This window comes from uncultured Maribacter sp. (assembly GCF_963974015.1).
Taxonomy (GTDB): Bacteria; Bacteroidota; Bacteroidia; order Flavobacteriales; family Flavobacteriaceae; genus Maribacter.
The window spans coordinates 403,701-519,043 of the sequence record NZ_CAXBBZ010000001.1; the positions used below are offsets into that span (position 1 = coordinate 403,701).

At 36.5% G+C, this 115,343-nt stretch carries 98 protein-coding genes, 1 tRNA gene and 1 pseudogene (2 of these 100 cut by a window edge); 62 read left to right on the forward strand and 38 right to left on the reverse strand.

The features are described from left to right. The 4 genes from AACZ41_RS01810 to AACZ41_RS01825 all read right to left on the reverse strand — a co-directional run. A protein-coding gene (locus tag AACZ41_RS01810) for a GMP synthase (protein ID WP_339625906.1) crosses the window boundary here: on the reverse strand, window positions 1-279 show its beginning. 558 nt of this gene lie to the left of the window's left edge; only the first 279 of its 837 coding nucleotides appear in the window; it begins with the start codon at window positions 277-279; its stop codon lies beyond the left edge, outside the window. 66 nt (window positions 280-345) lie between these two features. Next, the gene (locus AACZ41_RS01815; protein WP_339625908.1) at window positions 346-1,443 is read right to left on the reverse strand and encodes a carboxylate-amine ligase; all 1,098 of its coding nucleotides are present in this window, start codon (window positions 1,441-1,443) and stop codon (window positions 346-348) included. A gap of 41 nt (window positions 1,444-1,484) precedes the next feature. Further along, window positions 1,485-2,639, reverse strand: coding sequence for a hypothetical protein (locus AACZ41_RS01820; RefSeq protein ID WP_339625910.1), 1,155 nt, complete (start codon window positions 2,637-2,639; stop codon window positions 1,485-1,487). A gap of 91 nt (window positions 2,640-2,730) precedes the next feature. Beyond that, window positions 2,731-3,444 (reverse strand): alpha/beta hydrolase-fold protein, encoded by a 714-nt coding sequence (locus AACZ41_RS01825; RefSeq protein ID WP_339625912.1) that lies wholly within the window; start codon window positions 3,442-3,444, stop codon window positions 2,731-2,733. A 123-nt stretch (window positions 3,445-3,567) separates the two neighbouring features. Here AACZ41_RS01825 and AACZ41_RS01830 point away from each other — a divergent pair, with 123 nt between their 5' ends. After that, entirely contained in the window at window positions 3,568-4,386 is an 819-nt protein-coding gene (locus tag AACZ41_RS01830) for an alpha/beta hydrolase-fold protein (RefSeq protein WP_339625914.1), read from the forward strand. Here AACZ41_RS01830 and AACZ41_RS01835 read toward each other — a convergent pair. Further along, the gene (locus AACZ41_RS01835; protein ID WP_339625916.1) at window positions 4,376-5,464 is read right to left on the reverse strand and encodes a DUF5009 domain-containing protein; all 1,089 of its coding nucleotides are present in this window, start codon (window positions 5,462-5,464) and stop codon (window positions 4,376-4,378) included. The two genes, AACZ41_RS01830 and AACZ41_RS01835, sit on opposite strands and share 11 nt — an antisense overlap. 7 nt (window positions 5,465-5,471) lie before the next feature. After that, the gene (locus AACZ41_RS01840; RefSeq protein WP_339625918.1) at window positions 5,472-7,283 is read right to left on the reverse strand and encodes a sodium:solute symporter family protein; all 1,812 of its coding nucleotides are present in this window, start codon (window positions 7,281-7,283) and stop codon (window positions 5,472-5,474) included. 75 nt (window positions 7,284-7,358) lie between these two features. Between AACZ41_RS01840 and AACZ41_RS01845 the strand changes: the two genes are divergently transcribed. Then, entirely contained in the window at window positions 7,359-8,114 is a 756-nt protein-coding gene (locus AACZ41_RS01845; RefSeq protein WP_339625920.1) for a sulfite exporter TauE/SafE family protein, read from the forward strand. 132 nt (window positions 8,115-8,246) lie between these two features. After that, window positions 8,247-9,770, forward strand: a complete 1,524-nt coding sequence (locus AACZ41_RS01850; RefSeq protein ID WP_339625922.1) for a GH3 auxin-responsive promoter family protein — start codon at window positions 8,247-8,249, stop codon at window positions 9,768-9,770. Between the two features lie 9 nt (window positions 9,771-9,779). Here AACZ41_RS01850 and AACZ41_RS01855 read toward each other — a convergent pair whose 3' ends face one another. Continuing rightward, window positions 9,780-10,346 carry a hypothetical protein gene (locus AACZ41_RS01855; protein WP_339625924.1) on the reverse strand — a complete coding sequence of 189 codons (567 nt, stop codon included), beginning with the start codon at window positions 10,344-10,346 and terminating at the stop codon, window positions 9,780-9,782. Window positions 10,347-10,405: 59 nt separating this feature from the next. Continuing rightward, window positions 10,406-11,830, reverse strand: coding sequence for a cardiolipin synthase (gene cls / locus AACZ41_RS01860; protein ID WP_339625927.1), 1,425 nt, complete (start codon window positions 11,828-11,830; stop codon window positions 10,406-10,408). 131 nt (window positions 11,831-11,961) lie between these two features. Here cls and AACZ41_RS01865 point away from each other — a divergent pair, with 131 nt between their 5' ends. Beyond that, a complete protein-coding gene (locus AACZ41_RS01865) occupies window positions 11,962-12,378 on the forward strand; it encodes an ArsC/Spx/MgsR family protein (protein ID WP_339625928.1) in 417 nt (138 codons plus the stop codon). 90 nt (window positions 12,379-12,468) lie between these two features. Then, the gene (locus AACZ41_RS01870; RefSeq protein ID WP_339625929.1) at window positions 12,469-14,022 is read left to right on the forward strand and encodes a hypothetical protein; all 1,554 of its coding nucleotides are present in this window, start codon (window positions 12,469-12,471) and stop codon (window positions 14,020-14,022) included. Between the two features lie 65 nt (window positions 14,023-14,087). On the opposite strand, the gene AACZ41_RS01875 is transcribed toward AACZ41_RS01870, so the two are convergent. Continuing rightward, on the reverse strand, window positions 14,088-14,270 hold the full coding sequence (locus AACZ41_RS01875) for a hypothetical protein (protein ID WP_339625931.1): 183 nt from the start codon (window positions 14,268-14,270) through the stop codon (window positions 14,088-14,090). Window positions 14,271-14,545: 275 nt separating this feature from the next. Here AACZ41_RS01875 and AACZ41_RS01880 point away from each other — a divergent pair, with 275 nt between their 5' ends. Continuing rightward, complete coding sequence (locus AACZ41_RS01880) at window positions 14,546-15,592, forward strand: AraC family transcriptional regulator (protein ID WP_339625933.1); 1,047 nt, start codon at window positions 14,546-14,548, stop codon at window positions 15,590-15,592. Window positions 15,593-15,743: 151 nt separating this feature from the next. Then, complete coding sequence (locus tag AACZ41_RS01885; RefSeq protein ID WP_339625935.1) at window positions 15,744-16,778, forward strand: AraC family transcriptional regulator; 1,035 nt, start codon at window positions 15,744-15,746, stop codon at window positions 16,776-16,778. On the opposite strand, the gene AACZ41_RS01890 is transcribed toward AACZ41_RS01885, so the two are convergent. Together AACZ41_RS01890 and AACZ41_RS01895 are read right to left on the reverse strand one after the other, a co-directional pair. Next, on the reverse strand, window positions 16,775-17,467 hold the full coding sequence (locus tag AACZ41_RS01890; protein WP_339625937.1) for an SOS response-associated peptidase family protein: 693 nt from the start codon (window positions 17,465-17,467) through the stop codon (window positions 16,775-16,777). The genes AACZ41_RS01885 and AACZ41_RS01890 overlap by 4 nt on opposite strands. Window positions 17,468-17,712: 245 nt before the next feature. Further along, complete coding sequence (locus AACZ41_RS01895; RefSeq protein WP_339625939.1) at window positions 17,713-17,964, reverse strand: DUF2383 domain-containing protein; 252 nt, start codon at window positions 17,962-17,964, stop codon at window positions 17,713-17,715. A gap of 135 nt (window positions 17,965-18,099) precedes the next feature. On the opposite strand from AACZ41_RS01895, the gene AACZ41_RS01900 reads away from it, so the two are divergent. The 3 genes from AACZ41_RS01900 to AACZ41_RS01910 all read left to right on the forward strand — a co-directional run bounded on the left by AACZ41_RS01900 (window position 18,100) and on the right by AACZ41_RS01910 (window position 19,662). After that, the gene (locus tag AACZ41_RS01900; RefSeq protein ID WP_339625940.1) at window positions 18,100-18,294 is read left to right on the forward strand and encodes a DUF2945 domain-containing protein; all 195 of its coding nucleotides are present in this window, start codon (window positions 18,100-18,102) and stop codon (window positions 18,292-18,294) included. A gap of 184 nt (window positions 18,295-18,478) precedes the next feature. Beyond that, window positions 18,479-19,081, forward strand: coding sequence for a DUF2652 domain-containing protein (locus AACZ41_RS01905; RefSeq protein ID WP_339625942.1), 603 nt, complete (start codon window positions 18,479-18,481; stop codon window positions 19,079-19,081). Between the two features lie 113 nt (window positions 19,082-19,194). Next, entirely contained in the window at window positions 19,195-19,662 is a 468-nt protein-coding gene (locus AACZ41_RS01910; protein ID WP_339625944.1) for a Dps family protein, read from the forward strand. A 95-nt stretch (window positions 19,663-19,757) separates the two neighbouring features. Here the strand turns inward: AACZ41_RS01910 and AACZ41_RS01915 are convergent, their stop codons facing one another. The 3 genes from AACZ41_RS01915 to AACZ41_RS01925 are packed head-to-tail and all read right to left on the reverse strand — an operon-like array spanning window position 19,758 to window position 20,639. Then, window positions 19,758-19,952 (reverse strand): hypothetical protein, encoded by a 195-nt coding sequence (locus tag AACZ41_RS01915; protein WP_339625946.1) that lies wholly within the window; start codon window positions 19,950-19,952, stop codon window positions 19,758-19,760. Between the two features lie 6 nt (window positions 19,953-19,958). Beyond that, window positions 19,959-20,306 (reverse strand): phage holin family protein, encoded by a 348-nt coding sequence (locus tag AACZ41_RS01920; RefSeq protein ID WP_091621649.1) that lies wholly within the window; start codon window positions 20,304-20,306, stop codon window positions 19,959-19,961. Then, the gene (locus AACZ41_RS01925) at window positions 20,307-20,639 is read right to left on the reverse strand and encodes a YtxH domain-containing protein (RefSeq protein ID WP_339625950.1); all 333 of its coding nucleotides are present in this window, start codon (window positions 20,637-20,639) and stop codon (window positions 20,307-20,309) included. A gap of 191 nt (window positions 20,640-20,830) precedes the next feature. Between AACZ41_RS01925 and AACZ41_RS01930 the strand changes: the two genes are divergently transcribed. From AACZ41_RS01930 to AACZ41_RS01945, 4 genes are read left to right on the forward strand one after another with little or no spacing between them, the layout of a single operon-like run. Next, window positions 20,831-22,192, forward strand: a complete 1,362-nt coding sequence (locus AACZ41_RS01930) for an NAD-dependent succinate-semialdehyde dehydrogenase (protein ID WP_339625952.1) — start codon at window positions 20,831-20,833, stop codon at window positions 22,190-22,192. 5 nt (window positions 22,193-22,197) lie between these two features. Further along, window positions 22,198-22,368 carry a hypothetical protein gene (locus AACZ41_RS01935; RefSeq protein ID WP_339625954.1) on the forward strand — a complete coding sequence of 57 codons (171 nt, stop codon included), beginning with the start codon at window positions 22,198-22,200 and terminating at the stop codon, window positions 22,366-22,368. A 38-nt stretch (window positions 22,369-22,406) separates the two neighbouring features. After that, entirely contained in the window at window positions 22,407-26,147 is a 3,741-nt protein-coding gene (locus AACZ41_RS01940) for a hypothetical protein (RefSeq protein ID WP_339625956.1), read from the forward strand. Window positions 26,148-26,198: 51 nt separating this feature from the next. After that, on the forward strand, window positions 26,199-27,410 hold the full coding sequence (locus AACZ41_RS01945; RefSeq protein WP_339625958.1) for a Pycsar system effector family protein: 1,212 nt from the start codon (window positions 26,199-26,201) through the stop codon (window positions 27,408-27,410). A 43-nt stretch (window positions 27,411-27,453) separates the two neighbouring features. Here AACZ41_RS01945 and AACZ41_RS01950 read toward each other — a convergent pair whose 3' ends face one another. Both AACZ41_RS01950 and AACZ41_RS01955 read right to left on the reverse strand, forming a co-directional pair. Continuing rightward, window positions 27,454-27,699: a hypothetical protein gene (locus AACZ41_RS01950; protein WP_339625960.1), complete on the reverse strand. Its 246-nt coding sequence runs from the start codon at window positions 27,697-27,699 to the stop codon at window positions 27,454-27,456. Window positions 27,700-27,894: 195 nt separating this feature from the next. After that, complete coding sequence (locus AACZ41_RS01955) at window positions 27,895-28,020, reverse strand: hypothetical protein (protein WP_339625962.1); 126 nt, start codon at window positions 28,018-28,020, stop codon at window positions 27,895-27,897. Window positions 28,021-28,306: 286 nt separating this feature from the next. Here AACZ41_RS01955 and AACZ41_RS01960 point away from each other — a divergent pair, with 286 nt between their 5' ends. The 10 genes from AACZ41_RS01960 (at window position 28,307) to AACZ41_RS02005 (ending at window position 39,057) form a co-directional block, all read left to right on the forward strand. Beyond that, window positions 28,307-28,540, forward strand: a complete 234-nt coding sequence (locus AACZ41_RS01960) for a hypothetical protein (RefSeq protein WP_339625964.1) — start codon at window positions 28,307-28,309, stop codon at window positions 28,538-28,540. A gap of 468 nt (window positions 28,541-29,008) precedes the next feature. Further along, entirely contained in the window at window positions 29,009-29,599 is a 591-nt protein-coding gene (locus tag AACZ41_RS01965) for a DUF4202 domain-containing protein (RefSeq protein WP_339625965.1), read from the forward strand. Between the two features lie 43 nt (window positions 29,600-29,642). Beyond that, a complete protein-coding gene (locus AACZ41_RS01970) occupies window positions 29,643-30,230 on the forward strand; it encodes a bifunctional precorrin-2 dehydrogenase/sirohydrochlorin ferrochelatase (protein ID WP_339625967.1) in 588 nt (195 codons plus the stop codon). A gap of 69 nt (window positions 30,231-30,299) precedes the next feature. Beyond that, entirely contained in the window at window positions 30,300-30,974 is a 675-nt protein-coding gene (locus AACZ41_RS01975; protein WP_339625969.1) for a response regulator transcription factor, read from the forward strand. Window positions 30,975-30,977: 3 nt separating this feature from the next. Next, window positions 30,978-32,240, forward strand: a complete 1,263-nt coding sequence (locus AACZ41_RS01980) for a HAMP domain-containing sensor histidine kinase (protein ID WP_339625971.1) — start codon at window positions 30,978-30,980, stop codon at window positions 32,238-32,240. A 57-nt stretch (window positions 32,241-32,297) separates the two neighbouring features. Further along, a complete protein-coding gene (locus tag AACZ41_RS01985) occupies window positions 32,298-34,715 on the forward strand; it encodes a TonB-dependent receptor (protein WP_339625973.1) in 2,418 nt (805 codons plus the stop codon). Between the two features lie 9 nt (window positions 34,716-34,724). Next, window positions 34,725-35,471 carry a hypothetical protein gene (locus tag AACZ41_RS01990; RefSeq protein ID WP_339625976.1) on the forward strand — a complete coding sequence of 249 codons (747 nt, stop codon included), beginning with the start codon at window positions 34,725-34,727 and terminating at the stop codon, window positions 35,469-35,471. A gap of 69 nt (window positions 35,472-35,540) precedes the next feature. Continuing rightward, window positions 35,541-37,526: a sulfatase-like hydrolase/transferase gene (locus AACZ41_RS01995; protein WP_339625978.1), complete on the forward strand. Its 1,986-nt coding sequence runs from the start codon at window positions 35,541-35,543 to the stop codon at window positions 37,524-37,526. Then, complete coding sequence (locus AACZ41_RS02000; protein ID WP_339625980.1) at window positions 37,523-38,410, forward strand: YegS/Rv2252/BmrU family lipid kinase; 888 nt, start codon at window positions 37,523-37,525, stop codon at window positions 38,408-38,410. The genes AACZ41_RS01995 and AACZ41_RS02000 overlap by 4 nt, the downstream gene beginning before the upstream one ends. Window positions 38,411-38,496: 86 nt before the next feature. Next, on the forward strand, window positions 38,497-39,057 hold the full coding sequence (locus AACZ41_RS02005; protein WP_339625982.1) for a phosphatase PAP2 family protein: 561 nt from the start codon (window positions 38,497-38,499) through the stop codon (window positions 39,055-39,057). 76 nt (window positions 39,058-39,133) lie between these two features. Here AACZ41_RS02005 and AACZ41_RS02010 read toward each other — a convergent pair whose 3' ends face one another. From AACZ41_RS02010 to AACZ41_RS02025, 4 genes are all read right to left on the reverse strand, one after another. Then, window positions 39,134-40,963, reverse strand: coding sequence for an adenylate/guanylate cyclase domain-containing protein (locus tag AACZ41_RS02010; protein WP_339625984.1), 1,830 nt, complete (start codon window positions 40,961-40,963; stop codon window positions 39,134-39,136). Window positions 40,964-40,983: 20 nt separating this feature from the next. Continuing rightward, window positions 40,984-41,403 carry a hypothetical protein gene (locus AACZ41_RS02015; protein WP_339625986.1) on the reverse strand — a complete coding sequence of 140 codons (420 nt, stop codon included), beginning with the start codon at window positions 41,401-41,403 and terminating at the stop codon, window positions 40,984-40,986. 70 nt (window positions 41,404-41,473) lie between these two features. Further along, window positions 41,474-41,962 (reverse strand): hypothetical protein, encoded by a 489-nt coding sequence (locus AACZ41_RS02020; RefSeq protein ID WP_339625988.1) that lies wholly within the window; start codon window positions 41,960-41,962, stop codon window positions 41,474-41,476. 196 nt (window positions 41,963-42,158) lie between these two features. After that, complete coding sequence (locus tag AACZ41_RS02025) at window positions 42,159-42,713, reverse strand: hypothetical protein (RefSeq protein ID WP_339625990.1); 555 nt, start codon at window positions 42,711-42,713, stop codon at window positions 42,159-42,161. A gap of 348 nt (window positions 42,714-43,061) precedes the next feature. Between AACZ41_RS02025 and AACZ41_RS02030 the strand changes: the two genes are divergently transcribed. Next, complete coding sequence (locus AACZ41_RS02030; RefSeq protein WP_339625991.1) at window positions 43,062-44,117, forward strand: aminoglycoside phosphotransferase family protein; 1,056 nt, start codon at window positions 43,062-43,064, stop codon at window positions 44,115-44,117. 5 nt (window positions 44,118-44,122) lie between these two features. Here AACZ41_RS02030 and AACZ41_RS02035 read toward each other — a convergent pair whose 3' ends face one another. From AACZ41_RS02035 to AACZ41_RS02065, 7 genes are all read right to left on the reverse strand, one after another. Beyond that, window positions 44,123-44,689 carry a TlpA disulfide reductase family protein gene (locus AACZ41_RS02035; protein ID WP_339625993.1) on the reverse strand — a complete coding sequence of 189 codons (567 nt, stop codon included), beginning with the start codon at window positions 44,687-44,689 and terminating at the stop codon, window positions 44,123-44,125. Between the two features lie 62 nt (window positions 44,690-44,751). Then, a complete protein-coding gene (locus tag AACZ41_RS02040) occupies window positions 44,752-44,943 on the reverse strand; it encodes a hypothetical protein (protein WP_339625995.1) in 192 nt (63 codons plus the stop codon). A gap of 6 nt (window positions 44,944-44,949) precedes the next feature. Beyond that, window positions 44,950-45,192, reverse strand: coding sequence for a hypothetical protein (locus AACZ41_RS02045; protein ID WP_339625997.1), 243 nt, complete (start codon window positions 45,190-45,192; stop codon window positions 44,950-44,952). A 48-nt stretch (window positions 45,193-45,240) separates the two neighbouring features. Then, window positions 45,241-45,510, reverse strand: coding sequence for a hypothetical protein (locus tag AACZ41_RS02050; protein ID WP_339625999.1), 270 nt, complete (start codon window positions 45,508-45,510; stop codon window positions 45,241-45,243). A gap of 54 nt (window positions 45,511-45,564) precedes the next feature. Beyond that, window positions 45,565-45,981: a PH domain-containing protein gene (locus tag AACZ41_RS02055; RefSeq protein ID WP_339626001.1), complete on the reverse strand. Its 417-nt coding sequence runs from the start codon at window positions 45,979-45,981 to the stop codon at window positions 45,565-45,567. 214 nt (window positions 45,982-46,195) lie between these two features. Further along, window positions 46,196-46,366, reverse strand: a complete 171-nt coding sequence (locus tag AACZ41_RS02060; protein WP_339626003.1) for a hypothetical protein — start codon at window positions 46,364-46,366, stop codon at window positions 46,196-46,198. Between the two features lie 135 nt (window positions 46,367-46,501). Then, window positions 46,502-47,953: a glycoside hydrolase family 30 beta sandwich domain-containing protein gene (locus AACZ41_RS02065; protein ID WP_339626005.1), complete on the reverse strand. Its 1,452-nt coding sequence runs from the start codon at window positions 47,951-47,953 to the stop codon at window positions 46,502-46,504. Window positions 47,954-48,234: 281 nt separating this feature from the next. On the opposite strand from AACZ41_RS02065, the gene AACZ41_RS02070 reads away from it, so the two are divergent. Both AACZ41_RS02070 and AACZ41_RS02075 read left to right on the forward strand, forming a co-directional pair. Continuing rightward, window positions 48,235-51,378, forward strand: coding sequence for a S41 family peptidase (locus AACZ41_RS02070; RefSeq protein ID WP_339626007.1), 3,144 nt, complete (start codon window positions 48,235-48,237; stop codon window positions 51,376-51,378). Between the two features lie 198 nt (window positions 51,379-51,576). Then, window positions 51,577-51,867 (forward strand): DUF2188 domain-containing protein, encoded by a 291-nt coding sequence (locus AACZ41_RS02075; RefSeq protein ID WP_339626009.1) that lies wholly within the window; start codon window positions 51,577-51,579, stop codon window positions 51,865-51,867. A gap of 124 nt (window positions 51,868-51,991) precedes the next feature. On the opposite strand, the gene AACZ41_RS02080 is transcribed toward AACZ41_RS02075, so the two are convergent. The 3 genes from AACZ41_RS02080 to AACZ41_RS02090 all read right to left on the reverse strand — a co-directional run bounded on the left by AACZ41_RS02080 (window position 51,992) and on the right by AACZ41_RS02090 (window position 56,802). Continuing rightward, window positions 51,992-53,674 carry an ATP-binding protein gene (locus tag AACZ41_RS02080; protein WP_339626011.1) on the reverse strand — a complete coding sequence of 561 codons (1,683 nt, stop codon included), beginning with the start codon at window positions 53,672-53,674 and terminating at the stop codon, window positions 51,992-51,994. A gap of 463 nt (window positions 53,675-54,137) precedes the next feature. Further along, window positions 54,138-56,324, reverse strand: a complete 2,187-nt coding sequence (locus tag AACZ41_RS02085; RefSeq protein WP_339626013.1) for a molybdopterin cofactor-binding domain-containing protein — start codon at window positions 56,322-56,324, stop codon at window positions 54,138-54,140. A 4-nt stretch (window positions 56,325-56,328) separates the two neighbouring features. After that, complete coding sequence (locus tag AACZ41_RS02090; RefSeq protein WP_079511603.1) at window positions 56,329-56,802, reverse strand: (2Fe-2S)-binding protein; 474 nt, start codon at window positions 56,800-56,802, stop codon at window positions 56,329-56,331. A 475-nt stretch (window positions 56,803-57,277) separates the two neighbouring features. Between AACZ41_RS02090 and AACZ41_RS02095 the strand changes: the two genes are divergently transcribed. The 6 genes from AACZ41_RS02095 (at window position 57,278) to AACZ41_RS02120 (ending at window position 67,226) form a co-directional block, all read left to right on the forward strand. Further along, window positions 57,278-59,584, forward strand: a complete 2,307-nt coding sequence (locus AACZ41_RS02095) for a DEAD/DEAH box helicase family protein (RefSeq protein WP_339626018.1) — start codon at window positions 57,278-57,280, stop codon at window positions 59,582-59,584. A 4-nt stretch (window positions 59,585-59,588) separates the two neighbouring features. After that, window positions 59,589-61,334, forward strand: coding sequence for an AAA family ATPase (locus AACZ41_RS02100; RefSeq protein ID WP_339626020.1), 1,746 nt, complete (start codon window positions 59,589-59,591; stop codon window positions 61,332-61,334). Then, window positions 61,334-62,875, forward strand: a complete 1,542-nt coding sequence (locus tag AACZ41_RS02105) for a class I SAM-dependent DNA methyltransferase (RefSeq protein ID WP_339626022.1) — start codon at window positions 61,334-61,336, stop codon at window positions 62,873-62,875. Before AACZ41_RS02100 ends, AACZ41_RS02105 begins: the two co-directional genes overlap by 1 nt. After that, a complete protein-coding gene (locus AACZ41_RS02110; protein WP_339626024.1) occupies window positions 62,868-64,010 on the forward strand; it encodes a restriction endonuclease subunit S in 1,143 nt (380 codons plus the stop codon). The genes AACZ41_RS02105 and AACZ41_RS02110 overlap by 8 nt, the downstream gene beginning before the upstream one ends. 1 nt (window position 64,011) lies before the next feature. Further along, on the forward strand, window positions 64,012-65,349 hold the full coding sequence (locus tag AACZ41_RS02115; RefSeq protein WP_339626026.1) for a hypothetical protein: 1,338 nt from the start codon (window positions 64,012-64,014) through the stop codon (window positions 65,347-65,349). 86 nt (window positions 65,350-65,435) lie between these two features. Then, on the forward strand, window positions 65,436-67,226 hold the full coding sequence (locus tag AACZ41_RS02120; RefSeq protein WP_339626028.1) for a DUF262 domain-containing protein: 1,791 nt from the start codon (window positions 65,436-65,438) through the stop codon (window positions 67,224-67,226). Window positions 67,227-67,283: 57 nt separating this feature from the next. Here the strand turns inward: AACZ41_RS02120 and AACZ41_RS02125 are convergent, their stop codons facing one another. After that, entirely contained in the window at window positions 67,284-69,899 is a 2,616-nt protein-coding gene (locus AACZ41_RS02125) for a M14 metallopeptidase family protein (protein WP_339626030.1), read from the reverse strand. A gap of 328 nt (window positions 69,900-70,227) precedes the next feature. On the opposite strand from AACZ41_RS02125, the gene AACZ41_RS02130 reads away from it, so the two are divergent. The 8 genes from AACZ41_RS02130 (at window position 70,228) to AACZ41_RS02165 (ending at window position 79,434) form a co-directional block, all read left to right on the forward strand. Continuing rightward, window positions 70,228-71,241, forward strand: a complete 1,014-nt coding sequence (locus AACZ41_RS02130) for a DUF1080 domain-containing protein (protein WP_339626032.1) — start codon at window positions 70,228-70,230, stop codon at window positions 71,239-71,241. A gap of 124 nt (window positions 71,242-71,365) precedes the next feature. After that, window positions 71,366-72,637: a PQQ-dependent sugar dehydrogenase gene (locus AACZ41_RS02135; RefSeq protein WP_339626034.1), complete on the forward strand. Its 1,272-nt coding sequence runs from the start codon at window positions 71,366-71,368 to the stop codon at window positions 72,635-72,637. A gap of 26 nt (window positions 72,638-72,663) precedes the next feature. Then, a complete protein-coding gene (locus AACZ41_RS02140) occupies window positions 72,664-73,680 on the forward strand; it encodes a DUF3500 domain-containing protein (protein WP_339626036.1) in 1,017 nt (338 codons plus the stop codon). A gap of 103 nt (window positions 73,681-73,783) precedes the next feature. Next, entirely contained in the window at window positions 73,784-75,475 is a 1,692-nt protein-coding gene (locus AACZ41_RS02145; RefSeq protein ID WP_339626038.1) for a GMC family oxidoreductase, read from the forward strand. After that, window positions 75,472-76,563, forward strand: a complete 1,092-nt coding sequence (locus AACZ41_RS02150; protein ID WP_339626039.1) for a Gfo/Idh/MocA family oxidoreductase — start codon at window positions 75,472-75,474, stop codon at window positions 76,561-76,563. The genes AACZ41_RS02145 and AACZ41_RS02150 overlap by 4 nt, the downstream gene beginning before the upstream one ends. Next, window positions 76,551-77,081 (forward strand): gluconate 2-dehydrogenase subunit 3 family protein, encoded by a 531-nt coding sequence (locus AACZ41_RS02155; RefSeq protein WP_339626040.1) that lies wholly within the window; start codon window positions 76,551-76,553, stop codon window positions 77,079-77,081. Before AACZ41_RS02150 ends, AACZ41_RS02155 begins: the two co-directional genes overlap by 13 nt. Next, the gene (locus AACZ41_RS02160; RefSeq protein ID WP_339626042.1) at window positions 77,081-77,788 is read left to right on the forward strand and encodes a 6-phosphogluconolactonase; all 708 of its coding nucleotides are present in this window, start codon (window positions 77,081-77,083) and stop codon (window positions 77,786-77,788) included. Before AACZ41_RS02155 ends, AACZ41_RS02160 begins: the two co-directional genes overlap by 1 nt. 230 nt (window positions 77,789-78,018) lie before the next feature. Next, window positions 78,019-79,434: a YiiX/YebB-like N1pC/P60 family cysteine hydrolase gene (locus AACZ41_RS02165; protein WP_339626044.1), complete on the forward strand. Its 1,416-nt coding sequence runs from the start codon at window positions 78,019-78,021 to the stop codon at window positions 79,432-79,434. Window positions 79,435-79,649: 215 nt separating this feature from the next. Here AACZ41_RS02165 and AACZ41_RS02170 read toward each other — a convergent pair whose 3' ends face one another. After that, complete coding sequence (locus tag AACZ41_RS02170; protein ID WP_339626046.1) at window positions 79,650-80,786, reverse strand: hypothetical protein; 1,137 nt, start codon at window positions 80,784-80,786, stop codon at window positions 79,650-79,652. A 229-nt stretch (window positions 80,787-81,015) separates the two neighbouring features. On the opposite strand from AACZ41_RS02170, the gene AACZ41_RS02175 reads away from it, so the two are divergent. From AACZ41_RS02175 to AACZ41_RS02215, 9 genes are all read left to right on the forward strand, one after another. After that, complete coding sequence (locus AACZ41_RS02175) at window positions 81,016-82,974, forward strand: AAA family ATPase (protein ID WP_339626048.1); 1,959 nt, start codon at window positions 81,016-81,018, stop codon at window positions 82,972-82,974. 251 nt (window positions 82,975-83,225) lie between these two features. Further along, window positions 83,226-84,227: a hypothetical protein gene (locus AACZ41_RS02180; RefSeq protein ID WP_339626050.1), complete on the forward strand. Its 1,002-nt coding sequence runs from the start codon at window positions 83,226-83,228 to the stop codon at window positions 84,225-84,227. A gap of 20 nt (window positions 84,228-84,247) precedes the next feature. Beyond that, window positions 84,248-85,798 (forward strand): phage tail sheath C-terminal domain-containing protein, encoded by a 1,551-nt coding sequence (locus AACZ41_RS02185; RefSeq protein ID WP_339626051.1) that lies wholly within the window; start codon window positions 84,248-84,250, stop codon window positions 85,796-85,798. Window positions 85,799-85,822: 24 nt separating this feature from the next. After that, window positions 85,823-86,275: a phage tail protein gene (locus AACZ41_RS02190; protein WP_339626052.1), complete on the forward strand. Its 453-nt coding sequence runs from the start codon at window positions 85,823-85,825 to the stop codon at window positions 86,273-86,275. A 5-nt stretch (window positions 86,276-86,280) separates the two neighbouring features. Continuing rightward, window positions 86,281-86,736, forward strand: a complete 456-nt coding sequence (locus AACZ41_RS02195; RefSeq protein ID WP_339626054.1) for a phage tail protein — start codon at window positions 86,281-86,283, stop codon at window positions 86,734-86,736. A gap of 92 nt (window positions 86,737-86,828) precedes the next feature. Continuing rightward, window positions 86,829-88,622 (forward strand): type VI secretion system tip protein VgrG, encoded by a 1,794-nt coding sequence (gene vgrG, locus AACZ41_RS02200; protein WP_339626056.1) that lies wholly within the window; start codon window positions 86,829-86,831, stop codon window positions 88,620-88,622. Window positions 88,623-88,640: 18 nt separating this feature from the next. Beyond that, window positions 88,641-88,940 (forward strand): PAAR domain-containing protein, encoded by a 300-nt coding sequence (locus AACZ41_RS02205; RefSeq protein WP_339626058.1) that lies wholly within the window; start codon window positions 88,641-88,643, stop codon window positions 88,938-88,940. A 3-nt stretch (window positions 88,941-88,943) separates the two neighbouring features. After that, window positions 88,944-90,431 carry a hypothetical protein gene (locus AACZ41_RS02210; RefSeq protein WP_339626060.1) on the forward strand — a complete coding sequence of 496 codons (1,488 nt, stop codon included), beginning with the start codon at window positions 88,944-88,946 and terminating at the stop codon, window positions 90,429-90,431. A gap of 2 nt (window positions 90,432-90,433) precedes the next feature. Next, on the forward strand, window positions 90,434-90,871 hold the full coding sequence (locus AACZ41_RS02215) for a hypothetical protein (RefSeq protein ID WP_339626062.1): 438 nt from the start codon (window positions 90,434-90,436) through the stop codon (window positions 90,869-90,871). Between the two features lie 273 nt (window positions 90,872-91,144). Here the strand turns inward: AACZ41_RS02215 and AACZ41_RS02220 are convergent. Both AACZ41_RS02220 and mce read right to left on the reverse strand, forming a co-directional pair. Beyond that, window positions 91,145-91,218, reverse strand: a tRNA-Ile gene (locus AACZ41_RS02220). 276 nt (window positions 91,219-91,494) lie between these two features. Beyond that, window positions 91,495-91,899 carry a methylmalonyl-CoA epimerase gene (mce, locus tag AACZ41_RS02225; protein ID WP_079511533.1) on the reverse strand — a complete coding sequence of 135 codons (405 nt, stop codon included), beginning with the start codon at window positions 91,897-91,899 and terminating at the stop codon, window positions 91,495-91,497. Between the two features lie 65 nt (window positions 91,900-91,964). Here mce and rbfA point away from each other — a divergent pair, with 65 nt between their 5' ends. Both rbfA and AACZ41_RS02235 read left to right on the forward strand, forming a co-directional pair. Then, window positions 91,965-92,357 (forward strand): 30S ribosome-binding factor RbfA, encoded by a 393-nt coding sequence (gene rbfA / locus AACZ41_RS02230; RefSeq protein WP_339626064.1) that lies wholly within the window; start codon window positions 91,965-91,967, stop codon window positions 92,355-92,357. A gap of 4 nt (window positions 92,358-92,361) precedes the next feature. Further along, window positions 92,362-93,567 (forward strand): FtsX-like permease family protein, encoded by a 1,206-nt coding sequence (locus AACZ41_RS02235; RefSeq protein WP_339626066.1) that lies wholly within the window; start codon window positions 92,362-92,364, stop codon window positions 93,565-93,567. Here AACZ41_RS02235 and dusB read toward each other — a convergent pair. Next, window positions 93,564-94,562 (reverse strand): tRNA dihydrouridine synthase DusB, encoded by a 999-nt coding sequence (dusB, locus tag AACZ41_RS02240; protein ID WP_339626068.1) that lies wholly within the window; start codon window positions 94,560-94,562, stop codon window positions 93,564-93,566. The genes AACZ41_RS02235 and dusB overlap by 4 nt on opposite strands. A gap of 292 nt (window positions 94,563-94,854) precedes the next feature. Between dusB and AACZ41_RS02245 the strand changes: the two genes are divergently transcribed. The 3 genes and pseudogenes from AACZ41_RS02245 (at window position 94,855) to AACZ41_RS02255 (ending at window position 97,080) form a co-directional block, all read left to right on the forward strand. Continuing rightward, complete coding sequence (locus AACZ41_RS02245; RefSeq protein WP_339626070.1) at window positions 94,855-95,520, forward strand: prolipoprotein diacylglyceryl transferase family protein; 666 nt, start codon at window positions 94,855-94,857, stop codon at window positions 95,518-95,520. Continuing rightward, window positions 95,492-96,886: pseudogene (locus AACZ41_RS02250) on the forward strand (radical SAM protein). The gene AACZ41_RS02245 and the pseudogene AACZ41_RS02250 overlap by 29 nt, the downstream one beginning before the upstream one ends. After that, the gene (locus AACZ41_RS02255; protein ID WP_339626072.1) at window positions 96,883-97,080 is read left to right on the forward strand and encodes a hypothetical protein; all 198 of its coding nucleotides are present in this window, start codon (window positions 96,883-96,885) and stop codon (window positions 97,078-97,080) included. Before AACZ41_RS02250 ends, AACZ41_RS02255 begins: the two are co-directional and overlap by 4 nt. A 7-nt stretch (window positions 97,081-97,087) precedes the next feature. Here AACZ41_RS02255 and AACZ41_RS02260 read toward each other — a convergent pair whose 3' ends face one another. Both AACZ41_RS02260 and AACZ41_RS02265 read right to left on the reverse strand, forming a co-directional pair. Continuing rightward, the gene (locus tag AACZ41_RS02260) at window positions 97,088-99,487 is read right to left on the reverse strand and encodes an outer membrane beta-barrel family protein (protein WP_339626074.1); all 2,400 of its coding nucleotides are present in this window, start codon (window positions 99,485-99,487) and stop codon (window positions 97,088-97,090) included. 111 nt (window positions 99,488-99,598) lie between these two features. Beyond that, window positions 99,599-102,004, reverse strand: coding sequence for an outer membrane beta-barrel family protein (locus tag AACZ41_RS02265; RefSeq protein ID WP_339626076.1), 2,406 nt, complete (start codon window positions 102,002-102,004; stop codon window positions 99,599-99,601). A 202-nt stretch (window positions 102,005-102,206) separates the two neighbouring features. Here AACZ41_RS02265 and lepA point away from each other — a divergent pair, with 202 nt between their 5' ends. Continuing rightward, on the forward strand, window positions 102,207-104,003 hold the full coding sequence (gene lepA / locus AACZ41_RS02270) for a translation elongation factor 4 (RefSeq protein ID WP_339626078.1): 1,797 nt from the start codon (window positions 102,207-102,209) through the stop codon (window positions 104,001-104,003). Here the strand turns inward: lepA and AACZ41_RS02275 are convergent. Next, window positions 104,000-105,859: a sodium:proton antiporter gene (locus tag AACZ41_RS02275; protein WP_339626080.1), complete on the reverse strand. Its 1,860-nt coding sequence runs from the start codon at window positions 105,857-105,859 to the stop codon at window positions 104,000-104,002. The two genes, lepA and AACZ41_RS02275, sit on opposite strands and share 4 nt — an antisense overlap. A gap of 130 nt (window positions 105,860-105,989) precedes the next feature. On the opposite strand from AACZ41_RS02275, the gene AACZ41_RS02280 reads away from it, so the two are divergent. The 6 genes from AACZ41_RS02280 to AACZ41_RS02305 all read left to right on the forward strand — a co-directional run. After that, the gene (locus AACZ41_RS02280) at window positions 105,990-106,862 is read left to right on the forward strand and encodes a universal stress protein (RefSeq protein ID WP_339626082.1); all 873 of its coding nucleotides are present in this window, start codon (window positions 105,990-105,992) and stop codon (window positions 106,860-106,862) included. A gap of 2 nt (window positions 106,863-106,864) precedes the next feature. After that, window positions 106,865-109,087: a SulP family inorganic anion transporter gene (locus AACZ41_RS02285; RefSeq protein ID WP_339626084.1), complete on the forward strand. Its 2,223-nt coding sequence runs from the start codon at window positions 106,865-106,867 to the stop codon at window positions 109,085-109,087. 407 nt (window positions 109,088-109,494) lie between these two features. After that, the gene (locus AACZ41_RS02290) at window positions 109,495-113,682 is read left to right on the forward strand and encodes a PAS domain S-box protein (RefSeq protein ID WP_339626086.1); all 4,188 of its coding nucleotides are present in this window, start codon (window positions 109,495-109,497) and stop codon (window positions 113,680-113,682) included. Next, window positions 113,663-114,082: a response regulator gene (locus AACZ41_RS02295; protein ID WP_339626088.1), complete on the forward strand. Its 420-nt coding sequence runs from the start codon at window positions 113,663-113,665 to the stop codon at window positions 114,080-114,082. The genes AACZ41_RS02290 and AACZ41_RS02295 overlap by 20 nt, the downstream gene beginning before the upstream one ends. A 127-nt stretch (window positions 114,083-114,209) precedes the next feature. Then, window positions 114,210-115,070, forward strand: coding sequence for an MBL fold metallo-hydrolase (locus tag AACZ41_RS02300; RefSeq protein WP_339626090.1), 861 nt, complete (start codon window positions 114,210-114,212; stop codon window positions 115,068-115,070). A 54-nt stretch (window positions 115,071-115,124) separates the two neighbouring features. After that, on the forward strand, window positions 115,125-115,343 hold the 5' end (the start) of the coding sequence (locus tag AACZ41_RS02305; RefSeq protein ID WP_339626092.1) for a S8 family serine peptidase. Its footprint extends 1,518 nt past the window's final position; the window shows 219 of its 1,737 coding nt (coding positions 1-219); the start codon lies at window positions 115,125-115,127; its stop codon lies off the right edge, out of view.

Sequence of the window (115,343 nt, forward strand, 5' to 3'; positions counted from 1 at the left end):
TAGATTATGGGATAAGATCGAATCTAAAAATCTGAAATATTTAATTTCCCACTCTGCGCCTGTTTTCAAAGGTGACCCTGGCCCGCCAGACGACACAAAAATGTCATATTCATTTAAATCTGGAAGTTCCTGTCCGTTTCTTACTTCAAAAATATCATACCTACCCTTTACACCATCTTGTGTTAAAAATTCACCCATAAGCGTGGTGATGCATCGCATGCCTTCGTTGGGCTGGCCAGCATTCATATCCAATACGGCAATATTATAGTTCCCTTTCATAATCTCTCACTAAAACTGGTTCCAAAATAAATGTTATTTTGGTTACGTATATACTGTTAAACTTTTTTAAAGCCCTTTTCTTGTTTGTTCTACGATATACTTTGTAACCTCCACCAAATCATTAGTTTCATTAAAAACTTGTAGTTGCCTATCCGCACCAGTGCCTGATTCCAATATTTGATACACATAGTTAACCTCTGACCGGCAACCTAATTCGTCAATAACATCATCTATAAATTCTAACAATTCACTCATAAGCTTAGCGAAAGGAACCTCTTCTTCCTTGCCAAAATCTATCAACTTAGATTCAATGCCCCAACGAGCTGCCCGCCATTTATTTTCATTCAATAACAATCGTCTATAGTTTTTGAAGTTCTGATTCTTGCGATTCATTTTGTACAACTTGGCTACCAAACATTGCATTAACGCTGCAATACAGGTTACCTCATCTACAGTCATAACCACATCGCATATTCTAAATTCAATGGTTGGATAAAAAGGGTGTAATCGTATATCCCACCAAATTTTCTTACTATTATCCAAACAATTGGTCTTCACTAATATATCCACGAACTTATCATACTCAGCCACACTAGCAAAAAAAGGAGGGATGCCTGTTCTTGGAAATTTGTCGAATACTTTACTTCGATATGATTTGAAGCCTGTATTACGACCTTCCCAAAAAGGCGAGTTTGTAGATAATGCATATAGGTGTGGTAAAAAATACCGAACCGTGTTCAAAATTTCCAAACCTTCTTCCCTACTTGGTATGGCCACGTGTACGTGCATGCCAAAAATAAGATTCCCTCTAGCAACATCTGCCATTTCTTGGATAATGGCATCGTATCTTGGATTAGGGGTTATCAATTGTTGATCCCATTTAGAAAATGGGTGCGTTCCAGCAGCTGCAACTTTTAACCCTTCATCATCTGCTAGTTTAATGACCTGTTGTCTTAGATATGAAACCTCATCCCTTACCTGATGAATGTTATCACAGATATTGGTACCCATCTCAACCATAGACTGATGCATTTCTTCCTTTATTCGTTCTTGAAGTAGAACTTTACCATCGTCAACGATTTTCGACATTTGTGAACGCAATCTATACGTATCACTATCTAAAACTTGAAATTCTTCTTCAATACCTAAGGTAAATTTATGCATGTAATTACAGTTGATTCTTAAAGTTATTCGCCACTATTCTACTACTTCTTTGGTTTTGTCGGTGCCTTGGTTTTGGCAGGAGCTTTCTTTTCAGCAACCTTTTTCTTTGCTGGCGCTTCTTTTTTTACCACAACAGCTTTTGCTTTATTGGTCAAACTTGTTATAGCCGGCGCTTTCTTTACGGCAGTTTTTTTCGCCTCTGCAGCTGTTTTTAAGTTAACCTTACCAACTTTTGGCTTCACTGGGGCAATTGAATTTCTTACAAAACCTCCCCATGAAGAATTATTTTGATTTGGTTTGTGCTCTTTGGCTTTTTCAATAGCATACTTCGCAGAATGTTCAACAATCCAATCAAAGTTTTCTTGGCCAACCGAATTTATATCGGCATCTGGTGCTGGGTTACAAAAGTCAATTGCATAGGGCACACCATCACGCACTGCAAACTCAACAGTATTGAAATCATACCCTAAGGCTTGATTCAATCTCAGCGTATAATCGTGTACTGTCTTCAACAATTTTTTGCGCTCTTCGCCAGTTGCTTTTATTTCGCTTACATAACGTTCGTGAAAAGGTTTTCTTGGGTCATATGGCATAATATGCACATACTTTTGCCCTAAACAATACACTCTAAAGTAATCATCGAAAACAATTTCTTCCTGTAGCATCATTACTAACTGTTCAGTCTCTTTATGTGCTTCAAAAAGTTGTTCTGAGTTTTCTACTCTATAAACACTTTTCCATCCGCCACCATCGTGAGGTTTCATGTAGGCCGGGAAACCAATATAATCGAACATATATTCCCAATCCAAAGGAACTTTAAGATTACGGAAAGACGTTTCCGAGGTATTATCAGGTCTAGCATTCGAAGGCAAAAGAACAGTTTTAGGCACTGGTATTCCCATTTCCATTGATAAACAATTATTGAAGAATTTCTCGTCGGCACTCCACCAAAATGGATTATTAATAACTGCCGTACCCATCAATGATGCATTTTTTAAATACGCACGATAAAAGGGAACTTCTTGAGATATTCGGTCGAAGATTACACTATATCCATAATCAATACCTTGCTGAACCTTATCTATTTGAACTGCTTCTGCAACAACTTTACCTTTACCCAATTCATTTACTTTATCTATAAATGCCCATGGGAAGGTATCTTCCATTCCAAATAATATTCCTACTTTTTTTACCATTCTATGTTTTATTTTTAATTTTTTAACCTCCAATAAGATACATTATATAAATGATCGTAATTGACCCTATACTTAAAATTGATAGTCTGTTTCAATTGAAGTAAGCCCCTAGATATTCAGGGAACATCATTTTCCACAATGGCCAATCATGATCTATCCATTTTTTTTCATCATACCAATGTGCAATTCCTTTTCCTTTTAATATAGCCGACATGTTTCTATTTTTATCCAAACAAATATCCCAATCAGATGTTCCTAACACAATTTGCATATGGTCAAATTTCCAACTTTCCTCATGTAGCATATATTCATCAGGACAATTATAATAAATTCGCATATCATCAGATTGTGGAGTCATAGAACGTATGTTAAACGCTGCACTCATTCCTATGTAATGCGAAATTAAATCTGGAAACCTGAACGCTGCATTGGCTGCATGAAAACCTCCAAAACTAACCCCAGACACGCCTATACGATGTGTATTACACTCTTTTTGTATATATGGTATTAGTTCATTCTTAAGAAACTGCATGTACAATTCATAATTATGAATTTTGGTGCCAGAATCCATATGATCATCATAGAAAGACATCATATCAATGGTCTCTACATTATATATTTTTACTTTACCTTCCTCAATAAAATTCGTTACTGAATCTACTAAACCGAAATCTGTATTTTGTGTAAATTGGCCCCCAGATGAAGGGAACATTAATATCGGATGACCCCAATGGCCCGTAACCTCAAGATTAATATTTCTATTTAAGGTGTTGGAATAATATTGGATGTGTTCTACTTTCGCCATGTATCAAGATAAATAAAATGTTTAATAATCAACGTTTTACGGGCGGCAAATGTAATTTATTTTGAAATATTAACGCATATATTTTTACGGATACTTATACTTGCATTTTTATACTAAGAATACATGCAGTTTCAACTAGAGCTCATTACAATTAAAGGAAGTTATTTTTCTATAAACCTAAATCGTTTAGTGCTTTTTCGCATTGTAGCTCCACAAGATTATTTGAAATCTACTAGCGACTTTTCGGTATTACTGATGAATGATGGCCAAGACTTTGAAGCAATGAAACTTGAACATAGCTTATCTCGAGCTTTTTCTTCAAAAACAATGAAGCCTTTTATTTATGTTGGTCTTTCCTGTAATGAAAATCGTATTCATGAATATGGGACTGCCTCGACGGCAGATTTTAAAGGAAGAGGCGGACAGGCATTAAAATACTCTAAATTCATTACAGAAGAATTCGTTCCTTTTCTAAAGCAAGAATTCAAAACCTCTAAAGATTTTAATGAATGGGTCTATTGCGGTATGTCTCTCGGTGGTTTATCGGCATTCGACATTGTTTACAATCAAAGTTCACTATTTGGAAAAGTAGGCGTGTTTAGCGGATCATTTTGGTGGCGTAAAAAACCTTATATAAAAAATGACTTAAAAGACCGTAGTAGAATTGTTCTAGAAGTTGTAAAAAATGGTGCTTATGCCGACCATTTAAAGTTCTGGTTTCAATGTGGTTCATTAGATGAAACTGCAGATCGAAACCACAATGGAATAATCGATGCTATTGAAGATACCTTAGATCTAATAAAGGAGCTTAAAACTAAAGGATACTCTTATCCTGGTGATATATCCTATGTTCAAGTTGAAGGTGGAAAACATGACCTATCTACTTGGGGAAAGGTATTTCCACAGTTTATTACTTGGGCAATGACAAAAACTAAACCTTAATAAATATCTTTCTTTGATATAGAAAATAGCCAATAAAGCTATAAAACAACACCACGGTTAAACCATACAAAAGAGACGATGTTTCAAGTGCAAGAAAATCATGTACATATACTTTTTGAAATAGCCACCCATGTAAAGAGGAATCTCCTACTTTTATCTGACCCATTATTTTACTGATAAAACTAGATAAGAAGTAAATGACAATGGCATTTGCGCCAGCATATCGAAACACAGAACCGAATTCAATTTTCTTTACATCGGTTAAATAATAAATGAGGGCAAGAACGAGGTTCGCCCAGCCAGCGGTAACCAACACAAAACTACTAGTCCAAAGCGCTTTATTTATTGGAAATACGATATCCCAAATATGGCCGATAATTAATAAACTTCCGCCAAGACCCATCAATATTGTCGCTTTCTTTGCTTGTTTAGAGGTGAGTATTAAACCGGTAAAAACACCTAATAGAGCGCTTGCAATTGAAGGAATTGTACTCAGTAATCCTTCTGGGTCATAATCCGCTTTGTAGTTATGTGAACCGAATACTTGTACATCAAGCCAATTCGCCAAATTGTTTGGTGCCCTATCTAAGGTTGACGCAATTCCTTCCACAGGAACTAAAGTCATTAAGAGCCAATAGCCTATTAATAAGATAGCCGTTACCCAAATTAATTTTTTCCAATCAAGATTTATAAATAAAATAGCGGCAAAGAAAAATACGACCCCTATTCGTTGCAGTACACCAGGAAATCGAATGTCTTGAAAATTCTTAAAGAACGGAAAATGTATTATAAAGGCACCAAGAAAAACACCTAGGGCAATTAATTTCAAAGTCCTAACCCCTATTTTCTTGTATACTTCAGCATTGACTTTTCTACCCTTATAGGAAAAAGCAATTGAGGTACCTACAATAAACAAAAAGAAAGGAAAAACTAAATCTGTTGGTGTATACCCATGCCAATCGGCATGTAGAAAAGGACCATAAACATTTGACCATGTTCCTGGTGTATTCACTAAAACCATGAGCAAAATAGTTGCTCCCCTAAAAATGTCAACTGATAAAATTCTTTCCTTAACCATACTTATTTTATAAGAGATTCCCTTTTAACCTGTTCCAAGCTTTGATTAACAAGAATCCAGAAATGACAGAAACAATTGTCAATACTATGGCTTGTGTAGTTCTACCATAAATCCAATAGCCTGTAGCAAACATGATAGAATAAATTAAAACAATACCAAGTAACATTGCAGTTATACCGGCTGGCACACTCCATTTCTCTCCTGTGTTCACAAGTTCTTCATTCTCAATTTCGGCTTTCTTAACCACCTTTCGCCATCCCGGTCCTCCTGGTTGTGTTTTTCTGTAAAATGAACGTAGTGTCGCGTCGCTTTCAGGTGGTGTTAATACAGTAACCAACATCCAAATTGCCGTTGTTACTACTACTATAAAAGGATAGTTTGCCCATTCTGGAAACACCCCTGTATCAGCGGCAAAAAGAAAGTCGCCTAGGCTAGTTTTAGCCAAAGAAATAACCAGAATTCCAGAAGCGAACATTGCTGTAATTTCACTCCACGCATTTATTCTCCACCAAAACCAGCGAAGTATAAACACCAAACCGGTTCCAGCTCCAAACTGTATCAATAAATCGAATACCTCAAATGCATTTTGTAAGGTAAGCGCAAATAATGCACTCAATACCATAAGAACTACGGTAGAAATTCTACCTACGGCCACCATTTGTTTTTCGGTTGCATTAGGATTAATCTGCCTCTTATAAAAATCAAAAACAATATAAGATGAGCCCCAATTTAATTGCGTAGAGATGGTACTCATATATGCTGCTATCAAAGATGCCAAGACAACTCCTAACAGACCACTTGGCAATTTGGTAAGCATAGCGGAATAGGCTAAATCATGCCCTAATTTACTTTCCTCAACATTAGGAAATGCTGCTGCAATACTAGCAACATCAGGGTATACAACCAACGACGCTAATGCCACCAAAATCCATGGCCAAGGACGCAAAGCATAATGCATAATATTGAAAAAGAAAGTTGCCCCTATGGCATGATTTTCGTTTTTTGCCGCTAGCATTCTTTGGGCTATATACCCCCCTCCGCCAGGCTCCGCACCTGGATACCATGAGCTCCACCACTGTACTGCAATTGGAATAATAAACAGCATGATAAGTACTTCAGTATTATCAAAATCGGGTAGAATATTAAGTTTGCTTACTACATTTTCATTTGCCATTAATGCTTCAATTCCACCAACCTCTGGAATATTCACCAAATAATAAGCCGCTCCGATAGCGCCAGACATTGCAACAAAAAACAACAAAAAATCTGTATAAACAACACCTTTAAATCCCCCAAGCGCACTAAAAATAACAGTTATTAACCCTGCTCCAACTACTGTTTCCCAAGGTTCAAGCCCCAACATAATTCCTCCTATCTTAATGGCCGCTAGCGTAACAGAGGCCATCGTGATAATATTAAATAATGCACCAAGATATAAAGCTCTAAATTTTCGCAAAAAACTGGCAGGTTTACCACCGTATCTCATTTCATAAAACTCAAGATCTGTATTTACATTCGACTTACGCCAAAGTTTAGCATAAACGAATACCGTTAGCATTCCGGTAATTAAAAAACACCACCATACCCAGTTTCCCGAAACTCCTTTGGTACGAACAATATCTGTGACCAAATTGGGTGTGTCTGTTGAAAAGGTTGTTGCGACCATTGAAAGTCCCAATAACCACCATGGCATTGTACGGCCTGAAAGAAAAAATTCTGTAGAATCTTTACCTGATTTTTTTGATACGTAAATGCCTATGCCTAATACAAGGGAAAAGAATACTATGATAAAAGCATAGTCTAAAGTACTGAGTTCCATAAATTGGTTTTAGGTTGATTGTTAAAGATATGTTATTTTCGGATATTTTTAAATCTAATACGCTAAACGTACTACGTGCTACTATCAATGACTTCTGAAATTACCCCAACTGCATGGATTCTAGCTTACGGGGCAGCATTTATTATCGGATTATCAAAAGCTGGCATAAAAGGTATCGCCGTTATGAATGTAACATTAATGGCCTTAGCTTTTGGTGCAAAAGAATCGACCGGCATGGTTGTACCCTTACTTATTTTAGCTGATGTTTTTGCTGTAATTTATTATAATAGACATACACAATGGAAGTACGTTTTTAAAGTACTGCCTTGGATGATTCTAGGTGTACTCATTGGTGTAGTGATCGGAAAAGACCTACCAGAAAAATTCTTTAAAATAGGGATGTCGATCATTATCATAACAACAGTTTTTATGATGTATTGGTGGGATCGCAAAAAATCAAGAACAGTGCCTACTCATTGGGCATTTGCGAGTTCTATCGGTACTATTGCAGGTATTACAACAATGGTCGGTAATTTGGCAGGCGCTTTTTCGAATATCTATTTCTTGGCCATTCGATTACCAAAAAACCATTTTATCGGTACTGCCGCATGGTTGTTTCTTATTATAAACATTATTAAACTACCATTTCATTTTTTCGTTTGGGAGACGATTTCCTTTGAATCATTATCATTGAACATAATGCTCCTTCCAGGAATTTTACTTGGCTTTTTTGTAGGGGTTAGATTTATCAAATTAATTAAAGAAGCTTTTTTTAGAAAAATGATTCTAGTATTAACCGCTGTTGGTGCAATTCTCATTATGTTGGGGTAATACCAAAATTGTCTTTACCAAAGCCTTTCTAAAGACATTAGTTGAATACCGTCTATTTAAATTAGATTCGGGTTAATCTTTTTGGTGAATAAAAAATACTTTTATCTCACTAATCTAGAAATCTATTATCAAATGAATATCATTGGAAATTTCATAAAAGGGGTCATTAACGTTACTGATAAAATTACGGGCGATGACAACCCAATAGAAGAGCAAAAAGAAGTACTTAAAAAACTTTTGGAATCTGCCAAGGATACCTCTTTCGGTAAAGAGTACGATTTTGATAGCATCCTAGAAAATGAGGATATTCAGACTCCCTTCAAACTTAACGTTCCGTATTTTGACTACAAGGAAATCAATGATAATTGGTGGTATAAATTACACGAAGACCAAACGGATGTAACTTGGCCTGGCAGTCCCGATTATTTTGCGTTAAGTTCAGGGACTACTGGTAAAACCAGTAAGCGAATACCTGTTACCGACGAGATGATAGATGCCATCAGACAAGCAGGCATCAAACAAGTATTGGCACTTTCTAATTTTGATTTGCCTGCCGATTTTTTTGAAACCGGAATATTAATGCTAGGTAGTTCTACTGATTTAATAGAAAATGACGACCATCTTGAAGGTGAGATTAGCGGCATTAGCGCTAGTAATATCCCCTCATGGTTTAGTGGTTATTATAAGCCTGGAAAAGAAATCGCTAAAATTGAAGATTGGGATGAAAGAGTTGCTAAAATAGCCGAAAAGGCTCCTAATTGGGATATTGGAGCACTTAGTGGTATTCCTTCTTGGATAGAATTAATGCTTAAAGAAGTCATTAAAAAACACAACCTCAACAACATCCACGATATATGGCCAAACCTTCAGGTGTATACTTCGGGCGGCGTAGCCTTCGGGCCATACGAAAAGAGCTTTAATGCGCTAATGGGTAAACCTGTTACCGTAATTGATACCTATTTAGCTTCTGAAGGCTTCATTGCATTTCAAAGTCGACCAGAAACTGACGCCATGAAATTGGTAACCGGTAACGGAATTTATTTTGAGTTTGTTCCTTTCAATCCTGATTATATTTTAGAAGATGGCTCTCTCTCACAAGAAGCACCATCACTTACACTTTCCGAAGTTGAAAAAGGTCAGAATTATGTGTTGATTATAAGTACCGTTAGTGGTGCTTGGCGATATTTAATTGGTGATACCGTTGAATTTACCGATGTAGAACGTGCAGAAATTAAAATAACAGGACGCACTAAATTTTTCTTAAATACAGTCGGCTCGCAGTTATCGGTCAACAAATTAGATGATGCTTTACAAGATATCATGGAAACTTTTGATATGGAAATACCGGAATACACTCTTTGTGCGAAAAAATATGAAGACGGTTTCTATCATACTTGGTACTTAGGCACAACATCAAAACAAGATTCTAAAGAGGTAGCGAAAAAGCTAGACGAATCGTTAAAAGCTGCCAACAAAAATTATAAGGTTGCTCGCTCTAAAGCACTAAAAGGAGTGAAAGTTTTTATGGTTGATCCAGATACATTTTATAGTTGGAACGACAGAAATAAAAAGAAAGGTGGACAGGTAAAAATGGAACGGGTTATGAAAGAGGTAAAATTTGCCGAGTGGGAAGATTTTGTTGAGAAACAAACCTAACACACTCCCTTAATCTTTTGTTGCCATATCACGCTCCTCTACTAAAATCATAATTTCCTCTGGTGATAAGTAAAAGTTTTTGATGCGATCTACATATTTTTTTGTTAGGCCTGCTTTCTCAAGTATAAACTCTTTGGTAGACAAAATATAGGTTTCCATACCGTGCGTTACTGCATACAAATCAGCTCTACGCTCAGCCCCACGAATATATTTTTTAGAGGTTAAATAGCCGATACCAAAACCAATTAAGTTGAGACCACTTCTTTGTTCAAAATCCATCACATGGCCTAATTCATGACCTAACCAACCTATCATAATTTCAGAGGGCATATCTTTTGTATAATAAACTTTGTCTGCAATTTTTATTCTTTCACTTATCAAGATTTTATACGACCTATTCTTCTTTGATTTAAACACACTTGAAAACTTAGGCTGCGCCTGCATTGTAGACTTCTTAATGTTTTTTTTAAATTTAAATTCAATAGCCGTATTGGCAAGTTCAGGATAGTGCGATAAGGCGATTCTTGACTCTGATTCTATTACATCGGGAATTATATGTTGTGCGAATGCAACCATATTAATGTTTAAAATTATAAAAAATAAATAGTTCAAATCGATTCGAAATAAAGTTATTGTTAAAGCAACGGACTAAAGAATTTGGCTAGGCCTTCTAAAAACTTACTGAATGGAGAACGTTTTCTAAAAGCTTCAAGTTCTAGCTTTACGTCATCGGTACAATGCCGCAAAAACAATTCTTCAATCTGTGTGGCTTTATCTTGGTCATAAAGAATTGCATTCGTCTCAAAATTATGCTCAAAGCTTCTGTAGTCGAAATTACCAGATCCAACAGATACAATTTCAGTATCAATAATAATGACCTTACTGTGCGAAAAATCTGGTCTTAAATAAATATTGACCCCAACTTCTAAGAGACTGTCAAAAGTTGAAAACATACTGTACTGAGCAAGAAGAGAATCTGATTTTCTAGGAGTAAGCAAAGTAACCTTCACTCCACTTAATGCTGCAATTCTTAACGCTTCCAAAACAGGTTCGCCAGGTATAAAATAAGGGTTTGCTATACAAATATTATTTGTTGCAATATTTATCATGGCAAGATATTGCTGCATAATGGCAGGATATCTAGAATCTGGTCCACTCGAAATTATTTGGGCAATAGTATCTCCAGTGGGTTCAACTTTAGGAAAGTACCTGTCTTGAAGCAACAACTCCTCTTTTCCCGCAAAATGGTAATCTTTAACAAACACTCTTTGTAAACTATTCACCGCAGGACCCGCTATTCTTATGTGCAAATCTTGCCAAATTCCCAATTCAGAAACATCTTTCATATACTTATCAGAAACATTGAAACCGCCAGTAAATCCTATTTTTCCGTCAACAACCACAATTTTTCTATGATTTCGATAATTTAGGGTGAACAAAAGATTGCCGAACCTAATTGGCATTGTAGGAAATGCTTTTACCCCAATATCTTTAAAACGCTTTACAACTTTGCCTCGCAAAGAATTACTGCCTAGCGAATCATATAACATTCTAATTTCTACACCTTCTTTAACCTTTTTCTGAAATAGCTCATAAAAACGGTCTAATAACATGCCTTCTTCTAAAATATAATATTGAAGATGAATAAATTCTTTAGCCTCTTCAATTGCTTTAAAAATTGCATCAAATGCTTCTTCACCACTATTCAATAACGTTATATCATTACCTTCATAAGGGGCGAAATAACTATTCTTTCTAATGAGTGATGCTAATTTATCTTCCTTATAATCGTTAAACCTATGCACACTTTGTTCGCCTCCTTTTAGCTCTTTATAGGTTTCAGAATACAACCTTCTCTTTTCTGTTTGTTTTAATTTGAATAGTTTAAACTTTCTTCTGTTGATACCAAAAAGATAATATAAAAGGGGTCCAATAAATGGTAGAATTATAACAGACAATGACCAACTTACCATTTTTGTAGCCCTTGAACCATTGAAAATTATATTGACAATACTCCATAAGGTGACCGATAGATAAGCAAGCCAAAAGATAGTATTCATCGGGTTATTTTTTGTTTGTTAACAAGATACCATAATTTGAATAAGCACTGCTTTTTTAAACCTTTCAAGATACTTTTCGTTTGAAACGAGTTAAATACTTCATGAAGAACTGACTACTTTTAAAAAAAGTGATGGGAGTAATTGCTATGGATAAAAAACAGATAACACTTTATTATAGTTCGAAAAATTCATTGGGCAAACAACTCAATGCCTATGTCGAATCTTCAGATAAAAAGCATTTAACGATTGATATCTCTAAGACTAACGTTACCGGCACACAATGGGCTGAATTAGCTAATGGGCTTGGTAAAAGTCTATCTGATTTAGTGAATACCGAGCACCCCGATTATAAGACTGCCTATGGTGAAGATGATTTCAATTTAGATGATGATGGTTGGCTAAAAGTTTTAAATAAAAACCCTAGCTTACTAAAAAATGCTATTATAATTAAAGGCAAAGAGTTTATTGAATTGAAAAGTGCTTCAGATTTTAAACAATATATGGAGCCTGATAGCACAGGTATAGGAAAGCCTTATAAAAAGAACTAAATCTAAATCCTCTTGGCCATTGAATATTATGGTTAACATGTGGCTTAAGTTTTTAATAATTCTTAAAGGTTAAGTTAACCCTCAATTGTCATGACCCGATTTCTCAAATGGTTTTTAGTACTCATCATATTCTTCATCGGAGCATACATGGCTGCCGAATGGAAAATGAAAAAGGAAGTAGTAGATTTTCTAAATCGGAAAGTTCCAGACCATATCGATTTTTCTTATGACAGATTTAATATTAATCTTTTTAAAGGTGATTTAGAATTTGAAAAGGTAGAGGTTAAAAGTCTTGGTAGGCAAACATCTTCATGCGAAATTATAATCAATGCCGATAATTTATCGATAAGCGGATTTAGTTATTGGAAAATATTTTTCGAGAAATCGATTTACTTAAAAAATCTTACCTTTTCTAAACCGCACCTAAATTTCAAGACGTGTCCTAAAGATTCTAACCAAGAGAATACATCAAAATCTAACCCAATTAATCTATTAAAAGAGATTTTTATTGAAGAGCTTATTTTGGATTCTGGTATAGTTGAAATTTTGAATTCTAATGAAGAAAAAGAACTTTTATCCGTTAAATCTATCGACTTAAATTTAAAAAATGTTGCAACAGATCCCAGGGTAATTAAAAAATATGTGCCTTTCACTTTTTCAGAATACGCCATGACCATTCAACACGTAAAAGCTCCTGTGGGGAAATTTGAAGTATTGGAAATGGAAACTATGGACTTAGATAATTCATCTATACACATAACTGATATTTCATTATTTACCATACTTTCCAAATTAGAATTGAGTAAAACGATAAAATACCAAAGAGACCATCTCACATTAGATATTCCAGAAATTAGGATTGAAAATCATAATTACATTGTATCAAACGACTCACTTCAAGTCAACTTTAAATCATTGCTATTAAATGCACCTGTTTTAGAAATGTATCGTGACAAGTCTATATTGGAAAATTTTAACCGAAGACCTTTATATGCTGAATTGTTCAGAGAACTTCCTTTTAAAGTAGCTATTGATTCTGTATTAATTAAGCAAGGAATGGTGCGTTATGAAGAAAATTTACCTAACGATAAAAGAGCCGGTATTCTAAGTTTTGAAAAGATAGATGCCTCAATTGGCAACTTATCCAATTTAAAAGCGAACAAAAAAAATCTTAAAATAACGGTGGATGCCGATTTAATGGGTACGGGTGATTTTAATCTCGATTGGGAATTTAATGTTCAAGACACACGAAATGCATTCGTAATTTCTGGAGGATTATCTAATTTCAATACCGCAAACTTGAATGATTTTTTAATTCCTAATCTTAGAACAAAAACCACAGGCACTATTGACCAACTCTATTTTACTATTTCTGGTGATGAATATGCCGCTACTGGTGATATTAAAATGAATTATGAAGACTTCAAATTCCAAGTATTGAATAAGGAAAGAAGCGGTGTTAAAAAAGTACTCTCCTTCATTGGAAACTTATTTATCAATGATGGTTCAAAGGCAGATTCTGATGGTTATAGGCATGGTCATATCTCAACAGAGCGAATTAAAAATAAGTCGTTCTTCAATTATTTATGGATAAATCTAGAAGACGGCCTCATAGATGTATTAACAGGGAATGGAATGAAATAGTAATTAAATAAAAAAGGCCAGATAGTTAAACTATCTGGCCTTTCTCTTCATAACAATTTTTTAAACTAGTTGTGGTCAGTGGCATCTTCAACAGCATCTTCAACTTCTTCAGCGCCTTCTTCAATACCATCACCAACATCATCAATACCTTCTTCTATTTTCTCGCCTGTAGATTTTTCTTCTCTACAACTCGCTGCAAAACTTATAGTTATTAATGCAAATACAAGCATAATTAGTGACTTTCTCATACTATGGGTTTTTAATAATTAGGTTAACGATTTAATTGTTCAGAACAGAGATTAAAAAGTTAATTAATATCTCTGTGCCTCGTTAAACAAAATTGCCAATATTAAATCATTCTCTTTGGTTGTAAAAAATTAAATATTAACTCATCTACAATAACCTCTAAAAATATCTGATATTCAATTATTTATACACTTAGTAGTCCACATTATATAAATCTGAAAGCCGCGAATTCTCACATTTTTTACTTTATATTGTACCTTTCTATTTTAACTAACGAATGGGTGCAAAAAAGGAAATTAAGGAGTTAAATGTAATCGATGTAGTCAAAGATATTGCCAACAGGCTAAAGGTTGATTACCAAGAAGAGAACAATGAAATTTGTATGGATATACCTCAAGAAGCAGGTACGGGCCATATTAAAGCAATTACTTTTTCTCATGGTGTAGGTGTCATGGATGTTGATATACGTTTAAAAAATGAAGTGCGATTTGTTCTTAACCAGTCTATAGTAAAGCCTCTTGAAATCGTATTTAATAGAGAGACAACTTTATTGCACGAGTTTGAAGGTCAAGAAAAACAAACGGAAATAAAGCATTTAGAAAGTGCTATATTTTCATGTAATAGTAAGTATGCCAATGTTCTCACCCTAAAAGCGAATGAGCCCATCTGTTTTTTTAATCTTGAAATAAATAGAAAGCTTTTTGAAGAAAAAATTGAATCTTTTCTTCCTGAAATGAATGAAGACTTAGAAGGTCTTTTTAGGGATGTAAACGGTATCAACCTCTTTTTTCATAAAGACCATTATAGCTTGGACATTGCAAAATGTATTGAAGAAATAAATGAATCTGAAGACTCAGGATTTACCAAAAGTGTATTCATTGAAGGTAAATGTTATGAAGTACTCGCGCATCATTTGCGGCAATATGTAGATGATTCCTCACCTGATGAAAAGCGAACTATTTTAAGACAATCTACTGTTGTAAAAATTGAAGAAGCCGCCAACATTATAGATGATACTTTAGAACAAGCTACCAGTATCATTAATTTATCAAAAAAAGTTGGACTAAATCAAAACACGCTACAGAATGGTTTTCAAAGTTTATTTGGCCTGTCTGTTAAAGAGTATACTCAAAACAAAAGAATGGAATTGGCTCGCCATTTAATGGAAAATACAGCCTTGAATATCACAGAAATTACCTATAGAATTGGAATTAATTCTAGAAGTTATTTTTCTAAATTATTTAAAGAGCGGTATGCTATGACCCCTAAACAATATCTTCAAAAGTTAGCATCCAACAATGAGGGCAAAACTGAAACCATTTAATATAGTTTCTAAAAAAAATATCAATTTTTAACATTTTCAATAATCTTAAAAGTGCGTATTTGTGTTAATTAACATTTCATAAATGTTAACGCAATTATCTGATATCCAGTTTTTTTGCATTTAAGCTTAAGCGTTAGATGACAATTAGACAATGAAAGAGTTATTTATAAAGGGTTCTAATCCCAAAACAATATTTTCCCAAATTCATTCATGTATTAATGGTGATAGAAGAGAAGACTGGGGTGAAACCGTATTGACCTTTAATAATGAATTTGGTAAAGGCGCACTACGAACAATAAGTTTCAATTGGGGAATTTCTCTAATTGATATTGACATACTACTTAATGACGACACTGCGCTCATTTTTGATAATGTGGAATTGTCACCCATAGAGTTCATTTTTATAACACAAGGTTATTTTAATTATAGCGAAAACAATACTGGTTCTTTTACTACTCTAGAGCAATTTCAAAATAACATTATATCACCTAAGCGTAGCTCTAAGAAAACTTTTATATTTCCGAAAGGTGTGCACTTGAAGGTCAATTTTATTAGAATAAACCGAAAGGAGTATTTAAAAAAGAAGAATAACAACGTTTGTTACTTAAATGACTTATTAGTGGCATTGTTCAATGATGAAATTGGTGAAACAGCGTACCAGCATAGCGGCAATTATAGTCTCAGAATAGCAGATGAAATTAAACTATTAAATAACGTTCAAGATAGCGGTATGCTACGATCGCTTTCTATAGAAGGTAGACTCTATCTCATATTATCGTTGCAATTATTGGAACATAAAAATTTTGAAGAAAAAATGAACTTGCCCGAAGCAATTTCTAAAGATGATATTGCTAAAATTCATAAGCTAACCACTTATATTTTAAACCACATCTCTGAAGATATCTCGATAACCATCTTAAGCACAGAATCTGGTTTAAACCAAAAAAAGCTTCAACTCGGATTTAAAATATTATTTTCAAAAACCGTCAACGAATATATACGACAACTGAAATTAGAGATTTCAAGAGACCAACTTAAAAATACTGATTTGTCGGTTTCTGAAATTGTTTATTCCATAGGTATAAAGAGTAGAAGTTACTTTTCCAAAATCTTCTTTGAAGCCTATGATATTCTCCCAACAGATTATAGAAAACATTTAAGGAATAAGAAATCCTCGTTAAACTAATCTTCAGGGTGCTCATTTGACATCAACATACTGTCGTATGAAATATCTTGGTTGAAGAGGCTTTTTGCAATGGGTTTTATTCGTAATTCTGTTGTATGAGATGATTTCATTATCGTTTTAACTTGGCACGGTTCCGTACTATCAGATAGCCAGGCTTCCTTATCTTCATGCCCAACTATAATGGGCATATAATCAACTAAGTTCTGATAATCAACTATTTTATCTTCAAGTGGCCCCGTTAGTATGGAGCACGTGATAAAACCGTCTTCCAACACGGTATAAATACCGGCTAGATATAACATCTTCTCGTTTCTCGGACATATGAAATAAGGATAAATTTCTCCATTTTTTAAAATGGAGGTAAAGAACCCGGTTACAGGTATAATACATCGACCATTACTGAGAGCATCACGATACCATAATTCAGATTCTAATGTGGCAGAATTTATATTAAGGGTGTTGGTTAACTTTTGAAATAATTCCCAATCATCATTGTAACTCTTCGGCAGCAAACCCCATATAGCAAGAGAAATAACCTGTGAATCTGCCATAGTAATAATGGGTATAGAAACTTCGTCTAATCCGTTTATTACAACTTGAGGAGTATAAAAGTTGGGGTACTTGAACAAAGCTTTTACTTCACGCTGTATCTCTTTCATATCTGCTGTATTTGAAATTTTAAAATACATATCAATCTTTAGCTTTTATGAGCAAGTTCGCTAAATATCATCATAGTTATTATTGCAGAAAAACAAAAAGCTAACCCATTAAAATAAGTAGATTATTATACAATTTGTTTGCGTATTTTTTATCTAATTTATGTCTTACAAAACTTGATATTACTGTTAAAAAGAATATGTTCTGCCCGATAAAGTATTTTTAAGACATAAAAAAAGAGGCCATAAAAGCATCTTTTCATTAAATGAAATAATATTTATCTTAAATCTTCTAATATTTTTATGTTAGCAAGACCACCTTCAATAGCTTTTTTTTGACTTATCAATACCGCTGCAGTTTTAGATGGTAACGAAATATCTTCTAAAACCACTTTATACTCTTCTACTGATGCTTTTTCACCTCTAATCGCTTCTTCTAACATTGCTTCTGCACTATCTAATTCGAATAGCGCTTTTACATTCATCCACGCTCTATGTGCCTTGGCCGTAATGCTATCACCTTTGTCCATATTTTGACCTAAAGATATTTTTGCTTTTTACTCATGTCCAAAATCATATCGTTGTTCCGCCTTGTTTTAAAAAAGATTCTAGTTGCTTATACTCTGTATTTTCTGCTGCTTTTTTAAAACCTTTTTCAGCATCATATGTTTTTTCTAAAGGGCACATCAGTAAAATGGTCATGGGGCAATGGCACAGCTGAAGGTAAAGTAGAAGAAACGTATGCCTCTAAAATCACCAAAACCATTAAAGGAAATGAGGTAACGCGAAACGGAGAAAAGGACAATAAAGCTTTATACAAGAACATGGCGATTATGTTCCTAAAAATGAAAATGAAGTAGAGCGTGTAGACTAAATGATTTTATTTAATCTCTAAATCCGATAAAGGATTAAATTCTGAAAACAGGATGAATTACCTTTTTCATAAGTCCATATTAAATGGATTGCATTACAATTTTATTGGAACGAAGACAGTTGAAAATCATATAATCTATACCTTTCAAACCAATATTATTAAGACAACTTATGAAAGGATCACCAATGTTAATATGTATACCCGACATAAGTGGTTTTACAGAATTTATGAGCGAAACCGACTTTGAGTTAAGCTCAAAAATAATTCCGGCGCTATTGAACCAGATAATTTATACCAATGAAATCGGACTTAAAGTTTCTGAAATTGAAGGGGATGCGGTTCTTTTCTTTAAAACTGGAAAGATGCCCAGCTTAGAAGCATTAATTAATCAATGTAGAATATTCTACACCGAATTTTATAAAGAATTACAAGCACTCCGGATAAAACATAAAAATGATAAAGATTCTGAAACCATACCTGAAATATTAGGGCTAAAAATAATCTTGCATTATGGTAAAGAAATCGCTTTGACCAAAGTTGGAAATAGCATAAAATTATTTGGTGAAGACTTGATTGTTGCCCACAAGCTTTTGAAGAATAAAATTAGAATGAACGAATATTTACTCTTAACTGAAGGCTTGACCAATTATTATAAAGAAAATAATTTAGATAATCAGTTCGATTGGGGTTCGTTAAAACAGAATTCTATAGAATATGATCATGTTGGTGAAATAAACTACTCTTATATTAACTTAAAGCCACTGGTTAAATAACCTCATTTTACATTACGTTAAATAGTGTTAATGGGTCGACAAAAATCGCTTCTGAGTCAACAAAATATGTTAAGGACAATTACTTTTATAGTAGAATTAAAAAACATATTATCATGAGTTATTTAGATATTAAATCGAAAGATATAGAACCAATTGTAAAGGAATTAAACACTTTATTGGCAGATTATAATTTATATTATCAAAACTTAAGAGGTTACCACTGGAATGTTTCAGGAAAAAACTTTTTCGACCTACACATTAAGTTCGAAGAGCTATATACCGATGCAAGAATTAAAATTGATGAAATTGCAGAACGTATTTTAACTTTAAGACATAACCCAACAAGTGAGTTTTCAAAGTATTTTGAAATGTCATCTATTAAGGAAACTTCTTCGCTTATTTCAGATGTTGAAATGGTAAAGCATATTCTTGACCAACATGAAATTTTACTTAAACAGATGAGCAAAGTGGTAAAAAAAGCTGAAGCTGCAGGTGATGAAGGAACAATAGATATGATAGGCGGTTACATTGGAAGTATCGAAAAAGTAAGTTGGATGCTTGATGCCTGGACAAAAGAGTAATTATTCAATAAACGTATATAAAAAACACCTCTTAGTTAAGAGGTGTTTTTTGTTTTTTCCTGATAGCTAAAAAAGTCCCTTAATATTATTCGATACTACTTGACTATTTTTCGCATTAAATAAATCATACCGAATTTCTTTGCTGCAGAAAATGCTGTAGACACCCAATTATATGGGCTTAAATCTTCTTGAACATCTTGTTTCAACCCTTTAAGCTCCTCTAAAGCAATTTCACGTTCTAACTTTAAGCGTTTTAAATTATACTCTATTTCATCAAAATTCTTGTACATAATTCTTTAGCTAAAAAATTTAACCGATAGTTTTTTCACAAGCATATTATCAATCTTTCTTCTAAAAATATACGCTATAATCAATAATACAATAAACAAGGCTCCGGCAATTAAACATGCCGCAACCATACTTTCAAGTATATTTCCTAAATAAATAATACCGGCAACAGTTAAGAATATAAGTGCCAAAAAACCAAGACCACCTATAACTGCCATTTTCAGCAGCATACCGGTGGTCATTGTCAATTGTTGAAACACTTTTAGTCTATAATACTCTTGAGTTTTCTTATAGTATACCTCGCCTACGTCAATAGCCTTATTAGAGGTTTCGTTAAGTGAGTCAATAATTCCCATTTATACTGTTTTCTGCAATTTCTTATTTTTTGACTTCAATTCAGCCAATTTCTTCTCTAACGTTGAAATTACATCTTCGGTTTTATAACTTAAATCAGAAACTAAAGACTCTACTCTCGTGTCTAATGTTTCTCTTTCGTCCGAAACTCTTGATGCAACTCTGTTTTTTAAATCAATTGCACTTTCTGTAAAATTATCTCTCGTTGCCGCTGCTTGATCCGCAATTAATTTTCTTGTATTCTCACCTTTATCCGGTGCATAAAGAATTCCTAATGCCGCTCCTATAGCAGAACCTGCAATAATAGCTAGTAATGTATTTCCGCTGTTGTTCATATTTATAAATTTATGATTAAACTTTTTCTTAAATCACGTAGAATCAACTTCTACCCTAACAAAGGTCATCTATTTTTCTATCATAGCTTAACTCTAAACCATGAAATATTAACGGTAATAAAGGCCTAAAAGGGTTAAGAATAAAATGAAACGAATTAATGGAACACGACCATATCTTATAAATTTGCTTCATGAAAAATTTTCAATCAAGAAACCCATATAACGGCGATATATTAGAAACATATTCTAATGATACCGAAAATACTATTACTGCCAAATTGGATAAAGCATTGGCTATAGAGGCTTCTTGGGCCAATGTACCAATAGAAGAAAAATGCGAACTACTAACAAAAATAGCAGATTTACTTTTAGACAGGAAAGAGGAATATGCCGAGTTGATTACAAAAGAAATGGGCAAACCTATTTCTCAAAGTATCGAAGAAATTAAAAAATGCGCTTGGGCCTGTGATTTCTATGCGCTAAATGCAGAAGATTTATTAGCTGATGAACTGATTGCCACTGATGCAGATGAAAGTTTCATAAGTAACGACCCTTTAGGATGTATTCTAGCAATTATGCCTTGGAACTATCCTTTTTGGCAGGTAATTCGCTTTGCTGCACCAACGTTGACCGCAGGCAATACCGCCCTTTTAAAACACGCCCAAAATGTTACTGGTTGCTCAATTGCCATAGAGAAATTATTTATTGATGCCGGTTACCCCAAAGGTTGTTTTCAAAGTATTAAGACCGAACATGAAGAAATAGAAAAATTGATAGCAAATGATGGTATTAAAGCCGTGACACTAACAGGTAGTGAAAAAGCAGGTAAATCAATTGCAAGAACTGCAGGTGAAAATCTTAAAAAAACAGTTTTGGAATTAGGTGGTAATAATGCATGTATTGTATGGGAAGATGCCAATTTAAAAAAACATATGGATACGATGGTGAGTGCTAGAATGCAAAATACCGGTCAAAGCTGTATCGCGGCAAAACGTTTCATCGTCTGCGAAGATATTTATGATTCATTCTTAGAGCAATTTACTGAAAAAGTAAAAGCCTTAAAAATTGGCGACCCAATGCAAAAAGACACCTTTATAGGGGTAATGGCCAGAGAAGATTTGGCAAAAACTTTACAAGAACAAATAGATGTTTCAATCAAAAAAGGAGCGAAAGTTTCCTTAGGAAACAAGCGTGATGGAGCATTCTTTTCACCAACCATATTAACTAATGTTAAGGTAGATATGCCCGTATTTGAGGAAGAAACATTTGGACCTGTAGCTGCAATAATAAAGGCAAAAGACCGAAAAGAGGCTATCGAAATGGCTGCTAACTCTAGACTAGGACTCGGTAGCATGTTGTTTACTGAAGATATCGATGAAGCAATGAACGTTATTTCTGACATTCCAGATGGTGGTTTCTTTGTAAATGATATGGTGAAATCTGACCCAAGATTACCATTCGGCGGTACAAAAGCTTCAGGATATGGAAGGGAATTATCTAGAGAAGGGATCTTAGAATTTGTCAATAAAAAGACAGTATACATTAAAAAATAGAACATATGAAAGAAGGAACAGAACAAACAAAATTTGTAAAAGAGGAAGAAGAAAAAACAAATCAGTTTATTCTTCAAAAAAACACGAAAACAAAATTAGGGGTAGCCATAATTATGGCATTTCTAGTTATTCTAATTATTGGCATTATCATTTCAAATGTTTTTTTAAATAATTAGAATAGATACCAAATCGAAGATCAAACAAAATCTCATCTATGACCAACCAGTCTTTTCAATCTAAATTCACGAATTTGAATTTTATAAAATTTGCAGGCATTCTAATCATACTATTAGCCATATCTTCTTGCGCAACTTTAGAGGAGCAAAGTAATATTGCTGAAGAAAATATAAGTACAGGCAAAAAAATTACGTATTCTTTTTATATCGCTGGCGGATTAGGTAATGCTTCATCCATTTCTAACAATTCACTTTTAGAACGATTTAAAGATGAACTAAATGAGGCACCGGTAAATAGCACATTGGTCTTTACGGGAGATAACATTACTCCAATTACCGAAAATTGGGAAACGGACAGCCTTTTAATAGAAAAGCAGTTGAATCTTACTGCTAACTTTAAAGGAGAAACGGTTTTCTTACCAGGCAATAATGAATGGAAAAGCTATGAACTTGATAAGATTGAAAGGGTTGAAAATTACTTGAAAGATGTTGATAGAGAAACTACTAAAGTAGCACCTAATAACGGTTGCCCAATCGACTACAGAGTTATAAACGATGAATTAGATTTAATATTAATTGACTCTAAATGGTTTGTTTCTAATTGGTCAAGAACCGAAGGCATCAATAGCAAGTGTGCCGATATTATTACCCGAAGAAGATTTATGGAAGAGTTAGAAGGCTATATCGGTGATGGCCAAGGTAAAAATATTGTTATCGCCATGCATCATCCTGTTTTTACCAATGGTATTTATGCCGGCAAAACAACCACAAAAGATCATTTAAAACCATTTCTGGTGTATGGTACTATTAAAAATACCGTTATGGATTTAGGTGCTTTTAACCCTGAGCACGTAAACTCTAGAAGATATAATTATTTAAGAATAGCAGTAAGTGCCCTAGCGCAAGCAAATGATAGAATTACCTTAATTTCTGGTCATGAAGAAAGTCTTCAGTTACTTGAAGGTGGTGGTATACATCAAATTATAAGTGGCTCTCTAGGTTCTAAAAGTGCTACTAAATTAAGCCCTGGAAAAATTACTGCCATTGGTGGTACTATAGATTTTCAGGGAGAATATGCTTTTGGTGATCGAGGATTCGCTCGTTTAGATTATTTTGAAGATGGAAGTTCTGAGGTTACATTCATTTCTGAAGATAATTTATCTTCAAGTACGACATTACCGGTTTTACCTAAACTAGAAGCTAAAAAGCAGTTCAATAATTTCACCATTAACAACACCAAAATTGAAAAAGCGAAAATTTTGGATGACCCGAATGATTATAATAAAAGTGGATTATATAAATTTTTATGGGGAGAACGTTACCGTAAGTATTTTGGTGAACCTGTAGAAGCGCCTGTGGTAAATTTAGACACGCTATATGGTGGGCTAAAAGTTGTGAAAGAAGGTGGAGGCCACCAGTCATTTTCTTTGCGTTTAGAAGATGTTAATGGCAAACAATACGCGATGCGCTCTTTGCGTAAAAGTGCTCTGAAATTTCTAAAATTCAAATTACCTGGGATTTCTTACAACACTGCAGATTATCAAGATACTTGGGCAGAAAAAGCAATTTCAGACTTTTTTACCACTGCACATCCGTATATGCAATTGGTAATCGATCCATTAGCTGCATCTGCTGAAATAAATCATTCTGATACCGAACTATTCTATGTACCTAAACAAAAAGGTCTAGAAGAATACAATGAAGATTTTGGTGATGAACTGTATTACATAGAACGAAGACCATCCGAAGAACAAGCAAATTATAAGGGATACAGAAGAAGTATTGATACAAATTCTGGCAAAGTGACAGATTATGAAAGTACTACCGATATGCTTGAAAAAATCAAAAGCGATGAATCTTATTCAGTCGATGAAAGAGGTTTAATACGTGCTAGAATTTTTGATATGCTGATAGGCGATTGGGACCGCCACCAAGACCAATGGAGATGGGTCGAATATGAAAGCCCCGAAGGTGAAAAAGAATTTATGCCTATACCTAGAGACCGTGACAACGCTTTTCCTAGATTCGATGGCAAAATAATACCCTTTATTCAATGGTTTGTGCCGAACTCAAAAAACTGGGAGACCTTTGATGAAGAGGTAGACAATGTAAAATGGCTTAACCTTTCTGGCAATAGGTTAGACAGAACATTGTTAACGTCTTTCGGTCCTCAAGTTTGGGCAGAAGAAGCGAATGCAATTCAGAATGGAATGACGCCCGAAGTAATTGAAAAAGCATTTAATCGGCTACCTGTAGTAGTACAAGATGAGACTTCAGAATTCATCAAAGAAAGCTTAATACAAAGGCTTATCACGTTACCAAAAGTTGCTAAAGAATATGCAGAATATTTGAATAAAATCGTTGCGATTCGCGGAACTGAAAAAGATGACATTTTCACCATCACCAAATCTAGTAATGGAGATACCAAGGTAACCGTAAAACGAATTTTATCTGATGAAAAAAACGAATTGATGTATTCTAGAACATTCAACGACTCATTGACCAAAGAACTATGGATCTATGGTCTTGGCGATGATGACGTTTTTGTTGTTGAAGGAAATGGGAACTCACGCACAAAACTTAAAATTATTGGTGGTTACGGTAAAGATACCTACACAATTGAAAATAAAAAGAAGGTTAGAATTTATGATTGGGCCCACGAAAAAATCAAATTCGAGCAGGTAAAACCAATTAGTGTTTTAACCAATAATTATAAAACGAATACCTACCATTTTAGATACTTTTCCCCCAATATGAATATTTTAGTGCCAACATTAGGCTTTAGAACAGATGACGGCATGTTTTTGGGTGCCTCGAACACCTATACCAAAAATGGAATTAATGGTAATCCGTTTCGCCAAAAGCACAGTATAAGTGCCAACTACTTTTTCGACTTTGAAGCTGCTGAAATTGCTTATTCCGGTAAATACGGAAGTATATTCCCAGGTTGGAATTTCGAGCTAGATGCATACTATACGAACGACCGTTATGTCAGTAATTTTTTTGGATATGGAAATGAAACCATAAATAATGAAGATGCTGTTGGAAGGGATTATTATAGGGCAAGAATTCAACGGTTTAATGCTAGCGCCGGTTTAGCATTTTATAGCCTTCGAGTAAAAACTATTTTTGAATCATTTAAGGTCGCAGATAACCCAGGAAGACTATTTAATCGGGCTAATTTAGATGAAGCTCTTTTTGATAACCAAAATTATGGAGGTATAGAATTAAATGGTGAATATGACCGTGACGATGCAGGCGATTTTCCTTCAAAGGCAATTTACTTCGGTTTTTCCGCTGGTTATAAAACAAACCTTAGCTTTAATTCGAACAAATTCGGTTATGCTTCTCTAAAAATTGGTCTAGATCATAAATTGGAATCCTCTGGTACGTTGGTTTATAGTACAATGGCAGAATATAAAGGATTATTCGATTATAACGATGTTTATTTTTACCATACTCCGGCATTAGGTGGTCGCAATGGTTTACGTGGTTTTAGAGATGAGCGATTTACCGGTAAATCATATTTTTATCAATCGTCAGATTTAAAATTAAAACTTAAGCGCTATGTAACGGCAGTTTCACCAGTAACCATTGGTATGTATGGTGGTTTTGACTATGGTAGGGTTTGGATGCCTAATGAAAACTCTAATGTGTGGCATACATCGCAAGGTGGCGGCTTTTGGATTAGTAGTTTAAAAGCATTAACTTTTAATATCGGATATTTTAATTCTAAAGAAAGCAACCTGATTCAAGTAGGTTTCGGACTCTCCATTTAATATAGGTGCTTTAAATTTGTTATTTCTAACGTTATTTTTCAATCAAAAAACATGTCAACATTAGTTACTAAAGCAGAAGATTTCGCCACCAATAAACTGACCTCCAATAATGGTGTAAAATATCTGTATCATAATCTTAGGCACACACAACGTGTGGTTGAAAGTACTTTAGAATTGATTAAGGGTGAAAAAGTAGAAGACAAAAATGCTGAACAGCTTTTAGTCGCTGCTTGGTTTCATGACCTTGGTTATACCGTATCTTATAATGACCACGAAAAGCACAGCTGTGAATTTGCTAAAGAATTTTTGGGTAAGAATGATTGTACTTCAACATTTATAAATGAGGTCTGTTCACTTATTATGGCTACGGTATCAGATTATGAGCCAAAAAATAACCTTGAGAAAATTATGCGTGATGCAGACTCTTCTCATTTTTCGGCTAAAAGTTTTATGGCAACTTCAGAATTACTACGCGAAGAACTTGCCTCTATTGGAAGGCGAAAATATACGATTGCGGACTGGAGAGAAGAAAACATAGGTTTACTAAGAACAAAGCATCGTTTTTATACTGAATACGCATTAGATAATTGGCAAAAAGGTAAAGACAAGAATATTAAGCGACTCGTTAAGGCGAAAAAAAAGAACAAGGATTTAATTAAGAAAGAAAGTTTAAAGGCCCAATTTAAAGGTGAGCTACCAGATAGGGGAATACAAACCTTGTATAGGGTAACTTTACAAAATCATTTAAAGCTTAGTGATATTGCCGATACAAAAGCGAACATACTTTTATCGGTCAATGCGATTATTATTTCAATGGCCTTGGCGAACCTTATACCAAAGCTGGATAATCCATCGAACGATTATCTTATTTATCCTACATTTATTTTTATTGTTTTCAGTGTAGTCTCTATGGTCATGTCAATTTTGGCGACCAAGCCTAATGTAACCTCAGGCCAGTTTACTGAAGAAGAAGTAACATCAAAAAAGGTGAACCTTTTATTCTTTGGTAACTTTCATAAAATGAAGTTGGCAGAATATGAATGGGCAATGGCTGAACTTATTAAGGATAAGGACTATATCTATAGCTCACTTACCAAAGACCTTTATTTTCTAGGAATTGTTTTAGAAAGAAAGTATCGATTACTAAGGTGGACGTATACCATCTTCATGACTGGTATGGTACTATCGGTTATTGTCTTTGCAATTGCATTAAAATTCTATGGCCCTGAACGCGTATTGGAATTACCTGTTATGCAACCATAATAGGCAACTAAGTATTCATTTTTATTACCATACTTCTAAGGCTTCAATTACCAACAATTGTTCTGATTTTGAACTTTTTATGTCTGGCGCCTTTATTAGAAGTATAGAACATATAATAAATAAAACCAAACTCCTTCGCCTGTAAGGCCGAAGCAACATAACATATTTTTTGAAATTTGGCCCAGTAGCTTGCTCCTGAACACATCATACGTAGTTCGTAACTAGTATAAAGAACAAAATCTTTAAGTGTGGTAGATTTTAGTTTAGTACGTGCTGCTTGAATTACCAAAAGTTCAGCGTGCCCTGTACAATCGAATAGGGTTTTTTACCTTGTTGAAACCTTACTCTATAATTTTCCCATCTTTCACGATTATAGCACCGAATACACCTCTATCATTTTCTTTTCCCAATTTGTCCAAATAAATGGCTCTGCGCATATAATGTATGTGACTTGCATTCATTTACAAAAAGTATAAAACTTTAATTATCGCTCAAGTGCTAAAAAGACAAAGCATAGCAAAATACCAATAGCGGCGATTACGATCGTAAACTTTATTGCTTTTTCTAAGGATGTTACTTTCTTGGAAGTATCTACGTTTACTCTTGTCATAAGGTAGTTTTTTAATGGTTGCCATTACTACAAAAATAGAATCAACCATTTATACTTTTTGACTTGACAAAGTAAATTGTTGCCTGTATTAAATATGCGCTAACTTATTGAAATATTGTAAGATAAATTCCGTTTTTTGAATTGGCCCACTATAGATTACCGATGTTCTCATTAAAAAATAAACCGCGAAATGGTAAAAAATATTGCTAGTAGTATTTAGGCAATCGGTTTCTTGAAATATAAAAAAGATACTTCAATTAACTCTTAGAATAATTGAATCACCGCAGTGGAAATAGAACATCGTTATAAAGGCATACGCTCTCCACTTAAATTTAAGGTAAGTGTTTTTGGCTGTATCCGAGAATGTGTTGAAGCTAAAGGAAAAGATTTCGGTTTTATTGCAGTTGATGACGGATGGAAGGAAGCTATAGAAACACCTGAAATACGTGAACGTTATACACATTTCGTGAATTCACAAGAGACCGATAGTAAACTCGAATTTGTAGAGCTAAGGAAATAAAAAATGCCAAAAAAATAGGCTTAAGTATTGATAATTAGCATTTTAATAAATTAAAAAACAAAAAATTATACCTTTACCTGTTTTAAACACATATGAAAGTGTAACTGAGAGTGATGTAAAAGTCAAGTTTAAAGCCGCACCGATATCTAAATTTCCTAAAAATGGCGGCGCTTGTATTAAATACGGGGACAAACGTATAGCCATCTTTAATTTCACACGAGAAAAGGCGGGGTATACGTGTCGAAATCTTTGTATGAATAAGATGGAAAATGGCACTTTCAAGAGGTAAAATCGGAGAAGAAAATATGAAAGCAAAAGCTGCCTGACCATTATATAAAATACATTCTCTTTAAAAACAGGTAAAACTTAAATGGAACCTTAGATGCAATTGCCAGGTATCCCGCAAAAATAGAGGATGGCTTTGTGTATGTTGGCTTTTCTGAATAGCTTTGAGCCAACACAAATTTTATGGCGACTACAGATAAATTAGCGGTAGCATTTCATCATTTTGATGCAGCCAATACCCAAGATCCCAATACCGAAATTTTTGAGGGTACAACATACCCTAAAGAAGTACTGTATGGAATTCGAATGACAGCGCGTTTAAATGAGTTTGCTCCAAATGCATCAGAAGCATTGATGCTTACTGCTCGCTGTCAGCACATTTGTAGATGGAAAATTTCTAGGGAATCATATGATATGAATCGTGAAGGATACTTGAAATGGCGCCAAGATTTGAAAAAATTTCATGCCAGAAAAGCCTCGTCAATTTTACAAGAAGTAGGATACAATCGAGAAACAATAGACAAGGTCTGTTTTCTCTTAGAGAAGAAACAGCTTAAAAAGAATGAAGAAACACAAACCTTAGAAGATGTTATTTGCCTAGTCTTTTTAGAGCATTATTTTGAACCTTTTGCCCAGAAACATCCTGAAGATAAAACCATTGATATTCTAAAAAAAACGTGGCGAAAAATGTCAGTAAAAGGTCAAGAGGTAGCACTTAAGCTACCCTTATCAAAATTTGCCTCAGAATTAATTTTTAAAGCTTTAAGTCAATAAAGTTATCCAAGATTTAATGTTGATTAAATAAATAATATTGCACATGGAACGGAATGAGCTTTACCCAGTTTTTTTAAAAGTATCCAACCTTCATATTTTAATTGTGGGAGGCGGCAATGTTGCTCTTGAGAAATTATCTTTCTTGTTAAAATCGAGTCCGAATGCGCAGGTTGAAATGGTTTCACCAATGTTTAGGGAAGAGACTATTGCATTGGCCAATAAGTTCCATATTAAAATGAATGTGGCACCTTATGATGCATCTTATTTAAAAGGTAAACATATGGCTATCGCTACCACAGATAATGTGCCGGTAAACGAGCAAGTATATCACGATTGTAGAGCGCAACAAATACTGGTAAATGTCGCTGATAATCCTCCATTCTGTGATTTCTATATGGGTGGTATAGTAACGAAAGGCAATGTAAAAGTGGCGATTTCTACCAACGGTAAATCGCCCACAACCGCAAAGCGATTACGTCAATTTTTTGAAGATGTTATTCCTGAAAACATCGATGACCTTGTAAAGAACCTCAACGAATATCGAAAGACCATAAAAGGTGATTTTGAAGAAAAAGTAGAAACACTTAATGAGTTTACCAAAGGGTTAGTGAACAAGAAAAATGACCGATAGCTAGCCTTTTTTATTTCTTCCGAGTATTCGCTTAAGAATTTCTTTAGATAGGGAGTTTAAATTTATATTATGAAAATTCTAATAGTAGAAGACGAAAAAGCCCTGCTACAATCTATCGCCAATTATTTGGAAAAAGATGGAAATATATGCGAGACCGCATCTACCTATGAAGATGCTCTTTATAAAATTGACCTTTACGAGTATGATTTGTTAGTGCTCGACATTAATTTGATTACTGGCAGTGGTCTAGATATTTTAAAGCTTTTAAAGAAAAATAAAAAAGAAACGGCAACCATCATAATTTCTGCGAATAACTCGTTAGAGGATAAGTTAAAAGGACTCGATTTAGGGGCAGATGATTATCTGACCAAGCCATTTCATTTGGCTGAATTGAATTCTCGAATTAAAGCAGTTCTAAGAAGAGGAAAATTTGGGGGCACTGAACGGTTAGAGTTTAATGAAATTTCAATCGATACTAGGTCAAGAACCGCTTATATTAAAGATGATGTAATGGCACTTACGCGTAAAGAATACGACTTGCTTTTGTTTTTCATTACCAACAAAGGAAGGGTTCTTTCTAAAGAAATAATTGCGGAGCATCTATGGGGCGACCATAGTGATATGGTAGATAATTACGACTTTATCTATGTTCACATCAACAACCTACGTAAAAAACTGACCGATGCCGGTGCAAAATATATTAAAACTGCCTATGGTAGTGGGTATAAATTTATGGAAGACTAAGGAATGGCCGAACTTACTAAAAAGATAAAATTACTGCGAAAGACCTCTAAAACATTTCTTTGGATCAGTCTTGTTTTAATGGTGTTCAGCACTATCGGGCTTTACTTTTATGTTAGGAATCTTTTACAGGATGAGGTAGAAGAAGAGCTTCGTTCTACCGAAGCGAGAATTGAAAGTTCAATTTCTGAAAACAGTATTATTTACCAGCTTCCTCCTATAGTTGAAGTTGAATCGGTCTCGAACTTAGGGTTTGAACATTTAAAGGATACCTTAATTTTTGACCCATCACAAGATGAAATAGAAGAGTTTCGAGAATTAATTACCTATGCTAAAATTAACGACCAAAATTACCGCATAACGGTTCGCGCTCTTATTGTAGAATCGGAAGATATTTTGATAGCCGTCGTTATTTCCTATCTCATTGTCATTTTTTTTGTGTTCATTTTCCTTTTCTATTTGAATAAATCAAGAACTCAAAAATTATGGAATCCGTTTTTTAAGAATTTGGAGCAGATGAAGCTTTTTTCGCTGACTTCTGAAACTCCGATTTCATTAATGGATAGTGATATTTTAGAATTTTCTGAACTCAATACAGAAATAACCACGTTGACCGACAAAGTTCGGTCAGACTATAAAAATCTGAAACAATTTACAGAAGATGTTTCCCATGAACTTCAAACCCCTTTAGCGATAATTCAAGCTAAAGTAGATACCATTATAAATGGCGAGGCCCTTAATGATATACAATTTGAACAATTATCATCCATTCAAAATGATATTCAACGTCTGAAACAATTAAATAAAAAACTTGGCTTAATTTCCAAAATTGAAAATGACCAATTCACGAACATAAGTCCGTGCAACCTAAACCACATTCTAAAAGATAGAATTGAAAATCTATCTGAACTTTATCCATCAGAAATTATATTTGAAAGCAATGAAGATGTTATTCTTTTAATGGATGCCCATCTTGCAGAGGTTCTTTGCAACAACTTACTTTCAAACGCCATAAAATACAACTTACCTAATACGCCGATAGTGATGGTTCTAGAAAAAGATTCACTCTCTGTTCGGAACAAAGGCATACGCGCCATATTAAAACCAGACCAATTGTTTCAACGATTTTACAAGGAGTCAGATGAAGTAAAGTCTACCGGGCTAGGCTTAGCCATTGTAAAAAAAATATGTGATTTATATGGTTTTCAACCTTCCTATAGGTTTACCAACAACGAACATCATTTTACCATTTCCTTACCAAAACAATAGAGTTCTTAAAACTATCTTTAGATTCTTACCCTATAATTGCTCTCAAAAGTTAATTTTATGCATAAGTTTTTAATTGTTTTACTATTTTTTTTCTCCCTTACCACTACATTTTCTCAAAGTTTAGTAAATGTTACTGGCCAATTACATGATGCAAATACCTTAGAAAATTTAGCTTTTGCTAACGTTACGGTCCAAAACTCTACCGATAATTCTATGGTAACCGGTGCGATAACCGATGACAATGGACGTTTTGAGATTTTAGGCCTGTCCACAGGAAAATACACCTTACTATTTTCATTTATAGGATATGAAACGGTAGAAAAACCACTTATCGCTGGCGGATTAAACAGTGTCTTCGACCTTGGGCAAATAGCATTACAGCCAAGTGCAGAACAATTGAATGAAGTACAGGTTGTTGGGCAAGAAGCTACTACCAATAGCGACCTCAATAAAAAATCATTTAATCTCGATAATAATATTGCCCAAGCAGGTGGCTCTGTTTTAGATGCCATGAAAACTATGCCTGGGGTTACTTTTGACCAAGATGGAAAAGTAGTTTTACGTGGTAGTGATAAAGTGGTAGTACTCATTGATGGTAAACAAAGTAGCTTAACCGGTTTTGGTAATCAAAAAGGGCTTGCCAACATACCCGCATCAAACATTGAGAAGATTGAAATCATCAACAATCCATCGGCAAAATATGATGCTAACGGTTTTGCCGGAATCGTCAATATTATCTACAAAAAAGAAACTCAAAAAGGTTTAAATGGTGATGTAGGCCTTTCTTTCGGACTTGGTGCACTGGGCAAAAGAAGACCGGACACCCCTACTGATTTAGGTAGTTTTTCAGTTAATCCCAAACTAATTCCTAGTCTAAATCTTAATTATAGAAAAGGGAAACTCAATTACTTTCTACAGTCAGAATTCATAGTTCAAGAGGCGTTGCCTAACAATGAATTTACAACTAGAAATTATGATGATGGTCGCAATATTGTTTCTCAAGTACCAGAGAACAGAAAGCAATTTCGTTCTATCATCAATGGCGGAATTGACTATAATCTAGATGACAATAATAGCTTTACGTTCTCTGGTTTATATGACCGAGAACGGCATATCGATACTTCTCAAGTAGCATTTATAGATTTGAATACAAATACTAGAAACCGATTTTATACTTGGGAAGAAGAAGAGGTTACCCGCTACATCAATGCCGCAGTAAACTATCGACATTCATTTGAGCAACCCGGCCATACCCTAAGTGCCAATGCCCAATATACTCAAGGTCTAGAGGACGAAACTTATTCATTAAACGATAGTTCGGCCGTTCGTGTGGGAAGAGACAAAACCAATATTAAGGCAATTGAAAATACCACTAGTTTATCTTCAGATTACGTAAAACCGCTAAGCAACGGTAGGCTAGAACTTGGCGCGAAACTTCGCATTCGAAGGCTTCCTGTAGATTACACGATAACCCCAGGCAATGAATCTATTATTTATCCGGGACTTGGTTCTTTTTCCGATTGGGGAGAAAATTTGTATGCCGGTTATGTCAATTACCTTCTAGAAAAAGAATTCTATGATATTGAAGCAGGATTAAGAGCTGAACACACCGATGTTTTTTATGATTTAGACCCTGCGAACACCTACTACCCAAACAATGATAAGTACGACTATTTCGAACTTTTCCCTAGTGCTCGTTTTACCTATAAGCTAAATGAGCATAATAAAATATCAGCATTTTACAATCGACGAATCGATAGACCGGGTGAACCAGAATTACGGGTGTTTCCTAAATACGATGACCCAGAACTCCTAAAAGTAGGCAACCCTTATTTACGCCCTCAATTTACTGATGCTTTTGAAGTGGCCCATAAATATTCTTGGAATTCTGGCTCCTTATTTTCAGCTGTGTATCACCGAATTATACAGGATCAGTACATGCGTATTTTCAGTATCGATGATTCGAACCCAAATTACGATATCGTGAATCGTATTTACCAAAATACGGGCAGGGCCACCAATACGGGATTCGAGTTGTTAGCTAGTCAAGATGTTACTCAAAACTGGAGTTTATCGAGTACGGTAAACTGGTACTCAAATGCTATTGACCAATATGAAGGTGCCGTGCTTTTCCCTTTTGTACGACCTTTTACTATTGAAGCTTCAACTGCAAATGCATGGAACGCCAAACTTACTTCAGAACTAAGTTTACCTAAGGAATTTACTTTTCAATTGACCGGTGTTTATTATTCAGATAAAAACATTCCTCAAGGAAAAGAATTGGCACGTTCTTCTGTAGACCTTGGTATCAAGAAAAATCTATGGAACAAAAAAGCTGAGCTTACGTTCTCGGCTACCGATATATTCAACCGTTTTGGCATTCGCCAAGAAGTTCGAAATGAAGGTTTTACCGCAACCTATCAAAATTATTTTGAGACCCAATTATTCCGTTTGGGCTTTAAATATAAAATTTAATGAAACCATATGAAAGCCTTAAACAAAGTTGCCCAGATTACCTTATTGTTTTGGCTAATGAAAATCGTTGCCACTACCTTGGGCGAAACCTTAGGGGATTTCATTGCACAAACGTTAGATTTGGGCTACACTGTAGGCCTACTTATCACCTTTGCTTCTTTCGGTATTGTTTTAGCACTTCAATTAACCCGCAAAAAATACCTGCCAATTTGGTTTTGGCTTGTTATTATAGCAACCACAACCTTGGGCACCGAAGTATCTGACTTTATTGACCGTAGCTTACATCTTGGTTATACATGGGGCAGTATTGTACTATTTATCGGTCTTCTCATATCACTTTACCTATGGTACAAAAAATACAATAGTTTAGAAGTATACCCTATAACCGAAAGAAGTAAAGAAGCCTATTATTGGATTGCTATATTATTTTCCAATAGCCTGGGGACCGCTTTTGGGGATTGTTTAAGTGATGTTATTGGCTTAAGTTATTTAAATGGGGCTTTGGTGACCGCATGTATTATTATACTCGTAATGGTATTGCATTACTTCATAAAAATCAATCAGATTGTACTATTCTGGATTGCCTTTATTTTCACAAGACCTTTCGGTGCAACCTTCGGTGATTTCTTGACAAAACCACTAGAAAAAGGAGGTCTCGATTTAGGAACGCTACCAGCTTCAATCGTTTCTATAATCATAATGGGTGCCTTAATTTTAATTTCGCACAAGAACTTGAAAAAAAATCACCCATTATAGAGCAAACTTTAACTTCTCTTAAGAATCGACATATACATTTAGGGTCAAATTACCCTAATTACATTTTATATGTGGACTTTTCTGTTTCCAAAACGCTTTTCACTTCTTAAAGCTTTTGTACTTATATTTATTTCTATTTCCTTTTTAGTACGACTTACTTTTTTCATTTGGGATTTTTCTGAGGTAGATGCCCATATCGGTACTATCGCCCGAACGTTCATTACTGGGCTATTTTATGATATAGGCACTCTTTCCCTATTCTTAATGCCATTCTTGGTTTATCTACTAATTTTTCCCAAGAAATGGTATGGCTCTTTGGCAGATAAAATAATCACCTGGTTCGGCTTTTTCTTAGCCGTTCTTATCATCTATTTCTCCTTTTTTGGGGAGTTCACCTTTTGGGACGAATTTCAGCGACGCTTCAATTTCATTGCTGTAGACTATTTAATTTATACCTATGAGGTTGTCAAAAATATAAATGAGTCCTATCCTCTTCCGTTGCTTTTGGGCTCTTTATTTACTTTGGTTGCGATTACCCTTTTTGCACTATATCAAAGAAACTTTTTTCAGAAGACCTTACAAAATGAAACCACGTTTAAACAACGGTTATCGGCTACCCTGCCGTGGTTTGCTGTATGCATCGTATTCGGGTTTTTTATAAACAATGATCATGCAGAATGGTCCAAGAACAGATATAACAATGAACTTTCTAAAGCAGGTATTTATTCCTTTTTTGCTGCCTTCCGTAACAATGAACTGGCCTATTCTGAATTTTACAGCACTATACCTCAAAAAGATGCTTTTACTGCTGCAAAGAAGCAATACGTACCCTATGGAGATACCTTCGTTGATACAACCAAAAATGGGATATACAGAACAATTCACTCGAAAGATACCACAGGAACGATTCAAAAACCCAACGTAATCTTCATCTGTATAGAAAGTTTAAGCGGTAAATATTTGAACGGTTTAGGAGGTGATCAAAACATAACTCCGGTTTTAGATGCTCTTGCCAACCAAAGCCTTTTCTTTACCAATTTGTATGCTACAGGAACGCGTACCGTTAGAGGTATGGAAGCCATTACATTATCCATACCGCCTACCCCAGGCCGAAGTATTGTTAAAAGAAAAAATAACACTGGCCTATTTACTATTGGCGAAGTTTTTAAAGAACAAGGCTATGACCGTAATTTCTTTTATGGTGGTGATGGTTATTTTGACAACATGAATACGTTCTTTGGAGGCAACGGATTTAATATCGTAGATCGTGGCCGTGGCTTTTTATTGGATGCGGATAACCTGGCTAAACGGACAAATATTGAAGATAATGAGGTTACCTTTGAAAATGCTTGGGGCGTTTGTGATGAAGATATTTACAACAAAGTGCTTAAAGAAGCTGATTTGGCCCACGAAAGTGGAAAGCCCTTTTTCGATTTTGTCATGACAACCTCTAACCATAAACCCTATACCTATCCGGAAGGGAAAATAGACATCCCCTCGGGCACAGGAAGAAATGGTGCAGTGAAATATACGGATTATGCTATTGGAGCGTTTTTAGACCAAGCTAAGAACAAACCTTGGTTTAGTAACACCGTATTCGTTATTATGAGTGATCATTGCGCAAGTAGTGCCGGTAAATGGGAATTAGATGTGGCCAACTACCACATTCCAGCACTTATTTATAATTTACCGAACACAAAACCTTCTAAAAATAATACGCTGTGTTCTCAGATAGATGTATTTCCTACATTGTTCGCTACCTTAAGGTGGGAATATGACAGTAATCTTTTTGGAATGAATATCCTTAAAATGGAGCCGAAAGATCAACGTGCACTTATAGGTAATTATAGAAAATTAGGCTATTTAAAAGACGGAAAAGTATTAGTTTTAGGTGATGGAGAAACCGTTAATTTTTACGATTGGAATGCTATTGACAATAGCCTACAAAAATCACCTATGAACGAGTCGTTTAAAAATATTGCCATTTCGAACTATCAAGTGGCAGATGAACTTTACCATAATGGGGGGCTCCAATTGAAATCACTTCATCAATGATTCGAATCCATTTTATAGTAAACCCAATTGCGGGCAATGGCCAGGCACCTACCACCAAAGATGAGTTACAGCCTTATTTTATCAGAGGGGTACATGATTTGACTATTAAGGTTTCTGAATATAAAGCTCACGCCACGTTATTGACCCAAGAATCCATTTTAGAAAAAGCAGATATAATTGTAGCTTGTGGTGGTGATGGTACCATAAATGAAGTCGCCACCTGTTTAATAGGCACCAACATTGCCTTGGGTATTCTTCCAATGGGTTCTGGTAACGGATTGGCATCTAACCTTAAGATTCCGAAGAAAAGGCGAAAAGCTTTAGAAATCATTAGAAATAAACATAAAGAGTTGATTGATGTTGGGAGTATAAACGGTCGTTATTTTTTTAGTAATACAGGAGTAGGTTTTGATGCCAGTTTGATAAAGCATTATGAGTCTTCTGAAAAAAGAACGCTCTTAGGCTATATCAGTGCCTGTGCGACTACCTTTAGAGACATTAAAAAGAACGAACCATTATCTATTGGTATCAATGGGGAAACCCCAATGATCAACCCATTTATCGTTTTAATTTCTAATTCTAATGAAATGGGCTATAAATTGAGTTTAACGCCAAAGGCTTCGCTTCAAGATGGTAAGCTCGACGTGTTGGTCATCAAAAAAATTAACCGATTAAAAATGCTATGGTTGGGTATTTTAATCTTGATCAGAAAAGTACATTGGTTAAAAGAGTCGAAAAGCTTTCAGGCCACAAATGTGCACCTTCAACGTAATCATTCCGATTTTTTTGATACTCAAGTAGATGGCGAACATAATAGAATGGATACCAATCAGCTCAATATTTCCATATTAGAAAAATCATTGTGTGTCCTTACCGCAGAATAATTGACGCAATACCACAGTAATACGTAAAACTTTAAATTCTCTTAAGAATCGCATTGTATTTTTTCAAAATTCAAATACAAGCCTAAATGCTTTTTACTTTCGAGCCTAAAATTCTATGCAATAAAATTGTAATCATCTTCATTATTGCTACAACTACTCTTGTTTACTGTCAAAATAAAACTATACAAACCTCTGGTGATGTTTTACTGTTCGCTATGCCCGCAACTGCACTTACAGGTAGCCTTATTGCAGGCGATTACGACGGCACATGGCAATTTGCCAAAGGCTTTGCCCTTAACCAAGCTGTGACTGTCGGCCTTAAATACGCAACGAACAAAAGCAGACCCTATAATAATGGAGATAGGGCTTTCCCTTCTGGGCATACCTCAACTACGTTTCAAAGTGCTGTTTTTATTCAGAAAAGATATGGGTGGAGCTATGGTATACCCGCTTATATTCTTGCAGGCTATACCGGTTATAGTCGTATAGAAGCCCAAAAACATGATGGGTGGGATGTCTTGGCAGGTGCGGTTGTCGGTATCGGTAGCGCCTATATTTTTACCACGCCCTACCAAAGAGAACATATGCAGCTGAGTTTCGCCAATGACGCAGATAGTTATTCTCTCGGTTTTGTTTATAGATTTTAAATTTCAGTTGAATATTCTACCTAATTGAATTTAGCTTTCTTGCCTAGTGTGTTTCTTAGAGGCATTATTCGAAGTGCTATATATTTTGAAGTGGTCCTTTTACAAAATACATACTCATAAGCCCTTTGTTTTTAACTTCCATCTGACCCCTATATTCACATTCAAATACCTCTTTTACCAAATTGTAAGTGGCTTCACTAATATTAATTTCACCCGAATCTGATAGACTTTCCATACGCGAGGCAACATTGACCGTATCGCCCCAAATATCATAAGAGAATTTTTTATTACCTACCACTCCTGCCACCAAAGGCCCCGTATTGATGCCAATACGTACATTGAAGGACAAACCTGTTTCCTTTTCAGCCTTAGTATCTTCTACGAATTTCAAAATATCAAGGGCAGCATATACCATTTTTAGCGCATGATTTTCTATTGGAAAGGGTAACCCCCCAGCACACATGTATGCATCACCGATAGTCTTGATTTTTTCCAGTCCATATTTTTCGATAATATTGTCGAAGGCCGTAAAATAATACCCTAATCGGGTGACCAAAAGCTCTGGATCAACGTGTTCCGAAGCTGCGGTAAAGGCCTCAAAATCGGTAAACAACACCGAGACCGATTCGAATTTCTTTGCTTTGACCTTTCCAAATTCCTTTAACTCCCGTGCGGTTTCCTCCGGTAAGATATTGACCAACAGCCGCTCTGAACGGGCCATTTCCTTTTCGATAATGGCATTGGTACGTTTAGTGAACACATTGCGTCTGTACAAACCAATAGCTAACAGAATAATCAAGAACAACGCAATGCCAGTGGCGATGGTTACTACTTTTTGGGTTTGTTTTTGTTGGTTGGTGAGATCTAGTTCTGCCTTGAACTGTGCTTGTTCAGAATTTCTACGAATATCCGCCATTTGTTGTACGGCGGTGAGGTTGACCACACTATCCCTAAAAACAATATACTTGCGGTAATAGTTCAAGGAAGCGGAAGCATACCCAGTACGTTCATACAGTTCGGACAATTTTAAATAGGCACTGCTTATCCGTACTTTTAACCCATACTGTTTGGCGAGGTCCAAGGAGCGTAAGGCGTAGTCGAACGCTCCGTCCCAATCTTCCTTATCGGCATAGATATCCGACATATAGTTTAGGTAGGTCGTAATGGGCCTGTAATCTCCTAACTCTTCCAATATGGCAATGGCCTCCTCAATATTCTCCTCCGCTTTGGTGGGTCTTCCCTTTTGCGCAAAGGCCAGGCCCTTATTTCCTAAATTATAGGCCAAAGCAAGTTTATTTCCCAATTTTTCGAATATCGGGCCAGACTGGTTGAAGTACAGCAATGCGGAATCTGGCTTGGACCATTCCAAATAGGTATCCCCTAAATTTTCAATGGCTATGGCATAGTTTAACGTATCCTGTTCCGTTTTAAAAATGGAAATGGCATCAGAATAGTATTGTCTCACATTTTCCCTATTGTTCATACCAGCATAAACAGCTGCAATGGCGGTATACATGATGGCCACCTGGTTTTTTTCGGTATTTCTATCCGTAATTTCCAAGGCCTTAAAATAACTGTCCAACGCACCACTTAAATTTCCTTTTTGTTGCAACGCATTCCCGGTCTGTAAGTGGGAATTAAATATGTATTTAGTGGAATCTTGCCGTATGGCTTCCGTCATCAACGAATCGCTATATACCAAAATACGATCGGGATCGGGAAGTTGATGCGTAATACCCGATAAAATTTTAAGTTTAAGCGCCGGATCATAGTTGCCTGATTCATACACCTGGATCAAGCTATCGGCAAGAGCTTCATTTTGACCAAAACTGGGCATCCCCTTGACCATAAGGCACAGCAACAAGACTACTTTTGCCCATCCATTACATTTAAAAAATAACTTCATATAAAAAGCGTTGATCGCTATTATTTTGTCATGATTATAGCGGTGACGACATACACCTTTGTATCCGACCCAAGGGTATAGTGAAGCTTGTAGACATAATCCTCATTACCTCCACGAATAATGGTCCCCTTAATAGTACTTTTTCCGGTCAAGGTGTTGGAGCTAAAAATACGCGGCCCACTGATGTAATTGACACCAACAACATGTACAGGTACTTGTGATTCGCCGGCGGCCTTGGCCTTCCATAATACGGAATCCCCTACTTCTGCCCTAATGGCAAAGCGGTTCCCCGAACTGCTTTCCAAAATAGTAGTATTATTTCCCGCACTAAAAGAATTGTTCGCTACATTGCCCGGTTTCGTTACGTCTACCGTTAGCACCAGTTCATGTAACGTCTGTGCCTGCCCGTGAACCATCCATAGGCCTAGAAGGACAACCAAAAAAAATTTAATATAGATTTTATTTTTCATAACCGTACCCTGAAAAGATAATCACTTCCCAACTCATTTTTTATTGATTTCCAACCTTGATCCTAGGGTCAATGTCATAAAATTTGAAACCATCCGGTTTAAAGCGAATACTATATTCATAGTCTTTACCGGCAGGTGTTTTTTTATTGGGTTTGGCCTTTATCTTTTCCTTACCATTACTGTTTTGCCCTTTGACAGGGTTGGAATCAAAAATATCGGTCCCACCTATAAAAGTGATTTTTTTCATTTTCACATCGTCGCCAGTGGTCGTAAATCCCTGCCATTCGATAATATCCGATTCCTCTACCTTAATAGAAAAGGTTTTAGGATTGTTGGGGTCATTTACTAAAACCTTATCGGCCGGTACTACTTTAAACGTACAGCCCCCAGGTGCTTCTCTGTCATCACCAAGTAATGAGGTATCGACCGTTAAGGTGATCGTGACCGTAGGGTCTTGTGCATGAACCGATCCCAAATAGGAAAAGGATAAAATGGCAATAAGAAAACGAAGCGTTCTTGTAGTTCTCATGGTGTTTGGTTTAGATGGTTAATACGTCTTTGGTTATCCCAGGTCAAAAGATAATACTGTTGAAGATAAAAAATTAAATCAATAAAACAGTAAGTGCTTGCCTTCTAAATATATAAGTTATCTAATGAAACCACAAGGCACAAAAAAACCATGGATGTATTTCCATGGTTTTCTAAATTTTTGATAGTTAACGTATTTATTTGTCTCCCAACGCATGGTCCATATCATGGCTACAACTATAGTGTGCATTATCGGCAGCATAGGCTGAAGCCTCGGCTGAATTCCGTACCGCTCTAAGGATACGTTGCGCCTTTCTCATATGAAACTGTAAATTACCAAGATTTTTAGATCTTGATGCGCTCTTTACATTTTCAAAAGCTTCGCTTGCAAAATCACGTGCATCGATGGCGTTTCTTTCGGCATCAATCGTATAGCTTATAGCTTCCTCTAATCCGCAGTTTTCTGAATCGTATTGTGCCTCAGAGGCAAGTATTACAGCTTCATCGGCTGCAGTAACCGCTTGTCCCATAAGTAGCATTACGGTTTTAGTATTTGTACGCGCCGTACTCAATCGTGCATCATAGGAAGCCGTTTCAGCTGCAGTACTTAACGAATCGGTCAATTGACCCACCTGTAACATATACTTCTGCACATCGGTAATCTCACTTTTAAAAACCTCACATTGAGCTTGTGCATAATAAGAAGTAAAAAATAATACGATAACTTTTAAGTAGGGTTTAATCTTAATCATTCTTTGGGGGTTTTTTAATCTCTCTTAAAACTATTCATACGTCAACTTTCGTTTACATAATAGGTAAACTGCTATTTAAAAAGATAAACGAACGCTCAAACCTGATAGCTGCTAAATTATTCATCAAACTATATATTTTATATGTATGAATCCCCTTACAAACGTTTGAACATATCCTCCTATTGCCTTTAAGTCGGAATAAATAATATATTTTATAAAACAATGTGGTTTTTTCTAGTAAGCATTTAAAACCACTATGTTCTATGGCTTTTAACGAAAATAGTAGAATAAAGTACTTCGGCTAATGCGTATCGTTTCTATATCTTTATCCAATGAACCGAATAGTCTATGGCCCACGAACTAAACATGCTTGAAATCCTACAAGAATTCAACCTCAACAGAAACGACTTTCTGTGCGTGCCCTTAGCTGTGGGACTCATTAATGACACCTATTTGGTTACCGATACCGAAGGTGAGCAATTCATCCTTCAGAAAATCAATAAGAATGTGTTTAAAAACGCAGGTGTTTTGATGGATAATATCGGCCATGCCCTTCCCTTTTTAACTTCAGATAATTATGCGCAAATATCTTTTGTGCCAACCAAGACCGGAAAGAACTACCTCGTAAAAGAGGATAATTTCTGGAGGATGATGACTTACATTCCTGATAGTACTACGTATAACACGACCTCGAATACCAATACGGCTTTTGAAGCGGGCCGAATCGTTGGCGAATTTCACAGACTACTTAAAAAGGCTGATGTTGACCTGTTCGAAGATACACTTGCTAAATTTCACGACCTTGAACATAGGGCTAATGAATTTGAAGAAGCACTAGCAACTTCCGAAGTACAAAAACGTGAAATTGCCGCAGAAGCCATAAAAAAAGCACATTATTTTTTAAAGGAATTACAGGGCTTGAACAATGAAAAGCTACCTGTGCGTATCTGTCATAATGATACCAAATTGAATAATATATTGTTCTCAAAAACGACCGAAAAAGCACTTTGTTTAATTGACTTGGACACCATCATGAAAGGCTATTTCTATTATGATTTTGGTGATGCGATTAGAACCGTTGTCAATGTTGCCCCTGAAGATGAGCAAAATCATGACCTCATTACTTTTAACAATGAATTGTTTGAAGCTTTTGTAGACGGACTAGCATTTAACCCCTCTTTTTTAACAGAAGAAGAAAAGCAAAGTTTACCACTTGGCGCCGTATTTATGCCATTTATTCATGGTTTACGGGCGCTAACGGATTATTTGAATAATAATAAATACTACAAAGTCGCTTATGAGAATCAAAACCTCGATAGGTGTTTAAGCCTATTTAATTTTGCTGAAAAGACATTACGGAAAAAGGATTTTATGGCTGCCTGTATTCAAGAAAAGCTAAAGTAACCTACCTATTTTGAGAGCAGGCCATCTAAGAGAATTCTTACTTTATTACTGTTCCAATCGGCGGCACCGGTTTCTTTGATGATTATATTGCCCTTCGCATCTATAATATAATTAGTGGGAAGGCTGTTGCTCTGTAGTATTTCTGGTGCTTGCATTTGCGGAATATACACTGGCACATCATAGCCCTTTTTGGTGATGAATCGTTGTACTTTATCGGTCTCTTCTTGGGATAATAACACAAAATCAACTTTGTCTCCATAATCGGAATACAATTCTTGAATCCCCGGAAGTTCTGCAATACAAGGTGGACACCAAGTCGCCCAATAGCTCAAGAAAGTAACCTTCCCTTGTCCTATGGCAATACGTTTCGTTGCGCCATTCAACTCTTGTACCACATATTCAAAAGGAACTACCTGTTCTTGGTCTTCTTCATCCTCAACACTGGGTGACCATACCGCCACCTTTAATTTATTGAGCGCAACCTGAATGGGTGTTCTGGTCTGTGGGATCAACAGCAAGGCTATAAAAACCACAAAAATGATATCGCTGATTTTAAACTTTCGTTTTTTCATGAGATGTAAAGGTTAGAGATGTATAAGTACCTTAATTTGGGTAATTCCGTTTTATACATCCTTTATTTGACCCTTTTAGTTTCTTTGAGGTAACCATTTAGAATTACACCGAGCAAAGCAAGCCAAATTAAACGATAGGTCCAAATATTCAGTTCAAACCCGAACATATGGCCTGTTTCTCGATTATCAAAAAAGCTATAAACAATATTTATTATGGCTATTACCATCCCGATAATCGATAATGTTTTTCTCATAATTGATTATTTTCTTGAATCTAGTTCTTTTTTAAGTGTTTTCATGTTCTTTACGTTCAAAGGAATGATGGCAGATAACGCTAAAGGAACCACAAGTAATGGAGTTAACCCATCTTGTATCGACATATAGATAAAAAATAGCAAAACGCCTGTCAATCCTATTGCTAGCAGCCATACCATGGTTTTTACTGCCGTATGCCTTTTAAGCAGCTCTTCTGTACTAAGTTTTGATAATACTTCTTGATTCATTTATAGTCTCTGTTTTTTAAATCCTTTTCTTAAAAAGAATGTTACCAATTAGGCCTGGTCCTCTTCCTTAGACTTGTTGTATTTGGTAAACTCCACCTTTTTATCTTCTAGAATCTTATAAAACCGTCGGTGCGATATTTTTAAGTCCTTCGTAATTTCAGCGACCTTTTTCTTTTTCTTCTTATACAGTTGTATCTCTGCCGTTACAGCCTTATTAAAATAGTACTTATTAAGCGCTTCAATAACCTCTAGTGCAGGTTTATTGGTACTACTTACGTATTGGTCTATTTCTGCCTTTATATCTTGTAAGCCTTTCATGTTATTGATGAGTTTATATCGATTTTCAATCTGTGTTTTATTAGAATCTGAACCTTAGTTTTTTGACTTGTACTGAACTACAATTTCAGGATTCAATCTAGTCATTTGTGCTATAAAGCCTATTTTATCTTTTGGCGAAATTAATATACTACCATGTTCGCCATAAACAATTTCAAGCCTATCTAGTGATGTGGCCGGGGCACTCAAAATGTTATTGGTTTCAGCTATTTGCTTAACCCTTTTAATATCGATTTTCTTATTGATTAAAAAGCTCGATTTAATAAATAATGAATGGCCATCTATTACATAATACGTAGTTAAGAACAAATGCCCTATAAAAATGAATAGCAGCAGGTTAATGATTAGTCCAACCCAAATAGGTGGTGACATCATCGGTATCGTACTACCGACCAATACGGCTGCTATGAAAATAACAAGGCCGATACCAATTTTTGATGGATATTTTTTCATCCTTTATGTATTGCTTGTTCTACGAAACTATGTTAATCGCGAATACCGTTCAACCCCCTTAAAATACGAATTTTGTTTTTCTAATGTGGTAAAAGTTGCTGTATGAATTATTGGCAGACTATATTGTACCTTTTCGATATAATCTTTTCGTGCGCGAACAAACTAAGGGTAGCAGGTAAATTCTATATGTTCTTGGCTACCTTAATAGTCAGTACTAGCCTATACTAGAAGCATACTTACTGATAAGGTGTTCATACTTATCAATATCGTCTAAGGAGTGATTTCCGTAATCTTTGACCACATTAAACTTTATGTTGTTGTTTGCCAAGAAAGTGGCCACTCGTTCAAGTTCTTCGGGGGAACCTTTTATTTCAATCTTTGCCATTATTTACTATTACTTTTTATTTTGGGTTTTGGTCTATAATTCTTACAAACTATTTTTTAAACGTTTAATTGTAGAACCGCGCACAAACTTTATAACATATACTCCTTTTTTCCACTTTTAAAATGTGCAAATTCCTTACGATTTATTGGGGTCTTTAAAGACTAGAGTCCCTATCGATTTTGCAGGCATCTCCACAAAAACAGCCGTTTCACCTAGTTGTATTTCTATAGTCTTGGTTGTAGTTTCTTTATTCTGAAGGATGGTAACCAATGCTCCAACGGGCGTTTTAAAAGCTACATTGGGCACCTTTTCCAATGCAGTTGAAGCGATACGAACAGACCCAGGGGGCACAAACTTAGACGCTTGTGCAATGATGTAATAGGAAGGATTTCGAATTACGGTATCTCCCGTTATGGTCAATGCACCCAAACAACGGTCGCAACCACCTCGGTCGGTATGCGGATTCTGATGTTCATCTGCTGCTACATTCCATTCCAACACGGTTTTGCTCCAGTTTCTGGTAGCACCAATAATCAATACTTCGTTGTGCCAAGCGACATCTCCGGCAAAATCTCCGGGAGCACCTACCCATTGCTCCGTAAAATAGAGGTTCTTGGTGGGGTGTGCCTCATGAACTTCAGACAAGGCCTCAATTTCACCTCCATACATATGAAAGGCCGAACCATCTATATATTGGGCCGCATCGGCATCATTTAATATAGAAATCGGATAATCTGGTCGGTCTGCATTGTGATCATAAATGATAATTTTCGTATTAATTCCCAAGTTTTTGAAGGTAGGGCCTAAGTCATTTTTTATGAAATTGGCCTGTTGGTCGGCAAGCATTAATAGACTTGGGTTGTTACCTGGGTGCAAGGGTTCGTTTTGTATGGTGAGGGCGTCTATCGTAATGCCCTGCTTTGCCATTTCTTGTATATATTTTGCCAAATAGTTCGCATACACCGCTTGATATTCGGGCAATAAACTACCGCCACGGGTGTCTTTATTATCTTTCATCCACGCAGGGGGAGACCACGGCGAACCCATGAGTTTTAGTTCTGGGGATATTTTTAAAATCTCTTTCAGTACGGGAATCAAATACAAGGTATCATAGGCCAAAGAGAATTGCGCAAGGTCTACATCGGTAGCGCCTTTGGGCAAATCGTTGTACGACCAAGGGTATTCATCTAAATCGGAACCGCCCACACTTAAACGCAAATAACTTACCCCAATACTGTTGGCAACTGTACCAAATAATTCTTGCAACAAAGCTGCTCTTGCTGGTGCGGACATGTTACTGATATGTAGCGCACTACCGCCCGTAAGGGTATATCCAAAACCATCTATTTCTTGGTAGGTGGTACTTGGGTCTACTTGTATGGTACCCGCTGGCGTAGTCGTACTTTTTGTAGCTACGTCATGCTCTTGTAAAAGTTGTGATTTGTCTAGGGCTGTGATGTATATTTTGGCGGATGCGGTAGTGGCATCGGCCTCACTTTTCTGTTTCTCAGCACAGCTGGCAACCAAGGCCAAAAAGACGAATACCAGAATAGGCTGTAGGGTACTAAAACGCAGATTCGATTTCATAGGGAACATTTAGATTCTTTAAAAATAATGAACTTATGAATATCCAGTGTGGCATTATAGTTAAAACCGAAATAGCACGAAGACCGAAATAGCACTTCCTTTGAATTTTAGAAGTGCTAAAAAATTAGTATCGAGAAGCAAGCGTTTTTGAAAGTGCATTACCCTGAGTAGCGCCTATACACTTATTCATAAAACAGTAGGGCAAACCCGCTACAACAACCCCAAGCAACCTATAGCGCTTCGGTACTTTTTGTATCTTTCATCTTCTTAAAAAATCCACCATGTATTTTAAACCATTCCTTGTTCTTTTATTCGGTTTTCTTGTTAGTAACCTCCAAGCCCAAGAAGCCTATTTTTTAATGGACCCAACCGTATCTCCCGATGCAAAAACCATTGTTTTTAGCTATGATACCGATCTTTGGAGTGTTCCCGTAACGGGCGGTACCGCCGTACGTTTAACGGCCATGGACGGGGAAGAGACCCTACCCCGAATTTCCCCAGACGGCAAATGGCTGGCCTTCAGTGCTACCCAATTTGGCAACAGAGACATCTTTGTAATGCCCATGGAAGGGGGCAGTATTCAGCAACTTACCTTCAACGATGCAGCAGACGACATGGATAGCTGGGCATGGGATTCCAAGAGCCTCTATTTTACCTCATCACGAAACAACCGCTATTCGGGGTATGAAGTGGCTGTTACGGGTGGTACTCCCAAACGTTTGTTTGAAAACTATTTTAATACGGTGGCCAATATTGCCATCCATCCAAAGACGGAAGAAGTATTTTTTAATGAAAGTTGGGAAGCCAAAATTTTTACGCATCGCAAACGCTATAAGGGCGCCTATAATCCCGATATAAAATCCTATAACCCTAAGACCAAAACCTATAAGGAATACACCAACTATGCGGGTAAAGATCTATGGGCTACTTTAGACCAGGCCGGAAAACTCTATTTTGTTTCTGATGAAGCCAATGGGGAATATAACCTGTATGAGCTGTTCAAAGGTGCCAAAGTGCAACGCACCAAATTTGAAACGTCCATTGGCCGCCCCCAAGTGAGTGCCAACGGGGAATTGGTGGTCTTTGGGAAGGATTATCAAGTTTACGGCTACAATGTGGCGACCAAAACCGCTACCAAAATCCCCATCAAGATCACGGAGAACAGCACCTTGACCAAAACCCAAGATTTTAAGGTACAGGGCAACATCAGCAATTTTTCCGTTTCGCCAGACAATAAAAAACTAGCCTTCATATCACGGGGCGAACTGTTCGTTTCTGATGTAAAGGGGAAATTCATTAAACATATAACTACCGATCCAGTAGAGCGGGTGCTAGAAATAACCTGGTTAAAAGATAACAAAACCCTTTTATACAACCGTACCTATAAGGGCTATACCAACCTGTTCACGATTGCTGCCGATGGGAGTGTGCCCGAAAAACAGCATACCAATGACCTGCGCAACAACGTAAACATTGTTTTGGATCCAGACCTCAGCAAAGCCCTATACATTAGCGGAAGGGATGAACTGCGCCTGTTAGATTTGTCCAATTTTAAAAGTGAGACCGTGGTCAAAGATGAGTTTTGGGCGCTCTATGCCCCACAACCCCACTTCTCGCCCAATGGAAAATACATTGCCTATAATGCCATCCGTAATTTTGAGAACGATGTGTTTGTCATCCGTTTATCCGACAAAAAAATTACCAACCTAACCAATACCGGCGTTACCGAAAGCGATCCTGTTTGGTCCCCTGATGGCAAATACCTATACATGATGGCTAACTTGACCAAGCCCAGCTACCCTTATGGTCTAAACGAATCACAGATTTACCAGATGCCCTTAGATAAATATGAAGATGCCTTTATCTATGAAAAGTATGATGAACTGTTCAAAGAAGAAGAAAAGGAAAAGGATGACAAGAAGGACAAAGCGGAGGAAGAAAAGAAAAAGCCCATCACCATTACCATCAATCCTGATGGTATCATGGAACGCATCACCGCTATAAGCCCTGCGTTCGGGAAGCAAACGAGCCCCACTGTAATCGAAAAAGAGGAGGCCATGCACGTGCTGTACATCAGCAACCATGATGAGGGAAAATCAAAACTGTGGAAAACCATTATCAAACCCTTTGAAAAGAATAAGATAGAACTAGTTCTAGATGATGAACTAAATGGCTATCAACTAGCGGGTGCCAAAGACAGCTATTATCTGTTGGGCAAAGGCAACCTACATACGTTAGATATCGAAAAAAACAAGACCGAAAAAATTGAAATGGACTTTACCTTTCGCCGCAATCTTTCAGAGGAGTTCCGTCAAATGTTCCAGGAAGCTTGGGCCGGATTCGAGGAGAATTTTTACGATGGCGATTTCCATGGAGAGGACTGGACACTGCTCCGCAAAAAATATGAGCAGTACCTGCCCTATTTAACCAACCGCAACCAACTACGGGTATTGTTCAATGACATGTTAGGAGAACTCAATACCTCTCACTTTGGCTTTAACTCCTCTGGCGATGAAGAAGATGTGTTTTATAAAACCAAGACCTTGGCCGTGGGCATTGAATTTTCTAACGAGAATCCCTTTACGGTAGAAGCCATTATTGCTGATAGTCCTGCGGATGTTACCGGAAAAAATCTCAAGAAAGGCGATGTACTGGTAGCTGTAAACGGGCAAGCCATAGACCCTAAGAAGAACCGAGAAGCCTACTTTAACGAACCTTCTTTGGATAAAGAAATACAGATGGATTTTAAGCGTGATGGAAAAACAATTTCCATCAACCTACACCCCATAAGCAATACGGCCCAACGAAACTTGCTCTATGATACCTGGGTAGATACCAACCAAAAATATGTAGATGAACATGGGAACAAGAAGATAGCCTATGTATATATGAAAAATATGGGCGGTAGCGAACTGGAACATTTTAAACGGGAAATGGTTTCGGAAACCAACCAGCGGGAGGCCTTGATTTTAGACCTACGCTATAATACCGGTGGCAACGTACATGATGAGGTGCTTCAATTTTTATCGCAAAAACCCTACCTAAAATGGAAATACCGAGATGGAGGTTTAGCTCCCCAACCTAATTTTGCCCCTGCGGTAAAGCCCATCATCCTATTAATGAATGAGCAAAGCTTGAGCGATGCCGAAATGACCGCTGCCGGGTTCAAAGCCCTAAAACTGGGTAAAACCCTAGGGACGGAAACCTACCGTTGGATCATCTTTACCTCGGGCAAAGGGTTGGTAGATGGCTCTTTTTACCGCCTACCCGCATGGGGCTGTTTTACTTTAGATGGCCAAGATCTTGAAAAAACAGGGGTAGCACCAGACATTACCGTACCAGAAAACTTTAAACAACGTTTGGAAGGGGAACAACCCCAGCTAGATGCTGCCATAGCAGAAATATTACGTCAGCTAAAAGGGTAAGCGTATACCAAAGCGTTCTCGATACAACGCCACTTTCAGCAAGCCACTCGAACTGACATTTGATAATTATAGCTCCTTTGTCACTTCGAGTGAATTTTTGAGGTACGAGAAAATTAGTATCGAGAAGCTCGCGTGTTCCAAAGTTCGTTAACCATCTTCCCTGAAAATAGTATCTTCGAAAACTAGACGAAATGTACCATGCCCAAAAACAACGCTACCCAATCTTGGCTTACCATTTTAATTGAACTGGTAGAAGTTTTTTTTAATAGTGCTCGCCAAGGCAAAAGAGGACGAACATGGCACCAACATGTAGTACCCTATAAAAACGATTGGGCAGTACGGCGCGAAGGCAATAAACGCATTACCTCTAAACATAAACTACAGACTACTGCTATTAACAAAGCTAAACGCATTGCCCGCAAGTACCAAGCCGATGTCATTATTCATAGAGAAGATGGCACCATACGCGACCGCATAGGCTATGATTAAGTTAGGGTAAGGCGTAACAGGATGGTATCAACAAGATATTTAGAAGGAATACGAGCGAAACCCACTATCAGGCTTCAACTAATACATCGTTTTCCTTATGTTTACGGTAGGGGTATGCTAAAATTTAGGAAGCTAGCGGTAGATCTATCACCGCCTCAATTCTGTTGTACAGATCTTCGGGGTCAAAGGGTTTAAAAATAAATCCGTTCATACCACTCTGTTCTATCTTGCTCTTTACTTCTAAGAATACCGAGGCAGATAGCGCTAAAATTGGTAAGGTGGTATTGAATTTTCTTATTTCTATGGAAGAGGTATACCCATCCATTATGGGCATTTGAATATCCATAAGAACAGCACAGTAATCATTTTCTTTGACCATATTTACCGCCATGAGACCATCAAAGGCGACATCTACCACAAGGTTGGCCCTCTCTAATATCTGTTTGCCTACCATGATATTTATTTTGTTATCTTCTACGAGTAGTATTCTTCTACCTTTTAGATTACGCCCTTTTTTCCCATTATCTTGGTTCAACTTCTCGTTAGAAATAGACTTCACTTCTAAATCAAAGTAAAAACGACTACCCTGTGCTACTTCACTATCTATGTGTACTGTAGACCCCATGGCTTCTACGATACTTTTTACGATAGGAAGTCCCAATCCCGTACCACCATATAAGCGATTTGTACTAATAGAGGCTTGAGTAAATGGCTGCCATATTTTCTCTTGTTGTTCTTTTGTAATACCAATTCCCGTATCTATAATTTCGGTACGCATACACACATTACCATTGCGGTCTTCCTGTTTTGTAATTTTTAGGGTTACACTTCCTTGTTTCGTAAACTTTATGGCATTAGAGACCAGATTATTTATGACCTGGTTAAACCGGACAATATCTAACAACAACATTGGAAGTTTTTCGTCGACCTGTAATTTAAACGTAATCCCTTTCCCTAAACAACCTGGCTCATGAATCTTTTTTATCTGCTTTACAGCCGACATAACATCTGTAGGAATGGGATCAAGGGCTACACCGCTTGTTTCCATCTTGCTATAATCCAATACATTGTTCAGTAAATTCAATAGTATTTTGCCCGAGTAGTTTAGGGCATCTATATTTTCCTCTTGATTTGGTCTAGGATTCGTATCGCCCAAAATATGAGAGAGTCCTATAATAGCATTCATGGGCGTTCGTATCTCATGGCTCATCATACTTAGAAACTGTGACTTGGCATTAGATGCTTCAATGGCATCTTCCCGTTCATCTTGTATATTGGAATAATAGCGAGCATTGATCATGGAGAAAAATATCAATTGGTAGGTCACAAGCACCGCAGTAGTGAAAATAGATACGGGATAAATATATGTGGCTGCAAGTGTCGTATCCATCTTTGTGATGGTAAATAAATTAAAATCTGAAACATAGAGAAGAATCCAAAGTACTATGGATAGCACAGGAAAAAGTGCGACGTACGATTTTTCACGTCTAAATGAGAAAAACACAAAGGGTAATGCCATGGCAAATAGTAATATAAATTCAACACTACCTGCCTTTCCTATGAAAGAAGAAGTTAACACAACGCTAATATTAAAGGCGACTAGATAAACAAAACGTGCCAGAGTGAGGTTGCCTACCTTTGAGATGATAGCGGAACAGATGAAAAAAGGTATCGTTGCTGCAATGTACAAGCTCAATTCGTTCAAATTCAGACTTCTGGCCAGAAAAAACCATAGTGCCGAAATGCCCGTAGTGAATAGGGAAAGTATAAACACAAGTTTTACCCTACGTTGCGAGAATTCATTCATAGTGTGGATTAATTTAGGTTAAACGGAACTTAATTGGAAATCCTCAATATCTACTTTTTATAAGTAAATTCCTACAAAATGTTGTCAGTGGAGGTTAATCGCGTGCAAACACACGGATAAGTGAAGTGTACCCACTACGAAACGACCAGCTTTCTGTGTACCGGGGCTTCAAAACGGTACCCAGTTTTGCTCTAAACATTCTGAAAGGGAACCTTGTATCGAGAACTCCTTAGAACATGTATGCTTCTCGATACTTTTTCAATCTCACTCTCATTCGTTTGAAAACACTCGAAGTGACATCCGGGTTATTGTTTGTGTTTACGTATGGTCAGTTCGAGTAGATTGCTGCAAACGAATTGTATCGAGAACCTTTATTGTACGCTATCTTCTCGATACTAATTTCCTCGTACCTCGAAAATTCACTCGAAGTGACAAGGTGCTTTAGTTTTAACCTTTAAATACCTTAACTGTTCAAAACGGCCAAAACCCGTTCTGGGGTAAAGGGCAGGTGCCGTAACCGTTTGCCCGTTAACCGTAAAAAGGCATTGGCAATGGCCCCCGCCACCATGGGGGTAGCGGTTTCACCCACGCCTTCCGGATGCTCCGCAGATGGGAGGATCACCGTTTCAATACTATCGGGTACCTCTTGCATACGCAGAAGTTGGTAGTCATTATAATTGCGTTGTTGTACCTGGCCATCCACCACCGTAATCTGTTCTTTGAGCACCGAGCTTATGCCCATAATAACCCCACCTTCCATTTGGGCTTTTACATTATCCGGTTGTATGACGACCCCGGCATCTAAAGCGATCCAAAAACGGTGCACCTTGATCGTACCCGAGGTGCGGTCTACCGAAATCTCACACACGCCCGTACCCAACGAACCGTGCTCCACAAAGGCAACCCCCTTGGCGCGGCCTTCGGGTAATGGGGCGTTCCAATCCGAGATTTCGGCCACCTTTTCCAGCGTTGCCAAGGCCCTGGTGGCGTTGACCATCAGTTTTCTTCGTAGGGCAATAGGGTCTACCCCCTGATCATGGGCCACCTCGTCCAACATGGCCTCAATCGCAAATTTATTAGGACCATGCCCTACCGAACGCCAGTGTTTTAAACGCACGCCATGGGAGGCCTCGCGCCATTCTACCCATTGGTTGGGTATCGCATAATGGTCGTTACGTGCGCCACTGGCCACTAAATTACCACCATCGCCTACCACACAATGGGAGAAACCGGTGAGGGTACCCTGGGCATCGGTACTTACTTTTAACCGTTGCAGAGTCAAGGGTCTGAAGCAGCCATAGGTTACATCATCTTCGCGCGTCCACACCAATTTCACCGGTTGTGGTGACATGGCCTGGGCCAAGCTGCCACATTCCACCACAAAATCGTTCATGCTCCGCCGTCCAAAGCCGCCGCCCAAATATTGCAGGTGCACGTTGACCGCCTCATGGGGAATGCCCAAAAGACCGGGAATACCTAATTTGGTATCCGGACCTTGCTGGCTGCCCACCCAGACTTCGGCACTCTGCCCATCTTGGGCCACCTGCACTATGGCATTGAGGGGTTCCATTTGAGCATGGTACACATAGTCGTTCTTAAAATCTGCCTCGTAGGTTTTGGCCGCCGTGCGCCATGCATGGTCTACATCACCCAATTCGTTAACGGTCTTGCCCTTTTCGGGGGCACTGGCCATCTTAGCATAGGTAGGGTAGATGTCTTGTGAGTTGAATCCCTTGGCCTGGGCATCGCCCCATTGGATAGCAAGGGCCTTTTTGGCGCTCAAGGCGGCCTCCAAGGTGTTGGCTACCACGCCAATGGCATAGTCAAAGGGCACTACTTTAAGCACTCCTTCCATGGCTAGGATGTCTTCTTCATTGGTTAAGGTGGGTGTTGCTCCGTGCAGGGCGCCCCGTTCCAAAAAGCCATAGACCATATTAGGCAAACGAAGATCCATGGCAAAGAGGGCACTGCCGTCCACTTTTTCGGGGATTTCCATTCGGGGAATCTGGCTGCCGATCAGTCGAAAATCTTTGGGGTCTTTTAATCCAGATTCGCTGAAATCGGGCAGGGTTTCAGGCATGGTCAAATAGGCCACCAAGGCGCCATAGCCTATTTTTTGGTCACTCTTTTCGTGGATGACCTCACTTGGGCCCGTGGTCAATTCACCAATGGGCACTTGCCAATGGGCCGCTGCGGAATGCAATAGCACATAACGGGCCTGTGCTCCTGCTTTTCGCATGACGGAGTAGTAGCTATTGGTGGTACGGCTACCCACGGTGAACATGAGTTTGGTACCGGGTTGCCAGCCTGGGGAGCCATAGATGTCCGCCTCCTGGGGCGAAAATTCCACATGCACTTTAGACCAGTCCGCATCCATTTCTTCGGCAAAGACCAAGGGCAGGGACGTCATAGATCCCTGACCCATTTCGGCCGCGGGATTGTAGATGGTGGTGTGGCCGTCTTCGGTGATGCGCACCCAAGCGGTGACGTCGTGTTTTGTGAGTTGGCGCTCAACCCCTTTGGAGTCGGTACAGGACAGTATATTGGGCAAAAGGCCGGAAGCCGTAATAAAAAGGGCCACGCCCCCTGAGGATTTTAAGAACTGCCTGCGGGCCATGGGGGATATCGCTTTGGTGCTTGTGTTTTTCATGGCCTTAGGAGGTTTTGGAGGTTTGTTCTTTGGCCATTTCAATGGCTTTTAGGATACGTAAATAGGTGCCACAACGGCACAGCACGCCGTTCATATAGCTTTTAATTTCTTCCCGTGAGGGATTTGGATTTGTTTCTAACAGCGCGGCCGCTTGCATGATCTGACCAGACTGGCAGTAGCCACATTGGGGGGCCTGTGCGGTAATCCATGCCTGCTGTACCGGATGGTCACCCTTTTCCGAAAGTCCTTCAATGGTCTTGATCTGTTGCCCCTTGGCCATCGTATCTACCTGAAGGATGCAGGCCCTCACAGGATTGCCATCAACATGGATGGTACACGTGCCGCACTGTGCAATACCACAGCCGTATTTGGTGCCGGTGAGACCCAGATGTTCCCGTAGCACCCAGAGCAAAGAGGTGCCCGGGGCCACATCAACCTCATGAGAGGTTCCGTTGATGTTCAGTGAATACGTAGCCATAATCATCTAGTTTCCGTGAAGTTAGCAAAAAAGAAGAAACGATGCCATCTGGGAATAAAATGGTTTTTTTAAAGGGGAGGAAACAAAAACTATCAGCTCGAGTGAATTTTTGAGGGACGAGAAAATTAGTATCGAGAAGCTCACGTGTACCAAAGCGTTCTCGACACAACGTCACTTTCAGGACGCCACTCGAACTGACCCTACGTTGTTTAAACCTATCATAACACAATTTACTTACCGTGGTTACGGGTTTCCGTAAGGTAAATACCAGTAGTCTGTTTAGATTTATTATTCTAACGTTAAAAAGCGTGTAAGAATTTTCTTTTCCCCTGCATTTTAAAGATGGTTTGTTTAAATTGGTGGTTGATAAAGACCCCTGACCTGATTTGTCAATTGAAGATGTATAATGAACCTTCGTATGTTAATAATGGTTGATTGTGCAATATATTTATTATTAAAAAGATAGGGAATATAAATGACCAGACATACCTCAGAATCAGATACAAGGGCGAATTTTATAGACCCTAAGTTAGTTGATAGTCATTGGGAACCAATACACATTATTAGAGAATATTATTTTACTGATGGTCGGAAACTATTAGGTAATAAAAGAGGTAAGCGCCTCTTCCTAGATTATTTATTAAAGTTCAATAATACAAATCTTGCTATTGTTGAGGCTAAAAAGCTTGGAGACCATCCTACAAAAGGTTTACAACAGGCTTTGGAATATGCCGAAAAATTGAAAATCAACTTTGTATACGCCACTAACGGAAAACGTATTTACGAATTTGATACAAGAGTTGGAAAAGGAGATTACATAGATAAGTTTCCTACACCTCAAGAACTATACAATAGATTATTTGGAAAGAAGAATGGATTAAAAGAACAACTACATAATATTCCATTTTTACTAACCGGTAATTTTGGTCCACGTTATTATCAGGAAATTGCCGTAAATAAAGTAATGGAAAGTATAGCTGATGGTGAAGACCGTATTCTTTTAACACTAGCTACCGGAACAGGAAAAACATTTATTTCGTTTCAGATTGTACACAAGCTATTAACGGCTAAATGGAATCTAGATGGTAATGATAGACGCCCAAGGGTTTTGTTTCTTGCTGATAGAAATGTATTAGCTGATCAAGCTATAAATACATTTAATCCGTATGAAAAAGATGTCATTAAAATTGATGGCGAAGAAGTACGCAAACGTAACGGAGTAGTCCCTACAAATGCTTACATCTTCTTTGCTATTTACCAGGCTATTGCAGAACGTGAAGATATAGGTGGTTACTACAAAGAATATCCAAGTGATTTTTTTGACTTGATTATTATAGATGAGTGTCATAGAGGAAGCGCAAATGAAGAAGGGTCTTGGAGAGCAATATTAGACCATTTTAAACCCGCCATTCATTTAGGTTTAACCGCAACACCTAAACGAGATGATAACGTAGACACCTATAAATATTTTGGTAAGCCTATTTACGAGTACTCACTTAAAGATGGTATTCAAGATGGATTTTTAACCCCTTATAAGGCAAAACGTGTTACTACCAATATAGACGAGTATATACACACTAACGATAGTACGGTAATACAGGGTGAAGTAAAAAAAGACCGTTATGAAATTAAAGATTTCAATAAAAGCATCACTATTAATCAGCGAACGGAATTAGTTGCTAAAACACTACTAAACCATATAGGCAAGATGGATAAAACCATAGTCTTTTGTGCCAACCAAGACCATGCGTTAGACTTACGAGATTACATCAACAAACATAAAGAAGTCACTGACCCTAATTACTGTGTTCGGGTAACGAGCGATGAAGGTAAAAACGGACGTGAACTTCTAGAAAAATTTCAAGATAACGATAATGATATACCGGTAATTCTAACTTCCTCTAAGATGTTGACTACTGGTATTGATGCTAGAAATGTTAGAAATATTGTATTGACGGCTCCTATTGGCTCTATGGTTGAGTTTAAACAAATAATTGGTCGCGGTACACGGATTTTTGATGGTAAGGACTTTTTTACCATTATAGATTTCGTAGGTGCAACCAATCTCTTTTATGATGCTTCTTGGGACGGAGAACCAGAAGACCCAAAAGAGGATGGCTCAGGTGGTGAAGCCAAACCAAAATTGCCAAAGAAACCTGAGGTTAATGACCCAGATGAACCTTATGAGAAAAAAGAAAAATTGATTATAGAATTATCTAATGGGCGTCAATTAAAAGTAACAGATGTTGATACCCGCTATATAGATGAAAATGGAAAACCGTTAACCGCTCGTGAATTTCTTGAAAAATTAATTGGTGAGCTACCTGCTATTTATAAAGATGTAGCTCATTTGCGTAAAATTTGGTCTAACCCAGATACCCGTGCAGATTTACTGAAACAATTAGGGCAATTAGGTTTTGATAATGAGCAGCTCAATGATTTACGTAATATGATAGCCTCGCCAGACTGTGATATTTTTGATGTACTCTCTCATATATCGTTTAACACAAATTTAATGACTCGTAAACAACGGGTAAAATTTGTAAAAGACGAACCTGAATTTTTTGAAGTCTATAAAAACCTAGAAGCAAAAGAGTTTTTAGAGTTTATTTTAAAACATTACGAGGATTATGGTATTGAAGAGTTACAAAGAGATAAATTGGGCGATTTGGTAAAATTAAAACTAGGCACATCTAAAGATGCTAAAACTGCTTTTGGTGATATGAAAACCCTTTTAGGGGCTTATTATAAATTACAGGAAAATATTTATAGAGCAAGTTAGAATTATGGAAATAGCTTTTAAAAGTAAATTAGTAGAAGATGAGCAATCTTTAGATTTAACAAAAGGTCTAGTAACTTTTATAGGTCAAAACGGGTGTGGTAAATCCTCTATATTGGAAGCCATTTTTAAAAAGTATATAGAAGATGAGAATCTAAGAGTAATTTGTTTTTCATCCGGACAAAATGAACTTTTCACATCATTATTTAATCAACATAAAAAAGCTAATAGGCGTTATTTAAATGAGACAGAAGAATCCTCCATAAACTCATTTTATTTTAATTACGACTGGGTAAGAATGTTAGTTTTCTGGTCTACGATTTTTAAACCACATGGACTGGTTAGATCTTATTTGAAAACTGAAGGCTATATAGACACAGATGATTTAAATGATGATATTTCTTCAACATTACATTTTAGGTTTAGAATAAGAAAATATTACGTAGATAAAATTAAAAGAGAAATTGAAGAAGAAGAAAAAACTGATCAATCTGAAGAAGGATATGAATTCAATGATAATCAACTAAGAAAAACTAGTTTTCACGAAACTTTAGAAAAGATAATTGAAGTATTTAATATTGACTTTGATTTTTTAAATAACGATAATCTTTTCAAGCGTTGGCTAAAACTAAATTCTAAAAAAGCTTATGATGTATTCACTCATAAAGATATTAATAAGGTTTTTACCTTTTGGGCACTTGCTGCAAATGGATGGACCGCGAATGCCGAATTATGGGAATGTGAACTTAGATTTAAGGATAATTTGGAATTCAGTTCTTTAAGTGACGGTGAATATCAATTACTTGCAATTTATGCAATTATAGATCTCTTTGACTCTGAAACTACTATTTTTCTATTTGATGAAATTGACTCTCATCTGTATTATGAGAATATAGAAAAATTATGGAGTGTTTTAAAAAAAGCTTCTGGAAAAATTATTACCACTACACATATTTCTGATTCAATACTTCAGAATGAAATTGATAGTATAAAGCTTATTGAGAATGGTAGAATTGAATCAGAATTAACAATTAAAGAACTTTCGAAAAGGTTATCTAATATAGTAGGAAAAGAAACGTATGAAGTTAATGTAGCTTCAAGAATAAAAAAAATAGTTTTACTTGATGACCATGTAGATTGGCTTATTTTCAAAAAACTAGCATATAAAAAAATAGGTGATACTGTTACTCAAGTTTTTGATAAGATAATACCAATTAAAAGATCTTCTAGTTTTAAAACGACAGATGAGAAATTTGGAAAAGGAAAATTATTGTTTGTTGAAGATTTTAAAAACAATGCCCCAAATAACTTAATAACAGAAGATATTTTCTTGATTTGTGATAAAGATGATTTACCTCTTAATCAAGTAAAAGATGACTTTAAGGTGAATTTTCATAGTGATTTTAAGGATTTAAAGAGTTTTGTAATCAATGGTAAAACAACTAAATCTCATTTGTTAAGTTGGAAACGAAGAGAAATAGAAAATTACTTATTGAGTCCTACTATGCTCACACATTTTAATAAATTAGAAGAATTACAAAGCTTGTTTCCTTTAGTAAATTTAACCACAGGAAATACACTTGATGCTTCAGGTGACATTAGAGATTGCGATAGCAAAACTATTTTACATCCACTTTATAAAGATGGAGGTTTTGATGAAGAAAAATTAAACGAAATGATAGCTCAAATTCCTATTTCTGAAATTTCAAACGATATAGAATTAATGTACAATTATTTAAGAGATAATATATAATGAGTATACAAAACAATATAGATAGAATAACGGATATCCTACGTCGTGACGATGGTATATCAGGCGCTATGCACTACACAGAGCAAATCTCTTGGATTCTGTTTCTTAAATTTTTAAACGATTACGAAGACAATAAAGCAGACGAAGCCTATTTAGAAGGTACAGAGTACAACTATGTATTGCGTAAAGATTTACGTTGGCACCAATGGGCTTGCCCTAAAGATGAAGATGGTAAGCTAGATGTAAAACGTGCTTTAACAGGAGATGATTTAATAGATTTCGCTAACAAAACCTTGTTTCCGTATTTGCAAGCCTTTAAGGCAACTACCAACGACCCAAAAACGCTAACCTATAAAATAGGTGCTATTTTTGAGTATTTAGATAATAAAATAGTAAGCGGTCACACATTACGTGAAGTATTAGATATTATTGATGCTTTAGATTTTCAAAGTAGTGATGAGTTGTTTGAGTTGTCGCAAGTGTACGAAAGCCTACTTAAAGGAATGGGCAGCGATGGTGGAAATTCTGGTGAGTTTTACACACCAAGAGCCATAATTAAAGCAATGGTAGAAACCACAGATATTAAGGTTGGTGATACCATTTATGATGGAGCAGTTGGTTCTGGTGGTTTCTTGGTAGAAGCTTATGAGTATTTAATTGTCGGTAATAAAAAAGAGAATATATCAGCTAAAGATTGGGCAACCATCCAAAACGACACCTTTTTTGGGCAAGAAAAAACCAGTTTGGGTTACGTTATGGGGATGATGAACATGATTCTGCATGGTATAGAAAGTCCAAACGTATATAAAGGCAATACCTTAATACAAAATATACGCCATTTTCAAGAAAAAGATAGACACAATGTTATTTTAGCAAACCCACCATTTGGAGGAAAAGAAAAAAGCCAAATACAACAGAACTTCCCTGTAGAAAGTAACGCAACAGAGATTTTGTTTTTGCAGCATTTTATGAAAATGCTAAAACTAGAAGGTCGTGCGGCAATTGTAATCCCTGAAGGGGTCTTGTTTCAAACCAATAACGCCTTTACCAAAGTAAAGCAAACCTTGTTAGAAAACTTTAATGTACATACCATAGTAAGTTTGCCTGCTGGTGTGTTTTTACCGTATAGTGGTGTAAAAACCAATATTTTATATTTTGATAGAAAAGGTTCCACCCGTGACATTTGGTATTACGACGTCACACCACCTTATAAACTTACCAAAAACAAACCTATTGCTTACGAGCATATAGCAGATTTTGTACACCTATTCCACAACCCAAAAGAGCGTAATGCTACAAATGCTAAAGTGCCTGTCACTTCGAGTGATTCGAGAGGAACGAACGAATTGTATCGAGAAGATTGCAACGATTGGACGGTTAACGTAGCTGATATTAAAGACTACGACCTAAGCGCCAAAAACCCACACAAAGTAGTGGAGGTCATACACCAAACACCAAAAGATTTGCTTAAAGCCATTAAGCAAATCGATACTGAAATAAACACATTAATGAACCAAATAGAACAGTTGATTGATGGGTAAGTGGGAAGAAGTAAGTTTTGAAGAAGTTGTAGATAATTTCGATGGTAAACGAATTCCTATAAAGGCTTCTGAAAGGAAAAATTCAGAAGGTGGAAAGTATCCGTATTATGGTGCATCTGGAATAATTGATTACGTTGATGAATTCATTTTTGAAGGTGAGCACTTATTAATAAGTGAAGATGGAGCAAATTTATTAGCACGAGTTTATCCAATAGCATTTAAAGCTGATGGGAAATTTTGGGTAAATAATCACGCACATATTGTTAAAGCAAAAGAAGAAAAAACAACTAATGATTATTTAGAATATTATTTCTCTTCTATTGATATTTCTGAATATGTGACAGGTTCTGCTCAACCAAAGTTAAATCAAAAGAAGCTTAATTCAATCAGAATCCCGCTTCCACCATTACCAGAACAACAACGCATTGTAACCAAATTAGATGGTTTGTTTGCCAAAATAGATAAAACCATTAGCTTGTTAGAAGCCAATTTAACCCATACACAGGATTTGATGGGTTCTGTTTTGGATGAGGAATTTGGGAAACTTAATTGTAAAAGTTATTTATTGAAAAAGATTTCAGATAAAATACAATATGGTTATACCGGAAAAACAAAAGAAAAAGGGAAATATTATTATTTAAGAATAACGGATATTCAAGACGGTCAAGTCGATTTTGAAAAAGCACCGTTTTCAGATATATCCAATGAAGTAGCACCAAAATACATTTTAAATCAAGGAGATGTATTGTTCGCAAGAACAGGAGCTACAGCAGGAAAATCATATCTTTTTAATGATAAAGAACCATCAATTTTCGCTTCGTACTTAATAAGAGTTGTAGTCAAACAAGATATATTATCACCCAATTATTTGAAATGGTATTTTCAATCAGACGAATATTGGAGTCAAATTTTTGGCAATATTGTTGGTGCAGCACAACCTAATTTTAATGGTAAAAAACTAGGAGAACTTAATATTCCAGTTCCTAGTTTAGAAATTCAAAATAAATGTGTTTTAAACTTTGAAGAATATGACAAAGTAATTAGGAGTTCAATAGAAACTCAAACCCAAAAACTAAATCATTTAAAAGCTTTAAAAAGTAGTTTGTTAGATCAGGCATTTAAGGGAGAGTTGTAATATGAAATATTCGGGAGGCGACATAAAAAGATTAGGTGACTCAATTGTAGACAACAAAGGGTATCTAGAAGATTCTGAATTAGAAATTTTACAAGAATATCGTAAGTCATTTATCGAACCTTTAGCTACGACATTTAATAAACTTGTCAAAATAAAAAATAATGTCAGTAAAGACGGTATAATTGCCTTTCGACTAAAGCGTATAATTACCATAATAAACAAGGTCCTAAGAAACCCTCAAATGAATCTAAATCGTATGGGGGATATTGCAGGTATAAGGATAATACTAAATAGTGATGATCAAGTCTACCATGCATTAGAATCAATTGAGCAAGAATTTGAGCTTAGTGGAAAAATCAGAGATTATATAAAAGATCCAAAGCCTATAGGTTATAAAGGAGTTCATGTATATGTAAAAGACCCTAAATATGGTAAACGAATAGAAATTCAATTAAGAACAAGAGAATACCATAACTGGTCTACGTTAGTAGAAATAACTGACCTACTATATAGCACAAGACTAAAAGAGCTTGGTTATGAAAATAATCCAGAATTTGGAGAATTTCATCGGTTAATATCTAGTAAGGATGAATTATCAGAGAATCAAGCGAATCAACTTTATAATATCTTAGAAAAACATAATTTTATAGATAAGTTAAGTAAGACATTCCGAAGAAATAATGCTGAAGTTCAAAAACAATGGTATGCAGTAAGTACAAGAAGCCGATATTTCTTAATCGAAAGTTCTACTGATGATGTTCCAAAACTAACAGGTTTCGTTAATTACGATCAAGCGGAAGAAGCTTACTTCAATTCTTATAAAAAAAATTCCGAAACACTTATAGTTTTAACAGCTATACAAAAACCGACTTTTGAGCAGATAAGTGTTGCCTACGCAAATTACATTCTTTCATATCATACATTTATTAAAGATATTGAACCGATAATAAAAACGCTGGCTATTGAGGCATTAGAACAAGGTAAAGTTAGAAAGTTTAAAAAAATATTTGAAACATACGAGGAGTTAGAAGCAAATAGTTTGATACATATTTTTATTGGTAAAGGTGGATTATCCGTTTTAAGAAAAAAAAATAAACTAATATTTTCTAGCTCCAATAAAATTTCCAGTAGAAAGAGAAAGATTATTAGAAAAGAAATTAATAATGAGTTGACCACAAGAATGAAAAATCACGGTCAGTTTATTAAGGAAATAAAGAGTTTAATTAATGGAATGCATCCAAAGAGTATTTTTTGCCGAATTTTTCTTAAAAGAAATGGAAAAAGATTGAAAAGAAGACTTAGAAATATTCAAGTCGAATTTGAAGAATATTCAGATTAAAAGGTAAAGGAATATAAAATATATACCTAACGGCCTTAATTATAGCATTTCATTAAATCTAAAATCATTAATCACAATTTATTAATATGGCGAAATATTCAGTACATCAACAACCCGTAGAAACCTTATTAAGTTGGATTAAGTCTGGTGAAGTTGCTATACCCGAAATACAACGTCCGTTTGTTTGGAAAGCAGCAAAAGTGAGAGATTTAATCGATTCGCTATATAAAGGTTATCCGGTTGGTTATATTATTACATGGCGTAACCCCGATGTAAAACTTAAAGACGGCACTTTGTCTTCTGGAAAAAAAGTATTAATAGATGGGCAACAACGTATTACGGCTCTAACGGCAGCCATCGTAGGTCAACGAATACTCAATAAGAATTACAAGGAGATTAAAATTATTATAGCTTTTAATCCCATCAGCGAAAAATTTGATGTGCTAAATAAGGCTTATGAAAGGAGTCCTGAGTGGATTAATAATATTAACCCGATTATAAATGATGAGATTACGATAACTAAAGCGATACGTAATTACTTAACCTTGAACCCAGATGTTGATGAAGACTTAATTGAAGAGCGAATAGAAAACCTAAAAAGGATAAAAAATAAACAAGTAGGTATCATTGAGCTAGACCATTCTTTAGATATTGATACAGTAACTGAAATATTCATCCGTATTAATCAAAAAGGTGTAGTTCTTAGCAACGCAGATTTTGTAATGTCTAAAATAGCTTCCGATGAAATTCATGGCGGAAATAAAATGCGAAAATTGGTAGACTATTTTTGTCGATTATTAGTAGATAAAGACTTCTTTAAGCATATTGCGGACAACGACAAGGTATTTGCTTCTCACGATTACTTTAAAGCCGTAAAATGGATGGGAACAGGGTCAGATAATTTATATGTACCCAATTATATTGACGTCTTAAGAGTAGCTTTCACATATAAATTCAATCGAGGGAAATTTAGCGATCTTGTAGCCTTATTGTCGGGAAGAAATTTTGAAACTCGGACTTATGAAAATGAAATTGCAGCTAAGAGTTATAATCTGCTCTCAGAAGGTCTAACTGATTTTGTTAATCAAACAAATTACCAGCGATTTCTAATGATTATAAAATCGGCTGGATTTATCTCTCAAAAATTAATATCCTCAAAAAACAGCCTAAACTTTACTTATGCACTTTATTTAAAATTGAGAGCAAAAGGAATGCCTGAAGCAGAAATTCAACATTATGTAAAAAGATGGTTGGTAATGTCGTTACTTATTGGCAGGTATTCAGGTTCATCAGAATCTATGATTGATGAAGATATAAAACAGATTAACGAAAAAGGTATTGACGCCTATCTAAAACAAACAGAACAATCTTACCTAGGTGAAGGTTTCTGGGATTTTGGTTTGGTGAACAACCTTGAAAGTTCTAGTGTAAACAATAATGCATATAATGTTTATTTGGCTTCACAATGCTATAATAACACTGTAGCATTTTTGTCTAAAAGCATGAAAATAAGTAGTCTTATAGAACAACGCGGAGATATTCATCACTTGTTCCCTGCAAAATATCTTAGCAAAAATGGTTATACACCAAAGCAGTACAATCAAGTTGCCAACTATGCATACACAGAGCAACCTACTAATATAAAAATAGGCATGCTTCCTCCTAAAGATTATATGCAAAAAGTTAAAAATGAAATTGCAACAGGTGTTTTAAATATAACATCCGTTGATAGCGAAACTATACTAGCCGACAATCTTGTTCAAAATGAAGTGCCGCTAGATTTTCATAATTATGAACAGTTAGATTACGAAGCTTTTTTAGCAGAAAGAAGAGGGCTGATTGCTAAAGCAATTAAAACATTTTATTATCAATTATAATTGATACAAAAAAGAGCAGCTAAAAAGCTGCTCTTTTTTGTATCAAAATTTTATATTTTAATCCGAAGCCCCCTCATATATCGTATTGAAAATCAACTTATACGTGCCACGAGGTTGTGCCCTAAACTGCGGCCTGAATGCAAATAACACCACAGCCCCTTTACCATACTTTGCTTTTACCATGGCTGGTTTTTTAGCAATGTATTTTTTCTCGCCCATAGCCCAACCGCTCATTAACAAGTCTTTTTCGGCGTAATTGGCAATCACCTCAATTTCTGGTACAGGGGCATCTTTAATATCTTCTGTACCCCCTTCTCCTTTTTTCTCTTGTTTTTCAATCTCAAACGCACGGCTTTTATTGAACGATACCGCTACCGTATCTTGCATACCAAATGCCAACGGGTGCGTAGTGTCGAAACCGGTTTTAATTAAGGACCCGGGGATAAAAAACTGCTTATTATCGGTACCTGCGGTAGCATCTTTAATCGGTAAGCCAAATTGTTCAATTACATAATTACTAGCTTCATCAAAAGCCATTAGTGTACCGCCATTTTTTACATAGTTACTTAAGGCTACAGAACCTTCTAGGCCTAATCCTCCCGTAAATTTTTCTGGCATCTCTAAAGTAGAATTTCCGTGTAAAAGTGATTTTACGCGTTGCGAAGGCAGTATCAATACGTCATATTTAGACAAGTCTGCCGTTTGAATATCCTTATCATGTAAGGTATCGGTTTCAAATGCATATTCATCCATTATAAAGCGTGTCCACCCTTCATCCATATTCGATACCCAAGACTTGTACAGCCCCACTTTAGGGGTGTGAATTTTAGTCATTTCAATTTTAGGTTCTGAAGATAAGCCCGTTACCTCAAGACCATACTCGCTAGCCAATGCGTCGATAGACACACTACCCCCAGAAACGATATACGACCCTGCAGGAATATTTGTTTTACCCGATTTAAAAGCCGCTTTGGTTTTGTAGGCTGTACCACCTGCCTTTAATATTTTGTTGGTGGCTATAACCGAGGCATTCGTATTGGCGCTCAATGCATAGCCAAAAGAAGCTTTGCCTTTTACTTCGCCTTCATAATACTTGGCTACCTCAGCTACTTTTTCGGTAGTAATTTCCATAGGTGCTGCAATTTTATCTACCGCAACGCCCATTTGAAAAGGTAAGGTCCATCCCGCTAAATCATACGGGGTATCCGGTGGCCCACCAGGATATTGAAAACGGGTTGGGTAATTCTGTTTTTCCAACAAATCCATCAAATACGGCCGAAACGCTTGTCCTGTATAAATGACATACGAACCTGCTTCATATTTCTTGTCATTCGCTTCAAAGCTCTTCGTTGCTTTCTCAATTTCTATACCGCCCTTAAGCAACACGTTTACAAGGTTTACAGACTCAAAAGCATCCCATTGGTCCTTACCAATTACATAGGCATACGGACCTTCTGTTTTCGACTTTTCAATGGCCGAAGCGCCCATTTTGTAAATGTTGTGTAGGTAATTGCTCTTACGGTCTGCAGCCAAGTCTAAGGTTGCCCAAGTTGCGGTCAACATATACTCTACCGCATCGCGAAAATGTGATTCCCCACCCTTCCAAGGGTCTGGGTACATAATATCGGTACCATCGGTCGGTGTATCACCAGCTACTGTTTTTGGTAGTTTCTCTGGGTCGTAAAATCGAGGTGTTGGTGTGGTATGACCCGTTTCGGTCAAAATACCGATCATATTATGGTAATACGGTACGGTTCGGCCTCCGCCATTCCAGAACATGGTATAGAAATTATCAGCGATTGCCCCGGGCATATTCTCCAATGAAAATCGTTTTGTCATGGCTGAACCTACTTCACTCACTGCAGCCGTAATAGCAGGGTGAATTTTTGGGTTCACAGGATCCGCATACGGCGGTAATGAAATTTTTGTCCATGAGGGTGACGATTGGTGGTGGTTATACACAATCTGTGGATACCATTCGTTGTACAAAATCTTGGTCACATTATAGGTCTCTGGCATCGTATTCATAAACCAGTCTCTATTGTTATCATGGCCCATGTAATAATGATACAAAATTGGCGGTCGCGAAGTTTCATAGGCCGTACCCATATTCTTTCGATACCAATCGACAACAATATCCAATCCATCAGGGTTCATTACCGGCATCAATATGGTGATGACATTTTCCCTAATTTTTTTCATTTCGGTGGTCTCAGAAGTGGCCAAGGTATACGCCAGTTCAGAGGTCATTTGCCCGTGGGCCAATTCGGTAGAGTGCATACCGCCATCTACCCAAACAATGGCTTTACCTTCTTCTGAAAGTTTTAAAGCTTCGTCTTCAGTTACCTGTACGCGTGCCAATTTGGTGCTGATGTCTTTCCATTTATCGAGTTGTGTTAGGTTTTGCTCACTTGAAATGAATAAGATGTACATTTTTCTACCTAAGACCGTAGTGCCTATTTCAACTTTTTTAACCCTGTTAGAAGCATCATCTAGTTTACTTAAATAGTCTTCTATTTGAGTGTAATCGGCCAGTTTGTAGTCTGCACCGACCTTGAAACCATACACATCTTCTGGGGAAGGAACATTTTGAGCCATAATCATTGGTATACATGACATGGCTAGTGCAATAGTCAGTACTACGACTTTGCGCCTAGAATTTTTTAAAATCATTTTTGAATTGGTTTGTTTGAATCAGAAATTTAAGAATTTGTAGGGTAGAAACTGACTCCTAAGGAAAAGAAAATGTTAAAGGAAATGTTAATTTCTGAATTCGTAATCTAAGAGGGTTGAAATTGTTGCTATAACGGGTTGCGCTTCATGAAAAACCTATTTTTTTTGAAAGGTGATGCGCTGTGGAAGTTGTTACGTTTTTTGCTCCTCAACACGAACATGTTTCAACTTTGCCAATTAGGTTTTCCGTACTAAATAAAACCTTACTTTTATAAGAGGTACCTTGAAATGGTATCACCAAACCACCATCATAAAACAAATCGAGACCATGAAAAAATTAGTACTTGCCCTTATTACCGTTATAATCACGAATCCCCTATTTGCCAACACACCCTGTGAATCATACCCCGAACTAGAAAACAGTTTTATCGGTACCTGGGGCATTGATATTGTAGGTGGTGGCGTTGGTTGGCTTAAAGTGCATGAGCAACAAGGCGTTTTAGACGGAGAGCTGTTATGGATCGGGGGTAGTGTGCTACCTGTTTCCGATATGTACTTGGTAGATGAAAATACATTGGTTGTAACGCGAACTTCTGAACAAGAGCTGAAAGGTACAGACCGTAAACATATTAAAACATGGACCCTACGCATTACCAAAATGAACGATGATATAGCAGGGACCATGACGGGGCCATCTTGGGGAGGAAATGGAGAACAACTCAATTATTTCACAGGAAAACGGATGCCTGCACCAGGTGCTGCACCAGACTTAAGTACCCTTAAGTTTGGCAAGCCCATACAACTTTTTAACGGAAAGGATATGGCTGGCTGGAGATCTATTGATCCTAAAATGGCTAATGGCTTTAAGGTAGTAAACGGCACCATGCAGAATGATCCCGTACAACCCGAAAATGGCGAGCATATCAATTATGGCAACCTACGTACCGAGCAAGAATTTGGTGATTTCAACCTAAAACTAGAGGTTAATGTGCCCAAAGGAAATAACAGCGGTGTTTACCTTAGAGGATTATATGAAATACAAGTGGTAGACTCTTATGGTTTAGAACTTGATAGCCACAATATGGGTGCTGTCTATAGCCGCGTTACCCCAAGTGAAAATGCAGAAAAGCCCGGTGGTGAATGGCAAACGATGGATATTACTTTGGTAGACCGCCATATCACGGTCATTTTAAACGGAAAAAAGATTGTTGATAATGCCCCTGCGGAAGGACCAACTGGTGGAGCAATCAGTTCTGATGTTTTTGCACCAGGTCCAATTTATTTACAGGGGGATCACGGTACTGTTGCCTATAGAAATATAGTGTTGACTCCGATATTGTAGTCTCAATTTCTGAATACTATGTATAGGACCATACGTTAACATCAAATGCCTGTTTTAGGTTATTGATAGCGAAGGGCCTTTATAATTGCACTTTTAAAACAACCCTATTTTCTAAAACCAACCAATGAAACTAATACGCATTACCAGAAACTTATTCATAGTAGGAACCGCTATTGTTTTTACCTCTTTTTTCGTGGGATGTAAAAGCGAAACGAAACCAGCTGTAAAAACAGTGAGCAATGAAACCCTCTTAAAAGCCCAAGACGGATTTTCAGTAGAAGAAATTGCTAAAGATTTAGGGGCTGTTCGGCATCTTACCATTTCAAAAAATGGTGATATCTATGCCAATAGGTCCGTACTGAAAGATGGTAAAGCTATTGTCTTGCTTAAAGACACTGATAAAGACGGCACCATCGATGAACAACAGTACTTTGCCGATGTGCCTGGTACCGGAATTCTTGCAAAAGACAATTACCTGTATGCATCTTCAAATATCGGAGTGTTTCGCTATAAAATGAATGATGCCCATGAAGTTATAGATACCAATACCCCAGAAAAAATAGTGGATGGATTAATAGATATGGGTGCAGACAATGCCAAACCTTTTGCCATTGATAATGAAGACAATTTATATGTAACCATTGGCTCTTGGAACGATGCCTGTAGAGATAACGACGAGGGTGCCGGAATGATGCCGTGCGCCATTTTAGATTCTGCTGGCGGAATCTGGAAGTTTAAGGCCGATGAACTGAATCAGTCCTTTGCAGATGGATCACGATATGTCACCGGAATTAAAAATGCGGTAGGCATTACCTGGAATTTTAAAACGAACTCTTTGTTTGCGACCGATCATGGCCGTGGCGGACTTCATAATTTTTACCCAGAGCTCTATACCGAAAAACAAGACGGTGAATTGCCTGCAGAAACTTTATACGAACTAAAGGAGGGTGATAATGCCGGATGGCCCAAAACCTATTACGATCATTTTAAAAATAAGCGTATGCTCGCTCCTGAGTATGGTGGAGATGGTGAGCAAACTAGTGAAGAAGGTTTTATTAATCCGCTTGTGGCATTTCCGGCGCATTTAGGTCCAAATGACTTGCTTTTCTATACGGGCGATATGTTCCCAGAAAAATATAAAGATGGTGCTTTCATCGCTTTTCACAATCAATCTTCAGAACTTAAAAAGGGCTTTTTTGTAGCCTTTGTTCCATTTAAAAATGGGAAGCCAAGTGGAGATTGGGAAATATTCTTAGACAACTTCGCAGGTTTCGATTTGGCAAACCCGGAAGATGGTACTTTGCTGCACCGCCCATGCGGATTAGCACAAGGACCAGATGGTGCCTTATATGTCTGTGATGATTTTGGCGGAAGCATTTTTAAAATAACGTATTAACTCGAACCTTATAAAAAAGCTGAACCATGGTCTTACATCTGAAAAAGAATATCCTTTTATTCGTTGTTGCATTTTTACCGGTATTGGGATTCTCCCAAGATGTAACCATCGTCAACCAATTTATACGTTCTATGACAGATGCTCAGAAAGAGCAAATTGTCTATGAATTCAATGCAGATGACCGAGACGACTGGCACTTTCTACCTTGGAGTTCGTATGAACGACAAGGCCTATCGCTAAAAGAGTTACGTACAGAGCAAAAAGAATTGGTTCATAAACTGCTACGGTCATCATTGAGTACTACCGGCTATAAGCAGACCACAGAAATCATTGGCTTAGAAAACGTACTCGCTGCCAGTTCAGGAGATTCTGTTTACCGTGACCCAGAACGGTATTACGTTTCCATTTACGGTGATCCTACACAAGAAGATGTTTGGATGTGGAGTTTTGAAGGACATCATGTTTCGCTACATTTTACGACCGTTGCAGATGCCGTTTCCTATACTCCTAGATTCTTCGGTTCAAACCCAGGAAGAATCATGGAAGGTGAACGAAAAGGATTTAGCCCTCTAGTAAATGAAGAAGATATGGGTTTACAGCTCATTAACATGCTAAGTACAACTCAGAAACAAACTGCCATTTTTAATGAAAAAGCGTATAACGATATCGTTAGTTTCAACAAATCCGTTGCAGAAAAACCTGCCGATGAAGGTATATTGGTCAACAATTTAACGGCTCCTCAAAAAAAGCTGTTAATGGATATTATTTACGAATATGCATCCACTATCCCTGCAGAACAGGCCATGGCGAGAATACGTAAAATCCGTAAAGAGGAACTCGATGAGATGCGATTTGCATGGGCAGGTGCCACAGAACTTGGAAAAGCACACTACTACCGCATACAGGGCAACACCTTCATGATAGAATTTGACAACAGCCAAAACAACGCCAACCATATACATACCGTCTGGCGTGATTTTGATGGCGATTTTGGTAGGGACTTGCTAAAAGAGCATTACACCAACCACGAGCATCAGCATTGAAAATTTCATAGGGCAAGGCTGCAAGGCGGGTATCTCATGAAGTCACTTTGCTTTTAAATTCCCCTAGGTATTGGTTATATTTAAGAAATAGAATCCATATTAAATGAATACAACGTACGATGCCATCGTAATTGGGTCCGGTATTTCCGGTGGATGGGCCGCTAAAGTTTTGTGTGAAAACGGTCTTAAAACCTGTGTTGTAGAACGGGGAAGAAATGTAGAACACAAAAAAGATTACCCTACTGCTCACCTGCAACCGTGGGATTTTCCCCATGGCGGTATGATGACCAATACCTTCAAAGAAGAGAATCCATTGATCTCTAAAGCGGCAGGTTTTGGAGAAGACACCGCTCACTTTTTTATTAAAGATAAGGATCAGCCTTATGTACAAGAAAAGCCTTTCGATTGGATCCGTGGCTATCAAGTAGGTGGAAAATCGTTAACATGGGGTAGGGCGTGCCAACGGTGGAGCCAATCGGAATTCGAAGCTCCTTCCAAATATAACTATGGCATTGAGTGGCCCGTAGATTACACCGAAATGGCCCCTTGGTATCATATGGTCGAAGACTTTATCGGGGTCTGTGGCAACAAAGATGGGTTAGCCTCTATGCCCGATGGGGAGTTCTTGCCCCCATTTGAAATGAATTGTGTGGAACAGCACATGAGTAAGACCATAGCAGACAACTATCCAGGCAGGCACTTGGTACATGGCCGATGGGCGCACTTAACCGAGCCTAAAGAACACCATTTAGCATTAGGTAGGGGAAAATGCCAATCTAGGAATCTTTGTATGAGAGGGTGCCCTTTTGGCGCCTATTTTAGCAGCAATTCTAGCACATTACCCGCAGCAAAAAAAACTGAAAACCTAACCATTCTTTCCGATGCAGTGGTGGTTAAAATCATCTACGATGACGATAAAAAAAAGGCAACGGGTATTGAGTATATAGATACGACTACAGGGGAGCGGCAAGAATTAAAAGCTAGTATTGTTTTTGTAAATGCCTCGGCACTGAATTCAAATCTTATCCTATTAAACTCCACCTCAGAACGGTTTCCAAATGGCCTGGGAAATGATCATGATATACTTGGGCGCTATATAGGTTTTCATAATTACCGCGGATGGACTTCGGGCAAGTTTGAAGGTTTTAAAGACACGTATGTTTATGGAAGAAATCCCTCAGAACTTATTTTAGCCAATTATAGAAATGTATACAAGCATGATATGCCCTTTGTTGGGGGATATACTATTTTCAGTGGCGCATCACGACCTAGAAATCAAGAGGCTCCAGAAAATGGCCCTGGTATTGGGGCGGCCTACAAAGAAGGTCTTCGTCTTCCGGGAGATTGGCAAGCGTATATGTATATGCAAGGTGAAACGATTCCGAAAGCATCCAATAGGGTGTATTTATCGAAGACAGAGAAAGATCCCTGGGGAATTCCACAGCTCGTAACAGATGTGAATTATGACGATAACGACGAATTGATGGTGCAAGACTTTTTAACCGAAAGTAAAGCGATGTTCGAAATCATGGGCTGTACAGATATTGAACAAAACGATTCTAAACAGGCCCCTGGCCTTGATATACACGAAATGGGCGGATGCCGAATGGGGACCGACCCAAAAACATCTATGCTCAATGAGCATAACCAACTGCATCTGTGCAAGAATGTATTTGTCACTGATGGTGCATGCATGACCAGCACGGGAAACCAAAGTCCATCTTTACTTTATATGGCATTAACCGCAAGAGCTGCTACCTACGCGGCCGAACAATTAAAAGCAAAACAACTATGAAAATTACACAACAGAAACAGGTAGGCGTTGGTATCATAGGGTCTCAATTTATCGCGAATATTCATGCTGAAGCACTAAAAACAGTAGCAGATGCTGTAATCGTTGCCGTAATGTCTCCCAACGAAGCGCATGTAAAAACCTTTGCAGAACAACACCAAATTCCGAATTGGTTTACTGATATAGATGCCTTTTTAGCCCTAGACGATATTGATATGGTTATTCTTGGTGCACCCAACTATTTACATTGTGAAATAGCCGTAAAAATTGCCAAAGCAAAAAAGCATGTTGTCGTAGAAAAACCCCTTTGCCTAAACCTAGAGGAGGCAGATCTTATGATTGAAACCTGTAAAGAAAATAAGGTGAAATTGATGTATGCGGAAGAATTGTGTTTTACACCAAAATATGTGCGTTTAAAAGCCTTGTTAGATGAAGGCGCTTTGGGGTATCCGGTACTTTTTAAACAGTCTGAAAAGCACGATGGCCCTCATGCAGACCATTTTTATGATGTTGAAAAATCAGGGGGTGGGGTTATGATGGATATGGGATGCCATGCCATTCAATTCTTCAGATGGTTAAACCCAAACGCTTCTATTGTTTCGGTATATGCACAAATGCAAACTTCTGTGCATAAAGACAAAACTATAGGAGATGACAATAGCGTGCTCATCTTAGAATTTAGCAATGGGGTTACCGCAATTGCAGAAGAAAGCTGGATTAAAAAGGGAGGCATGGATGATAAAGCAGAAATTCATGGAAGTGAAGGAGTCGCTTATGCCGATGTGCTACAAGGAAATTCGATATTAACCTATAGTGAAAAAGGAATTGGCTATGCCGTTGAAAAAGCAGGGAACACCAAAGGGTGGAGTTTTACCATGTATGAAGAGCTGTGGAACTATGGGTTTCCACAAGAAATGGCCCACTTTGTAGACTGTGTTAAGAATGATCGTACTCCCCTGGTTACGGGAGAGGATGGTAAGGCCGTTTTAGAGGTTCTTTTCGCAGCATATGCTTCGGCAGGAGAAGGGAAAAAAATCAAGTTGCCTTTTAAAACCGACGCCAAAAAACCGTACGTATTATGGAAAAAATAAATCGCAGAAATGCTTTAGGGTTAGTAGCCCGATGGTCTGCCGCAAGTTTTATTCCCTTTTCTTGGCTTCTTGAGGGGTGCTCAGAGGATAGTAATCCCTCTTTGTTAAACCACGAATATCAATCGCTTCTGGCTGTTATCGTTGAAATTATTTTACCCGAAACCCCTACCTCTCCTGGAGCAAAAGAGGCCAACGTGCAGCATTTTATAGGGCTCATAGTAGAAGACTGTTACGAAATTGAAAGAAAAGACCGCATCATCATTGGACTAAACCAATTATTACACAGTGGGTTTTTAGACCTCACCGCAGAAAAACAATACGATATCATTGCTCAATTAGACGAGGAGGTGAATTCGTCAACCACTACAACCTCTTCTTATTTTAAGGATATTAAGTCGCTTACCCAATGGGGGTATTTTTCCTCTAAAATTGGCATCATGGAAGGGTTACGATACAACCCTATACCCGGATCTTATAAAGGCTGCGTTCCTTATACTAATGAAATAGCCTGGTATTAATGAACAAACATCAATGTAAAGACTATACCGAGGTAAGCAAAACAACTGCAGAATGGTTCATTCAAAAGGTCAAAAAAAATCCTGTAAGTAAAATAGGTGTTGCCACCGGAAATTCTCCTTTGGACATGTATCGCCGCATCACAAAGACAGCGCGCCAGCATACTACATCTCTTTCTTTGTTTCAGTTGGATGAATGGGTGGGATTATCTGAACAGCAACATAGTTGCAAGAGTTACATTGAAAAAGAGGTGAGAATCCCCTGGGGAATATCTGCCGAAAGCACACATTACTTTTCTCCTTCTTTACATCTTACTAGTAAAATTCAAGCAGAGAACGCCGTGGCTTCGATGCAAAAAAAGCTTGATGAGAAAGGTCCGCTAGATATCCTCATTTTAGGAATGGGAAAAAACGGACATTTAGGTTTTATAGAGCCCAGTGAAAAATGGCCTCCCAATACGTGTTATGTTTCAGAATTGGCAGCATCTACCCAAAATCATACGATGATTCTCTCTGAGCAAACTCCCCCAACAATTGGTGTTACTTTAGGTATAAAGTCCATTTTAGAAGCAAAAGAAATTCTATTTATCGTAACCGGAACGGGAAAAACAGCTGCGTATACTCAATGGCTCACGAAGGAAATTACCCCAAACCTACCTGCAAGTATTTTATGGAAACACCCCAAGGTTACGTTGGTAACAGACATATGATTCTATTAATTGATGACTGATTAAAATGACCCCCAAAAAATAGTCAGGAAGAGAACTCGGGTCTTGTAAATCGTCATACGTATTGCCCTTTTATTGCAACCCTAAGCTACAGGGCTCTTACTTTCTTGGTGAAAAATAAATTTACCTATGAGCACAATAGATCACTACATTATATTTATCCTATCTTAATGCATATATGAAGAAATTTATTGATCCTTGTGGGCCTTTATTTGTTACTTCTTATCCCACTGCCGCAATATGAACATGAACTACAAAAGCCATCACAGACTCCTTTTGTTTGGGGTCAAGACACCCTTTGGGAATCGTTGGAAACGAATTTTATGGGCGCGAAAGCAATGCCTTCCGTAACGTTGGATTCCATTGTACAACATTTAACTATTGAAGCCGATAGTATTCTAGCGATCTATGAAGATAAAAAGTTACTACCTGAAGATGATTATTATGGATTGGTTGAGCGTAAATTTTTCCAACTTGCTCCACTTATTGCTGCTCAGCAAAACAAAACGCACTGGTATATTAATTTTTATAACCGGGTACGGAAAAAGTTGAAAACGGATTCCCGTTTTTGGGATATGACCGATGCCCATTCCCGTAATACCTCTTACCGTATTTTATATGGTATGAGAGCTACAGTGGAGGAAATATTATTACAATCGAATGAGGATCAGTTTGTCTCAACAATGATTGTTTCAGACGAACCTTCAATTACCCCACACGCAGATATTCTTGGTATCAAAGTACATAGTGGTGATTTGCTCGTAAGCCGAGGTGGAGCTGAGGTTTCCGCTTTTATTTCAAGAGGTAATGATTATCCGGGAAATTTTTCACATGTAGCATTGGTACATATTGACTCCAAGACCAACAAGCCCTATTTTATTGAGGCCCATATTGAAAAAGGAGTGGCCATAGCCACATTAGATGAGTATTTAAGTGATAAAAAGCTGCGGTTTATGGTAATGAGACCTCGGGCAGATTTGGCTCAAATGATGGCTAATCCTATGCTTCCACATGAAGCGTCCTTGTTTATTTCTGAGGAATCTAAAACCAGGCATATACCTTATGATTTTAAAATGGACTACTACGATGCCTCGGCAATGTTCTGTTCGGAAGTTGGATCATATGCCTATAAAAAATTTGGGATTGATTTATGGGAGTTTGAATCTACCATCTCTTCAAACGGAATTATTGATTGGCTAAACAATTTTGGTGTTGAAAATTTTGTGACCCAAATGCCGTCCGATCTTGAATATGACCCCATGCTTAGTGTTGTAGGTGAATGGAGGAATAAGGATGTGCTTTTTCAGGATCATTTGGACAATGCCGTAATGGATGCTTTGATCAGCCGTGCAAATAAAGGTGAAAAACTAGATTATACTATTTGGATGTTACCTGTAGCAAGAGTTGTTAAGGGATATTCATTTTTTCTCAATACTATAGGAAAAGAAGGAATTATTCCAGAAGGAATGGGGGCCGTTACCGCATTGAAAAATACTGATTTCGTAGACCGATTTAATAAATGCAAATTAATTACAGTAACAAAAACTAAAGCTTTCGAAAAAGAAAATAACTATTTACCTCCTTACTGGCAAATGGTTAGAATGGCGGAAAGTAGTATGTTGAAGTAAAATTCTTTGAACCGTACGTTCCACAGTTATGATTCTCAATTCTATTTTCTAAATCTTCATGGCATGCCCCAACATAGAATGTATTGAGCGAACTACTGTGTAGAATCAAAAATTAAATGATGCTTTTGCCAAAAACCCCATAAGGGGAATATGCTGCTTCCCTATTTTTGAAGGTGTCATTTTAGTTATCAGTAATAAATATCATTAAAAAATCTTTAAAGAAAGCAAATAGTAGCTAAGGCAATCATCCAAATCAATAATGGCCAAAAAGCAACTTTTGAAATAAGGTTATCTCTATAAAGAATAAGGTTTGAACCATTTTCGTTGCCCATTGAAAGAGCATAAAAATTAAGGGCGCATAATACTATGAAGATGTACATGATTAAGTAAAAGTATTCTATGTAAACTATAGGGGAATCAAGAAATTGCTGTCTTACTTGAATATGAGCCAATAAAACGATAAAGAATAGAGCCGAACATGTGGCTATAGCGCCACTGGTATTAAATCCAAATTTATTACTTAAATCTTTGTTATTGGTTACCGTCATCATTAGCACAAATAGTAATAATGCCACTACAAATAGTGGAATTAAATTTAGGATAATAGCATCAATTATGTCCCTTTTCAATCCCAAATTGATATAAAATTCATGATAACTATCCGCGGTCGATTCTCCAGTATATCCAAAATTGGTGTTATACTTGTTTTCGTGATAACTGAAGAAGGTTTCTTCAATATTCCACTCACCAAATACGATATCCGTATCTAAGCCAAAAATCTGATCAGATGGGTCGTATGCATCAAAATCTGGTATGAATAGAATATCATCGTCATAGTTGAAATTTTTGGGCCAAAGACGTAACCAGGCGGTAACATAGTCAAAAGGGTAATTAGTATAGTCAAAAACTTGTCGTACCGTGGTATCGAAATACCAGCCCTTTAACTTTGAACCGGCCTGTTCATAGCTGTATAGTTCCTCTATGACCGTACTACCAGAATTTACCTGTTCAGGAAAATCAAAGCCAGCCATAATGGAATCATTAACATCCAACGGAAGTTTTTGCCATATGATTCCCGTTAAATTAACTTCATTCGGAGACTGAAATGCAATGGACTGTATAAAAAACCCTGTAGGTATATTGATAGCCATTTTGGGTTTATTTTGGTCGCTACCGCTCCATGTCTTAAAATAGGCCTCCATTTCATTCGGGTTATGAATAACACTAATTGATTCATCGTTTTTATGATCAATATCATTTGCCTTAAATGTAATGGCCCATTTATTGGCTATGACCAGAATAGCAATCAATGATACACTAGCGGCAATTAGCCAAAGGGATGATTTTTTCATTGGTTTCATATGGGTTGGTTTTAAAGCACGAACGCAACTTGGCAAACTGTAATCTTATAATGGTAAAATATATTAATTGGGTCAGAATTATACTATAGGTACAAATTAAAATTAGTTCTAAATTGAACGAATAGTATTAAGATATATACTCCTTTAGTAACTTTAGTTTAAATGAGGACCATTCCATCTCCTGCAATGGTCCCATCGCCAAACTACATTTCCATTATATATGACCAAGGCTTTCGATTCTTCAGGGAAGAAAAACGGTATCCAATCACAGGATACATCCATGGCAGAAAATAGTTCGCAAACCCTTCATCAATTTATAGACAACAAACCTGAAACCCTTTTGCAGCGCATGCTGCATTATTTGGCCAATAAAAGTAAAAGCGCCCGGCTTCCTATTCAAAAAAAGTCAGCTGCGGAAGAGGAAGAAGTACTTCAGGGAAAGTTTGAACCAATCCAAAAACAGGAGAATAAGACAGGATTACCAAATAATCTAAAATCCGGGATAGAGAATCTTTCCGGCTATTCAATGGATTACGTAAAAGTACATTACAACTCCAACCAACCTGCTCAGCTCAACGCCCACGCCTATGCGCAAGGCACTGATATCCATTTGGCTCCTGGGCAAGAAAAACATTTGCCGCATGAAGCCTGGCACGTGGTACAGCAGAAACAGGGGCGAGTTAAGCCTACTCTGCAGATGAAAGGAAAGACAAACGTAAATGATGATGTGGGATTGGATAAGGAGGCTGATGTTATGGGAGCTCAAGCCTATAATTTGATTCAGAAACAAAAGGAAGTCTTAAATAAACTATCCGTACATAATATGAATATAAAACAAGATTCAAGCAATGCCCCAACCATCACAAGAGAACTCGATTGGTTTCAACAGCTCCTCTTGCTTCGCGGGAAGATTACTTTTGAACAGTCCGAACCGGAAGCAGCCATGGACGTCCTATTACCACCCTCGCTTGAGAATGAGAATTCCCACTACAGCCAACTGATCAAAAAACACCAAATGGGAATGGAAGAACGCTTGGTATTAATCCTAGCGTTAATTCCGCATATAAAACCCTCATTGCTCGATATATTAAACATGAAAAACGAGCTCTATGACATGCCCTTTACAGAGTTTGGTGGAATTCGCGATAATAAACATAAAGGCTATTTGCCTACGGGGGAGACTGCTGCATTTTTACTTGCCGGGTCTGACCTAGAAAAACGGTTTGCCCTATTGCCCTTATTTGAAAAAGACCATTTCTTCTATAAAGAAGGTATTTTAACCTTAGAGTCTTCTTCATCAAATGAACCCCTACTCTATGGACTATTGCGCATATCCCCAGAATACCTTCCCCTATTGACCACCGGCAAGGTATTCAAACCCGATTTTAGCCCCTATTTTCAGGCCAAACGCATTACAACATCTCAAGAGTGGGATGACCTCGTAGTAGCAGACCATCTATTAAACGGACTCGAAGAAATAAAGGCCTATACCCAATATGGGAAGCAACTAAAAAACGACTATCAATTTGGTAAGAAAATAAAACCAGGGTTTAAGGTCTTGTTTACAGGTCCCCCGGGTACCGGAAAAACCCTTGCCGCTACCCTTCTCGGCAAAGCCAGCAATATGGATGTGTATCGTATCGACCTTTCCATGGTCGTCTCAAAATATATTGGCGAAATTGAAAAGAATCTCTTAAGCGTGTTCGACCTGGCCGAGAACAAAGACTGGATCCTTTTTTTTGATGAGGCAGATGCATTATTTGGTAAACGAGATAATACTTTAGATTCAGATGTTAGGTATGACAATCAACTAGTGTCTTTCTTGTTACAACGTATGGAGGATTTTAACGGTCTGGTCATTCTCTGTTCCAACTTTAAAAAGAACTTCGACAAAGCCTTTTTTAGAAGGTTTCAATTGGTACTTGATTTTGAAATTCCGGATGCGCACCAGCGGTATGTTTTATGGCAAAAATCAAAGACCCAAGAATTTGAATACGAAGCTGCCATAGACCTTGATTCATTGGCAGAAGACTATGAACTAACCGCTGCCTCGATAATCAATATTCTACACTATAGTATACTTAAATGCCTTGGCAGAAATGATACCTTGATTCAACTTAAAGATATTGAAGCAGGTTTGAAAATAGAAAAAATTAAAGAAGGTAAAAGTATATACTAGTGAACGAGTTCTTATTTGGTTTAAGATGAATTTTTCTAAAATCTATACGACAGCAAACTAATTATTATATCGCTTCATTTGCTTTTCTAAAGATTTTTCGGTGGTTCAATTTTGATGTTTAGAAAAAAATAAACCGGTGCTATAAAAGAGATTTTTAAAAAATAAAATTTAACTTAAGAGACAAATCAAGTGAACTTGATTTTAAGTCGAGCTTACCCCGCCAAACTTTTAAACCAATAGTAATTCCAATTATGGTAGATACGTACCAATACCTTATATCCATTTCTTTTAAACATAATTATTTTAGAGATGGTAATTTCAAGACACTACAAGTTTCTTTTGATGAGAGTACGCAGCGCTTGCTTAAAAAGTTGGGACTCATTGTAAAACCATACCATGGCGGTGTTCACTTTTTAATCCAAGATCCAGAACTGCTTTTTTCATCACCCGAAAGTAAATCTTTGAGGCTATTCCTAGAATGCAATGACCCCTTATATATCAATTATTCATCGCTGCCCGAATATAGTCCAACGCATACCGTTTTATATTTCAACAATCTTAACCCCGTACATAATACTGACAATTCAACATTCCTTCTACACTCAGAAAAGAACGTAGGAAAAAAAGATGTCTTTAGAATAAGTGGGGGTAAAATAGTCTTCAAAACCTACAAAGAGGGGGGCAGATATCATTTTGAGGATTCTTTGGGAAACGATATTTCAAATCTTGTAGAAATAAAGCGGATTGGTAGCGATTGGCACCTATTATCCGGCCAATACAATGGGGCCATCCATATATTGACCAATGGGGAGGAAAGTGAGCGAATATACGCCAACCCTAAACTTGTTTGGAGAAAACCCTTGGCCATTGTGGAGCTTTATCTGCCCACATTGTACAAAAATTTCAAACAAGAGGAAAAATTGGAGTATTTTCTAAACTTTCATATAGTTAAAACAAAATGGAAATATATTATTGTTAGCCCATTGTATAAAGACCTAAAAAGTCCCACTATTTTAAATGGAAAAAAAACACCGGTTTTTGAGTCTTTACCAAAAAAAGAAAATGATGAAAAAGTATATCATACATTTCAATCCATAGATGAACTGCCTCTTTTAGAGTATTCAGAAGATTTCTATTCGCTCTATACTAATGAAAACTCCCTTCCGGTAATCAAAGCTTTACCTAGGGCATCACCTGAACAACTTTTCTATGATGATGACAAAAAAACCATGTATTCACACATTTATATTTAAACTAGTAATCAAACAAAATTATGGCTAGTACGTATAAGACACCTGGGGTGTACATCGAAGAAAAGGATGCTTTTCCAGGCTCCGTCGTGGAGGTAGCGACGGCCATTCCTGCATTTATTGGCTATACGGAGAAAGCTTCTAGAAATGGGAAATCTTTGGCAAATACACCAGTAAGAATCACTTCATTGATGGAGTATGAGGAATTTTTCGGCGGTGGGAATACTCCGAAATTTAGTCTTGATTCTGATATTACTGAGAATGGAAATTCCGTTAAGATAGATGACCAGGAAATAGGCATTCGTTATGTGCTAAATACTAAGCTATTTTTTTTTAACTCGATTCGACTTTTTTATGCCAATGGTGGTGGCACCTGCTATATCGTATCGGTTGGTACATTTGGTGAAGATGGTGAAGTCGTGTTAAAGAAAGTCGACTTTGAAAGCGGACTTAAAACCCTAGAAAAAGAACAGGAACCTACTATGGTGCTGGTGCCGGATGCGGTCAATCTCTCGATGGAATCTTGTTATGCACTCTATCAACTAACGATTGCTCACTGTGCCAAGATGCAAAATAGGGTGGCGATACTCGATGTTTACGATGGCTATAAAGACCGCAAAGAGGAAGATGTAATTGAGCTATTCAGAGCTCATATTGGAACTGAAAACTTGAGTTATGCTGCGGCATACTATCCTTGGTTGGAAACCAACATAGTTCAGAATGGAGAGCTTACCTTTAAAAATTTAGACGCTTCGGTAGATCTCAATTCGGTATTTCCAGAAGCAGTGGCCAAGCAAATACTCGCTGATTTTCGAAAAGATGATAAAGGATTCAAAAAAGTATTTGAAGTGGAAAATCCGGATTTGGAAGAGGACAAGGTCCAAGCATTATTACCCGAATATATAAAAAATAAAGAGCATGATTTTCATCTTGGCTTAGTAGCGACCAGCCCGACTTATGTGAGTATTTTGAATGAAATCAAGAGTGTGGTAAACCTAATACCGCCTGCAGCTGCCATGGCAGGAATATACACTGCTGTCGATAATAATCGCGGAGTATGGAAATCTCCTGCCAATGTTTCTATCAACAGTGTCATAAAACCCGCCGTAAACATTACCCATGACGAACAGGAAAGCTTGAATGTGGATGCATTATCGGGAAAATCCATCAATGCCATTAGAACCTTTCCAGGTGTTGGCACTATGGTTTGGGGAGGCCGAACACTTGATGGGAATAGTTTAGATTGGCGTTACATCAATGTTCGACGAACGATGATCATGTTGGAGCAGTCCATAAAACTAGCTCTGCGAACTTATGTGTTTGAACCCAATGATGCGAATACTTGGGTGACTGTAAAAAGTATGATTGTAAACTTTTTAACGGATAAATGGAAACATGGAGCTTTAGCAGGTTCTTCACCAGAGGATGCCTTTGAAGTTCAAATAGGTTTAGGAAATTCAATGACAGCAGAGGATATTTTAGAAGGTAAAATGTTAGTATCCATAAAATTAGCAATCGTAAGACCTGCAGAATTTATGTTAGTTAATTTCGAGCAGCAAATGCAAAAATCGTAATAATCAATTAAAAACTAAAATAGTATGGCAGGAGAAGCACAAGACACCAATTGGCCCTTACCAAAGTTTTACTTTATGGTAGACTGGGGGTCTACGACCAATATTCCATTTCAAGAAGTAAGTGGTCTAGATATAGAATCAGAACCTATCGAATATAGACATGGTAATAGCCCGGTATTTTCAAAAATAAGTATGCCCGGTATGATCAAAAGTAATAAGGTCACCATGAAAAAAGGTGTGTTTGCCAAAGACAATGCCTTTTGGGATTGGTTCGTAAAAATAAAAATGAACACTATTGAACGGCAAAATGTAGTGATTAAGCTGTTAGATGAAGGTGGCAACCCCACCATAACTTGGACCCTTTTAAATGCTTGGCCTTCAAAAATAACCTCAACCGACCTTAAATCTGACGGTAGTGAAGTTGCCATTGAAAGCATAGAGATCGCCCATGAAGGCTTAACCATTGCTAACGGATAGGTGCTATGTCATATGATGATTTTTTCAAGCAGAATTATACGCCGTCGACAGCTTTTTATTTTGCGGTAAAATTCAATAATCTACCAGAAATGGATAGTAGTTTTCAAGAAGTATCCGGTTTAAAAGTAACCCTGGGAACAGAGGAAAGAAAGGAGGGCGGGGAGAATAATTTTGTCCTACACCTTCCTACTCCTACTAGTTACCAAGACCTCGTCTTAAAACGGTGCTTATTAAACAACTCTGCCTTGAACAGATGGTGTAAGAATGCTCTGGAAGATTTCAAATTTGACCCAAAGGATATAAAACTCCAGCTATTAGGTGCCAATGGCGGAAGTCTTGTCTCTTGGACTATAATACAGGCATATCCTATCTCATGGGAATTGTCATCCTTAAACAGTACTAGAGACGAACTGGCTATTGAAACCTTGACTCTAAAGTTTCGTAGTTTTAAAAGAGATTAATATAAATGCTGAATAAAATTATTTAATGCGTAAAACAAGAAAATAAGTAAGTATCAGCATCGAACTATATTTCACTTATAACTAAAAGTACTATGGCAGAATTTTTACAACAACAAGAGGGTATTATTGATTTTGATATTTTCATTAATGGAAGTAAGATAAAGGATACTGTTGAAGTTCAAGAAATAATGATTGAAATGGAGGTAAACCGCATTGGCTTGGCTTCAATTATTATACAAGATGGTGGCGCAATAGGGGTCGTAAGCGAACCATTTACAAATAGTGAGAGTAATGATTTTATTCCTGGTAATGACATTGAAATAGCCTTGGGCTATACCGATGAAACAAAAAAGGTTTTCAAAGGCATTATTCTTTCCCAACGTCTTTTGGTAAAAGGGGATAAATCGCAATTAATAATCACATGCAAAGACAAAGCTGTTCATCTGACCCAAGGAAGGCATAATGCCATCTTTCAGAATATGAAAGATTCAGATGCCATTAAAAGTATTGTTTCCAAGTATGGTCTTGACTTTGATATGGATACTACCAACTATGAGCATCCGTCTTTAGTGCAGCACAATTGCACCGATTGGGACTTTCTAGTTATGCGCGCTGAGTCAAACAATATGATAGTGCAGACAAATCAAAACAAGCTAAGCATAAAAAAGATAGATTTTTCGAGGGAACCACAATACGAGATTAAGTCTTCTCAGTTTGTCATTGATATTGACTTATCATTGGAAAGTAAAAATATATCAGGCGCTTATAAAATGTCATCCTGGGATTCCAATTCACAAGAGGTGCTTTCTAGTAGTATAGAAATACAAGATTCGCTAAATCAAGGAAATATCACCGCAAAAAAAATAGCCACTACTTTGAACAAGAGTCATGACAGCTATTCTTCTGCACCCATTTCAAAAACTGAAATGGATACACACCTGCAGTCATTTGCGAATAGCGCAGTATTAAATAAGGTTAGAGGCAAAATAACGGTTCCAGGAAATACAAAGATAATTGCCGGTGATATTATTAAACTATCAGAGTTCAGTTCTCGCTTTAATGGTAATGCGTATATCTCAAAGGTAGAACATAGTTTGCAAGATGGGGAATGGCTAACTATTCTCCATGTTGGAAAAGATTTAAGTTTACACGCTTCTTTACCAAATATTGAAGAATTTAGAGCCTCTGGTCTGCTACCAGCCATGTGCGGTACCCAGATTGCTACGGTAAAAAAAACATTTGAGGATCCAGATAATAATTTTCGCGTTTTAGTAACACTACCGTCATTTTCTGGCACTGGACAAGAAGAGGGTATTTGGGCCAGAATCGCATTTCCGTATGCATCAGCGGATGCTGGTTACTTCTTCTTTCCTGAAGTGGGTGATGAGGTGCTTCTTACGTTCATGAACGATGACCCTAGGTTCCCGGTTATTTTTGGTGCATTGTATAGCGCAAAAAATGCGGCCAAGGTAACACCAGATGAAAAAAACCAATTTAAATCTATTTCCTCTAAATCTGGAATCCATATCACCTTCGACGATGAGGATAAAATTTTAACCATCGAGACTCCAGAAATGAACACGATTGTATTAGATGATAAAAATAAGAGTATCAGCATGCAAGACATTAATGAAAATTCAATAGTTATGGATGAATCAGGAATAACGATTAAAACACCAAAAGATCTAAACTTAAGTGCTGATGGAAGTATTAACATAAAGGCAACATCTAATCTAGCTATGTCCGCAACCGCAGATGCTACACTAGATGGGCAAAGTATTACACAAAATGCCAAAACATCGTTTACGGCTAAAGGAAATGCTTCCGCAGAATTATCAGCATCTGGGCAAACAAGTATCAAAGGTGCAATGGTGATGATTAATTAACTCAAAAAATATATAAATATGCCACTAGCAGCAAGATTGACAGATATGCATACCTGCCCTATGGTCACCCCAGGATTGCCCCCAATACCACACGTTGGTGGCCCAATAATTGGACCTGGTGCTCCAACAGTTTTAATTGGTAAAATGCCAGCAGCTGTTGTGGGCGATAACTTGGTCTGTGTAGGACCTCCTGATTCTATAGTTAAGGGTTCAGCAACCGTAATGATAGGAGGTAAACCAGCAGCGCGAATGGGTGATACTACCGCACATGGAGGAAGTATTGTTTTAGGATGTCCTACGGTAATGATAGGTGGTTAACGGATGAATTCAGAACCATTAAATTACAACGAATTAGGTTTTTTGGTCAGTTCTCCTGTCTTAATGCTGGCCAGAGGTAGACAAAAGGTAAAATTCAAAATCAATTTTACCGCATCGTCCTATGAAAAATCAAAAAAGATCTTTGAAGCATGGTCTCAGGAAGAACAAACCCAAGATCATGGTTCAAGGGAATTGAAGTTTATTATCAAAGATGCTTTTAAACTCTTTGTGACCGTCGAAAATATGTGGCGAGAAATTAATGGTTTTACAGCTACGTTAGATGACAAAAAAAAAGCTCTAATATTTTCATTTGGTTTGTTGGGAAACCCTGAATCCTTGGTGCCTTTGGATAATGAAATTCATGAAGGGAATTTTGAATCTGAATGGCCATGCGTTAAGATAGTTTTAAATAACGATGCCCTAATATATCCCTACAAGTTTTTGGAGGACTTGGTTATTAAGAATATAAGTATAAAAGCCGACGTGGCAGGAGTTACGGATTTAGAACTGAACAATAATTTAGGAAAATTGGATAATTCTATCCCATTTCCTCCATTTGGTCCAATTCCGCACGTAGGCAGTTATCTGAGAATGGAAAATCCCTTAATTCTACAAAAAAACCTTACTAAACTAAAACTTAACTTCGAATGGTGTGGATTGCCAGAAGAAAAAAATGGTTTTATCGATTACTATGCAGCTTATAATGCAAGCATACATAATGGTAGTTTTAAAGCCGTTATAAATCAGTCTGGTAAATTAGTTCACAAACTACAGAAAATTGAACTTTTTGAATCAAATGCTACAACTTATAGCTTAGAGAAATCTAAGTCAATTAAGGTTAAATTGGAGAAATTAGAATTTAATGATTCCATTAACTTGTCAAAGGGATTAGGTAACGATAGTAGCCGCCCCTTATATATTATACTAGAAAGTCCGGAAATAGCCTTTGGGCATCAAATTTTTCCAACAAAATATTCAGAAGCTGCAATGTTCAATGCAAGGATTTTTAAAAGAAAATCAATTGACTTACCAAAACAACCATATACTCCATTACTTGATTGCTTGACAATAAACTACACCAATTATGTAAAAGAATCCATATCAAGAAAGAAGGACGATTATGGTTATGATATTAAACTTATCCACTTAAATTCTTTTGGTAATATTCAGGTTTTCCCGCACCCTCGGAAATCAATATGTTTCCTTTTACCACAAATCAGGTATAATGGAAATATATTAGTAGGACTAAATAACCTCCAAGCAGCTGATTTAGGTGGCACAGGATTCAATTTATCGTACGTGATCCATGCCACAACCGCACAAATACATAAGCCAAAGCTGAAATGGGATTATTTGAACAATAAGAAATGGGTTTTTATAAAATCATTATTTATTGATAATCCTAGAGATGGTATTCTTCCATCGGCTATTGAAAATTTATCAATAGAATCTGATTTTATTATTAATGATGCCAGAGATAATTATATATGAAAATGGAGAACACAGTAAATATTAAAGGTACGATGCCCGCTGATGGAAAATGGCATAACGTTTTTGAAAACGCATTGTCCGATTGTCATGCATACGAAATAATGGCCTTAGCTAAAGGCAAACCTAAAGAAGGTAAATACTGTTTGCTTCATGCTATTGCAATAAGTACGTTTGGGAATTCCAATCCAAAAATTTCCAAAACCTGTGCGCATTATGGAAAAAGGTGGAATAAAATCAGTATTCGATGGGAATCCCGGAAAAATGCGGTTAATCAACCACAGGAAGAAAAATGGTGGCACAATTTACCTTTAGTTAGAGGTCGAATTAAGGGTGAAAAAAACGCATATGCGTACAATCTTCAAATGAAGACCAAAAGTAATTATGGTTCTGATTCAAAAATTTCCTTTAGGATTCTAAAGTTGTGGGATGAATTCAATTAAAAACAACAATAAAAGGAACTCAATGGAAAGTGTTTACGATAGACTAGGTATGTTGAAATCAAAGTCTAGTGGTCTAAAGTTTTTAAATAAAGGTATTTAAAAGACAAAAAATCAATCGTTTAAATACACAACATGATAATTGGAGTGGCTGAGACCAAAACTACTAGAGAAATCAAGCCTAAACAAAAAGTAATAAATACCAACATTGTCGGCACGAATTAAAAAAGTCTTTACCTACATCACTGTAAATAAAGACTTTAGGATAATCTAATGTGGTCCCACCTGGACTCGAACCAGGGACCACCTGATTATGAGTCAGGTGCTCTAACCAGCTGAGCTATAGGACCGGTTATAATTCAATACTTGAAGCTCTGTAAACTCTTGTTTCGATTAAAATCGATAGAGACTGGCGCTCAAACCAGTTACAAAACCCGCGAATTGCGGATGCAATATTACTACTTATTTTTAACTGACACAAGATTTTTATGCATAGTTGTAGAATAGTTTACTTGCTTATCACTAGTGTTTCGTTGACAGTTTAGGTCATGCCCAAATAATCATTCTGGCCCATAAGACACTTCGACTGCGCTCAGTATGACAGCTGGCTATAAAATTATCAAACCTTACTCTCGAATTTCTTGACACAATTCTACCAATACCCCATTTGCAGTCTTTGGATGAATGAAGGCCACCCATTTATTATCAGCCCCTTTTTTCGGCTTTTCATTCAGCAATGTAAATCCTTCTGATTTTAGTCGTGCCATTTCTGCAACAATATCATCCACCTCAAAAGCTACATGATGTATTCCCTCACCTTTCTTTTCTAAAAATTTGGCAATAGGTCCGGTTGGGTCGGTCGATGCCAGTAATTCAATCTTATTAGGACCGTTTTGAAAGAAAGAAGTATTCACCCCTTCTGAAGCAACTTCTTCTTGTTTATAGGGTGCGACTCCCAATAATTTCTCGAAAAGCACATTGGAATCCTCCATGTTTTTAACTGCTATACCTAAATGTTCTATCTTTTTCATGCCTTATTTGCTTCAGAGTGCATCACATAGGGGTTAAGATACATTTTAATATGTATTTTTGCAGTATGGAAACGCAAAGACAACGTAAAATAGCTGGGGTCATTCAAAAAGATATTGTAGATATTCTACAAAAGGCTGCCATTGATGGCGGACTCCGTAATACCCTAATCTCAGTGTCTAAGGTTGCGGTAACCACAGATTTATCAATCGCAAAAATTTATTTAAGTATTTTTCCGAACGATAAAGCAGCTGAATTGATGGAAGGTATTAAATCTAACCAGCCATTAATTAAACACGAACTTTCGCAGCGTACCAGAAACCAGTTACGTAGGGTGCCAGAATTACTTTTCTATTTAGATGATTCGTTAGATTATATCGAGAATATTGAAAAGTCTTTAAAACGCGAAGAAAACCCTATGGAGAACAGAGATTTACTACCTAAACGTAAAAAGTCTTGATCGTTTGAATTTTCCTCTCTATATCGCCAAAAGGTATGTACGTTCAAAAAGTACCCAGAACGCGGTCAACATCATTAATTTTATTACCTTTTTAGTTATTGTTATTGGTTCTGCAGCATTGTTTATTGTGCTTTCGGCCTTCGCCGGATTAAAAACCTTTAGCCTTTCGTTTACCGAATCTTTTGACCCACAACTAAAAGCTTTACCAATAGCCGGAAAGACGTTTACCTTATCTCCCGAACAAGAAGAACGTTTACATGCTGTAGAAGGACTAGCTTTTTATTCCAAAGAACTAGAGGAAAAGGTTTCCTTAGAACACCAAGGTAAAAATCATATTGCCTACATAAAAGGTATAGATAGTAATTATACCAAAGTCACCGCAGTAGATAGCACACTTTACATGGGCGATTGGACGGTTAATGATACACAGGTAGTGTCAGGTTTGGGTATCGCAAATATTCTAGGGGTAACCATCAACCAGTTTCGAAGCCCTTTGCAGATTTATGCGTTTAAACCTGGTAAAGGTTCTATATCGCAACAAAGTATTTCATCACTCTATAACCAAATTCCCATGGTAATCGGTGGTGTTTATGCCGTTGAAGCCGATTTGGACAATAAATACGTATTTGCAGATTTACGATTGACTCAGGCATTGTTGGAAAAAGACTCGCTACAGATTTCAGGTATAAATTTTAAAATGGACGACGGAGTTGAGCCTAGTACAGTTCGTTCAGAAATTCAGGTAATTTTAGGTTCTGGTGTTGAACTGAAGAACAGACAGCAACTGAACAGTACCCTATATAAAATGTTGAACACCGAGAACGTCGCTACATATCTCATATTTACACTTGTGCTTATTATCGCTCTTTTTAATGTGGTCGGCGCAATTATCATGATGATTTTAGACAAGCAACAGAACTCTAAAACCCTTTACAGCCTAGGTACTACGATTAAAGAATTACAACGTATTTACTTTTTACAAGGAATTTTAGTTACTGGTTTAGGAGGATTGATCGGTGTACTTATCGGTGTCATTATTGTATGGTCGCAACTTGCATTCGGCTGGTTAAAAATAACCCCGTCTCTATCCTACCCTGTTAAATTTGAGTTCATCAATATTACTATTGTACTTGCTACGATTATAGTACTAGGTATTATCGCTTCTAAAATTGCAAGCAGTCGAATCAATAAGAAATTAATCGAGGCTTAGATCAAGTTAAACTCGTGATCACCAAACTTTTCCATAACCTCATCAAAGGCAGCAAAAACTGACGCAGAATCATCGCTAGTAACCATTTTCATGCGATGTTCCTTAAAATTGGGTATGCCTTTAAAGTAATTGGTATAATGTCTACGTGTCTCGAAAACACCCAGAATTTCTCCTTTCCAATCAATCGACATTTGTAAATGACGACGGGCGGCATCAACACGCTCTTCCATGGTTGGTGGGGCTAAATGCGTGCCTGTTTCAAAAAAGTGTTTTATCTCTCTAAATATCCATGGGTAACCGATACTTGCACGGCCAATCATTGCGCCATCCAATCCGTATTCATCGCGCATTTTTAATGCTGCTTCCGGCGTATCTACATCACCATTACCAAATACAGGAATGTGCATTCTTGGGTTGTTCTTTACCTCTCTAATAGGGTCCCAATTGGCATTGCCCTTATACATTTGTGCCCTTGTTCTACCATGAATGGATATTGCTTTGCATCCTACATCTTGTAAGCGTTCTGCAACCTCAACAATTTTAATAGAATCATCGTCCCAACCTAATCTGGTTTTCACCGTGATAGGTAAATTACTATGTTCGACCATAGCTTTGGTCAAGGAGACCATCAAGTCAATATCTTTTAAAATACCTGCGCCTGCGCCCCGTGAAACTACTTTTTTAACCGGGCAGCCAAAATTGATATCAATAATATCTGGCCTTGATTTTTCTACAATCTCTACAGATTGTAGCATACTATCCAAATTAGCACCGAAAATTTGAATACCTACCGGACGTTCTTTCTCATAAATATCAAGCTTCATCACACTTTTTGCAGCATCGCGAATCAGTCCTTCAGAAGATATAAATTCAGTATACACCACATCGGCTCCTTGCTCTTTACAAAGGGCACGAAATGGCGGGTCGCTCACATCTTCCATAGGTGCTAAAAGCAACGGAAAATCAGGTAGTTGTATGTCTCCAATTTTAGGCACTGTCTATTTAATTTTGGGATGCAAAGTTATATAAAAATACGGGAAGAAGCTTATCTGTATTAATGTAAGGGTACGTCCATTAATTTTAAGTTTTTTCATAATATTATTTAGGCCCAAGCACACTCTTTGCTTTAACTTAAATAAGTTTGAACTAGTTATGTAGTTATTACTGTTTTATGACCCAAGTTTTATCATATGTCTCCCTGCCTTTCGAGCCTATTGTTTTTGGCATAAAACTTAATGTTCACCTTATTCTTGAATATTTGGCTTTTTTATAGGGTTTCGATATTATGTGTTCCTCCGTAAGAAAAGCATTGACCCTATATCGTCTACTAACCGACTTTCTATTTTAATAGGTGCAATTTTTGGCGCTTTATTTTTTTCACGTTTAGTGGCTTTTTTTGAAAACCCCGTGGCGCATATACATGAGGATTGGCTTTTTAACCTGAATAATAAAACCATTATGAGCGGACTTTTCGGTGGATTGCTAGGCGTAGAGCTTGCTAAAAAAATCATTAGCGAAAAACAATCATCGGGCGACCTGTTTACCCTTCCCATTATTTTAGGAATTATGATTGGCCGTTTAGGGTGTTTTTTATCTGGGATAAAAGAGTTTACCTACGGAAAAGAAACTTCATTTTTTATGGGGATGGATTTAGGAGATGGACTTACTAGACACCCAATTGCTCTTTATGAAATCGTATTTCTACTCGCCCTTTTCGTACTCATTAAAAGACTTCAAATAAAATCAACCCTGTTTACAAGTGGTGACTTTTTCAAACTTTTCATGGTCAGCTATTTCTCTTTTCGTTTTTGTGTCGAATTTCTAAAACCGAATAGGTTTTATGTACTAGAGTTAAGCAGCATTCAAATATTATGTTTAATCTGTTTGGTCTACTATTATAAATTCATCTTTCAAAGAATAATTAATGTCCGAAAAAAACTATACGTATTATGATTTTACGTTAAGCCTGTGTCCTGAATGTCTGCGTAGAGTCGATGCCAAGATTGTTTTTGAAAATCAGAACGTGTACATGCTTAAAAACTGCAAAGAACACGGGCGCTCAAAAGTGCTAATTACAGACGATATCTAATACTATAAGAACATAAGAAATTATAACTAAGCCTCTGAGTACCCAAAAACCTTTAATACAAAAACACATTATGGCTGTCCCTACGATTGTGGCCTATGCCCCGATCATGAGCAGCATTCTTGTTTGACCGTTATTGAACTAACAGATCGTTGCAACCTTACCTGCCCAACATGCTATGCTGGTTCCTCGCCTACTTTTGGTCGACACAGAACCCTAGAAGAGGTTAAGAAAATGCTCGATGTTATCGTAAAAAATGAAGGAGAGCCCGATGTGGTTCAGCTAAGCGTTGGCGAGCCCACAATACACCCGCAGTTTTTTGAGATATTGGATTACGCCAAAACTTTACCAATTCGGCATTTGATGTTGAATACCAACGGAATAAAAATTGCAAAAGATTTTGATTTCGCAAAGCGATTAGCCGCCTATGCACCAGATTTTGAAATCTACTTACAGTTCGATTCTCTAAATAATCATGTGCTACAGACATTACGAGGGGCAGACCTAGCAGATGTCCGATTAAAGTCAATCGACCACCTCAACCAATTAAACTTGTCTACAACCCTTGTTGTGACCTTGCAAAAAGGATTGAACGACCATGAAATGGGAAGCACTATTGACTTTGCCCTAAAGCAGAAATGTGTTCGTGGGGTTACCTTTCAACCCACACAAATTGCCGGTCGATTGGAGAATTTTGAAGTAGATGAAAACCGTATAACCTTGACCGAAGTACGCCGAAAAATATTAGAGCAATCTCTTGTTTTTCAACCTGACGATTTAATACCCGTACCTTGTAATCCTGATGCTTTGGTAATGGCCTATGCTTTAAAATTGGGAAACGATATTAGTTCTTTAACGCGTTATATTAATCCAGATGATTTATTAAATGAAGGCAAGAACACCATTATTTATGAACAAGACGAGCAGTTGCACGGTAAAATGATCGAACTCTTCAGCACAGGCAATTCTGTTGAAAAAGCATCGGAAAATCTTAAAAGCATCATGTGCTGTTTGCCAGAAATTGATGCTCCAGATTTAGGGTATGATAACTTATTTAGAATCATCATAATGCAATTTATAGATGCACATAATTTCGATGTACGCGCTATTAAAAAATCATGTGTGCATATTGTCAACAAGGATTATAGAATTATCCCCTTTGAAACCATGAACCTTTTTTATAGGGATGACAAAATTGAGCGATTGAAAGAACTACAAAACGAAATGATATGATTTTAAAAGTCGGTAACCTAGATGGTCTCGTTGTTTTGATTTTTCTTATAATGTTCGGTCCTGCCCTATTATTTCTAATAATAGGTGGAATTTTGTTTTCTAAGCAAAAGATAAAAGCGGGTAAGGTTTTTATGATTTTAGCTGGTGTCTATCTGTTGGTAAGTCTTGGTGTTTGTGGCACCATGATGGCCTAAAATAATGCTACAAACGCCTACCCTCTTCGGTATTTTTCCTTTTGTAATTATCCCTTATTTTGGTATTACCGAATTTGTACCTGAACCCTGCAATGAACAATCTATTTTCCCATCTTGAATATGTGCTGTTACTCTGATCAAGATAATTTCTTGTCCCATATATGCCTCCTTTGTTAAACATATCCTCTACTGCCAAAGAAATACTCGCTGATTTGCTCCACAACGTTTTTCTTAAGGATAAGCCCATTTTGCCGAAAGAAGCGTACCTAGTATTTCCACTAATACGTGGTGAAAAATGAATGTAGGTCAAATCTGCATATAACGATTTGTCACTTAAAAAGGTAAAACTGTTGGTGGTTCGGGTGTGTGTGGTCCAAATTGAGTTTTCTACAATAGTATTGGTGTTTAAATCCGTAAAACTATCCTTATCATAATAATGACTGATCAATAAAAACAAATTCCAAAAAGAGGTAATATCTTTCGAAACGCTTGCGTCTACACCATAGTAATTATTCGATTCAAGATTAATGTACTGTGTGCGTATTATATTAGTAGTGTTATCTTGAAACATTTGCTGCGATTGTTCATTAGATTTTTTTCCTGCAAACAACACTAGCTTATAGGCTTTATCATAAACATAATCGAACTGAACATAATCTCTATATGCTGGCTTCAAATTTGGGTTGCCCTCTATTATAGAATTTGCTGATAAATAATATTGAAACGGGTTTATGGTATTATATCTAGGTCTTGTGATTCGTCTATACGACTTTAAATAAAATGCATTCTTATCGATTGTATAAGATAGAGCCATTGTCGGAAACCAATTCATATATGAATTGGTATTTGCTTCTAATTCCGTATTTAATTCGCCCTTGGCATCTGTATATTCTGCTCTAATACCTAAGTTTAATTTCCAATTTTCCCAACTGTTATTTAAACTAATATACCCTGCATAAATTTTCTCGTCGTAATTAAAAATACCTGATTCCGTTGGATCTACACCGTCTCTTATCAGGTCAAAACCAGATTGTAATATGTTCGACTCAGAATTAATATCGGCATACCTTAAACCTGTCTCCATTGTTGAATGTTCACCGAGAGGTTGAGTAAGGTCGGTTTGTGCGCTATATAGATTAATGATTTGATTAGACGTCACATTAAAAGTATCTTCTGTAATAAACTCAGATTCACCTTCTACAAAATTGTTATTCAATTCTTGCTTTATTTTGTAATCATAATACGTGAAATGGGTACTGAAAGAAAGTTCGGCACCCTTTTCGTTTAATTTATGTACCCAATCTAAATAATACGCGGTATTTAAAACATCTTTGTTAGAAATATTAAGGCCCGCTAAACGTGCTGTGGTTGCTCCATCCGTGTCTTCTATTTCAGTTTCAGATGTATAATTATTGATGACATTTGGTAAGTAGCTATTGTTGGAGGTTAGACTTATTGTGTTCTTTTCATCTAATAGAACATCTAGAAATAGGTTTAGGGTGTGGCTTTTTTCTTTAGAAATAGATTTCTGTTCAGCCGTCCAAGTTTCACTTGCCTGTGCATTATTAAAAAAATCAGTGATATCGGTATATCTTATCCAATCTCTATTATGGCTAAAACTATAGTTTGTAGAAAAATCTATCTTCTTTCCTTTAAAGAAATGATCCATACCTAAGGTGTGTTTGGGTAAAACGCCCTGTGTATATCTGTTGAATACAGAACCATTATAGCCAGAGACTAAATTTTTCTTCATTTTAATATTAATCAATAATCCGCCTTCGGCACTGTATTTTGCCGGTGGACTAGTAATCACTTCTATAGATTCAACATTGCCTGCCGAGTTGCCAGAAAGTAAATTCATAATATCTTCTTCTGGCAAATTAATTCGTTTGCCATTGATCATTATATTCACATTCGAGCTACCGTTTACCAATAGTTTATTGTTCATGACCATAACACCCGGTGTTCTCTTTAAAACACTCCAAATATCATTATCAGAAAGGGCGGTGTTTTCAATATTAAACACATGGCGGTCTGCCATATGTTCTAATACTGGTTTTTTTTGTGTAACCACCACCTCATCTAATTGCTGCGCACTATTTAAAACGAGGGATTCAATTTCAATATCTTTAAATAATTGAATTAGCGGGCTTTCAACCGTATTTTCGATATAACTAGCAATAATCTGATATGTACCTTCTTTAATGGCTGAAAACTGATAGAAGCCATTATCTTTGGTTACTGTGCCTTTTATAAAATCGCCTTCTTGGGTCAACAAAAGAACATTTACCAATACCATCGGTTTTTTGTCTTCATCTAAGACAAAACCGCTAATTTCAAATTCTTGAGAATACGCAAGAGAAACTATCAAGCTAAATAGCAATGTTGCAAAGAAATCCCTTGTCATGTAGTTGGTTGGTTGTAGGAATTAAAAATAGGAAAGTTAATCGGAAAAATCTGACGGAACTGTTGAAAATTTAACAAGAAAAATTAAAATATTTTGAAAGTGCGTATTTTATTAATTTTCTAACCGCTCGCGCTCGCTTTTGTCTATATCACGTTGGTTATCCTCTAATCGGAAATTCCCGAAATTATATGTGAATCCAAACTTCACGTATTGTGTTTCCGGTGCAGGTAAATAACGGTTGTCTTGATTTAAATACTTAGAGGAAACATAGGCATTGTATTTCCCTAAAAGATCATTAGCGCTTACACTAACGACGGCCCTGTTCTTCATAAACGACTTTCTTAGCCCTAAAGTTAAATTAGTAGATTGTTCTTGAATATAAGACCCTTGTAAATAGCCCGACATATAAACAAGGCCCAATTCTCCTTTGAATGTGCCATCGTTAGAAAGGGTCACATAATTAGTTAAATCTACATAAGCTCCGTTGAATTTATTATTAAAAGAATAGGCATTGCTCTGTAAGGCAATAAAGGCTTCATCTTCATGAAAAATTGAAATATAACTATACAGGTACCAATTATTAGTGATAGACTTACCATAAGTGAAATCAAGACCAAAGGAAGTACTTGCGAGTACGTTCTGCGTAATGTCCCTTAAAACTAAATTTTCATTGTCTTGAAATGTAAGTGTAGAGATATACCTACCATTATCCCTGTAATAAAAATCAAAAAAGTATTCTTGATTAAGCGTATAGTTCAAATTAAAATTATGACTGAAGCTAGGAGTTAGATTTGGGTTGCCCTCTTCAAAAGTACGTTCATTTATATACGTTCTAAATGGATTCAAATCATCATATCTAGGACGTTTTAATTTTCTAGAATAATCTATAGAAAGACTATGGTGTTCATTAATATTGTGTAGTACATATAGTGATGGGAACAGTTCAAAATAGTTTAGGTTGTTGATGGTAGAGCTATTTTCGGAAATACCTGAACTTTCTGTCTGCTCCCCCCTTAAACCCGTTTTTAAGCTCCATTTTTCCCAATCTTTTGAAAAACTAAAGAACGCCGCATATACATTTTCATCGTAGATATAATCATCAGATAAGTTCGGTATAAATACTGGACCATTATTTCGAAGAATATAGTCTAAGCTACTTTCAGAATTGATAAATGACCCTTTAACTCCTGTTTCAAAAAAAACGCTTCCCAAATGATCATTATAATCTAATTGAGCAGTTTTTATTTCTATTTGTTGATTTGCATTTGTTGAGAAATTAAAATCACGAATAAATGAACCATTGGGCAAGAAATAATTAGAATTCACATCTTGTGATCTATCAAGGTCAAAGTATGTGTAATGGGCATTCATATTCAGGTTTCCACTTTCTTTAAACTTATGTTTATAAGTAAGGTCTCCAGATATATTATTTTTAATTTCATTTAGGTAACTACCCGTGGTAAATAAAGAATCTATAACCCCCAAACCATTTTTAATGGTGGTATTCTGAAAAAACTCGGACGCTCTTTTTGGCTGTAATTGAGCGTTAGAGGTAAGGCTAAGGCTATTTTTGTCATCGAAATCATAATCTATGACAAGGCCTGCGCTATGTGTATTGCTTCGAATTATTTGGTCAAAATCAGTATCCCATATCGAAAAGATGCCTGTATCATTATTATAATTTGTTTTACTCAGTGTATTCTTAAATTCTTTTTTTGGAACATAGTTATAGCTCGCATTCACATTTAGTTTATCGGTCTTGTAAAAATGAGAAGTGCCAAAATTATATTTCGGAAAAACACCTTGGGTATACCCTGCACTTATATTTCCCTTATAACCAAGAGATACATTTTTACTCGTAATGATATTTAATATTGACCCCCCTTCGGCATCATAACTTGCTGGAGGGTTATAGATTACCTCTACCGATTTTATATTTTCCCCTTGATAATTCTCTAAAAGATTTCTAACCTCTTCTGATGACAATTGAACTTTTCGATTATTAACGTAAACAGTAGTAGCACGATTACGCACCTTTAGTTCATCGTTCATCACAATTACACCTGGTGTCTGACTTAGAATATCCCATGAGCTGTTTTGTGAAATCACCGTATTTTCCACATTAAAAACAATACGGTCTACCTTGCGTTCTACTAAAGGTCTGTTGCTAGTTACTGTAACTTCATTAAGTTCCTCTGCCTGCTGTTCTATAATTACAGCACCAATTTTTGTGTCTTTTAAAATTTCTATTGCACGATTATCTGACATCTGCCCCACATAAGATGCCTTTAAAAAATAGAGTCCTTCTGAAATATTGGAAATAGAAAAAATACCATTCTCATCTGCTGAAGTTCCTTTAACCAAAGTAGAATCTGTAACATTCAAAAGAAAAACAGAGGCAAAGGCAACAGGTTCTTGAAATTGATCTTTAACCTCGCCTTTTAATTCATAGGTTTGACTAAACACACAATCCGATATACCTAAGGTAAAGATTAAAATCGCAAATAGTAGTTTCAATAGTAGTTTGGGTTGAATTTCAAATCTAATTAAAAAAACGTTGTAATCCTTTACAAATTATGTAATCCAAAGAAAAGTCAACATCTATAAATTGGCGATTACACTCAAGCTTAGCGCTGTAAATTAGATTATATTTGCAATTGCCTTTTAAAGCCGAGTACTATTCTTGGTTTTAAACTGTACCATTATTACCGTTACCGCTATGAAAAACATTAGAAATTTCTGCATTATTGCGCATATTGACCATGGTAAAAGCACCTTGGCCGACCGACTGCTAGAGTTTACAGGTTCGGTTACCGACCGAGAGAAAAAGGAGCAATTATTAGATAGTATGGATCTTGAAAGAGAGCGTGGTATAACTATAAAAAGTCATGCCATACAGATGGACTACACCTATAAGGGCGAACATTATATTCTAAACCTTATCGACACTCCTGGGCACGTAGATTTTTCATATGAGGTTTCTAGATCTATTGCGGCCTGTGAAGGTGCTTTATTGGTCGTAGATGCGGCACAAAGTATACAAGCACAAACGATTTCTAATCTTTACTTGGCTTTAGAGAATGACCTTGAGATTATACCTGTTTTAAATAAAGTTGATTTACCAAGTGCCAGCCCAGAAGAAGTTACCGATGATATTGTTGATCTATTAGGTTGTAAAGCAGAAGAGGTAATACCTGCAAGTGCAAAAACAGGTATTGGTATTGAAGAAATTTTAAGTGCAATTATTGAGCGAATTCCTGCTCCGAAAGGAAACCCTGATGAATCGTTACAAGCCCTTGTTTTTGACTCTGTTTACAATCCCTTTAGAGGAGTAGAAACATATTTTAGAGTGGTAAACGGTTCTATTAAAAAAGGACAAAAGATAAAATTCGTAGCTACAGACAAAAGCTATTTTGCAGACGAGGTGGGTACGCTTAAACTGGTACAACATCCGAAAAAAGAAATAAAAGCAGGTGATGTAGGATATTTAATTACAGGTATTAAAGATGCACGTGAAGTAAAGGTTGGTGATACGATTACCGATTCTGCTAATCCTACAAAAAACCCTATTGCAGGTTTTGAAGATGTAAAGCCAATGGTATTTGCAGGTATTTACCCTGTAGACACCGAAGATTTTGAAGAATTAAGGTCTTCAATGGAAAAATTACAATTGAACGATGCCTCTTTAGTATTCGCTGCTGAAAGTAGTGCTGCACTAGGTTTTGGATTTCGTTGTGGATTCTTGGGTATGCTTCATATGGAAATCATTCAAGAACGTTTAGAACGTGAGTTTGATATGACCGTGATTACTACGGTACCAAACGTAAGCTACCATGCCTTTACACGAAAAGACCCAAATGTTCCTATGATCGTAAACAATCCTAGTGATTTACCAGACCCATCGACTATAGACCGTGTTGAAGAACCTTATATTAAAGCTACCATAATTACCAAAGCTGATTTTGTTGGTAATGTTATGTCGCTTTGTATTGAAAAAAGAGGGCAGATTACTAATCAAACCTATTTAACCACAGAGCGTGTAGAGCTTAACTTTGATATGCCGCTTGCAGAAATTGTTTTTGACTTCTATGACCGCTTAAAAACAGTATCTAAGGGATATGCTTCTTTCGATTACACACCTATTGGTATGAGAGAATCTAAATTAGTGCGTGTCGATATATTATTAAATGCACAAACCGTAGATGCGCTTTCAGCATTAATACATTTTGACAATGCTACCACTATCGGTAAAAAAATGTGTGAAAAGTTAAAAGAACTTATACCAAGACAACAATTCGACATTCCCATTCAAGCCGCTATAGGTTCTAAGATTATTTCTAGAGAAACTATTAAAGCATTGCGTAAAGATGTAACCGCCAAATGTTATGGTGGTGATATCTCACGTAAAAGGAAGCTTTTGGAAAAACAGAAGAAAGGTAAAAAGCGTATGCGTCAAGTTGGTAATGTAGAAATACCACAAGAGGCATTTATGGCAGTACTTAAACTGAACGATTAAGTAGTTTCTTTAACGACTTCTTTTTCTTGATTTTCAGACGGGAATATTTTACCCAAATAGACTAATTTGTAGCCTTCCTTAATATCTGTAAAATCTTTGCTGAAGGCTGTGATTATTTCTATATCCCCATCAGGATCTTTAAGAAATAAAGGTACAATATCAGCGTCCGCTTTGGTGATTTCTATCAAGCCTTCGTAATGTTCCGTATCATGAAGTTCAATTTCATGTATTGCCGGATACTTTCTAGATGCTTCGGTAAGTTTTATAAAATCATCTGTATGGGAAAACAATCCTTCTTTTGGATTGTTTTCTGGGTCTCCCATTTCATCTGCATCGACTAACCTAAAAGAACCGTTTTCACCGAATATATCTTGAAACTTGTTGATAGCGTATTTATTGATATCAGAGTTACCGGTCAATGCCATCATATACCCAATATCGTTAAGCTCTATATTATCTGTTAAACTATCAGAATAAATGTTGGCAGATATAGCTTCCAATCCTAATTTATTGGCCTTGTCAATGTTTGATTGATTATTATCTATCAATACCACATGCCTATCGTTCTGATGTAAATAGGTACCTATTAACCTTGATGCTTTTGATGCACCCAAAATCAATATACCTTCTGATTTTTTAAGAAAGACCCCTATTAATTTTGCAAACAATCGGGCAGTTGTAGCATTCAACAAAACGGTTCCTAAAACAATCATAAATACCAATGGCGTAATATATTCAGCACCTGGCTCTCCTTTAGATAATAGTTTAGACCCAAAAAGTGAAGCGATACCCGCTGCAACAATACCTCTAGGGCCTACCCAGCTAATAAATAGTTTTTCGTTAAGTTTTAAATTGGAGCCAATAGAACTAAGAAAAACACCAAGTGGCCTAATTAACAATACAATAGATAAAAATAATACTATCGTTTTCCAGGTATATATTAATTCTAGATCTGCAATATTGATATTGGCCGCTAGCAAAATGAATAAAATGGAAATTAAAAGAATACTCAATGATTCCTTGAAATAGAGTAGCTCTTTAATATTAGGCAAATTAGTGTTTCCCATAACCATACCCATGACCACAACAGCCAATAAGCCCGATTCATGAGCAAAAACATCTGACATTACAAAAACGCCCAACACGACAGAAAGTGTAACAACATTCAGTAAATAGTGTGGTATAAAATTCTTCTTAATCAAAAAAGTAAGCGCATGGGCAAATGTAAAGCCAAAGGTAAAACCGAATAATAAGATTTTACCGAACTCCACTAAAGCGGTCATTGTATATGCCTGACCCTCGCCTACACTAATAAATTCATATACCAATACGGCTGCCAATGCACCGATAGGGTCGATAAGAATACCTTCCCATTTCAAAATTGCGGATATATCTTTTTTAAGCGGAATGTTTCTTAATATAGGAGTAATAACCGTTGGGCCTGTTACAATAATTAAAGCAGAGAATAAAAAACATAACTGCCATGAAAGGCCAAATAGAAAATATGCCGCTAAAGCCGCCCCAAAAAAAGTAGTAACGCTCCCTAAAGTGATTAATTTAGTAATCACTGGGCCAATGCTTTTTATCTCAGAACGCTTAAGGGTAAGTCCGCCTTCAAAAAGTATAATACTTATTGCAAGAGAAACAAAATAATATAAACCCTCACCGGGGAAAAGTCCTTCATCCCCATTCCAGATCGGTTCTATTAATTTAGATCCATCGGCAGTATATAGCGTAGATATTGGCCCGACCAATAAGCCGATAAGAATTAAAGGTAAAATAGCGGGTAATTTTAAACGCCAAGCTACCCATTGAGCAAGTATCCCCAATATAATGATTCCTGCAAGCTCTAACATATTATTTATTTTGGATAAAAATAACAATTATAGCGTACTAATTACCATAAAAACTATACCTAAACAGAGCATTTTTAATCACCCGTATTATGTAGGCAGTTTTCCTTCTTATAATTAAGCCTTATCTTGGATGGCACAACCAATTAATCAAAACCTTATCAAGTTATATTCATCAATTTTATTCGGCTTTGCCTTTTCACCTTCTCTTAAGGTGAATATTTTAGAATCTACGCGCATTGCCCATTTCCTGAAATGCAAATTAATTTTATTACATGTAGGCAAATACACTCCTGAAAAATCAAGTCAAATCAATACCATTGTTTCACAAACGGAACGTTCAAACCTTTCTATTGACATACTTTGGAAAGAAGGAAATCCTGAGTCCGTCATAACAAAAGCTTGTTTGGATTTGAATATTGACTTGTTAATTCTGGGTGCACTGCAGCACGAGAATAGATTTCAATTTTATGTGGGATCGATTGCTAGAAAGCTAACGCGCAAAGTAAACTGTTCAGTGTTATTATTAATAAAACCATCAGAAACACGAGTACCTTGTAAGCATGTTGTGGTCAATGGGCTAGATGCTCCAGACACCCCAATGGCCATTGAACATGCTTTTTATTTTTCTAGTTTACTTGGCGCACAACAAATTACCATAGTTGAAGAAATTTTACCAAAGGAGATACATGTTACTGTTGAAGATGACCGTTCATTAAAAAAGGCGAATATTATTAAACAACGATTAAGGCATAGAGAAGAATCTAGGGTAAAAAATATTGTTTCCAACTTACCTAAAAATATCACTCAAAATATAAATGTTAAAACGCAAAGTATATTTGGAAAAAGAGGGTATTCAATTGGGCATTATGCCGAAATAGCCAGAGCTGATCTTTTAGTAATGAATGCCCCTATTAAAACTAGTATTTGGGACCGAATTTTTCCACATGACATAGAATACATTTTATCTGATTTACCAACCGATTTATTAATTGTTAGAAAATAGATTTGACAGCCAAAAAAAAGAAAACCTCAACATTCATTGGTTCACTTCCCAAGAATTTATTCTCTGGTTTTGTGGTGTCTCTTATTGCACTACCCTTAGGTCTTGGGTTAGCCTTGGCAAGTGAGGCGCCTCCAATTTCCGGTATTATTGCCGCTGTCGTTGGTGGAATTGTAGTTTCTCTTTTAGGGGGTTCTAATGTAACTATTACCGGACCTGGAAATGGTTTAGTAATCGTTCTATTAGGCGCTATAACAACTTTAGGGGGTGGTGACTTATATGAGGGATATTTATTTACGCTTGCAGCAATTGTTTTTTCTGGTATTCTCATGCTTATTCTTGGGTTTCTAAAGATGGGTAGGTTGGCAGATTTCTTCCCCGCATCTGCTATTGAAGGCATGTTAGCTGCTATAGGACTGGGTATTCTCGCTAAACAATTTCATATTATGATTGGTCATAATAATGAACATGGCAGTATAGTTCATTTGCTTGTACAGATACCTGAAGGCATACTAAGCTTATATGAAAATTACCATATAGAGGAACTAATTGCAGCAATTATTGGTTTAGTTGCACTAGTTATCATGGCAAATTATTCTAAAATAAGGAATAAGTACTTACACCTGATTCCTGCGCCCATGTGGATTTTAATTTTATCGGTAAGCTTAAGTTATATTTTTGTTTCGCTAAACCTTCCATATCCCTTAAAAGATAAATTTTTAGTAAATATCCCCGATAATGTTCTCTCCAATTTAGCCTTTCCCAATTTTTCAAAAGCGTTGGAGCTAGATTTTATAATGACTGTTTTAGCGATTACTCTAATCGCAAGTATAGAATCATTGTTAAGCATTAAAGCCGTAGATAAACTTGATCCACATCGGAGAAGATCTAATGTAAATAAAGACCTAAAAGCCCTTGGTTTAGCTACTAGCCTAAGTGGTTTAGTGGGTGGGTTAAATGTGGTGACCGTTATTGCAAGAAGTTCTGTTAACGTGAACAATAGTGCGACCAATAAATCTGCTAATTTTTTCCATGCCCTTTTTCTTATCATATTCGTGCTTCTTTTTCAAGATCAATTGAGACGAATACCTTTAGCGGCTTTAGCGGCAATTCTTGTATATACAGGTTATAAGCTCGCAACACCAAAAAATTTTTCGAAGATTGCACAAATAGGAAAGGAACAGATACTGATTTTTTTAGCAACCCTATTAACAACCTTATTTACCAATCTTATTACTGGTATAGCCATGGGTATCTTAGTGACCTTTTTAATTCACGTAGTATTGAATAAGAGTATCTCATTGTTCGTAAATCATTTGGTCAAGCCTAACATTTTAATGTTTAAAGAGAAAGATGCGGGTAATTATTACATCAGTGTCAAGTACTTTGTTAGTTTTCTAAACTTTTATAGGCTCAAGAATAAGTTAGATATTATTCCCGAAAATGAAAATGTAATTCTTGATTTTTCATTATGTAGTTTTGTAGACCACACCGTAATGGAGGGTTTAGAAAACTATGTTGATACCTTTTCAAAGAAAGATGGAAGTATTGAAATTATTGGGCTCGACAAACATGGTGCAGATTCAAAACATCCATTTGCTATTCGAAAGTTATTGCCTTTGACCAAACTTGGTCCAATTGAAAAGTATTTTACAAAAAGACAAGGTCTTTTAAAGTCTATGGCAAAAGAGTATAAATGGTCTTATGCTCCCAATAGATCAAAGAAAACCAAATTTCTAAATAAGTTCATATTTTTTAGAACTCGAAAAGTGCCTTTTTTTTACAACAGCTTATATAATGAAACGAAAACATTTCATCTATTTGATATCGAGTTTAGTGAAGGGGAATTCATTGCGCGAGAAGTTGTAAAGACAACAATATTGCATATTAAAGTAATGCGACCCATACCTGTATTTACTTTGGATAAAGAAGGCCTTTTAGATTTTATCTATAGTACGGCAGGCTTTAAAGACATTCAATTAGAAAACCATCCAGATTTTAACAAGCGCTTTTTCTTAAGTGGTGAAGATCAAGATGAAATACAAAATTTGTTTACTGACGAATTGATCCTGTTTTTAGAAAGTAATCCGTATTATCACATTGAAACCAATGGAGATTCTATTTTGATCATGAAAAAAGAAAGATTGTTAAGTGTTAAGGAAATTAAAGCCATGCTCTATTTTGGCAAACAATTAAACCTATTGCTAACACAAAGCATCACTGTTTAATTTTCTCATCAAAATATTTTCTAGGTTAATACTAATCAAAAAAAGGTGTTTAAAATAACGAATTGTTTTGCAATAGCAATTAATTAAGAATCACAACAACAAATACATAATTAACCTATTTTTTCATACATAACTTACTAGTACACAATAATCAAGTATATTTCTTACACGCGAACTTAATCTTACAAAAGTTGAAGGAAATGCCCAATTTTACAAATGTCTTTTCTAACTTTGCCTAAAGTTTTCAAAATTCTGAATAGTTGCGATTTATAATCAACACTGAATATTAAAATTTTAGTTTTTGATAATATACACTATATCGTTTATCACACTATCAAAACTTAAATTATACTAAAGAATACCTTTTAATTTTAACTTGTAACCTTTCTTATTTAGAAAAATTTTATATGCCAGAAGTTAAAAATCATTTTGCTTTTAAAAAACCATTGTTATATGGTTTTTTGGCATTTCTATTAGTTTTGATAATAACGCAAACCATCACTAATCAAAGATTTAAAATACAAAATCAAAATGAGCAAAATAAGGTCAATGAAAGGGCATTAGAATTAGAAGAGGATTTACAACGCATTCTAGGACAAAGTTCGACAGCAACCCAAACATTGGCTTTCATTGTTGAAAATTATGGTATACCTGACAACTTTGACAGTATTGCACATTTACTTATAAATAGCAACAAAAAAATTGATGCTTTAGAACTCGTTAACAAAGAAGGGGTTATTACCCATGTTTACCCATTGGAAAGCAATGAAGTTCTAGGGTTAAATATATTTAAGGATTCTATTGCTAAGGACGGGGCAATTACCACATTGGAAAGAAAAGATTATTTCACAACAGGACCCATTTATCTTAATCAGGGCGGTTCGGGTTTTGTTGGCAGAAGACCCCTCTTCAATGAAGGTGGTTTCAATGGTTTTGTGGCCGCAGTTATAAGGTTATCTACCATAATTAGTGCTGTAGAGATAGATTCGTTAGAGACCCCTCCATTTTACTATCAATTAGCCAAAGTTAACCCCAATAAAACAGAGGAAGTTTTTTATTCATCTAAAGATATATCGAAAGGTGAAGCTATAAATGTACCTCTTACCACCAGCCAAGGTGAATGGAAGCTTTATGTAATTTCAAACCAACCTACTTCTTACTCAACAATTATTATCTTTTCTATTTTAGGGTTTTTACTTTCACTAGTTTGTGGAATACTCGTTTGGTTTCTAGTTCGCCAACCTTTTAGGTTAAATCAATTGGTATTACAAAAGACCAAGTTGTTAAATGAAAGCAATAACAAATTAAAAACACTTATAGAACAAGCATCAGATGGCATATTCCTAACAAGTCCTACTGGTGTCATTTCAGATGTAAACATTTCAGGAGCAAAAATGTTGGGTTATACTATAAGTGAATTAATAGGTTTAAGCTTAAAAGACATTTATGATGCTGAAGAGCTAAAGCATAACCCTATTAAGTTTAAAGAATTGAAAGCAGGAAATACTATTCTACATGAAAGGATAATGATCAGAAAGGACAATTCTTCTTTTTATGGGGAAATTAATGCAAAAATGACTCCAAATGGGGATTTATTAGGCATTCTAAGAGACATTACCGAAAGAAAAGAACTAGAGCTAATCGCTGCAGATAATCTTCGAAAATTTAGTAAAGCTTTTAATAGTGGTTTTGTTGGCATGGTTATTAAAGATGATAATAAACGCTTTCTTGATGCCAATAGCTATTTTCTCAACTTAATAGGGTATACGCTTGAAGAAGTAAAAGGTAAAACCATTCCAGAATTAGGCTTGTTAGATATGGAAGAGGCCTTAAAAAAGAACCCCGCAATTAGCGCATTTGGATCTTCAGAAAGGGTCGGTAAAATAGAAGTGGAGTTTAAAACCAAGAAAGGTGAAATATTACATTTAATAACCTCAATGGAGCACTATGAATATCAAAATAAAAAATACAGCTTAAGCACCTATATAAATCAAACAGATAGAAAAAAAGCCGATTTCGAAATTCGACAAAGCGAAATTAAATATCGCGAATTGACCGAACGTATATCCGATGCGTTCATTGCCATTGACCGGCATTGGAATTATACTTATATAAATGCGCGGGCTGCAAAAATATTAAACATTGATCCAAAAATATTGATTGGCAAAAATGTCTGGGAAGAATATCCGGATTTCGCTAAAACGGAGGCTTATTCATTTTTTCATGATGCCATGAAAAATCAAACTTACATTAAATTTGAGCAATATCACAAACAGTTTGATGCTTGGATAGAAAACAAACTATACCCCTCTCCAGAAGGCATCACTATATATTTTAGGGATGTTACCAAAAAGAAAAAAGTAGATCAAGAAAACCAAAAATTAATAGCCGTTATAGAAAATAGTCCTGGATTTATTGGCTTGGCATCGCTAAAAGGCGAGTCAATTTACCTAAATGACGCAGGTAAAAATTTGGTGGATTTTCCTATTGAAAAAAGTATTGCCGACACTTCGATTTTTGATTTTTTTCCAAAAGAATATCATAGTATAATTTCAAACGAGTATTTAACAGGAATTAAAGAAAATGGTGTTTGGAGCGGAGAAGTCCCTCTTCAAAATTTTAGTACTAAAAAAATAGTACCCGCAGAATTTTCAAGTTTTTTAATTCGTGATAAAATCACCAAAAACCCAATAGGTATTGGGTGTATTGCTTTTGATTTAACAGAACGTAAAAAAGTTCAGAAGGAAATCTATGACCTACAAACAAAAATGGATGCTGCCATACGAATTGGCAAAATTGGGTATTGGGACTGGAATTTAAAAACGGAAATCATTGAATGGTCTGATAGAATGTATGAAATATATGATGTTGAGCCAGGCACTATAATTGATGTTTCGTTAACAAAAAAATTGGTTCACCCAGATGATTGGCAAAATCACAACGCACTTATACAACTTAAAAGTACCACCAAAGACAACGGTTCTTTTTACTATAGAATAATACATAAGAACAAATCTGTAAAGTATGTTCTGGTACAGATGGAGGTGATTGAAGATACTGTGGGCTTGCCAATTCGCTATAGAGGTACGACTGTTGATATTACCGAACAAAAAGAAGCTGAAAATGAAATTATTGATTTGAAGTCAAAAATGGACGCAGCTATAAGAATTGGAAAGATTGGGTATTGGAGCTGGCACTTAGATAGTAATCTAGTAGAATGGTCTAATGAGATGTACGAAATATATGGCGTTAGTGACAAGGCTAGCATAACTCTAGAAAAAGTAATCGAATTTATTCACCCAGACGATTCAAATGTATTGGCTGAGTTTTTGAATAGAAAACCAGAGGATGACCATACAATACCTGCCGTTTATAAAATATGCCTTAAAGACAACACTGTTAAACATATTCTTAGCTTTTCTGAGAATGTTTATAACAATGAAGGTAAGCCCATACAACTGCATGGTACCGCTATAGATATTACGAAGAATATTCTAGCGGAAGAAGCCCTGCGTGAAACCAAAGAAAAATTTGCCAAGGCCTTTGAGACCAATTTAATGGGCATGATTATGCTAGATGACCAAAAAAGGGTGATTGAGGCCAATAAAACAGTCTTCAGTATTTTAGGCACTGCACGAGAAGCTTTAATAGGTAAAACTGTTTTCGATTCTGGGGTAATTTCAATAGAAGAAAACGAGCGTCTTAAACTATGGGAACAGTTTTTAGAAAACGGAAAAGTAATAAATCAAGAGCTTGCTATACAGTTAAGAAACGGTCAGGCCAAATCTCTTTTGATATCAATTGAATCTTTGCATTTTAACAATAAAGAAAGCTACTTGGTCAACTTAATTGATGACACCAAAAGAAAAGAGGCCGAAAAAGCATTGAAGTCTCAATATATAGAACTTAAAAAGACAAATTCTGAACTTGATAGTTTTGTGTATAGCGCTTCTCATGAGCTAAGAGCTCCTTTAGCCTCGGTACTAGGGCTTATTCAATTAACCTTAATGGAAGAACGAGAGCCGCAATTAGCTCTTCATTTAAATATGATGGAAAAATCTATTGAAAGACTAGATGATTTTATCAAAGACATCATAGAATATTCGCGAAATAAACATGTTGATGTTAAATTAGAAACAATAAATTTTACTAACTTATTAGAAAATTCATTGGAAAGCCTATGGTATTTAGAGAACACGAATAAGATTAACATAGAAATTAACATTAATGATAAAGTAGGTTTTGTTTCCGATAGCAAGAGAATTTCTATTGTTTTAAATAATTTTATCTCGAACGCTATTAAATATCATGATTTAGAGAAGAAGGCACCTTCCATTTGGATTGGTATAAACACCACAAAAAAGGAAGCAATTATCACTATTAAAGACAATGGTTTAGGGATAGAAGAAAAAGAAATCGATAAAATTTTTAATATGTTTTATAGAGTGTCTTCCAGAATTATGGGGTCTGGTATAGGATTGTTCATCGTAAAAGAAGTGTTGACAAAACTAAATGGCACTATGGTAGTAAAATCAAAATTGGGAGAAGGATCAATGTTTACTATAAAAATACCAAATGAATCAGGTAGAAAATAATATGACCAAGGATATAAATATACTTTTGATTGACGATTCGGATGTGGACAATTTCATTAATAAAGCCATAATTTCGAAAGAGGAAAACATTTCACAAATTACTGTCAAGACCTCTGGCTTTGATGCTTTAGTCTATCTAAACGCCATTGTTGAAAATGAAGAAACATTCCCCGATGTAATTTTCTTAGACATTAAAATGCCGAGAATGAACGGGTTTGAATTCTTAGACGAATACCTGAAACTACCAGAAGACTTAAAAAACCATTGTAAAATTTACCTATTAAGCTCGTCATTAGATTCTTTAGATGCTGAAAAAGGGGAAAAATATTATGTAGTTAAAAAACAACTTACCAAGCCATTGGCACACCATCAAATTAGTGAATTACTGTTAGAAGATTGATTAAACCCTTTTATAATTCCAAACTCTTTTCAAAAAAGAAGTATATAGCTCGTTAAACTACAGGGCTAAATGATAATATATTCTTAATAATCATAAGATTCAATCCACTTTTATTATTTTGCCCTTTATGAAAATTTATCCTGTTGAAACCGGTAATTTTAAATTGGATGGTGGCGCTATGTTCGGGGTTGTTCCAAAGGCCATTTGGCAAAAAACCAACCCTGCAGACAGCAATAATCTTATTGATATAGCTGCCCGTAGTTTATTAATTGAAGATGGTAATCGACTTATATTGGTTGATACCGGCATGGGAGATAAACAATCTGACAAATTTTTTGGTTATTATTATCGCTGGGGAGATTTTACTTTAGATGCTTCTCTAAAAAATCATGGTTTTCATAGAGATGATGTTACCGATGTTTTTTTGACCCACTTACATTTTGACCATTGTGGAGGTGCCGTTCAGTGGAATAAAGATAGAAGTGGGTATGAACCTGCCTTTAAAAATGCGAAATTTTGGTCAAATGAGAAACATTGGAAATGGGCAACAGAACCAAATCCAAGAGAGAAAGCTTCCTTTTTAAAAGAAAATCTCATTCCCATGCAAGAGAGCGGTCAATTAACTTTTATTGACCATAAAGATGAAAGCTTCTTAAATAATAGTCCGTTAGGTTTTGGCATTCGTTTTGTAGATGGTCATACCGAAAAACAAATGTTACCTCAATTTTCTTATAAAGAAAAAACTATTGCATACATGGCCGACCTTATACCAACTGTTGGCCATATACCTTTACCATATGTAATGGGTTATGACACAAGGCCGTTAATTACTATGACAGAAAAAGAACTGTTCTTAAATGATGCTGTGGAAAACAATTACTATCTATTTTTTGAACATGACGCACATAATCAACTGTGTACCTTAAAACACACCGAAAAAGGTGTTCGATTAAATCAAGTATACTCTTTTGATGAAATCTTCAATTAACTTTGCGTTACTATACATTAACTAATAAATCATATAAAATAAAGTTTCCCAATCATGACAAATACATATTTAAAATCGTTGTTCGCTCTATCAATTGTTGCTTTATTAGCCAGTTGTGGTAGTACGAGTTCGGTAACAGGTGGGGGTGGACTAATTCTCACTCCCGTTGAGAATATTGACACTACCCCTCTAAAAATAGCCGACCTCACCACAAGTGAGAAGAATAATTGGGGGCATTTAGATTTAGTAGCAGACACCATACCGGGCATGAGT

Excerpts from the sequence above, each read along its gene's own strand:
- AACZ41_RS01945 (WP_339625958.1), top strand. The coding sequence starts at position 26,199 with ATGTCAACATTAGTTACTAAAGCAGAAGATTTCGCCACCAATAAACTG.
- AACZ41_RS01970 (WP_339625967.1), top strand. The coding sequence starts at position 29,643 with ATGGAACGGAATGAGCTTTACCCAGTTTTTTTAAAAGTATCCAACCTT.
- AACZ41_RS01905 (WP_339625942.1), top strand. The coding sequence starts at position 18,479 with ATGAAAGGATCACCAATGTTAATATGTATACCCGACATAAGTGGTTTT.
- AACZ41_RS02275 (WP_339626080.1), bottom strand. The coding sequence starts at position 105,859 with ATGTTAGAGCTTGCAGGAATCATTATATTGGGGATACTTGCTCAATGG.
- AACZ41_RS02035 (WP_339625993.1), bottom strand. The coding sequence starts at position 44,689 with ATGAAAAAACGAAAGTTTAAAATCAGCGATATCATTTTTGTGGTTTTT.
- AACZ41_RS02075 (WP_339626009.1), top strand. The coding sequence starts at position 51,577 with ATGCCCAAAAACAACGCTACCCAATCTTGGCTTACCATTTTAATTGAA.
- AACZ41_RS02295 (WP_339626088.1), top strand. The coding sequence starts at position 113,663 with ATGAATCAGGTAGAAAATAATATGACCAAGGATATAAATATACTTTTG.
- AACZ41_RS02010 (WP_339625984.1), bottom strand. The coding sequence starts at position 40,963 with ATGAAGTTATTTTTTAAATGTAATGGATGGGCAAAAGTAGTCTTGTTG.
- AACZ41_RS02070 (WP_339626007.1), top strand. The coding sequence starts at position 48,235 with ATGTATTTTAAACCATTCCTTGTTCTTTTATTCGGTTTTCTTGTTAGT.
- AACZ41_RS01840 (WP_339625918.1), bottom strand. The coding sequence starts at position 7,283 with ATGGAACTCAGTACTTTAGACTATGCTTTTATCATAGTATTCTTTTCC.
- AACZ41_RS02100 (WP_339626020.1), top strand. The coding sequence starts at position 59,589 with ATGGAAATAGCTTTTAAAAGTAAATTAGTAGAAGATGAGCAATCTTTA.
- AACZ41_RS02090 (WP_079511603.1), bottom strand. The coding sequence starts at position 56,802 with ATGGCTACGTATTCACTGAACATCAACGGAACCTCTCATGAGGTTGAT.
- AACZ41_RS02050 (WP_339625999.1), bottom strand. The coding sequence starts at position 45,510 with ATGAAAGGCTTACAAGATATAAAGGCAGAAATAGACCAATACGTAAGT.
- AACZ41_RS01990 (WP_339625976.1), top strand. The coding sequence starts at position 34,725 with ATGAAAGCCTTAAACAAAGTTGCCCAGATTACCTTATTGTTTTGGCTA.
- AACZ41_RS01880 (WP_339625933.1), top strand. The coding sequence starts at position 14,546 with ATGGGTGCAAAAAAGGAAATTAAGGAGTTAAATGTAATCGATGTAGTC.
- AACZ41_RS02155 (WP_339626040.1), top strand. The coding sequence starts at position 76,551 with ATGGAAAAAATAAATCGCAGAAATGCTTTAGGGTTAGTAGCCCGATGG.
- AACZ41_RS01940 (WP_339625956.1), top strand. The coding sequence starts at position 22,407 with ATGACCAACCAGTCTTTTCAATCTAAATTCACGAATTTGAATTTTATA.
- AACZ41_RS02025 (WP_339625990.1), bottom strand. The coding sequence starts at position 42,713 with ATGATTAAGATTAAACCCTACTTAAAAGTTATCGTATTATTTTTTACT.
- AACZ41_RS02195 (WP_339626054.1), top strand. The coding sequence starts at position 86,281 with ATGTCATATGATGATTTTTTCAAGCAGAATTATACGCCGTCGACAGCT.
- AACZ41_RS01865 (WP_339625928.1), top strand. The coding sequence starts at position 11,962 with ATGGGAGTAATTGCTATGGATAAAAAACAGATAACACTTTATTATAGT.
- AACZ41_RS02105 (WP_339626022.1), top strand. The coding sequence starts at position 61,334 with ATGAGTATACAAAACAATATAGATAGAATAACGGATATCCTACGTCGT.
- AACZ41_RS02130 (WP_339626032.1), top strand. The coding sequence starts at position 70,228 with ATGAAAAAATTAGTACTTGCCCTTATTACCGTTATAATCACGAATCCC.
- AACZ41_RS02115 (WP_339626026.1), top strand. The coding sequence starts at position 64,012 with ATGAAATATTCGGGAGGCGACATAAAAAGATTAGGTGACTCAATTGTA.
- AACZ41_RS01995 (WP_339625978.1), top strand. The coding sequence starts at position 35,541 with ATGTGGACTTTTCTGTTTCCAAAACGCTTTTCACTTCTTAAAGCTTTT.
- AACZ41_RS02190 (WP_339626052.1), top strand. The coding sequence starts at position 85,823 with ATGGCAGGAGAAGCACAAGACACCAATTGGCCCTTACCAAAGTTTTAC.
- rbfA (WP_339626064.1), top strand. The coding sequence starts at position 91,965 with ATGGAAACGCAAAGACAACGTAAAATAGCTGGGGTCATTCAAAAAGAT.
- AACZ41_RS01875 (WP_339625931.1), bottom strand. The coding sequence starts at position 14,270 with ATGAGAAAGTCACTAATTATGCTTGTATTTGCATTAATAACTATAAGT.
- AACZ41_RS01835 (WP_339625916.1), bottom strand. The coding sequence starts at position 5,464 with ATGGTTAAGGAAAGAATTTTATCAGTTGACATTTTTAGGGGAGCAACT.
- AACZ41_RS02290 (WP_339626086.1), top strand. The coding sequence starts at position 109,495 with ATGCCAGAAGTTAAAAATCATTTTGCTTTTAAAAAACCATTGTTATAT.
- vgrG (WP_339626056.1), top strand. The coding sequence starts at position 86,829 with ATGGCAGAATTTTTACAACAACAAGAGGGTATTATTGATTTTGATATT.
- AACZ41_RS02180 (WP_339626050.1), top strand. The coding sequence starts at position 83,226 with ATGGTAGATACGTACCAATACCTTATATCCATTTCTTTTAAACATAAT.
- cls (WP_339625927.1), bottom strand. The coding sequence starts at position 11,830 with ATGAATACTATCTTTTGGCTTGCTTATCTATCGGTCACCTTATGGAGT.
- AACZ41_RS01885 (WP_339625935.1), top strand. The coding sequence starts at position 15,744 with ATGAAAGAGTTATTTATAAAGGGTTCTAATCCCAAAACAATATTTTCC.
- AACZ41_RS01965 (WP_339625965.1), top strand. The coding sequence starts at position 29,009 with ATGGCGACTACAGATAAATTAGCGGTAGCATTTCATCATTTTGATGCA.
- AACZ41_RS02150 (WP_339626039.1), top strand. The coding sequence starts at position 75,472 with ATGAAAATTACACAACAGAAACAGGTAGGCGTTGGTATCATAGGGTCT.
- AACZ41_RS02175 (WP_339626048.1), top strand. The coding sequence starts at position 81,016 with ATGACCAAGGCTTTCGATTCTTCAGGGAAGAAAAACGGTATCCAATCA.
- AACZ41_RS01890 (WP_339625937.1), bottom strand. The coding sequence starts at position 17,467 with ATGTATTTTAAAATTTCAAATACAGCAGATATGAAAGAGATACAGCGT.
- AACZ41_RS02060 (WP_339626003.1), bottom strand. The coding sequence starts at position 46,366 with ATGGCAAAGATTGAAATAAAAGGTTCCCCCGAAGAACTTGAACGAGTG.
- AACZ41_RS02125 (WP_339626030.1), bottom strand. The coding sequence starts at position 69,899 with ATGATTTTAAAAAATTCTAGGCGCAAAGTCGTAGTACTGACTATTGCA.
- AACZ41_RS02000 (WP_339625980.1), top strand. The coding sequence starts at position 37,523 with ATGATTCGAATCCATTTTATAGTAAACCCAATTGCGGGCAATGGCCAG.
- AACZ41_RS01895 (WP_339625939.1), bottom strand. The coding sequence starts at position 17,964 with ATGGACAAAGGTGATAGCATTACGGCCAAGGCACATAGAGCGTGGATG.
- AACZ41_RS02145 (WP_339626038.1), top strand. The coding sequence starts at position 73,784 with ATGAATACAACGTACGATGCCATCGTAATTGGGTCCGGTATTTCCGGT.
- AACZ41_RS02185 (WP_339626051.1), top strand. The coding sequence starts at position 84,248 with ATGGCTAGTACGTATAAGACACCTGGGGTGTACATCGAAGAAAAGGAT.
- AACZ41_RS02215 (WP_339626062.1), top strand. The coding sequence starts at position 90,434 with ATGGAGAACACAGTAAATATTAAAGGTACGATGCCCGCTGATGGAAAA.
- AACZ41_RS02030 (WP_339625991.1), top strand. The coding sequence starts at position 43,062 with ATGGCCCACGAACTAAACATGCTTGAAATCCTACAAGAATTCAACCTC.
- lepA (WP_339626078.1), top strand. The coding sequence starts at position 102,207 with ATGAAAAACATTAGAAATTTCTGCATTATTGCGCATATTGACCATGGT.
- AACZ41_RS01935 (WP_339625954.1), top strand. The coding sequence starts at position 22,198 with ATGAAAGAAGGAACAGAACAAACAAAATTTGTAAAAGAGGAAGAAGAA.
- AACZ41_RS02045 (WP_339625997.1), bottom strand. The coding sequence starts at position 45,192 with ATGAATCAAGAAGTATTATCAAAACTTAGTACAGAAGAGCTGCTTAAA.
- AACZ41_RS01910 (WP_339625944.1), top strand. The coding sequence starts at position 19,195 with ATGAGTTATTTAGATATTAAATCGAAAGATATAGAACCAATTGTAAAG.
- AACZ41_RS01980 (WP_339625971.1), top strand. The coding sequence starts at position 30,978 with ATGGCCGAACTTACTAAAAAGATAAAATTACTGCGAAAGACCTCTAAA.
- AACZ41_RS02095 (WP_339626018.1), top strand. The coding sequence starts at position 57,278 with ATGACCAGACATACCTCAGAATCAGATACAAGGGCGAATTTTATAGAC.
- AACZ41_RS02160 (WP_339626042.1), top strand. The coding sequence starts at position 77,081 with ATGAACAAACATCAATGTAAAGACTATACCGAGGTAAGCAAAACAACT.
- AACZ41_RS02260 (WP_339626074.1), bottom strand. The coding sequence starts at position 99,487 with ATGACAAGGGATTTCTTTGCAACATTGCTATTTAGCTTGATAGTTTCT.
- AACZ41_RS02085 (WP_339626013.1), bottom strand. The coding sequence starts at position 56,324 with ATGAAAAACACAAGCACCAAAGCGATATCCCCCATGGCCCGCAGGCAG.
- AACZ41_RS01855 (WP_339625924.1), bottom strand. The coding sequence starts at position 10,346 with ATGGTTGCATTCGCACAACATATAATTCCCGATGTAATAGAATCAGAG.
- AACZ41_RS02110 (WP_339626024.1), top strand. The coding sequence starts at position 62,868 with ATGGGTAAGTGGGAAGAAGTAAGTTTTGAAGAAGTTGTAGATAATTTC.
- AACZ41_RS01930 (WP_339625952.1), top strand. The coding sequence starts at position 20,831 with ATGAAAAATTTTCAATCAAGAAACCCATATAACGGCGATATATTAGAA.
- AACZ41_RS01975 (WP_339625969.1), top strand. The coding sequence starts at position 30,300 with ATGAAAATTCTAATAGTAGAAGACGAAAAAGCCCTGCTACAATCTATC.
- AACZ41_RS01870 (WP_339625929.1), top strand. The coding sequence starts at position 12,469 with ATGACCCGATTTCTCAAATGGTTTTTAGTACTCATCATATTCTTCATC.
- AACZ41_RS01915 (WP_339625946.1), bottom strand. The coding sequence starts at position 19,952 with ATGTACAAGAATTTTGATGAAATAGAGTATAATTTAAAACGCTTAAAG.
- AACZ41_RS01920 (WP_091621649.1), bottom strand. The coding sequence starts at position 20,306 with ATGGGAATTATTGACTCACTTAACGAAACCTCTAATAAGGCTATTGAC.
- AACZ41_RS01955 (WP_339625962.1), bottom strand. The coding sequence starts at position 28,020 with ATGACAAGAGTAAACGTAGATACTTCCAAGAAAGTAACATCCTTAGAA.
- AACZ41_RS02205 (WP_339626058.1), top strand. The coding sequence starts at position 88,641 with ATGCCACTAGCAGCAAGATTGACAGATATGCATACCTGCCCTATGGTC.
- AACZ41_RS01900 (WP_339625940.1), top strand. The coding sequence starts at position 18,100 with ATGTTTTTTCTAAAGGGCACATCAGTAAAATGGTCATGGGGCAATGGC.
- AACZ41_RS02210 (WP_339626060.1), top strand. The coding sequence starts at position 88,944 with ATGAATTCAGAACCATTAAATTACAACGAATTAGGTTTTTTGGTCAGT.
- AACZ41_RS02170 (WP_339626046.1), bottom strand. The coding sequence starts at position 80,786 with ATGAAAAAATCATCCCTTTGGCTAATTGCCGCTAGTGTATCATTGATT.
- AACZ41_RS01925 (WP_339625950.1), bottom strand. The coding sequence starts at position 20,639 with ATGAACAACAGCGGAAATACATTACTAGCTATTATTGCAGGTTCTGCT.
- AACZ41_RS01985 (WP_339625973.1), top strand. The coding sequence starts at position 32,298 with ATGCATAAGTTTTTAATTGTTTTACTATTTTTTTTCTCCCTTACCACT.
- AACZ41_RS02280 (WP_339626082.1), top strand. The coding sequence starts at position 105,990 with ATGGCACAACCAATTAATCAAAACCTTATCAAGTTATATTCATCAATT.
- AACZ41_RS02300 (WP_339626090.1), top strand. The coding sequence starts at position 114,210 with ATGAAAATTTATCCTGTTGAAACCGGTAATTTTAAATTGGATGGTGGC.
- AACZ41_RS02255 (WP_339626072.1), top strand. The coding sequence starts at position 96,883 with ATGATTTTAAAAGTCGGTAACCTAGATGGTCTCGTTGTTTTGATTTTT.
- AACZ41_RS02135 (WP_339626034.1), top strand. The coding sequence starts at position 71,366 with ATGAAACTAATACGCATTACCAGAAACTTATTCATAGTAGGAACCGCT.
- AACZ41_RS01815 (WP_339625908.1), bottom strand. The coding sequence starts at position 1,443 with ATGCATAAATTTACCTTAGGTATTGAAGAAGAATTTCAAGTTTTAGAT.
- mce (WP_079511533.1), bottom strand. The coding sequence starts at position 91,899 with ATGAAAAAGATAGAACATTTAGGTATAGCAGTTAAAAACATGGAGGAT.
- AACZ41_RS02140 (WP_339626036.1), top strand. The coding sequence starts at position 72,664 with ATGGTCTTACATCTGAAAAAGAATATCCTTTTATTCGTTGTTGCATTT.
- AACZ41_RS01825 (WP_339625912.1), bottom strand. The coding sequence starts at position 3,444 with ATGGCGAAAGTAGAACACATCCAATATTATTCCAACACCTTAAATAGA.
- AACZ41_RS02080 (WP_339626011.1), bottom strand. The coding sequence starts at position 53,674 with ATGAATGAATTCTCGCAACGTAGGGTAAAACTTGTGTTTATACTTTCC.
- AACZ41_RS01850 (WP_339625922.1), top strand. The coding sequence starts at position 8,247 with ATGAATATCATTGGAAATTTCATAAAAGGGGTCATTAACGTTACTGAT.
- AACZ41_RS02040 (WP_339625995.1), bottom strand. The coding sequence starts at position 44,943 with ATGAGAAAAACATTATCGATTATCGGGATGGTAATAGCCATAATAAAT.
- AACZ41_RS01820 (WP_339625910.1), bottom strand. The coding sequence starts at position 2,639 with ATGGTAAAAAAAGTAGGAATATTATTTGGAATGGAAGATACCTTCCCA.
- AACZ41_RS01830 (WP_339625914.1), top strand. The coding sequence starts at position 3,568 with ATGCAGTTTCAACTAGAGCTCATTACAATTAAAGGAAGTTATTTTTCT.
- AACZ41_RS02120 (WP_339626028.1), top strand. The coding sequence starts at position 65,436 with ATGGCGAAATATTCAGTACATCAACAACCCGTAGAAACCTTATTAAGT.
- AACZ41_RS02020 (WP_339625988.1), bottom strand. The coding sequence starts at position 41,962 with ATGAGAACTACAAGAACGCTTCGTTTTCTTATTGCCATTTTATCCTTT.
- AACZ41_RS02065 (WP_339626005.1), bottom strand. The coding sequence starts at position 47,953 with ATGAAATCGAATCTGCGTTTTAGTACCCTACAGCCTATTCTGGTATTC.
- AACZ41_RS02055 (WP_339626001.1), bottom strand. The coding sequence starts at position 45,981 with ATGAAAAAATATCCATCAAAAATTGGTATCGGCCTTGTTATTTTCATA.
- AACZ41_RS02005 (WP_339625982.1), top strand. The coding sequence starts at position 38,497 with ATGCTTTTTACTTTCGAGCCTAAAATTCTATGCAATAAAATTGTAATC.